Consider the following 114,550-nt stretch of genomic DNA (forward strand, 5'->3'; position numbering starts at 1 on the left):
CCGCGGCCCGCGGCCGCGGCGGCCCGGCGGGGGACCGGCTCCTCCGGGCACGGGAGTCGGCGGGCGCGGGACAGGCCGCCTTCCTCGACCACGTCGCGTCGGTCGAGGGCTTCGCTGCGCTCACCGTCGGCGACCACACCACCGCGATCGAGGTGTTGACGAGACCCGGCGAGGCCGACGCCGCGGCAACGGGCGACCTCGCCGAGGCCTACATCCGCTCCGGGGCGCCCGCAGCGGCCGCCGAACCACTCCGCACCCTCGACCGCATGGCGTCCACGACGAGCCGGAACCATCCGGCGTGGGCCGCGGCCCGTTGCCGGATCCTGCTCGCCGGCGATGTGGACGAGGTGGCCGCGCAGCGGTCCCGGTGGGACCGGCGGCTGTCCGGTCTCCCGTTCGAACGTGCCCGTGTCCTGCTCTGCGCGGCGGAGACGTTGCGACGGCTGCGCCGGCCGGCGGCAGCACGGCCGCTGCTGCGGGAGGCGGTCGCCGTGTTCGAGGCACTGGGCGCGACGCCGTGGGCCGACCGGGCGCGCGGCGAGCTCGCCGCGAGCGGTGACCGCCGACCCGCGCCCGGCGGGCGGTCCGCACTCGGGCTCCTGACCCCCCAGGAGGAGCAGGTCGCCCGGTCGGTGGCCGCCGGGCTCACGAACCCGGAGGTCGCGGCGGCGCTGTTCCTCTCCCGCAAGACGGTGGAGGCCCACCTGACCCGGGTCTACCGCAAGCTCGGGGTGCGCTCGCGGGTGGCGCTCAGCAGGCAGATGCGGTCCGGGGAGGGGTAACCCGGCGGCACCGACCGCGGTCATCCCCCACTGGTGGCCCACCGGGGCGATGATCGGTGCCTACTCGCTCGTCACGCTCGTGTCCGCATCTCTCTCCCCGGAGACTCGCGGCCGCGACCTGGTCCGGCTGGAGGACGCGGTATGAGGTCGGTCGTGGTGCACGGTCCAGGTGACCTGCGGATCGACGAGGTCCCCGACCCGGTGCCGGGCGACGGCGAGGTGCTGATCGCCATGGAGTGGGGCGGGATCTGCGGATCCGACCTCTCGTACTGGCGGCACGGAGCGACGGGCACCGCCGTGCTGACCCATCCCCTGGTGCTGGGGCACGAGGTCGCCGGGCACATCGCCGGGCTCGGCCCGGGCGTCACCGGGCTCCCGGTCGGCCTGCCGGTCACGGTTCACCCGGCACGGCTGGTCGGCGACCCGGCGTTACCGGCACGCATCACCGGACGCACCAACCTGCATCCTCGGGTGCGCTACCTCGGGTCGGCGGCGTTCGACCCGCACACCGACGGCGGCTTCAGCGAGCTCACGGTCGTGGCGGCCGGGCAGGTCCGGGTGCTGCCGGACGGCGTGAGCACGCAGCGGGGGGCGCTGGCCGAGCCGCTCGCGGTCGCGCTGCACGCGGTGAGCCGTGCTGGTGACGTGCGCGGCCGCGAGATCCTGGTCAACGGGGCCGGCTCGATCGGTTCCCTGGTCGTGGCGGCCGCGAAGTACCGGGGCGCGGCGACGGTGATCGCCGCGGACATCGCCGACTCCTCGCTCGCCGTCGCCCGGGCCATGGGCGCCGACGACGTTCGCAACGTCGCGTTCGGTGACCCGCTGCCCGAGGACGTCGAGGTGGTGGTCGAGGCCTCGGGCGCCCCGGCGGCGCTCGGTCCCGTGCTCCGGGCGACTGCACGCGGCGGCACGCTCGTGCAGGTCGGCAACCTGCCCGGGACGCCCACCCCGGCCGCCCTCGGTGACCTCGTGACCCGGGAGATCGCCTGGCTCGGGTCCTACCGGTTCGTCGAGGAGATCAGCGACGCCCTCGCGGCGCTGCGCGACGGTCTCGACGTCACCCCGATCATCACGCACACGTTCGACCTCGACCAGGCGGGCGAGGCGATGGCCGTGGCCGCCGATCCCGCCGGGGGGAGCAGCAAGGTGATGCTCCGGCTCGGGTGAGGCCGGCCGCTCAGCGCAGGCGCACCACGGCCGACGCGACCGCTCCGAGGGTGTAGGCGATCGCGAGGTAGGTGATCAGCGGGAACTGCCGGTAGCGCGACCGGACCGACAGGAGGAACGCGAGGGCGACCACGCATTGCACGACGCTGTAGACCAGGCCCACCACGACCCGGTCGAACCCCGCGTAGGCCACGACCGTCACGGCGTACACGACCGCGTTGATCAGCAGCACGACGAACGCGCCCCCGACGACCGGGCTGTGCGGGTTGCGGCGCTCCAGGACCAACAGGGCGACGTTCATCAGGAGTCCGCCGACGAAGAACAGGATGTTCCCCGTGTAGAAGTCGTTGACGAACAGCCCCCCGCACAGGTTCCCCGTGACCGTGGCGGTGTCGCAGTACGTGTTGAAGGTGAACGAGGCGAGTTCGTGTACGCCGTTTCCGGTGGAGTAGTAGTACACCCCGACGACGAAAACGAGGAACACCGCTGCGCCGCCCCGGGCCGAGAGCGCGGAGAAGTTCCCGGAGACCTCCCGGAACAGCAGTGCGGGAATGACGACCGTCACGAGGATGATGGCCACCATCTGCACCAGTTCGTGCAGGCGTAGGAAGTCCGAGGGTGGCAGCAGGATCCGCGTCGTGAACGAGAAGCGCTCGACCGACACCAGCACGACGGACAGCGACGTCGCGGTGAAAAGCCAGTTGATCCGGTTCATGATCCGTACGGTTCCGTCCGGCACGGCGCGACGCTACTGGATCACGTGACAGCCGCGACGTCGAATGTCTGTTCTGCCGATATCGAGATCGATCACCCATGTACGGAAATGCGGTCACTGCGCGGCCGGAGGCCCCGTGAGGCGGTGGATCCGGATCTGCGGGAGCCGGGTCGGCGTGGTCTCGACCGAGCGCCACGTCGCCCGCGCGGCATCGAGGAACTCATCGGACAGCGGGCGTTGCGGATCGGCGATCCACGCAGCGCCGTCGTCGTCGACCAGCCGGGGGAGCAGGTCGAGCAGCTGGTCGACGTTCCGCTGCCCGTACAGCACGTCGGACGCCAGCACGAGCCGCCACGGTGCACGGGCGATCAGCGCAGCGGGCTCGCTCCACGAACACACGGCGGTCTCGACGACGACCTCGTTGCTCTCGGCGTTCACGGCGGCGAACGCGATCGCGTCGGCCGAGCGGTCTGTGGCCAGCACGCGTCCGCCGGCGAGTGCTGCCGCGATGGCCGGCAGGCCCAGCCCGCACCCGAGCTCCAGCACCGCGGCGTCGTGCCAGTCCTGCGCGGACACGGCCTGGGCGAGCTCGACGGCGCTCGGCCAGAGCTCCGCCCAGTACGGCGGGTACGCCTCGTCGGTCGCGGCGTCCTCCTCGTAGAGCAGCGCCGCCGCGTCACGGGGGTGCACGAACCCGATGCGCCCGCGGTGCAGGGTGATCGACCCGGCCACGAGGTCCAGGCGCGGGTCGGCACCGGTTCGGTCCGCCGGCTGCCGGGCCATCCGCGCCGGCGACGGCGAGTGGTCCGTCATCCCCGTCATTGTGCCTGGTGACGGGGACCGTGACGCCGATGCGGGAGAGGTTTCAGGAGCGCAGATCGGTGGCCGGTTCGGCCGCGGTCGTCATGTCGACGGCGAGTGCCTCCAACGGGCGTTGGACCGTTTCGACGTCGGTACTTCCGCGTGCATTCCGGGGCGACAGGTCGACCGGCCGCAGCGCGCTGGCGATGATGGCGCGGTGGGCGCCTCCCGTTCTCCCGACGATCGGGCATTGCTGATATCGGTGTGGACGTCGGCGGTGTTCGCCGTGGTCGCGCTGGCGTGGGGGCTGGCGGCCGGCTCCCAGCTGATCGTGTTCGACGGGTTGTACTCGTTCGCCAGCGTCGGGTTGTCGCTGATCGCCGTACTGGCGTTGCGGACGGCCCGCAAGGGCCCTGACGAGCGGTATCCCTGGGGTCGCGAGGCGTGGGAACCGTTGACGGTCGTCGTCAAGGCGGCTGCGCTCGCCGGGTTGAGCGTCTACGCGCTGGTCGGCGCCATCGGGGAGATCCTCGCCGGGGGCCGGGACGTCTCCGTCGGATGGGCGCTGGGGTACGGGATCGTCGCGACTCTCGCGGGCGGTGCCGTGTCGGTGGTGCTGCGCAGGCGGAGCCGGGCAGGCGGATCGGACCTCGTGCGCGCGGAAGCCGTCGAGTGGCTGGGGGACACGCTGCTCAGCCTGGCCGTGCTCGCCGGCTTCGCGGTCGCGGCGGTGCTGGTCGGCACTGGTCGCGCCGACCTGGCCCGCTATGTCGACCCCGTGATGGTCGCGCTGGTCTCGGCGGCCTTCCTCCCTGTGCCGGCGAAGCTCGTGGTCGGCGCGTTCCGCGAACTGCTGGCGATGGCGCCACCGCCACACCTGCAGGCGCGGATCCGGGCGGTCGTGCGTGACGTCGAGCGCAGCTACGGATTCACGGAGTCGTTCGTCCGGGCGTCGAAGGTCGGCGGCCGGTTGGACGTGGAGGTCGAGTTCGTGGTCGGTGACGACTCGACCGCGCAGACGGTGCACCAGTTCGACGCCGTGCGCGCCGACCTCGAGGAGCGGTTCGGGGAGCTCGGGCGGCTGATCTCCATGTCGGTCGGGTTCACCGCCGACCGGAGATGGGCGATGTAGGCGACACCCCGGCCACCCCGTGGACCGGCGCTTCCGTTCCCCGCATCTCTGAGGTTAGGCTGCACTAAGTTACCCAGCGCGGACAACGGGGGTGGAATGGCCGGCCAGCAGCGCGATGCCGTGGAGATGGTGGTCGTCGATGTGCGGCGCACGTCGTCGAGCCTGGCCAGGGTGGTGTTCGGCGGACCGGGCCTCGCGGACTTCGCGGTGTCGGACGTGCCGGACGAGGCGTGCCTCCTGCACCTGCCCTTGGCCGACGGCGGGATCGACGAACACGGCCGGTGGTACACGATCCGCGCCTTCGACCCGGCGGCCGGGCGGCTGTCCTTCGACATCGTCACGCACGAGGGCGGGGTGGGGGCCGGCTGGGCCCGCCGCGCACAGGTCGGCGACCGCGTGCGCATCTCCGTGCGCAACAGCTGGTTCCGCCGCCCCGCGGACGCCACCTGGCAGGTACTGCTCGGTGACGTGGCGGCACTCCCGGCGATCGCCCGCATCGCCGAGACGGCCCCGCCCGGCATGCACACGGTCGCGGCGATCGAGATCTCCGATCTCGGCGACGAGATCCCGCTGCCCTGCACGATGACGTCCTGGGTGCACAACACCGACCTCGGCGCGGGCAGCATGCTCGAGGAGATGGTGCGGGGGATCGGGCTGCCCGACGGCCCCGGCTACATCTACGTGGCAGGGGAGTCGGCGGCCACCAGAGCGGTGCGGAAGTACCTGCGGCATGAGCGCGGGATGCCGGCGGGCAGCTACGGCGTGATCGGCTACTGGCGCCGCGACGCCGAGAAGTGGATGAAGATCTACGAGCAGGCGGAGCCGGAGTTCGAACGCATCTGGCAGCAGGCCGAGGCCGCGGGCGGTGACGAGGAGGACGTCCTCGACATCTACGAGGCCAAGCTCGAGGACGCCGGGCTGCTCTGATCGTGAGTGGCACGGCCCGTCGCCGGCGCTCGGGAGCATGCGGCAGGAGCACGAGGCCTCGTGCTCCTGCCGCACCACGACGGCGTGCGCGATGGCTCAACCGTCGAGCAGGGTGCGCACCCGTGCAGCGAACGCAGCCCGCGCCCCTCGCGGGGTGAGCTGCTGTTCGGTACCGGCGTAGGACAGCACGAACGGGCCGATCTGCTGGACGACGTCGCCGAGGCCGGTCGCGAAGCTGACCGCGGCGTCCTCGTCGGGCCACTGATAGACCGACACCGCGTCGGTCGTGATCAGCTGCTCGCAACCGGTCGGTTCACACGTGCCGGTGTTGTCGCGCTGGTTGCCGACCGGGAACAACGGGCCCAGCGCGTCGACGACGTTCTGCGCGGTCGGCCCGCTCGAGCCACAGCCGGCGAGGAGCGCGGCCAGCGTGGCAACGACCAGGGTGATACGTCCGATCTGCGTCACGCTTGATCATCTACGTGTGCTCTCCGGTTGTTACCGTCCGTGCGTACCCGATCCGCGGGCGGTTCGCTCAGACGGCCTCGACCGCGGCGGTCGCCACCTCGTGGTCCTGCTGGGGGGAACCGCCTCCGGCCCCGACGGCGCCGATCACCACACCCGCACTGTCGGTCACCGGAACGGCGCCGCCGACGAACGCGAGCGGCAGCACCGCGGAGGTCTGGATGGTGTAGAGCGGAGCGCCCGGCTGCACGGCGCCGGCGAGGTCGGCGGTCGGGGCGCCGAAGTACACCGCGGTGCGCGCCTTCGCGACCGACGTGTCGACCGAGGCCAGCGCGGCGCCGTCCATCCGGGTCACGTGCACCACGTTCCCGCCGCCGTCCACGACCGTGATCGTGTAGGGGACGCCGATCGCCTCGGCCTTCTCCAGAGCGGCGAGCGTGAGCTGGTGCGCGGTCTCCAACGGCAGGGTCACCGGAGAGATCTGGGACATGGTTCTGGTCATTCGAGGTTCTCCTTGTTATTGATCCGGTGGATCGATCGGTTCATGGGCGAGACCCGGTTGAGGGTGAGACTCGGGTTCAGGACGAGACGTCGACGAGCACCTTGCCGACCCAGTGGTGCTCGACCGCCTCGTGTGCCTCGCGGGTGCGTTCGAGCGGGAAGCGCGCGAGCGGCAGGCCGTGCTGCTCGCCGACGTCGAACGCGCGGGCAGCGACGGCGGCGCTGACGGCGGCGACGGCATCGTCCTTCTGCTGCACCGACGTCGTGTAGGTCAGGATGAACTGGAACTGCACGTTCTTGACCATGCTGGGGAACCACGGGATCGGGATCGTCGGTTCCCGGCCCGCGGTGTACAGGGCGATGGTCCCGCCCGGCGCGACCATCTCCACGTCGAGATCGAGGTTCTCCGTCGGCGCCACCTCGACGATGACGTCCAGGCCGTCCTTGGTCATCCGGCGCACCGCCGCGCCCACGTCATCGCTCGCGCGGATCACGTGGTCCGCCCCTGCCGCCGAGGCCAGGGCCGCCTTGGCGTCGCTGGTGACCGTCGTGAGCACCCGGGCGCCGGCCCATGTGGCCAGCTGGACGGCTGCGTTGCCCACGGCGCCCGCCCCACCCACGACGAACACCACCTTGCCCTTCAGGGCGCCGGGCTCCAGCCGGGCGGGCCCCTCCGCGGCGGAGGTCAGGGCCCGGTGCGCGGTCAGGGCCGGAATTCCCAGCGCGGCGCCGACGTCGAACGACACCCCGTCCGGGAGCGGCACGACGTGGCGGCGGGGCAGGACGACGTACTCCTGGGCGGTTCCGTCGGAACGCAACCAGGCCGCGTCCCACATCCAGACCCGGTCACCGACCGCCAGGCCGGGGACACCCGGGCCGACGGCGTCGACGATGCCGGCCCCGTCCTGGTTGGGCACGTGCGGGCCGAGGGTGCCGTCGGTGGTGCCCCTGCCGGAGCGGGCGCCGACGTCGGTGGGGTTGACTCCGGACACGACCACCCGCACGCGGACCTCTCCCGGTCCCACGACCGGGATCGGGCGCTCCACCAGGTGGAGCACGCTGGCCGGGCCGGGGTCGGTGAACATCACAGCTCGCACTGGAGTGTCTCCTCGACGGGGTTGACGACGTGGTGCTCCTCCGAGTCTCGGTGCGGCAGGGCACCCGGCCATCCGTCGTTCGACTGGTCACGTGAGGACCGGTCCGGGGTGCGCCGACTACGGTCGTCACCAGGGCTTACGGGAGAAGCAGCAGAGCCGGAGGGAGAAGACATGGCGGAGTCGGCGGAGCTGGGAGAGCTGGTGCGCGGGTTCCGGCACACCGCCGGCCTCACGCTCGAGGATCTCGCGGAACGGTCCGGCGTGAGCGTGCGAACGGTCAGCGACCTGGAGCGGGGGCGCAGCCGCAACCCGCACGCCCGCACGGTGACGGCCATCGCCGGCGCGCTCCGTCTGTCCGAGGACGCCCGCGGCCTCCTGCTCGCCGCGGCGCGGACCGGCCGGCCTCGGCCCGCGCCTGCGCCGTTCTGCGAGCTTCCCCCCGACATCCCCGACTTCACGGGACGCTCCGCCGAGCTCGCCGCCGTCATCGCGGCGCTCGCCGACGGCGGCGGCCGCCCCGCTCCCCTCGTCATCTGCGGGGCCGGTGGCCTGGGGAAGACCGCACTGGCGGTCCACAGCGCACACAACACGTGCGACCGCTTCCCGGACGGGCGCCTGTTCGCCGACCTGCGGGGGAACGACAGCGAACCGCTGGACCCGTATGTCGTGCAGTTCCGCCTGCTGCGGGCGCTCGGCGTGGACGCCGACGAGATCCACACCCATCGCACGGACCGGGGCGAGCTGCTGCGCCGCATTCTCGCCGACCGGAAGGCGCTGCTGCTGCTCGACAACGCGGCGGACGAGGCACAGGTCCGGGGCCTGCTGCCGGGCCCGGGAGGCAGCGCGGCGCTCATCACCAGCCGGCGGGCGCTCACCGGGCTCGACCACGTCCGCCGGGTGACCCTCGGTCCGCTCAGCGACGCGGAGGCCGATGACATGCTGCGGGCCGTCATCGACTCCGATGCCGGCATCGACCGCTCGCCCGCACTGATCCGATCGGTCACCCAGCTGTGCGGCAACTACCCCCTCGCGCTGCGGATCACGGGCAACCGGCTGCTCAGCAGGCCGGGCTGGACTCTCGCCACCCTGGTCGACCGGCTGACCGACCAGGAGAGCCGCCTCGACCGGCTGTCCGCGGGGGACCTGCAGATCCGGGCCGCCTTCTCGGTGTCCTACGGGCAGCTCGACCCGACCACCCGGCTCGTGTTCCGGCGGCTGGCGCTGGTGCCGGGCCCCGACACCGGAGCCGCACTGGCCTCGGTCCTCACCGGGTTGCCGGCGCCCGAGGTCGACCAGCGCCTCGACGATCTCATCGAGCTCGGTCTGCTCGTCTCGGCGGCGGACCAGCGCGCCGGGTTCCACGACCTCATCCGCCTGTTCGCGCGTGAGCAGCTGGTGGCCGACGACGGCGCCGAGGCCGTCGAGCAGGCCCGGCAGCGGCTCGTCTCCTGGCTCCTCGCCACGGCACGCGGGGCGGCCGGCCGCTTCCGACCGGGCGCGCAGCCCGGCGACGTGCTGCCGGAGCCGCGGATGGAGTTCCCCGACCAGGCGGGCGCCCAGCGATGGCTGGAGGTCGAGAGCGAGAACTGGCTCGGTGCGCTGCGGCTGGCCGCGGCAGCAGGCGACGACTCCGCGGTCGTGAGCACCGCCGAGGCCCTCCACGACTTCTCCGGCAGATGGCTGGGCTGGCGGCACTGGCCCGAGGTGTTCGCCCTGTCCGTGGCGGCCGCGCACCGGCTCGGTGACCGGCACCGCGCGGAGACCCACAGCCGGTACCTCGCCCGGGCGGAGGCCGCCGGACCGGGCGACCGGACCTGAGACCGTCAGTCATCCGACGGGTGGCCGGGAGCGCGTCGCGCGCCACAGTGGGGGCGTGTCCACACCAGTCGTCGAGATCGCGAAGGCGTTCACCCCGCTCGGTCATTCCGACCAGGGGGGCCGCCCGGACGCGATGCAGATGCAGTACCGCAACGGCTACGTCTACGTCGGTCACCTGTTCTCCTCGGGGTTCTCGGTCATCGACGCCCGCGACCCGCGGGACATGACCACCGTCGGCTTCCACCCGGCGCCCCCCGACACCTGGAACATCCACCTGCAGGCGGCCGACGACCTGTTGCTCGTCATCCACGCCAAGGACCTGTGGAAGGAGTTCTCGGCGGAGCAGAGCTACTACCAGGGTTCGGTCGGGACCCGGCTGGCGGGAACGCGGCGGACCTGGTCGGCAGGCGTGGCGATCTTCGACATCTCGAAGCCCGCCGAGCCCCGGCAGATCTCCTTCCTCGAGGTGGACGGGGTGGGGGTGCACCGGCTCTGGTACACCGGGGGTCGCTGGGCCTACGCGTCGGTGCTCGCCGACGGCTTCACCGACTACGTCTTCCGGGTCATCGACCTGCAGGACCCCACGAAGCCCCGATGGGCGGGCGAATGGTGGCTGCCCGGCATGAACACCGCTCGCGGCGAGCACCCGGACTGGGACACCGACCGGTGGCGGTACGCCCTGCACCACGCGATCGTCGACGGCGACACGGCGTACGCGTCCTGGCGCGACGGCGGCCTGACCCTGCTGGACATCCGCGACCGCGAGGCGCCCGAGCTGATCGTGCATCGCAACTGGTCACCTCCGTTCGGCGGCGGCACGCACACCGCGGTGCCGCTCCCGGCGCGCGACCTGCTGCTGGTCGCCGACGAGGCCACCGCCGACAACCTCCAGGACGGCCTCAAACACGTCTGGGTGTTCACCATCGCCGAGCCGGCCAACCCGGTGTCCATCGCGACGCTGCCGACTCCGACCGACCAGGCCTACCCGGTCAAGGGTGGCCACTTCGGGCCGCACAACCTGCACGAGAACCGGCCGGACAGCTTCGTGTCCGACACCCTGATCTTCGCCACCTACCAGAACGCCGGTGTCCGGGCCTTCGACATCACCGACCCGTACCAGCCGAAGCCGGCGGGCGCGCTCGTCCCGGGGCCGCCGTCGAGGCTCATGGACCCCCGCCCCGGACGTCCGCGCGTGATCCAGACCGCCGACGTCCACGTCCGGCCCGACGGTGTGGTGTTCTGCACCGACTACAACGCCGGGCTGCTCAGCGCCCAGTACGACGGCTGACCGGCCGGGCCGCTCCCGCCGGGCCCGTCAGGTCGAGGGCAGGTCCGGCGGAAGGATCATCCGCCGGAGCTGGTGGCGCTGGTTGATGCCGAGCCGGAGATAGACGTTGTGCAGGTGCGTGCTGACGGTGCGCGGCGAGAGCTGCAGCCGGTCGGCCACCTCCCGGTTGCGCAGGCCCTGGGCGGCGAGCAGCGCGATCTGGTGTTGCTGCGCCGAGAGGACGGCACCCCGCGTGAGCTTCCCGGTGTCGTCCGGGTCGCCGCCACTGGCCCTGAGCTCGACGCGCGCCGACTGCGCGAACGGTTCCGCGCCGAGCCCGGTGAACGCGGCGAGCGCCTCGGACAGCTGCGATCGCGCGTCGCCCGGTCGGCGTTGCCTGCGCAGCCATGTCCCGTAGTGCAGCCGGGCGAGCGCGAGCAGCACGGGCCACCGTCCGGCGCGGGGATCGGAGACCGCGAACCGGAACCGTCGTTCGGTCTCGGCGTCGTCGATCAGGAGCGCATAGGCGTGGCTCAGCGTCAGCTGCGTCCGGATTCCCGGCCGGGGCCCGCAGGACCGTCGCACCGAGTCGACGGTGGGCAACACGTCGGCGGCGGTGTCCGCACGGTGGGCCGCGATGGCGAGAACGAGCGCGTCCGTGCTGTCGTGCGGCATCGGCCAGGAGCGTGCGTCCGTGGCGATCATGGCGAGGAAGTTGCGGGATGCGGTGTCGAAGTCGCCTGCGACGAGCGCCGAGTACCCGAGCGCGCGCAGCAGCCAGGAGTGGGCACTGCGGTTGCTGTCCAGGTCGAGGTCCGGCCAGGCCTGCTCGACCAGCGCCCGTGCGGTGCCTGCGTCGCCCCGGAGGGCGACGAGGATGGCGCGTAGCGCCGCGAGGTGTACGCGCAGCACCGGGAGGTCCTGTGCAGCGGCGACCTCGTCGGCGGAGTCGAGGGTGTGCTCGGCGGCATGCCAGCGTCCGGTGCTGAGCAGGCCGCGGATCATTGGCGGCCATGCCTCGGGAAAGACCGAGGTCCGGTTCCCGGTCCGGGGCCGGTCGAGGACCTCGGACCGCAGCGTGGCCGCGAGCTCGCTGTCGTCGAGCGCTTCGGCGATCGTGGCCATCGCCAGCGTGTCGACCACCGGTGTCCGCCCGACCTGCTCCCGACGGCCGGGAAGCAGGCTTCGGTGGTCGGGTGCGGACCGTGGGTCGACGCTCACGGCCATCCACGCCTGCTGGAGAGCCGGGTCCGCCTCGTCCAGGTAGGGCGTCGAGCTGGGGAGGACCGGTCGGTCGGCCGCCGCGGCCAGGAGAGCTGCCGCCGCGTCCCGATGGGGGCCCAGCCCGGAGTGGGCGGCCACCACGGCCGCGCAGACCGCCAGGCCCAGCGCGGTGACCCGGTCGACGGACGGGTGGGTGCGGGCGGTGTGGACGAGGAGGTCCATGGCCTCGCACTGGTGTCCCGCGCGGGACAGCGCCGTGGCGGTGGCGCTCGCGGCACTGCAGCGCAGGTCGGGCCGCTCGGTGAGCCGGTCGACGTGGGCACAGAGCGCGCGGGTCCAGGCGGAGTCGCCCGCCGCCGCCGCTGCGAGGGTGGCGAGCACGTAGCGCCGGGCCGCGTGCTCGGAGTCGCCGGACAGTTCGGCAGCCCGTTGCGCGGCGACCGCCGCCTGCGTCATGCGGCACTCGGTGCGGGCCTTGCGGCTCTCCGACTCGAGGAGGGCGGCGGTGGCTGCGTCCTCGCCGAGCGGCAGCATCGCCAGGTGCATGGCGCGTTCGAACGAGGGCTGCCCGATCGCCACCGCGAAGTCGTGGTGCAGCCGCCTGCGGACCACCGCGGGGGCGCCGTGGTAGACCGCGACCGCGACCAGTGGGTCCGGGAACACCACGTCGTCGCCGACGAGCTCGACGAGGCCGGCGGCCACGGCGGGCTCCCACACCTCGGCGGGAACGGACCTCCGGCCGGCCGCGTCCAGCACCGTGGCGAGCGGTTCCTGCCCGGCCCGTCCCGCCGCGTACAGGAGCGCCCGCCGGGTCGGTGCGGGAAGCGCGTCGAGCTGCCGTGCGTACCTGGTCCGGATCCGCATCGTGTCGGGCACGTCCTCGCTGCCGAACGCGTGACTGAGCTCGACGAGCGCGCGAGGGTTGCCCCGGGCCCGCCGCAACACCTCGTAGGCGGCGATCCCGGTGAGCGGGCCGGGCTGCCGGCGCAGGAGCTGCGCCGCCGTGGGCATGTCCAGCGGCAGCAGCCGGTGGTGCTGCAGGCCCTGCCACTCCAGGTGCCGGGCCGCCGCAGGGCGGGCGGCCATCAGGAACACGACCGGCTGCGCCGGGAGCGTCTCGACCAGTCGCCGCAGGCCGTCGGTGGACGTGGGGCCGATGCGGTCCACGTCGTCGACCACGGCCAGCACCGGTTGCCTCCTCGCCGCCCGGCTCAGCCATTCCGCCGCGCCTGCCGCCGGTGCCTCGTCGACCCCGTCCGGGGCCGGGCCGGGTGCGTCCGTCCGCTGCCGGTGGGTCGGGCACGGCGCCGCGGGCACGATGAGGTAGCCCGCCGATCGTGCGCGGTCCACGACGGCCTGCAGGAGCGTCGACTTGCCCGTCCCCGGGTCGCCGACGACCAGCGCGGCGGCTCCGGTCGTCCGGGTGGGGGTGATCAGGTCGAGCACCGGCTCCCCACCCGGCGGGAGGGTGCCGGCGCGTACGGTGTGGTCCCTGTGCGCTGATGCGGTCATGTCACTCCGAGATGACGTCCGGGAGCTGGCGGCGGCTCACGACGCCGAGCTTGGGGTAGATCTGGTACAGGTGCGATCCGACCGTGCGGGGTGAGAGCACCAGCCGGTCCGCGATCGCGCGGTTGCTCAGGCCCTGAGCGGCCAGCTTCGCGATGAACTGCTGCTGGGGCGTCAGCAGCGCGAACCCCTCGACCGTGCCGCGCAGCGAGACCCCGGTTGCGCGGAGCAGCTCGCAGGCGATGCCCGCGTCGTGGGTGGCGCCGATGCGGGCGAACGTGTCGTGGGCCGCGCGCAGCAGTGGGCGGGCGTCGACGAACCGGCGGCGCGCGCGCAGCCAGTCGGCGTAGTCGACCATGGCCACCGCCTGGTCGTGGGGCCGTTCGCCGCCGGTGTGCCCGGTGGCGGCCGCGTGCAGCGCCGACTCGACCGCGTGCTCGTCATCGACTGCGAGCAGCGCGGCGGCCCGGTCGATGAGCACTGCCCGGTGAGCGGAGGGTGTGCTCCCCGCGCTGCGCCGGACGCGGTGGAGAACCCGCAGCGCCGGCCCGTGCCGGTTCGCCTTCGCCGCCGACCGGGCGAGCTCGGCGACCGCCCGGTAGGACCATGCGAAGTGCTCGGGTTCCCCGTCGGGCCCGAACATCGCCAGGTAGTGGCGGCAGGCGAGCGCGTGGTCCCCGGCAGCGGCGTGGACGCGCCCCGCCGCGCGATGGACGAGGCAGCGCACCATCGGGTTGTCGTCCTCGGCCCGGTTCGACCAGGGGTCGAGGGTGGCCAGAGCCTGCTGGGCCGCGGCGACGTCACCGCGCAGGACCTGCAGGGCGATCCCCTGGGCGGCGACGGCCCGGCCCAGCACGGGCAGCCCCCCGGCGGCCGCGACGTCCGTCGCCTCGGCATGCACCGCCGCCGCTTCCCGCCACAGCCCGCAGTCGGCCAGCGCGTCCAGCAGCATCACGAAGGCGAACGGGTGGGCGCCCACGGCGTTGTCCTCACGGAGGAGCTGAACGGCGCGGCGCAGGTATCCGCTCGCGACGGTGGGGCCGTCCGCCATCCAGGAGGCGGTCCCGACCGACAGCAGCCGGATCAGCTCGGCGCGCCCGCTCTGCGGTTCGTGGAGGCCGGGGTCGGCGTCCTGCGTGCGCTGCCATCCGCCCGGGTCACCGATCGACCGGACCGAAGCGGCCACCGCTGCGTCGGCCGGCCCGGGGCACAGCTCGTCGCCCAGCGCCGTGCGGACCGGCAGGCTCTCCGCGCGCTCGACGATTCCCGCCAACGCCGCCCGCATCGCCGCGTCCCCGGTGACCAGGGCGGCCGTCCCGGCCGCCGAGGCCAGTGCCATGGCCACGCCGCGGTCCTGCAGTCCGCTGTCGAGCAGCCGGCCGATCGGGAGAGCGGAGGCGGACGCGGGCTCGTGCAGCGGAAGGTGCTGGCCGGCGGCCGCCGTGGCGACACCGAGCAGGGCCGGGTCGCCGGTCAGGTCCCTGACCCGCTCCCACAGCTGCCGGCACCAGGCGTGGTGACCTCCCCGGGCGGCCAGGAGAGCCGCGCGGGCACAGCGCCGGGCCGACCGGCCGGCGTCGGAGGTGCAGTCGGCTGCCCGTTCCAGCGCCCCGGCGGCCTCGACGTGCCGGCCCTGCCTGCACGCGACGGCGGCCGCGGTCTCGAGGAGGAGCGCGACGTCCTCGCCCGGCTCCTCGGCGGCGTTGGCCAGGTGCCAGGCGCGCCGCCCCGCGTCGTGCGACGGGAAGGCGGCCAGCGCCCGGTGCGCCTGGCGCCGGTCGTGCTCGGAGGCATCGGAGTAGCAGGCCAGGCGAACGGTGGGATCCCGAAAGCAGATCCGGTGGCCCACGATGGTGATCAGGGCGGCGTCCTCGGCCGGTCCGCAGTCGGCCAGGTCGGCCCCGGCGGCGGACAGTACGGCCTGCAGGTCCCCGCGGTCCTCGGCCGCCGCGGCGACGAGCAGCACCCGGCGGGTCTTGGTGGGCAGTTCCTCGATCCGCGCGGTGTGAGCGCGGCGAATCCGGGCCGGGACGGGCAGCCCGAATCCCTGCCGCGGACGGTGGTCGCCGCCCGCCGCGCTGTGCGCGAGCTCGATGACGGCCCGCGGGTTGCCGCCGGCGTGGCGGAGGATCTCGCCCCGGATCCAGCCCCGCGGTGGGGACGGCTGACGAGCGAGCAGGACCGTCGCTTCGGTGACCGACAACGGGCCGACGTGATGGACGGGCAGGTCCGTGTCGAGCTGCTCGGGAGGCAGGAGGCCGCGCGCTGCGAACAACAGCAGGATGTGCTCGCTGGTCAGCCGGTGGCTGAGGAAGGCCAGCAGGTCGAGCGAGCCCTGGCCTGCGGACTGCACGTCGTCGATGACGAGGGCGAGAGGTCTGTCCCGCGCCGCCTCCCGGACCAGCGACGACACCGCACCGTGCAGCGTCCCGGGATCGCGCACGGCGGCGTCGTCCGTACCGGAGACCAGCCCGTGCAGGGGAGTCCGCAGGGAGTCCGGCAGCCGGTCGGCGACCGACATCAGGGGCGTGACGAGCCGCCGCAGCAGCGCGCAGCCCGGCAGGCTGGTGCCCGATCCGGCGAGGACGCGGAAACCCTGCTGCCGTGCGTCGTCGACGGCGGTCGCCAGGAGGCTCGACCTGCCGATGCCCGTCTCGCCGAGGACCAGCAGCCGAGCCGGCCCGGTCCTCGCCTCCTGAACGGCCCGCGCGAGACGGCTGCGTTCGGCGGTCCGGCCGATGAGATCCGGTTCCCGGCGCAGCGGTGCCACGGTCTGCACGCGACCTCCGTCATTGCTGAGCATCGTCCTCCGATCGCTCATTCCCCGGTCTCCGAGGAAACCCAGCAGCCCCGGCGCTCGCCATGCGGAATACAGGCAGGACTGCGATCGGAGTCATTTGACTGATGGGCCGAACCCGACCAGTGCCTCATAACAACCAGGAAGGACGCCGCAGCCGGCCATGGGGGAGAACGCCGCGTCGTCCGACTCCCGCTCGGCTGCCGGTCGGCCAGTCGTTCTGTCGATGGCGGCCCGCGGTTCCCCGGGCACCCTCGCGGGGAGGTCGACACGACGGAAGGGCTGCGATGACGGGGAAGGCTGCGATGACGCTCATGAAGGCGATCCGGCTGTACGAGTTCGGTGGGCCGGACGCACTGCGCTACGAGGACCTTCCTGTTCCCGAGCCGGCCCCGGGCGAGGTGCTGGTCCGCGTGCACGGCACCAGCGTCAATCCCGTCGACGGCAAGACCCGGGAGGGGGTGAGCCGGCTGCGGGAGCTCCCGCTCACCCTCGGCTGGGACGTCGCGGGGGTCGTGGCGGGGCTGGGCGCCGGAGTCGACCGGTTCTCGGTGGGTGACGAGGTGCTGGGCCTGCCCCGGTTCCCCCGCGCGGCGGGGGCGTACGCGGAGTACGTCACCGCGCCGGCGCAGGAACTCGTGCGCAAACCCCCGGAGATCGACATGGTCCATGCCGGTTGCCTGCCGCTGTCCGGCCTCACGGCATGGCAGGCACTGGTGACCACCGGGTCCGTCGGTGCAGGCCGGCGGGTTCTGATCCACGCCGCAGCCGGGGGCGTCGGGCACCTGGCCGTGCAGATCGCCAAGGCGCGCGGCGCGTACGTCCTCGGGACCGCAGCCGCCGACAGCCACGAGGCACTGACGGGACTGGGCGCCGACGAACTGATCGACTACCGCACGACGCGTTTCGAGGATGCGGCAGGCGAGGTCGACGTCGTGCTCGACCTGATCGGTGGGGAGAACTCCGTCCGGTCACTGTCGATCCTGCGCGCCGGTGGTGTCCTGGTGTCGGTTCCCGCCGGCACCACCCGGGACCTGAGCGCGGCGGCGGCCGATCGCGGCGCCCGCTGGACGGATTTCCTGGTCCACCCCGACGCGGCCGGGCTCGACGGTCTGGCGGGGCTGGTCCGCTCGGGAGAGCTGCGTGTGGTGGTGTGTGACCGGTTCGCGCTCGCCGACACGGCGGAGGCGCATCGTGCCTCCGAGCGCCCGCACGCCCTCGGAAAGATCGCGATCACCCCCTGACCCATTTCGCGCATTGTCGTGAGTCGTTCATGAGCTCGGGAGCTGCGCAGAACCGGCGGGGTTCGACGTGAACAGTCATTCGACCGATGGCCCGTCCCCCGGTCGTGAGGAGAGTGGACGCCGTCCTACCGGAAAACCAAGGGAGGCTCGCGCATGGAAACGGTCGCCGACCACATCATCGATTCGCTCAAGGCCAGCGGTGTCCATCGCGTCTACGGACTGCCGGGCGATTCACTGAACGGATTCACGGATGCGCTGCGACGCGACGGGACGCTGGACTGGGTACATGTGCGGCACGAGGAGTCGGCTGCCCTCGGTGCGGCTGCGGAGGCCGGGCTGACCGGCGAGCTGGCCGTGTGCGTGGGCAGCTGCGGACCGGGCAACCTGCACCTGATCAACGGACTGTTCGACGCCTACAAGAGCCGGGTGCCGGTGCTGGCGCTCGCCGCGCACATCCCCGGGGACGAGATCGGGTCCGAGTACTTCCAGGAGACGCACCCCCAGAAGCTGTTCACCGAGTGCAGCGTCTACACCGAGCTGGTGAGCACGCCGGAGGCGGCGCCGCGCATCCTCGAGATGGCGATGCGAGCGGCGGTCGAGAACAACGGCGTGTCCGTGGTCGTCGTGCCGGGGGAGGTGCTTCTCGGCAAGGTCGACAGCCACGTCCGGCCGACGGCCGTGCGCGCGACGCGCTCGATCGTCCGGCCGGACGACAGCTCGCTGCAGCAGGCGGTGGCCTTGCTGAACTCGGCCCGGCGCGTCACCATCCTGGGCGGTGCGGGCGCGGCAGGCGCCCACGACCAGCTGCTCGCGCTCGCCGAGGCGCTGAAGGCGCCGATCGTGCACGCCCTGCGCGGCAAGGACGCCATCGAGTACGACAACCCGTACGACGTCGGGCTGACGGGCCTGCTCGGGTTCGCGTCCGGGTACAAGGCGATCGACGAGGCCGACACGCTCCTGATGCTGGGCACGGACTTCCCGTACCGGCAGTTCTACCCGAGCGACGCGACGGTGATCCAGGTGGACATCCGCGGCAGTCACATCGGCAGGCGCACCCACGTCGACCTCGGTCTCGTCGGCACCGTGAAGGACACCATCGAGGCGCTGCTGCCCCTCGTCGAGACGAAGACCGAGCGCCATCACCTCGACCGGGCCCGCGCGCACTACGAGAAGACGCGCAAGTCGCTCGACTCGCTCGCGGTGAACGACCACGAGCGCACCCCCATCCATCCGCAGTTCGTCGCGAGCAGGGTGAACGAGCTCGCCGCCACCGACGCGGTGTTCACCACGGACGTCGGCTCGCCGGTGGTGTGGGCGGCCCGGTACCTGCACATGAACGGTCAGCGGCGGCTGCTCGGCTCGTTCAACCACGGGTCGATGGGCGTGGCGCTGCCGCACGCGCTGGGTGCACAGGCGGCCTACCCCGGCCGTCAGGTGGTCGCGCTGGCAGGCGACGGCGGCCTCACGATGATGCTCGGTGAGCTCTTCGCGGCCGTCCAGAACCGCCTGCCGGTGAAGATCGTCGTGTTCAACAACTCGTCGCTCAACTTCGTCGAACTCGAGATGAAGGCGGCCGGCTTCGTCAACTACGGGACCGACCTGGAGAACCCGCGGCTGGCCGACGTCGCGTCGGCGGCCGGGGTGTTCGGGCAGCGGGTCGAGCGCCCGGGTGATCTCGACGGTGCCCTCAAGGCGGCTTTCGCCCACGACGGCCCGGCCCTCGTGGAGGTCTTCACCGCACGCCAGGAACTGTCCGTTCCGCCCGCGATCACGGTGGAACAGGCGAAGGGTTTCACCCTCTATGCGATCCGGACGATCCTGTCCGGGCGCGGTGAGGAACTGCTCGATCTCGTCACGACCAACGTCGCCCGGCGAATCCTCCAATAGGACGCCCGAGTACCACGCAATTCCGATCATAGGAGAGCCATGTCCTCCGAAGCTTCTTCTCCCGAATCCGCCGCCACTCCGTTGGGTAGCTGGGTGGCCCCCTACTACGACGTGGTCGCCGAGATCGACGACCTGATGCCCACCGGGGTCACCGTCACCGACGACGGCCGCGTCTTCGTGTCCTTTCCGCGGTGGGGCGACGACGTGCCCTACACCGTCGCCGAGATCGTGGACGGGAAAGCTGTGGCTTATCCCGACCCCGCGATCAACGAATGGAGCGAGAAGAGGAACGCGGACCAGTTGGTATCGGTGCAGAGTGTGATCACCGACCCGGTCGGTCACGTGTGGCTGCTCGACACGGGCAGCCTCTCGTTCGCGCCGTGGCTGGAGAACGGCCCGAAACTCGTCGAGGTCGACCCTGCGACCGACGAGGTCGTCCGCATCGTCCGGCTCGACCCGGCCGCGGTCACGGCCACCACGTACCTCAACGACGTCCGGTTCGACTTCTCCCGCGGCACCGGCGGGTACGCCTATCTCACCGACTCCCAGCCCGAGGGCGCGCTGATCGTGGTCGACCTGGGTTCGGGGGAGAGCTGGGCACGGCTGCGTGGCCACGCCACCACGGTGGCGTCGACGGGGTTCCGCGCGGTCGTGCAGGGTGTCGTCCGGGAGAACTACCAGGTGGGTGCCGACGGCATCGCGATCAGCGCGGACGGCAGCCTCCTCTACTACTGCCCGCTGTCGAGCCGGCGCCTCTACAGCGTGGAGACCAGCGCCCTGCTCGACCGCTCGCTGGACGACGACCAGGTGGCCGCCACCATCGTCGACCTCGGCGACAAGGGCGCATCCGACGGCCTGGAGTCCGACACCGCCGGCGCGGTCTACTCGACGGCCTACGAGCACAGCGCGGTACTCAAGCGGGACGCCGACGGCACGTGGTCGACGGTCCTGCACGGCCCGGCGTTGCTGTGGCCGGACACCCTCGCGCTCGCCGCTGACGGCTATCTGTACGTCAGCGTGAACCAGCTCCCGCGGACCCCGCTGTTCAACGACGGGGTCGAGACGCGGGTCCCGCCCTACCAGATCATCCGAGTGCACGTCGGTGCCAGCCCGATCCGGCTGACCGGCGCTGCCTGAGAGGAACTCCCAGTGTCAGAAACCCCCAGCTCCGAGAGCACGCCACCCACCTTGAGTGCGGTACGTGCCCGCCCGGTGATCGTTCCGCTTCGCCGGCCGGTCATCGCCGACATCGGCCGCTTCGACCGCTGGCCGATGGTCCTGGTCGACGTGGAGACCAGCGACGGTGTCGTCGGCAGCGGCTACATCGCCCCCTACCGGGCGGCCGCGATGCCGGCGATCGTCGCGGAGATCAACGACCTCGGCGAGGTGTGGCACGGAAAGCCGATCGCGCCGGTGGACGCCTTCACCCAGTTCGGCAAGTCACTGAACGTGGTCGGCATCGCCGGCATCTCGCTGATCGCCCGCGCCGCCGTGGACATGGCGATGTGGGACGCGCTCGCGAAGACGGCAGGCCTGCCGCTCGTCCAGCTGCTCGGCGGCACGGTGGGGCCGGTACGCGCCTACAACAGCAACGGGCTGTGGCGCCATGAGATCAGCACCCTCGCGAAAGAGGCGGCCGAGCTCCGCGACGAGGGCGGATTCACGGCGATGAAGCTGCGCCTGGGCCACCCCCGGCTGCAGGACGACCTCGACGCGATCACGGCCGTGCGCGAGGGCGTCGGACCCGACGTCGACGTGATGGTGGACTTCAACCAGGCCCTGGGCTACGGCGACGCGGTCCGGCGGTGCCACGACCTCGACGACCAGGGGCTGTACTGGCTGGAGGAGCCGATCCGCTACGACAACGTCGAGGGGTACGGGAAGCTCGAGCAGCGGGTACGCACCCCGGTGCAGCTGGGGGAGAACTACTACGGGCCGCGGGACCTGTTCAACTCCATCCGGGCCGGGACCGTCCCCTACGCCATGGCCGACCTGATGCGCATCGGCGGCGTCACCGGCTGGCTGCAGACGGCCGGACTGGCCGCCGCAGCGGGAACGCAGCTGTCGAGTCACCTCTACCCCGAGATCGCGTCACACCTGCTCCGGGTGAGCCCCACCGCACACTGGCTGGAGTGGGTCGACTGGGCGAATCCGGTGCTGGCCGAGCCGACGGTGCCGGTGGACGGGCACATCACCGCGTCCACCCGCCCCGGCACCGGGGTGGCCTGGGACGAGGCCGCGGTGAACAAGTACCTGGTGTCGACCTGATCCGGCGGTATCTCACAGGGGAGCTCCGGGGATGCTCTCCTCTGGAAGAGTCCGCTGCCATGATCCACGTGAGGGTAGCCCGCGTTCGCCCCGACAAGCTGGACGTGCTCAAGGCCTGGTTCGCCGAGGCCGAGCAGCGGGCCGACGAGGTCCGCGCCACCTTCGAACAGGAGGGCGTCACGCACGAACAGGCGAAGCTGATCACGACCGCGGACGGTCCGCTGCTCGTCTACGCGGTGGAGTGTGCCGACTACGAGGCGGCCGGGGAGGTGTTCCGGAACTCCACGCTGCCGATCGACGCCGAGCACAAGCGCGTCATGGCCGAGGTGCTCGACGGCCACGTGGACACGCCGGTGCTCCTCGACATCCACATCTGACGCCGCCTGCGCCGCGAGATCCGGCTGTCCGCCCTTCGCGGGGCCGACGGCCGGATCTCATGGCGATCAGGTCACGACAAGCCCTTGAGCGCCTCGGCGATCGAGTCGGCGATCGGGGTGGTCGGACGGCCGATGAGCCGGGCGAGGTCGCCCGGCGTGGCAGCGAGCAGGCCACGTCCGATCGCGCCTTCCATTCCCACGAGAATGGAGGCCACCGGCTCGGGCAGCCCCGCGCCGGTCAGCATCGCCAGGCGGGCCTCCCAGGAGACGTCGTCGTAGGTGATGGTGCGACCGGTCTGCCGGGACACCTCCGCCGCGAACTCCGCGAACGACCATGCCGTGTCACCGCTGAGCTCGTAGGCCCGGCCGAGGTGACCCTCGCCGGTCAGGACGGCGGCCGCCGCGGCCGCGAGGTCGGGGCGGGACGCCGAGGCGAGACGTCCCGTGCCTGCGTGGACCGCAACGGCGCCGTGCTCCAGCACGGCGCCGAGGTTCTCGGTGAACACCTCCGAGTACAGGCTGTTGCGCAGGAACGTGTAGGGCAGTCCGGAGTCGAGAATCAGCTGCTCGGTGGCCTTGTGCTCGTCCGCGAGCGCGAAGTCGGCGGCCGGGCCGCCCAGCACTCCGGTGTAGGCGAGCTGGGCCACGCCTGCCGCCTCGGCCGCGTCGATGACGGCAGCGTGCTGCGGCACCCGCCTGCCCACCTCGTAGGCGGAGATCAGCAGCAGCCGGTCTCCTGCACGGAACGCGCTCGCCAGGGTCTCCGGGCGGTCGTAGTCGGCCGTGCGCACCTCGACGCCGCGCGCGGCCAGGCCGGCGGCCTTGCCCTCGTTGCGCACGACGGCGGCGATGTCGCCGGGAGGGACGTCGGCCGCCAGCAGGGACTCGACCACCAGGCGACCGAGATGTCCGGTTGCTCCGGTGACGACGATGCTCATGATTTCTCCGGGTCCGTGAGTAGAAGATCGAACTCACCGACGGTATGGCCGGTACCGGATCCGGAGCCAGTACCCACTTTGACGTAAGGTACTGACGTGAGCGTAAGTGCGCGGGCGGTCACATCTGTCACTGACAATCAGGTCTGTCCCGAGCGACTGGTCGTCGAGCACATCACGAGCCGCTGGGGGATGCTCGTGCTCACCGCGTTGCTCGACCGTTCGTATCGTTTCAGCGAACTGCGGAGAGAAATCGGCGGCGTCAGCGAGAAGATGCTCGCCCAGACGCTGCAGACGCTGGAACGCGACGGTTTCGTCCATCGCCACGCCAGGCCCGTGATCCCGCCGCACGTCGACTACACCGTCACCGATACGGGCCGGGAAGCCGGGGAACGGATGCGCGCCATGATCCAGTGGGTGGAAGGCCGGATGAGCACCGTCGTCGACGCCCGTGCGGCGTACGACCGGGTGCGGGCGGAGCGCGATGCCGCCACCGAGGCTCCCCCGGTGGCCCGAACCCGCTAGTCGCTCCGCGCGGACGAGCGGACCGGGCCTCCTTCAGGCCGGAAGGCGGAATCGCCTGCCCGAGGAGGCATGTGCGGTCCGGCGCCCGATGGACGAACACGATCGCCGTCGCGGGTCATGCCGGGGGGATTCGGGCCGCGATCTGTTCCCGGGCGTGCGGACACTCGTCGAAGCTCAGGGGGCAGTCCAGCGCGTGCTCGATGAGGTCCTTCGCCGCCTGCGCCCGGTCGATGCGACGTTCGAGCACCGCAATGTGATGGCGGAGCAGGTCAGGATGATCCAGGGGGCTGTCGGTGGACAGCAGCTCGCGCAGCGCCCGCAGGCCGAATCCGGCGTCCTTGCCCATCAGGATCAGGGCCACCCGAGCGAGATCCGCCTGACCGAAACACCGCTGCCCGCCTGCCCGCCTGCCGGGCGCGAGCAGTCCCACGCTCTCCCAGTGGCGCAGGACGTGGGTGGGAAGTCCGAACCGGCCGGCCAGCTCGCCGATGCTCAGCTCCGCATCCGCGTCACTTGACTTCATGTGCACATTAACCGGCACGGTCGCCGGCATGAGCAACAACCACGTCAGCAACCCCGGCGGGCCGCCGGTGGCCACCGATCTCGCCGTGACACGGGTGGCCAACGCCTGCGTCCTGCTGGAGCTGAACGGTCACACGATCCTCACCGACCCGTGGTTCACCGAGCGGTGGTACCTGCGCCGCGGTGAGCCGCTCGGCCTGCGGGTCATCGACCTTCAGGCGTTGACGGCGATCGTCGCGACCAACTTCGCGGTCAACCACTGGGACCTGCGCGCGTTGCGGGACTACCGCCACAAGGCCACCACGCCGGTCTACGTGAGCGCCGCCCGGATGGCCCGTCAGGCGCGCGCACTGGGCTTCCGGACGGTCGAGCACCTGGGTTGGGGCGAGACGCGGGATCTCGCCCCGGCGCTCTCGATCGAGGCGGTGCCGGCGGGGCGGACCCTCGCGTGGCGCAACAACGCCTACGTCCTCACCAGCGGGCGGACGCGGGTCCTCTTCGGCGGGGAGATCCAGGACGTCGCGCTGTTGGAGCGCTACCGGGCACACGGGTCGCCGGTGGCCGTAGCGCTGTTGCCCGTCAACGGGCTGCGTCCGGTTCTCGGCCGGCCGCTCGTGATGGGGCCGCGAGAGGCCGTGGCGGGGGCGAGGGCCGTGGGAGCGCGTGTCCTCGTCCCGGTCCACGACGCCCACGGCGCCGACCCGCTCTCCCTGGTGTTCCGCCGCCACGGATCGGGGGAGGACGCCAGAGCTCTGGCTGCCACGGACCGGACCGGGCTCGAGGTCGTCTGCCTGGTCCCGGGGGAGCGGTGGGAGTACTCGACGGCGGGTGCCGGATGAGAGTGGGCGCACACGACGGCGCCCCCGACCCGTGGAGCTCGGCTCCGCAGGTCAGGGGCGCTCCGCCGCGCTCAGGGAAGCGGCCTCCCGGTCACCGGGCGGCCGAGCCCGCCCTACGCTTGGTCCAGATGTCGTAGGCGACGGCGGCGAGCAGCACGAGACCCTTCACGAGCATGACGCGCTCGCTCGGGGCGCCGATGAGCGACATGCCGTTGTTGATCACGGCCATGATCAGTCCGCCCGTGATCGCCCCGACCACCTTGCCCACACCGCCCTGCACCGCCGCGCCGCCGATGAACGCCGCGGCGATCGCGTCGAGCTCGAAGTTGGTGCCTGCGGTCGGCCCCGCCTGGTTGAGGCGTCCGGCGAAGATGACGCCGGCCAGCGCCGCCAGCACGCCCATGTTGACGAAGATCCAGAAGGTGACCGACTTGACCTTCACCCCGGACAGCGTGGCCGCCGAGAGGTTGCCCCCGACCGCGTAGATGTGCCTGCCGAAGACGGACCGGGTGGTCAGCAGCGTGTACCCGAGCACGAGCACCGCGAGCAGCACCAGCACCCACGGCAGGTTCTTGAACCGGGCCAGCTGCACCACGACCGCGAGCACGACGACCGCCGCCAGCGCGATCTTGAGGACGAAGATCGGCAACGGGTCGACGACCTGGCCGTAGCCGAGCCTGCCCACGCGCTGGCGCCACTGGGTGACGGCGATGCCGGCCACCACCCCGAGCCCCACCAACAGGCTCAGCAGGTCGGCGCCGCCGAGCGGGCCCAGCCCGATGTTGCCCAGGTAGCCCTCGGTGAAGCCGTTGGACAGCGTGCGGATCGGGTCCGGGAACGGGCCGATGCCCTGGTTGCCCAGCACCGTGAGGGTGAGGGCACGGAACAGCAGCATGCCCGCCAGGGTGACGATGAAGGCCGGGATGCCGAAGTAGGCGATCCAGAACCCCTGCCAGGCCCCGATGACCGCGCCCGCGATGAGCGTGACGAGCACCGCCAGCGGCCACGGGACGTTCAGGTTGACCATCAGCACCGCGGAGATCGCCCCGGTGACCGCCACGACCGATCCCGCGGAGAGATCGATGTGCCCGGCGATGATGATCAGGATCATGCCGATCGCCAGAACCAGGATGTAGGAGTTCTGGACGATGATGTTGGAGATGTTCTGCGGCTGCAGCAGCGCGCCGTCGGTGAGCACCGAGAACAGCACGATGATCAGCACGAAGGCGACGTAGATGCCGCTCTGCCGGGGGTTGATCGAGAACCGGCGCAGCGCGGGCGACCGGGGCGGGAGCTGGGGCGGGGGAGTCCCGCCCTCCGCGGTGGCCCCGACGTCTGCGGAGGTGGTGGTGGACATGGGGTCGCCTACTCCTGTTCCGTGGTCATGTAGTGCATGAGCCGCTCCTGGGTGGCCTCCTCGCGGCTCACCTCACCGGTGATCCGGCCGCTCGACAGCGCGTAGATGCGGTCGCAGAGGCCCAGCAGCTCCGGCAGCTCCGACGAGATGACCAGCACGGCCTTTCCCTCGGCGGCGAGCGCGTTGATGATCGTGTAGATCTCGTACTTCGCGCCGACGTCGATGCCGCGGGTCGGCTCGTCGAGAATGAGCACGTCCGGGTCGGAGAAGATCCACTTCGCCAGCACGACCTTCTGCTGGTTCCCGCCGCTGAGCTTGCCCGTCACGCTGAGGACGGTCGGCGCCTTGATGTTCAGGCTGCGCCGGTACCCCTCGGCGACCTTGTACTCCTCGTTGTCGTCCACCCAGCCGCGGCGGGCGAGCTTGCCCAGCCGGGCCGCGGAGACGTTGCGCTTGATGTCCTCGATGAGGTTGAGGCCGTAGCGCTTGCGGTCCTCCGTGACGTAGGCGATCCGGTGACGGATCGCGTCCTGCACGGAACGCACCTGGATCTCCCGGCCGTCCTTGACCAGCCGCCCGGAGATGTTGGTGCCGTAGGACCGGCCGAACACGCTCATCGCCAGCTCGGTGCGCCCCGCGCCCATCAGGCCGGCCAACCCGACGATCTCGCCGCGGCGCAGGGTCAGGTTGGCGCCCGAGACCACGGCCCGGTCGGGCTGGGTGGGGCTGTGCACCGTCCAGTCCTCGATCCGCAGCACCTCCTCGCCCACGTGCGGCTCGTGGGGCGGGAAGCGGTTCTCGAGGTCGCGGCCCACCATCAGCGAGATGATCCGGTCCTCGGTCACCTCGTCGGTGCGCATGTTCAGCGTCTCGATCGACCGGCCGTCACGGATGATCGTGATCGAGTCGGCGATGGCCGCGATCTCGTTGAGCTTGTGAGAGATGATCACCGACGTGATGCCCTCCTCCCGCAGCCCGCGGAGCAGGTCGAGGAGGTGCGCGGAGTCGTCGTCGTTGAGCGCCGCGGTCGGCTCGTCGAGGATGAGCAGCCGCACCTCCTTCGACAGCGCCTTCGCGATCTCCACCAGCTGCTGCTTGCCGACCCCCAGGTCGAGCACCTGCGTCACGGGGTTCTCCGCGAGCCCGACCCGGGCCAGGAGAGCCGCCGCCGCGTGGTTGGTGCGGTTCCAGTCGATCAGGCCGCGGGTCGCCTGCTCGTTGCCGAGGAAGACGTTCTCGGCGATGGAGAGCTGGGGGCACAGCGCCAGCTCCTGATGGATGATCACGATCCCGCGCTGCTCGCTGTCGCGGATGCTCGAGAAGGTGCAGAGCTCGCCGTCGAAGTGGATCTCGCCCTCGTAGGAGCCGTGCGGGTACACCCCGGACAGCACCTTCATGAGCGTCGACTTCCCGGCGCCGTTCTCACCGCAGATGGCGTGGATCTCCCCGCGGCGGACCGACAGGTTGACGTCCTCCAGCGCTTTCACGCCGGGGAACGTCTTGGTGATGCCCCGCATCCGCAGGATCTCGTCGGCGGTCATCACTACCTCAGCTGGTCGGCGGTGTAGTAGCCGGAGTCGACCAGCACCTTCTGGTAGTTGTTCTTGTCGACGACCACCGGCTGCAGCAGGAACGAGGGCACGACCTTGTTGCCGTTGTCGTAGTCGGTGGTGTTGTTCACCTCGGGCTTGGCGCCCTTCAGCACGGCGTCGGCCATCTTGACGGTGACGTCGGCGAGCTGGCGGGTGTCCTTGTAGACGGTGGAGTACTGCTCACCGGCGATGATCGACTTCACCGAGGCGACCTCGGCGTCCTGGCCCGTCACGATGGGGTAGGGCTGACCCGCGGTGCCGTAGCCGTTGCTCTTCAGCGCCGACAGGATTCCGATCGACAGGCCGTCGTAGGGGGAGAGCACGCCCTGGACCTTGGCACCGCTGTAGGTGGAGGTGAGCAGGTCCTCCATGCGCCGCTGAGCCGTGGCCGGGTCCCACCGCAGGATCGCCACGGTGGTGAAGTCGGTCTGCCCGCTCTTCACGACCAGGGTGCCCTTGTCGATGTAGGGCTTGAGCACCGACATCGCACCGTTGAAGAAGAAGGTGGCGTTGTTGTCGTCGGGCGAGCCGGCGAACAGCTCGATGTTGAACGGGCCGGTGGCCGTGCCGTCCGTGCCGTCGGCGTTCTTGAGCCCCAGGCCGGTGAGCAGCGAGTTCGCCTGGTCCACGCCCACGGTGAAGTTGTCGAAGGTGGCGTAGTAGTCGACGTTCGGGCTGTTGCGGATCAGGCGGTCGTAGGAGATCACCGGGATCTTGTTGTCGGCGGCCTCCTGCAGCTGCGTGGTGAGCGCCGTGCCGTCGATCGAGGCGACCACCAGCAGCTTCGCACCCTTGCTGATCTGGTTCTCGATCTGGTTGACCTGCGTCGGGATGTCGTTCTCCGCGTACTGCAGGTCGACCGAGTACCCGAGCTTCTCCAGCGCGCTCTTGATGTTGTCGCCGTCGTGGATCCAGCGCTCGGACGACTTCGTCGGCATGGTGACGCCGACCAGGCTCCCGGCGGCCGGGGTCGCCGCACCGGCGTTCTGGTCGACGGTCTTCTCACTCGAACCACAGGCCGCGAGTGCCGTGGCGAGCACGATGCTCCCGGCCACTGCGGCCAGCCGTGCCAGCTTCATCTTCTCTCCAGTGAATAGATGGGTCCGTGAGCCGGCATCGCGTACACGTCGAGGAACCCTGAGGTCAGGGCGTGCAGTCGGTGCCGGTACCGATCACGCGGGGGGATGTCCGCCGGGCACCCGGCGCCGCAGGAAGCGGACAGCCGTGCTCGGCGGGGCGGGACTTCGCTGGTCGTCGGCGCGCGGCCGATCACACCACGGGCGTGCCGGGTGACGACGCAGCGGGTGACGACGCAGCCGGACGTCGTCCCTGCGGCGGCGCGGCCACCCGTGTGCGGTCCGGACAGCCACCCGAGGTCCACGCTCACGGTGGCCGTGAGGTGCTGGGTGAATCGATGCCATGGGACACCTTCGTCCGGGAGCAGGCGGAGCCGTGAAGACCCGCGGCGGCGAATGTTAGCGCTCACATCTTGGCGGGGGCAAGCGCTGCGCCGCAGCGGGCCGGCCCGGTCGAGCCGGGCCGCCCGACCCGCGGGCGCCGTGGCCGTCCGAGTGTCCACACGGGCCTGGCGCTCACCAGGCGCGTCGTGCCCCGGCGGCGGTTCCGGACCCGGGCCGGTCGCCTTGCGCGAGCCGGTGGGCGCCCCATAGCGTTGGCCCGTGGCGCAGACGGATCGCGGTATCGGCGACGAGCTCGCCGAGCGGCTGTGGCTGGATCTGGGCTACGCCGCCAGCGCCGCCTGTCGGGCCTGAGGAACGCCGCCGCACCCTCCGCGCCGCCCGACAAGGACATATTCGTGCAGACCACCGCCACGCGAGTGGCCGCTGTTCCCGTGACGCTCCGAGGCGTCGACCGGGTGTTCGGCACCGGCGACGGCGCTCATGTCGTCCTGCGCGGGATCGACCTCGACGTCGCGGCGGGCGAGGTGGTGGCGTTGCTCGGGGCGTCGGGCTGCGGGAAGTCCACCTTGCTCCGCCTCGTCGCGGGCCTCGACCGGCCCACCGGCGGCGAGGTGGCGATCGACGGTGCCCGGGTCGACGGGATCGAGCCGAGGGCCGCGGTCGTGTTCCAGGAACCGCGCCTGCTGCCCTGGCGCACCCTGGCCGAGAACGTCGCCTTCGGCCTGCCGGACGGCGCACCGCGGAGCACGCGGCGCTCCGCGGTGGCGCACGCGCTCGACACCGTGGGGCTCGCGCCGTTCGCGGCCTACCGCCCGCGTGCCGTCTCCGGCGGCATGGCCCAGCGCACCGCACTCGCGCGGGCGCTGGTGCGACGACCCGGTGTGCTCCTGCTGGACGAGCCGTTCGCGGCGCTCGACGCGCTCACCCGCCTGCGCATGCAGGATCTCGTCGACGACCTGCAGCGTTCCTCCGGGGCCACCGTCCTGCTGGTCACCCACGACGTCGACGAGGCACTCCAGCTGGCCGACCGCGTCGTCGTGCTCGCCCCCCGCGCGGACCGTGGCGCCGGGTCCGGGATCGCGCACGTGCTCGACGTGCCCGGCGCGCGTCCGCGGGACCGCGCCGACCCCGTGCTCGCCGCGCTGCGTGTCGAGCTGCTCGACCGCCTCGGCGTGCCCCGCCACCGCCCCGCCTGACCCACCTCGTTCCAGGAGACCGTGATGCCCCCTGCCCTGTCCGCCGTCGCCCGGATCGGTGTGCTCGCCGCCCTCGTGGGTGTGCTCGCCGGCTGCGTCTCGGGCGAGAACGCCGACGGCTCCGTCGGTGCGCCCGCGGCCTCGGGCGTCCAGGTGCGCCTGGACTACGCCTACTACAACCCCGAGAGCCTGGTGATCAAGGAACAGGGCTGGCTCGAGCAGGAGCTCGGCCCCGGCTCCGTCCAGTGGGTCCTGTCGCAGGGCAGCAACAAGGCCAACGAGAACCTGCGGGCCGACGCGATCGACATCGGCTCCACCGCCGGCACCCCGGCGCTGCTGGCCAGGGCGAACGGTTCCCCGATCCGCGCGATCGACGTCTTCAGCCGTCCCGAGTGGTCGGCGATCGTCGTCGCGAAGGACTCGCCGATCAGCGACCCCGCGCAGCTGCGCGGGCAGAAGATCGCGGCCACCCAGGGCACCGACCCGTACTTCTTCCTGCTGCAGACCCTGTCGGCCGCCGGCCTCTCCGCGTCCGACGTCGAGATCGTCAACCTCCAGCACTCCGACGGGAAGATCGCGCTCGAACGCGGGGACGTCGCAGCATGGGCCGGGCTGGACCCGTTCATGGCCCAGACCGAGCTGGAGGCGGGTTCGCGCCTGATCTACCGCAACCTCGACTTCAACTCCTACGGCCTGCTCAACGCCAACGAGGAGTTCCTCGAGCAGAAGCCGCAGGTCGCCCAGACCGTCGTCACGGCGTACGAGCGGGCCCGCGCCTGGATCACCGAGAACCCCGACGCCGCCGTCCAGACCCTGGCGGCCGCTGCGAGCATCAAGCCCGAGATCGCGCGCCAGCAGCTGCTGACGCGCACGGATCTGGGCATCGACCCGGTGCCCGGCGAGCCGCAGCGCGCGGTCCTGTCGCGGCTGGTGCCGTTGCTCGTGTCCGACGGGCTGGTGCGCTCGGAGCCGGAGGCCACCACCGCGCTCGCCACCCTGTTCGAGCCCCGCTTCGCCGAGCAGGCCAAGGGCACCACGTCCGCCGGCCGAGCGGCCGGGTCGTGACGGTCACCGATCCCGACACCGAGGCCCGGGCGGACCCGGCCTCGCCCGCCCGGCGCCCCGGCCCGCGGCGGCTCGGCGGCGTCCGGCGGCTCGGCGGTGCGGTGCTGCTCGGACTGCTCGTCCCGGTGCTCTTCGTGCTGGGGTGGCAGCTGCTGGCGACGTCGGGGGAGTTCTCGCCGTCCCAGCTGCCCACCCCGGGAGCGGTGCTGGCCGCGCTGGTGGAGCTGGTGACGCGCGGCGAGCTCTGGCAGCACATCGGCATCAGCACCCAGCGGGTGCTCCTCGGCTTCGCCGCGGGTGCCGGCTCCGGTCTCGTGCTCGGCGGTGTGATCGGGCTGTCGCGTCCGGCGCGGGCGCTGCTGGCACCGTCGATCCAGGCGTTGCGGGCGGTGCCGTCGCTGGCCTGGGTGCCGCTGTTGCTGCTCTGGCTCGGTATCGGCGAGACCCCGAAGATCACGCTGGTCGCGATCGGGGCGTTCTTCCCCGTCTACACCACCGTGTCGGCCGCGCTCGCCCATGTCGACCGCCACCTCGTCGAGGTCGGCCGGGCCTACGGCCGCACGGGCGTGCGGCTGTTCGTCCAGGTCCAGTTGCCGGCGATCGCCCCTGCTGCATTGTCGGGACTGCGCCTCGGTCTGGCCCAGGGATGGCTGTTCCTGGTGGCCGCCGAACTCATCGCCTCGTCGATCGGACTCGGGTTCCTCCTGATCGACAGCCAGAACACCGGACGCACGGACATTCTGCTTCTCGCGATCGTGCTGCTCGCGGTACTGGGGAAGATCACCGACGGCATCCTCGGCCTCGCCGAGCGCCGGCTGCTGCGCAGATGGAACTGACACTCCAGAACGCATTACCGGGTGGGTGACACGCCGCACGTGGCCGAGAAATCTGTGGTTCCTTCCGCGGAGATCGCCCCCTGTCAACAGGACGAATCGTTCTCGGCGGCCGGCCATCCGGAAGTTCCCGTGTCTCTCTCGGCGGGCCAACTTGACGTTCACGGTGTTTTTTGGAGAGTATCGGCCGGCCCGCCGAGAACTCATCGAATGGAAGTGCACTGTGGCCCAGCAAGTTCAAACCCGGCTCGTCGACGACCTGGACGGTTCGGAAGCCGACGAGACGGTGACGTTTGCTCTCGCCGGACGCCAGTACGAGATCGACCTGTCGGGCGAGAACGCCGCGCGACTCCGGGACTCCCTGGCTTCTTTCGTCGCCGCGGCCCGTCGGGGCGGTAGCGGTCGCCAGTCCTCGGCCACCGCCCGTTCCGCACGTCCGGCCGCCAGCGACCGGGAGCACACCGCAGCGGTGCGGGAGTGGGCCCGGCAGAACGGGCACGAGATCTCCGACCGCGGACGCATCCCCCACTCCGTTCTCGAGGCCTACGCGCAGCGCGGTTCGGCCTCCTAGTCCCGGGGGAACGAGGTCGTCCGGCCCGCTTGCGGGAAAGGAACCTCGTTTCCACGACACTGGCAAAAGCGCGGACCGGGCCTGACGAGAATCGGCGCATCCGGGGATGGGCTCTTCCCTCCGGGGAAGGGCCCATCCTGGTCCCGGGGTGTTCTCAGATGCCCAGCGCAGTCAGGTCCGCCACCAGTTGGCTGATCGTGGGGAGCCCGAGGAGCCGCCGCCGGAAGGCCCGCGCGGCAAACCGGTACGAGGGATCGTCGAGTACCTCCCGGCACGCCGCGGCAATCGTCGTCGTGCCCGCCTCGTGGGCGTCCACGGTCACTCCCAGACCCAGTTCGGTCAGTCGCTGCGCGTTGGCGGGTTGCTCGGCGTAGAGCGGCAGGGCGACCATCGGCACCCCGGCGGTGAGTGCCTCCCGGACGCCGCCGAAACCTGCGTGGGTCACGAACAGGTCGCAGGCCTGCAGCAGCAAGGGCTGTTGCACGAACGACGCGAGGTGCACGTTGGCCGGGCGCGGTCCGGCCCAGGTGCTCACGTCGCTGCCGCGGCCCAGGGCCACCACGGCCGTGCAGGGCAGTGAGCCGAGAGCCTCCACGATGCGCCGCAGCGGCGACGTGTCGGAGGTGAGCATGTGCCCGCTGACGGAACCCAGCGTGGCCACCACGAACGGCCCGCCCGCCGGCAACTGCGCAATCGCCGGATCGAGCGGGTCGGATGCCTCGTCGGGCCCCCGGTAGTACCGGTGCGCCGCGCTCTGCGTATCGGCCGGGTGCCACAGATCGGGCATCCAACTGATCCAGGGGTGGCGAGTCAGGGTCGAGGTGTCGTTCACCGGTGGCAGGCCGATGGCGACCCGCGACTCGTTCAACCACGGGAGCATGCCGGGGTCCCGGGTCACCTGCAGTGGCGCCGCATCGAGCGTGACACAGGGCACGCCGAGACTTTCGGCCGTCAGGTACCCGCCGAACTCCGTGGATTCGCGCACCACGATGTCGGGCCGGAAATCGGATGACAGGGCCAGCATGTCCGTCGCGGCGCGCTCCGCGGCGAGACCGGCGAAGATCCGGCCGACCACGGCGCCACGTCCCAGTTCCTCCAGTTCCGGCAGCGGCTTTCCGTCCGGGTGGAACCCGAGGCTGCGCGCGTAATCCGGGTCGTCGGCCAACTGCGTCGGCGCGAGCATCCCAGGCATGGACCGGTGCGGTACCCCGAACCGGTCGAGGTCGTCGGCAAGCGAGTCGCCGGTGGCCACCATGACCTGGTGGCCGGCCGCCTGAAGTGACCGCGCCAGCGGCACCACCATCGGCACCAGATGTGAGTAGACCGGAACGCTGGTCAGCAGAAAGCGCATCAAACCGCCCGAACGATTCCCGGGGTGCCGAAGCGTGCGGGAGATCGGCGGATCGTCAACCGCTCAGGAAATGTCTCGGTCACCCGGCCATCATCGGGGACACGAGCCGGTCGGGCAGAGCCGGGTCGTTCCCGCACTGCACAACGGAGCAGCAACGAATACGCGAGAGCGCCGCGATCGCCTCAGGAGTGGGAGTGACGACTCCGGTACCGGCGGTCAGGGCAGCATCCAGCCCAGCACCGGGGTGGCCTGCAGCGCGATGAGGACGGCGAGCACGAGCAACATCCCCAGGCTCCAGCCGATCACCTTGCGCAGGAGCACGCCCTCCTGGCCCTCGAGCTTCACCGCGACGGCGGCGATCGTGAGGTTCTGCGGGGAGAGCATCTTGCCGAGCACACCGCCCGAGGAGTTGGCCGCCGCGAGCAGCTCGGGAGGCAGTCCGGTGCTGCGCGCCGCGGTGACCTGCAAGGCCCCGAACAATGCGTTCGACGACGTGTCCGAACCCGTGACGGCCACGCCGAGCCAACCGAGCACGGGGGAGAAGAAGGCGAGCGCACCGCCGGCGGAGGCGATGATGAGAGCGATCGCCGTGGTCTGCGCCGACGCGTTCATGACGTACGCCAGCGCGAGCACCGAGGCAACCGTGAGGATCGCCCAGCGGAGATCGACGATCGTGCGCACCCACGTGCTGGCGGCGCGCTTCGCCCCCACACCGAGCAGCGGCGCCACGATCAACCCGGCGACGACCATCAGCGTGCCCGCCGTGGAGAACCAGGTCAGGGAGTACTGCGTGGTGCTGGACATCAGGGGCTTGCCGTTGGTCCCGATGATGTCGAGGAACGGCCAGTTGAACGCGAGCTTGAGGGAGTCGAGCACCGGCTTGAGGCCGGGCAGCTGGTCCAGCGCGAACACGATCACGATGATCACGTACGGCGCGTAGGCCTTGCGGACGTCAGCGGGCGAGTCCGGCGTCGCCACCGTGCCGGGGCCACCGGAGGCCGCCAGCGCGGGCTCCCGCGCTGCCCAGACCGCGTCGGGCCGGGCGCGCGCGAGCAGGATCACCGCGACCGCGGCGAGCAGCGACGCGAGGATGTCGGTGAGCGGCACCGACACGTAGTTCGACACGGCGAACTGGGTGATCGCGAAGACCACCCCGCACCCGATGGCCGGCACCCACGCCTCGCGCAGACCCCGCCTGCCGTCGACGAGGAACACGAGCACGAGCGGGACGAACACCGCGAGCACCGGGGTCTGCCTGCCGATCGTGGACGCCACCTGGGTCAGCGGCAGGCCGGCGACGCCGGCCAGGGTGATGACCGGGACGCCCATGGCCCCGAACGCCACCGGCGCCGTGTTGGCCACGAGAGCGACCACGGCGGCCTTCATCGGCCGGAACCCCAGCGCCACCAGCATCACCGAGGTGATCGCGACGGGGGCGCCGAACCCGGCCAGCGCCTCCAGCAGGGCGCCGAAGCAGAACGCCACCAGGATCGCCTGGGTGCGCTGGTCGGTCGACAGCGCGCCGAAGCTGCGGCGCAGGATGTCGAAATGGCCGGTGGCCACGGTCATGTTGAACACCCACAGCGCGCTCACGACGATCCACATGATCGGCAGGAGCCCGTAGAAGGCCCCGTGCGCCGCCACGGAGAGCGCCATTCCGGTGGGCATCCCGAACCCGAGTATCGCGACGAGCAACGCCGCCGCGAGACCGGCGAGAGCGGCCCACTGGGCCCGGACCCGCAACACTCCGAGGAGCACGAGTACGACCGCGAGCGGGACCACGGAGGCCAGCGCGGACAGGCCGAGGGAATGGCCGACGGCTTCGGGATTCTGACGATAGGCGGCGAGGGCGAAGGTCACCGGACGGGACGGTTCCAACGGCACCGGCAATGCTGACGCGGACCACATGATCGCGAATTTTGCCATCGCCGCACCCGGTATCGGAGTAGGCCGTTCGAGCAGCCGCACCCGATTGTCGGGCAGTGCGTCCGGAATGTCCGGGAGGCCGCGATCGCGCATAGTTCGACCGATGGGGCCCGACTCGATACCCATGCCTGCCGAATCGGACGATTACCGGTCGCACCGCACCCGAGGTGAACGGTGCCGGATCATGGTTTCTCCGCCAATGCGGCGTGGTGCACATCACTACAGATGTCGGTCGGCCGCGCGGGTGTCCGTTCCGTTTGCGGAGCTCGTCCGGTGCGGGGCAGCCCGTCGCCCTGACGATTGACAGGCGTGATCGCCCGTCGCAGTCTGTGATCCACCTGACACAGGGGGCGCGATGGGCGAGTTCGGGTACGCGGCGCAGTTCCCGCGGGTGCTACGCCGGTTCGCCCTCTTCGCGATCGCGTTCTCGATCGTCTCCATCACCACGGGGATCTTCGTCAACTACGCCTACGGGCTCACCCAGCTCGGCCCGGCGGCGATCTGGCTCTGGCCGGTCGCCGCGGCCGGGCAGTTCCTCGTGGTGCTCGTCCTCGCCGAGCTGGCGGGGTATTTCCCGCTCGCCGGCGCCAACTACCAGTGGACGGCCCGGCTGGTCGGATCCCGCTTCGGCTACGTGGTGGGGTCCCTCGGCGTGCTCTACGGCGCCGTCGGCCTGCCCGGGATCGCACTGATCGGGCTCGCGCCGCTGACGGCCACCGTCCTCGGGCTCGACGCGGGGAACGTCCGGCTGCTGCTGTTCATCGCGGTGCTGGCGCTCGTGGTCGCCTACCTCGTCAACATCGTGCGGGTGCAGCTGGCCGCGCGGGTCAACAACGTCGCGGTGTTCGCCGAGATCATCGGCACCGTCGTGCTCAGCGTCGTGGTGTTCCTGGCGTGGGTGCGGGGCGGGGCGGACGTCCCCGGCGGCGGCCACGGGTTCGGCTTCCTGTTCACCACCGCCACCGACGCGCCGCTGGCCGACGCCCTCGTCGGCGGTGCACTGATCGGGATCTTCACCCTTGTCGGCTTCGAGGCGGCGGCCGACATGGCCGAGGAGGCCGTCGACGCCCGGCGCGCGGTGCCCCGGGCGATGATCCTGTCCGTCGTGGTCTCCGGCGTGCTGGGGATGTTCGCGCTGGTCGGGTTCACCCTCGCCATCCCCGACCTGGCCGCGGTCCAGGCGTCGCCGGTGCCGCTGGCCGCGATCGCGCAGTACTGGCTCGGCCCGGTGCTCACGAAGGTCTTCCTCGCGATCGTCGTGTTCTCGATGTTCGCCCTGATCGTGGTGGCGGCCGCGTCGAACTCCCGGCTGATCTTCGCGATGGCGCGCGACGCGATGCTGCCGTTCTCCACCGCGCTGGCGCGGGTGCACCCCCGTACCGGCACGCCCGTCACCGCGCTGGTCGTGTCGCTGGTGGTCTGCCTGGTGCTGCTCGCCTACGGGACGGCCGACGGCAACGCCTTCGCGGTGCTGGTGGGGGCGACGGCGCTCGTGCCCTACCTCGTCTACCTGCTCACCATCGGCGGGTACCTCGCGCGGCGGCGGTCCCTGGTCGACGCGGGGGAGGGCGGCTTCCGGCTCGGGGCCGCCGCCCTGCCCGTGGCGGGGCTCGCCGTGCTGTGGCTCGTCGCGGTGGTGGCGGCGCTGACGCTGCCCGAGGCGTTCCGCTCCGCCGACTACGTCGTGGTCGCTGCGCTGGCGCTGGCCGGGCTCTGGTACGTCGCCGTGCTCCGGCGCCGGCTCCGGGACGGCACCGCCGGGCTGGGATCCACCCGGACCGACCCCGTGGAGATTCGATGACCTGGCGGAACTGGGCGGGCAACCAGCGCACGGACCCGAGGCGCACCGTCGTCGCGCGGGACGCGGGCGACGTCGTCGAGGCGGTGAAGGGTGCCGAACGCGACGGGCTGCGGGTCAAGGCGCTCGGCTCGGGGCACTCGTTCACCGCCATCGCCGTGCCCGAGGACATCGCGTTGCGGCCGCCCGCCGACCCGGGCCTGCTGCTCACCGACAGCACGACGGGGCTGGTCACGGCCCCCGCCGGGTTGCCGCTGCACCGGCTCAACGCGCTGCTGTGGGAGCGTGGGCTCGCCCTGCCCAACCTCGGTGACATCGAGGCCCAGACGGTGGCGGGCGCGATCTCCACCGGTACCCACGGCACCGGTGCCACCCACCGCGGGCTCGCCGCCCAGGTGCGGGCGCTGGAGATCGTGCTGGCCGACGGGTCGCTGATCACCTGCTCGGCCACCGAGCACCCCGAGGTCTTCGCCGCCGCACGGATCGGGCTCGGTGCGCTGGGAGTGCTCACCCATGTGACGCTGCAGGCCGTCCCGGCGTTCCGGCTGCACGCGGTCGAGACCGCGATGCCGCTTCCCGACGTGCTCTCCGGCCTCGACGAGCTGGTCGCCGCCCACGAGCACTTCGAGTTCTACTGGTTCCCGCACACCGACATCGCCGCCACCAAGAGCAACAACCGCACCGAGGCGACGGGCCCGACCCGCGGCCGCGTCGCCGAGTGGGTGGGCGACGACCTGCTCGGCAACGGCGCCTTCGGCCTCGCCTGCCGGCTCGGCGCGGCGGCGCCCCGGCTCGTGCCGCCGATCAACCGGCGGATGGCCGCGCAGATGGCCGCCGCCGAGTACGTCGACCGGTCCTACCGGGTGTTCACCAGCCCGCGGCGGGTGCGGTTCCTGGAGATGGAGTACGGCGTCGCGCGGGAGGCGATCCACGAGGCGCTCGCCGGGCTGCGCGCCGCCGCCGCGCGCCACGCCCGCGCGGTGACGTTCCCGGTGGAGGTGCGCTTCGCCGCCGCCGACGACATCCCGCTCTCGACCGCCGCCGGCCGGGACAGCGCCTACATCGCCGTGCACGTGTACCGCGGGCAACCGCACGAGGCGTACTTCGGGGCCGTCGAGACGGTCCTGGCCGGGCTGGGCGGCCGGCCGCACTGGGGCAAGCTGCACACGCAGACGGCGGCGACGCTGCGCGAGCGCTACCCGGCGTTCGACGGCTTCGTGGCGGTGCGCGACCGGCTCGACCCGCAGGGCAGGTTCACCAACGCCTACCTCGACCGCGTGCTCGGGGCACCGGGCCGCTCCGCGCGCTGACCTCCCCGCCGCGCCGACATACCAGAGCAGGCGCCCCGCGTCGCCGGCGGGAAAGCTTCGTCACACCGTGCAACGGACGCCCCGGCGGTGCCGATCAACCGGTGGCGTCCACACCAGCACGTGGACCGATGACGTGGAGGCGATGGTGCGACCCCTGGTTGCGACGCGGTTGCTGCAGAACCCGCTGGGCATGCCGGCGGAACCCGGGACCAGGGGCGACATGGTCCGGGTCAGCGACGGGCGGGCCTCGGTCTACCTGCTTCCGCACGAGTACGACGCCGCCGACGAGCGGAAGCTGCGCTGGCTGCTGGCGAAGGCGTCGGTCCCGGTGTCCTGACGGGGATCAGTGCCGTTCGCTCGCCTCGTAGACCCGGGCGGGCGGGCCGACGATGAGCGGGTCGGGTGTGCCGATGACGTCCGCGTCCTTCGTCGGGTAGTCCAGAGTGGACAGCACCCAGCTGAGCGCGGCGATCCGGCCCCGCTTCTTGTCGTTGCTCTTCACGACGGTCCACGGGGCGGTCGGGCTGTCGGTCCGGGCGAACATCTGTTCCTTCGCCCGGGTGTAGTCGTCCCAGCGTCCCAGCGCGGCCAGGTCCACCGGGCTGAGCTTCCACTGCCGCAGCGGGTCGATGACCCGGACGGTGAACCGGGTGCGCTGTTCGGCCCGCGACACCGAGAACCACAGCTTCACCAGGTGGATGCCGCTGTCGACCAGCGCCGACTCGAGCCCGGGGGCCTGCGCCATGAACTCCTGGTACTCGTGGTCGGTGCAGAAGCCCATCACGGGCTCGACCACGGCCCGGTTGTACCAGGACCGGTCGAACAGGATGATCTCCCCGGCCGCGGGGAGCTGGCTGAAGTAGCGCTGGAAGTACCACTGGGTCTGCTCGCGTGACGTCGGTTTCTCCAGCGCGACGACCCGGGCGCCGCGTGGGTTGAGATGCTCCATGAAGCGCTTGATCGTGCCGCCCTTGCCCGCGGCGTCGCGGCCCTCGAACAGCACGACGACCCGTTGCCCGGTGTCCTTGACCCACGACTGCATCTTCAGCAGCTCGATCTGCAGAGCCCGCTTGCGGGTCTCGTACTCGTCGCGGCTCATCCGCTCGTCGTAGGGGTAGTCCTGCTGCCAGGTGGAGATCTCGTGCCCGTCCGGGCCCAGCAGGAGCGTCTCGTCGTCGTCGAGCTCCTGAACCGTCATCCCGTCGAGGCCGTCGAGGAGGTCCGCGGATGCCAACGCCTCACGCAGTTCCCGGCGGGTGCGCTCCGAATGGCCTACGCCGCGTGGAGTTCGCCGGAACGAGCTCACGACCTGGTCGACAGAAGTCATCTCGATACCCGTCTCTGCATGCATTCACCCGGTGACGCTCACCGGCCCGTCTCGCGTTCAGAGCCATTCGTACCCGTGCCGGTGCCCGGCCGGGGCCACGGGGCCGGGTCGGCGGCGAATGTTCAGATTCCGGATTCGGGTCCTTGGTCCGTGCGGGAGGAGCCCGATGCCTCCAGATGACCCGGGCGCGCCGTGCCTAGCGTCGACGCCAGGAGGAGAGACCATGCGGATTCACGAGATCATGTCCAGTCCTGCGGTCACCGTCACGCCGTAGCTGCCGGTGAAGGACGCCGCTGCCGTGCTCGACACCCACGGGTTCACGTGTCTTCCCGTCGTCACGGGGGACGGCCGGTTGGTCGGCGTGGTCGGGGAGAAGGAGCTCGTGGCCGACCGCTTCCCGCCGGACCCGCGCCTCCCCCTCGCCGAGCGCGTGGCCCGGAGTCCCGGCAGGCTCGTGGCGGACGTGATGGACCGGGACGTGCTCCTCGCCCATCCACAGGAGAGCGTGGCGGACCTGCTGACCGTGATGCGCTCAGCGGAGACCAGGTCGCTCCCCGTGGTGGAGGACGACGAGGTGGTCGGGATGGTGACCTATCGGGACCTCGTGCATGCCCTCGCCCGTGACGACGCTCTGGTCGAGGCCGATGTCCGGCGCCGGCTCAACCTGTACGGAGGGGTCGGACGATGGATGGTGAGCGTGCGGGACGGCGAGGTGACCCTCGGCGACGACCGCGACGACCCCGTCGAGCGGACCACCGCCGTCCGGCTGGCCGAAGCGGTCATCGGGGTCACGGGATGCCGGGTGGTCGAGGCGAGCTCATCGGCGACGTGGCACGGCTGACCGAGCCGGTCGGCAGATCCGGCTGGCGAGAGGAGACTCGAGCTCGTCAGGGCGTCCGCCGGGTCGTGCGGGGACGCCGGCAGGATCGAGGAGGAGACGCATGAGCACACGGACCGGTTCGGAGCGCGGCGCCGTGGTCGTCGGGGTCGACGGGTCGCCGTCGTCGGTGCAGGCGTTGCGGTGGGCTCTCGGGCAGGCCCGGCTCACGGGCGCGGTCGTGCGTGCCGTCACCACCTGGGACTTCCCGGCCTCGTACGGGTGGGCCGTGTCCGTCGACGACGTCGACTGGGAGGGCACCGCGCGGACGGTGCTGGAACGCGCGGTCAAGGAGGCGGTCGGGGCCGACACGACCGTCCCGGTCGAGCAGGTCGTGGTGCGCGGACACCCGGCGCAGGTGCTGGTGGAGGTGGCGGCCGGAGCCGACCTGCTCGTGGTCGGGAGCAGGGGGCACGGCGGGTTCGCCGGCCTGCTGCTCGGCTCGGTCAGCCAGCACGTCGTGGCACACGCCTCGGGCCCCGTCGTCGTCGTGCACGACGCGCCGGAGCCGACCGCCGGCTGACCGCACCGTCGCAGGTCTGTTCTGCTCCTCGCAGACGACGGCGGCCCCGCGAGCGTGTTCGAGAGGGACCTGAGGCCCCCGCACTAAGGTCGCCGGACATGTACTCGACGCAGGTCTCCCGCCACGTGAGGGCGCCTCGCTCCGAGGTCTATCGGGCGCTCCTGGACGCGGACGCGATCGCGAGGTGGCGCGTCCCGACCGGGATGAGTAGCCAGGTCCACGACTTCGACGCCCGCGAAGGCGGCTCGTTCCGCGTGTCACTCACTCACCTGCTGCGCCACGGGCGCGTTGACCTCCCGACACCTCCGGTGTGCGGCGCAGTCAGCCGGGGGAGACCACGATGCGCCACGGAGGGTCGGGCAGGCTGATGATGCGGACCTCGCCCGCGTCGTCGTCAGCATCCGCGTCGAGGATCATGAGCGAGCCGGCGAGCGACCGTGCCGAGGTGGAGAGCACCACGCGGTCCTCGGGGTTGACCACGACCACGTCGACGGCCAGGTCGCCCAGCTCCCGGAGCACGAGCGTCTCGAACCGCGCCACCGGGACGTCCGCGCCCGCCACGCCGAGGAACTCGCCGTCGGCGACGACCGGGACGGTGAGGGTCAGCAGGTACCGGTGCGTGCCGTGCACGTCGACGTAGGGACCGACGACGTGCCGGCGGCCCGTGCGACGCGGGACGACGAACCACTCGGCGGCGGCGTAGTCGTAGAAGCCGACGCTGTGCGGGTTGAGGTCGACCTCCAGCCGCACCGGGTGGTGCCGGTCCGGTTCGGACTGCCACCACTCCAGGTGCAGCGGCCGGTCGGCGAGCAGCCCCGGCGCGGTGATCACGCCCATGCCCACCGCGACCTCGCGTTCCCCCGTGAGCAGGTCCAGCAGCCGCCCGCGCATCGCCGTGATGTCCCGGTCGCACATCGGTTCGCCGCGCTCGCGCGCGGCCCGGTGGGCCGCCAGCAGGGTGTCGCGTACGGCCGTGACCGAGTGGAAGACCTGCTCGACGACGCCTTCGATCACCGTCGCCGCCTGCTCGGCGGCCCGCCCGTCGACAGGACCGTCGACAGGACCGTCGACGGGGCCGTCCACCGGCCTCGTCGCGTCCGGACGCCGGGTGCTCACGAGCCGGCCCCCGCCGCGGCGTGCGGCAGCACCGCAGTGTCGGCGCCGGGGCGCTGCTGTCCCCGGCGGGTCAGGTCGAGATGCACGTCGATCAGCCGCGCGGTGACCTCCCCGATGTGCGTCTCGGTGAGCTGCCGCGCGAGCGCGCCGTCCCGGCTCTCGATCGCGTCGACGACCTGCCGGTGGCTCGCGATCGTCGCGGCCAGTTCGGCGGCCGTGCGCGGGGTGCCCCACAGCAGCTGGCCCAGCTCGGCCTGCAGCTCGATCTCCTGCAGCGTGAGCCGGACGGACTGGGCGGCGGCGGCCACGTCGATGTAGTAGCGGCTCTCGATCCGGCGCTGCCGGGTGCCCTCGTCCACGGCCGCCAGCCGGTCGAGGATCTCGCGCAGCCGGGCGATCTCACTCGCGGTGGCCCGGTCGGCGGCGAGCCGTGCCGCGGTACCGCCGACCGCCGCGCGGATGTCGCCGAGCTCCCGCAGCTCGGTGCTGCCGATCTCCCGGAGCCGGCCGAGCGACAGTTCGGTGAGGGCGTCCTCCGAGGCGCGCACGAAGCTGCCCCCGCCCCGGCCGCGGCGTGTGTCGACGAGGCCGCGCGCCCGCAGATCCGCGAGCGCGTCACGCAGCGTCACCGTGGAGACGTTCAGCAGCGCGGCCAGGTGGGATTCGGACGGCAGCTGCTCGCCGTCGACGATGATGCCGAGCGCGATCGCGCTCCCGAGCCGCCGCGCCACCGCCTCGCTGCGGCCGGATCCGTCGTCGAGCGGCGCGAAGACCGCCCGCCGCGCATCACCGGACAGCAGCCGCATCAGCGCACCTCCCGGACCTTTCCCCGCGCTCCACCGAGTCTGGCATGCCCGCGCCGGGCAGCAGGGGGCCCGCCGCCCCTTGACCTTAGAAATGTGATCTCATAGGTTTCGCCATCGCAGTGTCCTACCTCACATCGTGGAGACCTCGTGACTCGTGCCGATCCCGATGCCGGCTCCGGCGGCGACGCGCTCACCCGCCCGTTCACCCCCGGGATGGCGTCCAACGACCCGGGCCTCGCCGAGCTCACCGAGACGGTCGCCGGGCGGGTCGACATCGAGATCGTGGACCGGGAGACGCGCGAGTTCGTCGAGGAGTGGCGCAACGCCTCGTACAACTGCTACTCGTCGGGGCACAAGTTCTGCCGCGAGGTCTGCCCGGTGATGCAGGTGACCCGCAACGAGTCCTGGACGCCCACCGCCTTCCACGCGAACGTCGTCGCGATGGAGCGCGGTGAGCTCGACGTGGCCGACATCGCCGCGGACTACGTCAACTGCACCCAGTGCGGGGCGTGCGAGCTGCGCTGCCCCAACACGCTGTTCACCGGCGACTTCTACCGGTTCCGCACGCGCACCGTGGACGTCGTCAAGGCGGTGCGCGCGCTGGCGGTGGACAAGGGGGTCCACCAGCCGCAGTGGCAGAGCTGGAACGCGCGGACCGACGAGAGAACCCACGAGCCCGTGCTCGGGGAGGTCGCGGTCAGCCAGGACACCGTCCGCGACTGGGCCGAGGGCCTCGACATCCCGGTCGGCGGCGAGACCGTGCTGTTCGTCGACTGCGAGGCCGCGTTCTACCGCACGTCGGTACCCCGGGCGGTCGCGCAGATCCTGCAACGGGCCGGGTTCGAGTTCGGCCTGATGGGCGAGCAGTGGTGCTGCGGCGGCCCGGCCGCGGAGATGGGCTACGTCGAGCAGGCGCAGCGGTTCGCCCGGCACAACCTCGACAACTGGCGCTCCACCGGCACTCGGCGGGTGCTCGTGCTCGACCCGCACGACTACATCTCGTTCACCGAGGACTACCCGAAGTACTTCGGCGACGAGTTCGACATCGAGATCGTGCTGGTGGTGGAACTGCTCGCCGATCTGCTGCGCGACGGGCGGATCACGCCGTCGGTCCCGGTGGAACGCACGGTCACCTACCACGATCCGTGCCGGCTCAACAAGAGGAAGGGGATCTGGGAGGAGCCGCGCGAGATCCTGCGCGCGATCCCGGGGCTCTCCTTCACCGACGTCGATCGCGTGACCCAATGGTCGTACTGCTCCGGCGGGGGTGGGGGCCTGCCGGTGGAGAAGCCCGACCTGACGGCCGCGATCAGCGCACGGCGTGTCGACGCCGCGGCAATGCTCGGCGTCGACACGCTGGTGAGCGCCTGTCCCTGGTCGGAGCGCCCGCTCTCGGCTGCGGGGGACGCCCGCGACATCGACGTCGTGGACATCCACGAGCTGCTCGCCGAGTCGCTCGGCATCACCGTCGGCGGCAGCCGCGGCGAGGTCGGCGACCGGCGCTCGGCCGGCGGGTGCGGCGGCGGGAGCTGCGGTGGCGGCGGGGGGTGCGGATCGTGACCATCACCCCGGAGCGCCTGTCCACCGAACAGGTCGACCGTGTCGTCGAGCGGCTGCGCACCGTGCTGCGCGACGAGCAGATCCTCACGTCCAAGACCGACCGCTACAACCGCGCCCGCGTGCCGGCTCCCTTCCCCGTGCACCGGTGGGCGGAGCGGGTGCCCGACCTGGCCGTCCTGCCGACGTCCACCGACGAGGTGGCGGCGGTCGTCCGGATCGCCAACGAGCTCAGGGTCCCGATCGTGCCGCGCGACGGCGGCACCGGCCTGACCGACGGGGCCGTCCCGCTGCGCGGCGGCATCGTCGTCGACGTCAAGCGGATGAACGAGATCCACGAGCTGGACCTGGAGAACCGCACGGTCACCGTCGGCACGGGCATCAACATGCTCAAGCTCAACGAGCAGCTGGCCCGCCACGGCCTCATCTACCCCGACGACCCGGCGTCGTACCCCTGCTCGCTGGTCGGCGGCCGGATCGGCACGTCGGGCTGGTCGCTCATCGGCGCCCGCTACGGGCACACCCGCGACCTCGTGCTCTCCTTCGACCACGTCCTGCCCATCGGGGAGGTCATCCACGTCGGCGACGGCATCGGCGGCAAGATCTCCAAGTCCTCCAGCGGCTACCAGCTCAAGCACCTGTTCATGGGGCATCAGGGCACGCTGGGCATCGCCACGAAGGCCACCCTCAAGCTCTACCCGAAGCCCGAGGCGGAGCTCTCGCCGTTCTGGGCGTTCGACAACTACGACGACGCCTACCGGTGCGTGGGAGCGCTGGCCAGGGCGGGGGTCGCCACGTTCGCCGGCGCGGTCCTCTTCGACGAGTGGAAGGTCGCCTACCTGCGCCGCGACGACGAGGCGTACATCCCGCAGCCCGCCGACGTCCGGGCGCTGGTGTGCGCGGTGATGTACGGCTACGAGGACGAGGTGCGGCCCGCGGGACGGCGGCTCTTCCGGATCGCGAAGGAGCACGGGGCGCGCTACCTCGGCGACGAGATCTCCGAGGGGGACTGGGCCGCGCGCCACGACCGGTACGCCACCCCGCTGCACGGGCGGACCAAGGCCGGCCAGGTGGTGCCGATGAGCTGGCACTGCGAGGACGCCGCCGTCAGCTACACGCGGGTGCCCGCCGTCACGAAGGCCTGGCACGAGATCGTGGCCGGCCTCCGGCGCAGGACCGACGTCTTCGACGACTGGGGGATGTTCGCCTACACCTCGGCCGACACGGGGGTGGACTACCTGACGGAGATCGACATCGGGATCTGGGAGCAGCAGCTCGGTGACGAGGCGTGGGAGCTGTGGGTGCAGGCGAAGCGGGACATCGCCGCGGCCGCGCTGCGCCACGGTGGGTCGATCAGCGCCTGCCACGGCTCGTGCCGGGAGGGGGAGGTCGACCTGGTGCCGCAGGAGCTGGGCCGCGGCTTCGAGGTGATGCTCGACGTCAAGCGCACCCTCGACCCCAACAACATCATGAACCCGGGCAAGTACCTGCTGGACCTCGCGTACGAGCCCGGTGCCGCCGCTGCGCTCGTCGCACTGAGAGGAGGGTCAGGATGAATCGGACGAACGGTTACCGCTACGGTGAGCAACACACCCCACCCGCCCCGCAACGAGTGAGTGATGTCGCGCTTACCACTTTCGAGCACGTGTACGAGGTCGACCCTCGGCTCATGGAGCGGTGGGTGCTGCAGCAGACGTTCCCCAACTGGGACTCGCTGCGGATCATGAACGCCCGCCACGACCACCTCGACTGGATGCACCGACACTTCGCAGAGAAGGTCCTCACCGGATCGGAACTTCTCGCCGAGGTCGACGCCGCCGACAGCTCCCCTGATTCCTGACCAACCCCACCAGGAGTTCATCGTGAAGTTCAGCTACGTGATGTTGCCCGACTATCCCCTCACCGAGTCGCTGGCATCGATCCAGCTGGCCGACGAGCTCGGCTTCCACGCCGTCTACGCCGCGGACGAGACGTGGCACAAGGACCTGTGGCTGCTGTTCGCCGCGGCCGCCGACAAGACCACGAACATCCGCATGGGCCCGAGCGTCTCGGCCGTCGTGCTGCGTGAGCCCACCCTCATCGCGCAGGCCGCCGCCACCCTCGACGAGCTCACCGGTGGTCGCGCGGAGGTCGTGCTGTCCTCGGGCAACTTCGGTCTGCTCGCCCAGTACGGCATGGACTGGACCACCCAGAAGCCGCTGTCGCGGGTGAAGGAGGGCGTGCACGTCATCCGCACGCTGCTGGACGACGGCGCGATCACCTTCGACGGTGAGTTCTTCACCTACAAGGGCCTGTTCAGCTTCGCCCGCCCGGTCCAGGACCACCTGCCGGTCAAGATGGGCGCGATGCGCGGCCCGAAGTCGTTCCAGGTCGCTGCCGAGTTCTCCGACGGCTGCCACCACGCCCTGAGCTACACCAAGGGTGCGTACGACTACATGTACGAGAACATGAAGATCGGTGCCGACCGCGCGGGCAAGAACGTCGACGACCTCGACATCGGCGCCTGGGTCGTGTTCTCCACCGGCGAGGACTCGGCAGTCGCCAAGGACGCCGCCCGGTCCATGGTCGGCCTGTACGCCTCGGCCATGCCGAACGAGCAGCTCGAGCGCAACGGAGTGTCCCCCGAGTCGATGAAGCCGATCATCGACGCGCTGGGCGCGGGTGACCTCGCCGGGTCGATCGACGCCACCACCCCGGAGATCGGCGAGACCCTCTCGATCGCCGGCACGCCCGAGGAGTGCGTGGCGAAGCTCAAGGAGATCGAGGCCGCCGGCGTCAACCACATGATCCTCGCGATCACCGACGCCACCCTGGTCAAGACCTTCATGGGCCGCGACATCGAGGGTGTCGCCGACGTGGACACCCAGCTGCGGCTGATCCACGACCGGATCATGCCCGAGTTCTCCTGACCCACGGCTCGATGGGCGGCATCCCTTCCCGGGATGCCGCCCATCGGCGTCTCCCGGCTACACACCGACGGTCATCTCGTCGCGGCGAGATCGACGGGGGAGTGGTGGGGGAGCGGCCACGCTGACGTCGATGTCGAGGCCCCCGAGTCCGCGGCGAGCTGGTCACATTCCGTTCGAGCGACGTGCGCAGCGGGAAGCGGACAGCACGTGAAGACCTGCGCGCACGATCCCCGGGCACATCGCGGCGGCCTCCGGTGCTGAGCATCGCGCTGGCCGTCCTCGCGGCGGTCGGCAACGCCGTCGCGTCCGTGCTGCAACGCCGGGCCGGCGCCGATCAGCCGGAGGAGCAGGGCGGTCCGATCACCCTGCTCTGGCGGCTCGCCCACCGCCCCGACTGGCTCGGTGGCATCGCCGCCCTCATCGCCGGGTTCCTGTGTCAGGCCGCGGCGCTCGCGACCGGGCCCATCGCGCTGGTCCAACCGATCCTGGTGCTGGAGCTGGCGTTCACCCTGGTCCTGGCCCAGGTGGTATTCCGATCGTCGCTCCACCTCCGGGAGTGGGGGGCGATCGCCGGGATGTCCGCCGGGCTCGCCGCCCTCCTCTACGCACTCCAGCCCAGCGGCGGCGACCCGGCACACGCCTCCGCCATCGCGTGGATCCTGGGAGTCGCGGTCGCGCTCGCGCTGAGCGTCGTGTTCGCCGTCGCCGGATACCGGTCCGCCCACAGCCGCCGTGCGGCGTTCCTCGGGCTCGCCACGGGCGTCGGGTTCGGGCTCACCGCCGTGCTGCTCGCCGGGATCAGCGCGATCTACGCCCTGTCCGGCGCCGGAGGTGTGCTCGCCGCGCCTCAGACCTACCTGTTGGTCGTGCTCGGCCCCGTCTTCTTCTTCCTGCTGCAGAAGAGCCTGCAGGCGGGCAGCCTCGTCGCTGCGCAGCCGGCGTTGACCCTGTCCAACCCGGTGATCGCCATCGTGTTCGGGATCGTCGTGTTCCGGGAGCAGGTCCACACCGGCGGTTGGGTCGCCCTGTCCGTCGTCGGGGCCGCCGCCATCGCCGCCTGCACCGTGGCGCTGACCCGCTCTCCGCTTCTGCAGGACGGTGAGAGCTCCGGGTCCGACGTCGCCGCGGGCGACGCCTCCCGGTGTTCCCCGTGATCCGGAGGCGGACTGTGCGCGGGGGCGCGGAGCCGGTACGGCAGAATGCCGGGCAGGGACGACGTCGAGAGCGCGCCTGCACAGTCGGATCACGGCCGGTGTCGGTTGTTGTGCCGCTCCCCACGGAGTTCCGGAACGGTGATCACCGCAGGTTCTGTGTTGTTCTGCCCATGGCTGCAGTCATTCGTGGTGCGGACACCGGAACCTGTCGAGGCGGTTGCTCGTTGTTTCGTCGCGGGGTGGGGCAGCGTTCGCGCATACCCTTCGTCCGGATTTGCGTGACCAACTTCATTCAGTGCACGGCCGGTCCGCGCGAGCGAATCCGGCTTCGGGACCGGTGTGTTTTTCCGCGGCCCGCCCGACCGGAGGGTGACGCGCCGGTCCCGCGGATCATGGACGTCACCTCAGCATCCTCCCTCCGCCACCGTGATCGGCCGGTGGGAGGTCGTCGAGTTCGCATGCCCGGCGGGTCGTGTGCACCACCTGTAGCTATGCCAACTTGACGTTGTCGTTGTTTTCTGGAGAGTATCGGCGCGTCTGGACAGAACTCACCGAACGGAAGTGACTGTGGCGCAGCACGTTGAAACCCGGCTCGTCGACGACCTGGATGGATCGGAAGCCGAGGAGACGGTGACATTCTCTCTCGCCGGGCGCCAGTACGAGATCGACCTGTCGGGCAAGAACGCGGCCCGGCTGCGGGAGTCGCTGGCGTCCTTCGTCGCCGCAGCCCGGCGTAGTGGCAGCCGTCCGCCCTCGGCCCCCGTCCGCTCCGCGCGCCCCGTTGCGAACGATCGTGAGCACACCGCCGCCGTTCGAGAGTGGGCTCGGGAGAACGGCCACCAGGTCTCCGACCGTGGACGCATCCCGAACTCCGTGCTCGAGGCCTACGAGCGCCGGGACTCGGCGCCTGCCGCCCCGGTCGAGGCGCAAGCGCCTGCCGCCCCGGTCGAGGAGGCGCCGGCCAAGCGGCGGAAGGCGGCGCCGCCGGTGGCCAACCCGTTCGCGCTCAACTAGCGCGGCGGTGGTCGAGGGCCGGGTTCTGCCAGGCCCTCGACCGGAGACGCCGTGCCGCAGATCAGACCGGTTCGGCGAGGTCGTCGACGATCCGGTCGATCTCGGAGCGTGCGTAGGCGGCGAGGCGGCGCTGGTCGGCCTCGGCGTCGGGATCGGCTTCCTCGAGGTCCCCGATCACCACGATGTTCTCGTCGTTGAGGGTGGTCGCCGGAGCGGTGTAGTTGAAGCTGCCGATGATGACGAGCCGGTCGTCGATCACCATGAGTTTGTGGTGGACCTTGCGGACCCCGTTGCCACGGATGTTGTGGAACAACTCGACTCCGGCGGCTTCCAGCGCGGCGGTGGCGGCCCACTTCTGGGCGCCCTGGCCGCGGTCGAGCACTCCGCGGAAGCGCCGGGTGGGGCCGACCAGGCGGACCATCGTGTCATCGATGCCGCTGGACCGGGCGAAGGTGAACATGGCGAACTCGACGCTGTGTTCCGCCTTCAGCATCTGCTTCATGATCTCCATCTCGGGCCCGTGCCGCGGCGCGAACAACGGCTTGATGCGGACGCTGCCGATCCGCATCTCCCGGGGCCGCGGCTCGTGGCGCTCGTGGAGGTCACCGAAGGTGCCCGAGCGCAGGCGCTCGAACTCGGCGAGGTACTGGTCGGTGATCTTCTTCCCGTGCAGGACGACGACGTGGTTGAGGTTGTTCCCCGCCTGCCCGCTGCCGGGACCGTTGGTGCCCGTGTCGGTGCGGGTGAAGTTCGTCGATCCGGTCAGGACGGCCGCCGTGGGGGTGCCCGGATCCCGGACCACGAACTTCTGGTGGAAGATCTCCGGGTTCAGGTCGGTGATCACGTCGATTCCGGCGCGCAGCAGCGCGGCGTAGATCGTGCGGTTCGCTTCGTTGTCACCTGCGCCCGTCCAGGGATCGGCAAGCGGTTTCTCCTCGGTGAGGTAGCTCGATTCGAGGATCACCTGCACACGGATCCTTGTCCCGCGGGCGGTCGCCGGGGTTCTGGGCCGTGCGGCCGCCGCGAGGAGGGCCTCGGCGATCGGGCGCGAGTCCAGTTCCTGCACGGCGACCAGCAACCGCTGCTGCGCACCGTCGATGAACGCGCGGATCACCGCGTCCAGGTCGTCGGGGGCGCCGAGTACCGATGGGCCCATGTGCAGCTCGACGCCCCGTAGCGAGATTCCCACCGTGTCGTCCCCCCCGGGCTGCGGAATCAGCGGGCCCAGTATGGGTGCGACGACTATCGGTAGATACCGCTGAACGAATTCCCCACAAATGATCATCCGCACCGGCTGTGCATTTCCTGCGCTACGTCACGGCCTGCGCGACGCGGCGCTGCCCGATGATCCGGCCCCCCGAACGGCGCCACAGCACGACGCCCACGGTCGTCGCGGCCAGCGCCGGGACGACCCCGCAGAACGCCATGCCGACGCGTGGCCCGAACTCCGTGGTGACCCAGCCGACCACCGGAGCGCCCAACGGTGTTCCCCCCATGAACACGAGCATGTAGAGGCCCATCACGCGGCCACGCACCGCCGGATCCACCCAGGACTGCACCGACGAGTTGGCCATCGCCTGGAAGGCGACGTTGACCAGGCCCATCGCGACGAGTGCCCCGAGGAACATCACGAGGCCGGGGGCCAGCGCGGCGCCGACCTGAGCGAGGCCGAACGCCACTGCCGCCACGACCAGCGTGCGTAGCCGGGTGCTGGTCCGGCCGCCCGCGAACAGCGCGCCCGAGACCGACCCGACGGCGAGCATGACGTTGAACAGACCGTACAGATCGGCGCCCCCGTGGAACGTCGAGTCGGCCATCCCGGTGAGGACCACGGGGAAGTTCAGCCCGAAGGTGCCGATCACCCCGACGAGGAAGATCGTCCAGCCGACGTGCGGCCGTCCGCGCACGTACCGCAGGGCCGAGCGGAGCTGGCCCTTGGCGCGCTGCACGGCGGGAGCGGGCACGAGCTCGGCCGAGCGGATCAGCATCAGCCCGATCAGCGGGGCGAGGTAGGAGGCGGCGTTGGCGGCGAACGCCCACCCCGTGCCGACCGTGCCGATCAGCACCCCCGCGATGGCGGGGCCGAGCAGCCGGGTGGTCTGGAAGACGGCCGCGTTGAGCGCGATCGCGTTGCGCACGTACCGCGTCGGCACGAGCTCGTTGACGAACACCTGCCGGGTCGGGTTGTCGACGACGATCACCAGGCCCTGGACCAGCGCGAACGCGTACACGTACTCGACGCGGGCGTGGCCGGTGAGCGTGAGGACGGCGAGTGCCGCGCTGAGTGCCCCGTTCAGCGACTGGGTGACCATGAGGATCGCCCGCTTCGGGTAGCGGTCGGCGATCATCCCGCCGTGGATCCCGAGCAGGAGCATCGGCAGGAACTGCAGTGCCATCGTGATGCCGACGGCCGCGGAGCTGCCCGTCAGCTCGAGGACGAGCCAGTCGAGCGCGATGCTCTGCATCCACGTGCCCGTGCTCGCCACTCCCTGGGCGGCGAGGTAGATCCGGAAGTTGTGCACCCCGAGGGCGGCGAAGGTGCCCCCGCGGCGCGTCGTAGCGGTTTCACTTGCAGCTATGTCGGCCGTAGCCGTTGTCACAGAAAGCCCTTCGTAGCGGCGAGAAGATCTCTACCCCACTCTGCAAGCCGGACGAGATATTCTGAACACCGATCAACCGACTAACTGCTATTGCGGAGGGCTATGACCGTCACCTACGACCCGGTTCAGCTCCAGACCTTCCTCGCCGTCGCCCAGACCCGCAGCTTCACCCAGGCCGCGGCCCGCCTCGGCATCCGCCAGCCCACGGTCAGCCAGCACATCCGCAAGCTCGAGGAGGCCACCGGCCGCGTCCTCGTGCACCGCGACACCCACACCGTCACGATCACCCCGGACGGCGAGGCCATGATCGGCTTCGCCCGGTCGATCCTCGCCGCGCACGAGCAGGCCGCAGGCTACTTCAGCGGCGAGCGCCCCCACGGCCGCCTGCGCATCGGCATGTCCGACGACCTCGCGCTCACCCGGCTGCCGCAGATCCTGCGCGACTTCCGCCGCGACCACCCGCTCGTCGACCTCGACCTCACCGTCGACCAGAGCGGCACCCTGCACCGCCGGCTCGAGAACGACCGGCTCGACCTGTTCGTGGGCAAGCGCCCGCGCGGTGAGCACCGCGGCCAGCTCGTGAAGCGCGACCGGATGGTGTGGGTGGGCAACCAGTCCACGCGGCTGGACTTCGGCAGGCCGCTCCCGCTCGCGGTCTACCCGACACCCAGCCTCAGCCGCACGGCGATGCAGAACGCGCTGGAACGCACCAACACCGCCTACCGCAGCGCGTGCATCTGCCGCGGTGTCAACGGGCTCATCGCCGCCGTGGCGGCGGGCATCGGCATCTCCGCGCTGGCGAGCAGCCTCGTCCCGGTGCAGCTCACCCCGCTGGGGCCCCAGCACCGGCTGCCCGAGCTGGGCTACATCGACCTCGTGCTGCTCACCAACCCCCGCACCGAGCAGCGCCCGGCCACGAAGGCGCTCGCCGCGGCCGTGCTCGCGAGCGGGCCCACCAGCCTGGCCACGGCCTGAGGTCAGGCGCGGTCCGCCGTCCCGATGGCCGACAGCGGGGCAGCGGCGCCCGCGGGGGCGCCCAGCAGGACGCGCAGGACGTCAGGGAGCTGGGCGGGATCCGGGCCGCGCCACGCGACGACGTGGTCGGGTCGGAGCAGCAGGGCGCAGCCCGTCGGGAGGAACCCGGCCTCGACCCGGTGCACGGGCAGCGGCACCGGCGAGTCCGCGGTGCAGCGCTCCCACGGCGCCGGGTCGCCACCGACGACGAGGGCCCACCCGGGGCCGGCGAGGTCGAGCGTCGAGCGGGTGCGGGTGGCGTCGAGCCACCGGTGCGGCATCCGGGTGCCGACGCGCCCCGCGGGCTCGAACACGTGGACGGGCTCGATCTCGCCGCCCTGGTCCGGTCCTCCGACGAGCGCTCCCGACGGGTACTGGAAACCACCGGCGGCCAGCACGTACGGGTGCGCGAGAGCCTCGTCGGGCACGGTCGAGCGCAGGTCCGTCGAGCGTCGGCTCGACTGGTCGGCCGCGAACCACCCGGCGGGGCGCCGCTCGGCGTCGTAGCTGTCGAGGAGTGCGGGTGCCGCGGTGCCCGCGAGGACCGCCGCGATCTTCCACCCCAGGTTGTGCACGTCGGCGATGCCGGTGTTGGCCCCGCTCGCCGCGAACGGGGGCATGACGTGCGCGGCGTCCCCCGCCAGGTGCACGGGGCCCGCGGAGTAGCGGTCGGCGACGAGCATCTCGGGCTGCCAGGCCAGCACGCTGAGCACGTCGAGATCGGGGGCGGCCACCCCGAGCGCGGTGCGCAGCAGCGCGGGCCAGTCCCTGTCGGTCTCACCGCCCGCCGCCATGAACACCCACCGCGCGCGTCCGTCCACGGACGCGAGGGCGCCGGGGGCGTCGGGATGCTCGATCTGGCAGAGGTTGAACTCCCGGCCTCGCACGACATCGGCGAGATCGGCACGGAAGTAGACGTTCACGCCCGGGGCGCCGATCGCACCGCGGCCCGAGCGGCCGATGCCGAGCGCGGTGCGCACGGGGCTTCGCGCGCCGTCGGCCGCGACGAGGAGCGGGACCCGCAGCCGTTCGTGCCGGTCGCTCGCCAGGTCGTGGAGCTCGGCCACCACGCCGTCCGCACCGGAGGTGAACCCGGTCATGGCCGTGCGGAACCGGACGTCGGCGCCCGCGTCGAGCGCCGCGCGGCGGAGTACGGGTTCGAGAACGTCCTGGGCCACGAGGCACGGCAGCTCGGGGCTCGGTTCGACGTCTTCCCCGGCGGGCCCCGAGGGCTGCCACAGCGGCAGCTGCTCGGCCTCGGCGAGCGTCCGACCGGCGGCCATGTGGTAGTGCCCGGCGAGGTCACGAGCGGCGTCGTGCACCAGGTCGGCGGCCCCGAGCTCGCGGAAGACCTCCATCGTCCTGGTGTGGAACCGGCGCGCCTTCGGCTGCGGCGACGTGGTGGCGTGCCTCTCGACGAGCGTGACGTCGACGCCGTGGTGGCGCAGGACGAGTGCAGCGGTCAGCCCGACCAGCCCGCCGCCGACGACGAGCACTCCGGCACGGTCGCGTGTACGTAGTACATTCACGGTGTACTTGGTACACGACGGCTATGCTCCTGGCAATGTCCTCGTCGACCGACCCACAGCCGGTGCCGGGCGGGCTGGTCTGGTTCGACGAGCCCCCACCTCCGCGCGCCACCGAGCAGCTCAGTCGCGAGAAGGTCGTGGCGGCGGCGATGGCGGTGGCGGACGCCGACGTGCGCGGTGAGGTCACCATGCGGGCGATCGCGGCCCGTCTCGGCGTGCGCAGCCCGATGGCCCTCTACCGCTACGTCGGCAGCAAGGACGGACTCGTCGACCTGATGGTCGACGAGGTGTACGGCGAGATCCGCGTCCCGGCGTCCGGTGACTGGCGGGAGTGCCTGCGTGGGCTGGGCCTCTCGGCCTGGGAAGCCGTGCAGCGGCACCTGTGGTTCGCCCGGCTCGCGTTCAGCCGCCCGCCGCTGGGACCGCACGCGCTCGCCACGTACGACGCGGCGCTCGCCGGGCTCGCCGGGCTCCACCAGGGGCCGACCGTCCGCATGGGGTTCATCGACACCGTGCTCGGCCACGCACTGGGGTCCGGGCTGGCCATGCTCGAGGAGCGCGCCATGCGCGAGCGCGTCGGCCTGCTCACCGAGGAGCAGCTCGCGGCCGCCGCCCGCCCCTACCTCGAGCGGATCACGGCGGAGGGCCGCTACCCGCACTTCATCGAGTGGGCCAACGATCCCCGGCGCTTCGACCCCCCGCCGCACTCGTTCGAGCAGGTACTGGAATGGCTGCTCGACGGCCTGGCCCGGCGCGTGGCCGACCGCACCTGAGCGCGGACCGCACCTACCGGCTGTCGCGGGTCCTGGCCGCCGAGGAGCTCGCCGAACCGGCAGAGCGACCGGAACTGGTGGATCTGGACCGGGCCTGGCAGGAGCGCAGCACGCGGTTCCGGACCGGCGGCGACCAGGTCACCGTGCTGCTGCGGGTGAACGCGGCACGGCGGGAGGAACTGCTGCGCACCGCGCTGGCCGTCCACGCCGAGGAACCCGACGGGGACGGCCGGCTGCGGCTGGAGGTGACCTTCAGCGATCCGCGACACGCCGAATGGGCGCTGTGGCAGCTCGCCACGAGCGCGGAGGCCCTGGCCCCGCAGTGGTTGCGCACCGCACTGCGCAACCGCGCCGCCGCGATCGCCACCTGCTACGGATCGCCACCCTGAGAAAGGACCTGGCCATGGGACGGCCGGGGGCGTTGCCGGTCGGCCGGAGCGGGATGATCGGCTGTGCACCGCAGGCCGGCACCCGACCCCGGAGGAGACGCACGGATGAGCGGCAGGACGTTCGCCGACGGGTGCGGCAACCCGGTTCTGGCCGAGGGGCTGCACGGCTGGGGCAGCCTGGACGGCGCGGTGCTCGCGCGGACCGCGATCGGTGACCACGCGGCCGCTCGGCACGCCGCGCAGTCGGTCGCCGTCGCGCCCGTGACCGGCTGGTACCTGCCGGAGCTGGCGGTGCGCGCGGGGGAGCGGTGGACCGTCGGCATCGACGTCCGGGTGGACGCCGGCGGCGCGGCCCGGGTGGAGATGGACTGGTACGACGCCTCCGGGGAGTTCCTCTCCTCCACGTCCGGGGGAGAGATGCTCCTCGGCGCGGGTGCGGTGTGGACGCACGTCTCCGCCGTGTTCACCGCGCCGGCCGGGGCGGTGAACAGCCACCCGCTGCTCCGGATGCGCTCCGCCGCCGGTGGGGCGCACTGGTGGGCGACCGCCGCCACGTACCGGCCGGTCGCGCCGGCCGTACCGGCGGGCGGCGACGACGGTGTCCAGGCGGCGGTCGTGCACGGCTGGGGTCCCGTCGTCGACGGTGACGAGTTCGACTACACCGGCGCTCCCCGGGCGGATCGCTGGTCGACCTACGACGGCCCGGGGCACGCGGGCAACGGCCGCCGGACCCCCTCCGCGTTCTCCGTGGCGGGTGGTGTCCTGACCAACCACGGCGCCGCCGACGGCAGCACCGGTGGCATGGCGTTCCGACCCGGGCGGGGCAGCCGCCACTACCGCATGGAGGCCAGGATGCGCCTCTACAGCGTGGGTTCGGCGGCGGGCCACCAGTACCACCCCGTGCTCCTGTGCTGGCCCGACAGCGAGCAGTGGCCCCAGGGGGGAGAGGACGACTGGGCCGAGACCGACATCGGCTCCGGGCGGATGGAGGCGTTCATCCACTGGCCAGGCGACGATGGCAGCGCCCAGTCGTGCGCCGCGGAGCAGGTCGACATCACCAGGTGGCACAACTACGCCGTCGAGCGGGCCGCGGGCCACGTGGCGGGGTTCATCGACGGCGTCGAATGGTTCCGCTTCACCGACCGGCGGGTGCTCCGCATCCCGGGACCGATGCACCCCGTCGTCCAGCTGGACTGTTTCCACCGTCGCGCCGTGATGCAGCCCGCGAACCAGGACCTCCGGTGGTTCCGGATCTACGCGCCACCGCGCTGAGCGGCCGGCCGGACCATCGGAACGGGCGGGCTGAACCGGCCCGGCGATGTCGAGCTCGATCTCGGTCGGCACGTCGGCCCTCGCTGAACCCTGCGGCCCGACGAAGCGGGATGTGTCAGTCGGGCAGCAGCACCGCACGGAGTGCGCGGCGAGGAGTCTCCGCCAGGTCGAGGGCGCCGGTAACGGGCCAGCCGATGCGGATGACGAGCTGCGGCTGCTCCGGGATGCCGAGGATGTCGGTCTGCACCCGGCGCCTGCTGGTGTCGATCTCGAGCGCCTGGCTCAGCGGAGTGGTGGCCAGCCCCTTCCGGGTGGCCGCGAGCAGCACGGCGCTGGTGGCCTCACCGGCGCGTAGCCGGTCGAGGACGTCGTCGCCTGCGGTGGCCAGCACCAGGAGCTGCGCGGCGTCGTCCGGCGGGCGTCCCGGCCCGAGGGCCGGCTGGGCGAGCGTGGCCTGCCCGAAGCGGCGCAACCCCGTTGCCTTCACGAGGCCCAGCGGCGGTGCCGCGACGTTGTCCGCGGGGACCCCGTCGTGGGCGCCGGGAAGACGATGGGTCCACAGCCGCAGCTCGGCGGCGTAGCCCGGTTCCCGGCACTGCTGCTGGGCCGCGTCGGTCAGCACCGCGACGAGGCGCTCGCGGACGTGCGGGTCGGTCACCGGCACCAGTACCGCCCCGGCGCCCCGCGCGTGCTCCTGCAACGACTCGATGTGCTTGCGCGCCACCTCACGGTGGCTCATCCGCCGCCGCTCGGTGCGCCGCGCGGCGATCGCGGGGAAGAGCGAGGCGGCGGCCACGTCGGGCGTCCCCGTGCCGGGAGCACCCACCGTCACCGTGGCGAGATGGGTGCAGTCCTCCGGGTCGGGGAGTCTCCGGACGTCGGTGGCGAGGCCACGGGCCGCGAGTGCCACCTTCAGGTGGTGCAGGGCGGCGCCACAGCTCAGGACGAGGTCGCGCCGGTCGGGATCGGTCACGTCCAGGTGGCGGTCCTCGTCGGCGTACAGCTCGACGGCGCCGGGACGGATCCGCCACCTCCACGGCTGGGTGTTGTGGACCGAGGGCGCGCGCAGGGCGTCCGTGACCGCCCCGGACAGATCGGCGTGGCTGGTCATCGCGGTCCTCCTGCAGCTCGGGCGTCCGGAGTCGAGCCTGCGCCTCCGCGCCCGCTCCGACGAGGGCCACACGGCTACCCGGGAACGGGACGTTCGACCTGATACGTACTTCGCAGACGCCACGAGCAGCAAGACGGGACTTTCGCCCCTGCCCGGCGCGGGTCGGGCCAGCAAGTCTCATCTGGCCGGACGGAGGGAGGTATCCGCTGCCGACGACCGATGGGACGGGGGTTCACGGTCGGCACGGCGCGAGCTTCTGTGCGGAGAGCGGGCAACCGTAACGGACGGGTACCCGCGCCCGCGCTCCTCCGGTACGGCCCGGGGGTCGTCGTCCATGCTGGGGAGCGATGGATGGCGGCCCCCGGGCCACTACGGCTCGGGGCCGAGCGTCAGTACCACTGCGCGAAGTCGGCCTTGCGGATCATGCAGTGCACGCCCTTCGTCGCGTCCACCACCTGGCTGACCTCGAAGTCACCGGCTGCGGACAGGTACGCCATCGCGGTGGACCGGTCGAACCCGAAGCGCTCGACCAGGAACGTGATCGCGTGGCGTACGCACTTCTTCATCGCCTCGCCCAGGTCCTCGTCCATGCCGGTGGGGATCCAGTACCCCGGGGACTCCAGCAGCGGGTTGCGCAACGTGCCCGTCGCTGCGCTCGCCTCCGCCCCGGTGAGCACCGTGAGCCGGAGGGTGGCGCGCAGCGACGCCTCCAGCGCGGTCAGCGCGACCTCGCCGTTGCCCTGCGCGTAGTGCGGGTCGCCCGTGAAGAAGAGGGCACCGGGCACCGTGACCGGCAGGTAGAGGGAGCTCCCGACCTGGGCCCACTTCACGTCGATGTTGCCGCCGAAGTCACCGGGCGCCACCGAGTGCACCGGTTCGCTCGTGGCCGGGGCCACCCCCATCAGGCCGAGGAAGGGGTCGAGCGGGAACCGGGCCTGCCGGCCGTCGGTGGCGGCCATCGAGCTGACCATCCGCCCACCGGACAGGCCGACGCGGCAGAATTTGAAGACGCTCTGCGTGCCCTCGGGCAGCTCGCCCGGCAGCGCGCCATAGCCGTGCCGGCTGCTCACGAAGCCGTAGGGCGTTCGGGGGGTCAGCTCCAGGACGTCGATCCTCAGTACGTCGCCCGGCTCGGCCCCGGCGACCTCGATCGGCCCGGTCACCACGTGCGGGCCGTCGTCCGGTCCGTTGCGGATGGCGCTGCCGGCGATCGCCTTCGCGTCGTGCAGCACCTCACCGGGCGCGACTCCGTGATGCCCCAGGAAGTCGACCGGGTCTCGACCCTGGTCGGGCATGATGCCCTCGTGGCTGAGGGTGTCGATCGTGACGGTGTCGCCGGAGCCGATCGTCAGGCAGGGAGCGGACTTCTCGTTCGGCAGCCAGCCCCAGCTCACCGTCTCCGGAGTCGAGGTGAGCAGGTGCCTGCCGGGGATGGTGCCCTCGCCCGGTTGCAGCAAGGTCGGGTTCATGCGGGGTCTCCTGTGTCTACTGCTGCGTCGTCTTCCGCCGGGTCGTCCACCGTCGGGTCATCGGTGGCGTGGGGCAGGCCGACGATCAGGTCGATCTCCACCTGGGCTCCCACGGCGAGGCCGGTGGTGCCGACGCAGGTACGGCTGGGCAGTGCAGCGGTGAACCAGGTGCGGTACACCGCGTTGAACGCCTCGAACTCGGTGAAGTCGGTGAGATAGACGCGCACCATGAGCGCGTCGTCGAGGTCCACCCCGAACGGGGCGAGACAGGCGAGCAGGTTGAGCCGGACCTGCTCGGCCTGCTCGACGAGACCGCCGGCCACGAGCTCGCCGGTGGCGGGGTCGGTGGGCATCTGCCCGGTGACGAAGAGCAGCGACCCCCACTGGGTCACGTGCGAGAACGGAGCGACTGCGGGGGGAACGCCCTGCTCGGGGGTGAAGCTGAAGGACCGGCGCCGTTGACTCATGGCTATACCTCCACCGTGTGTACCGCCCGGAGGAACCGGACGGCCGTCGGATGCTGCGGGTTGTCCAACACCTGCTGGGGCGACCCCTGCTCGAGCACCCGGCCCTCGGCCATGAAGACCACCCGGTCGGCGACCTCCCGCGCGAAGCCCAGCTGGTGGGTGGCGATCAGCATCGTGAGGCCCTCGTCCAGAGCCAGCGAGCGGACCACCTCCAACACCTCCTGCACCAGCTCCGGGTCGAGCGCCGAGGTCGGCTCGTCGAGCAGCAGCACCTGCGGCCGACCGGCGAGCGCCCTGGCGATGCCGACGCGCTGCTGCTGGCCGCCCGACAGTTGGCGGGGCAACGCGTGCGCCCTGGCGCTCAGCCCGACCCGGCCCAGCAGGCGGTCGGCCTCGGCGAGCGCCTCGTCCTTCGGGACGCGGTGCACCCAGCGCAGCGGCACCGCGACGTTCTCCCGCGCGGTGAGGTGCCCGAACAGGTTGAAGTGCTGGAACACCATGCCGACGCCCGCCTGGACCCGCTGCCGGGCGACCTCCCGCTCCGGCAGCGCCGTGCCGCCGTCGCGGTATCCCACCTCGATGCCGTCGAACGAGATCGTGCCCGCGTCCAGGGTCTCCAGGTGGTTGATCAGCCGCAGCAGCGTGCTCTTGCCCGATCCGCTGGGGCCGAGCAGCGCGACCACCTCGCCCTTGCGGATCTCCATGTCGATGCCGCGCAGCACCTCGTGCTCGGCGAACGCCTTGTGGACGCCGGTGATGGTCAGCGCGACCCGGGCCCGGCGCACGGCCTCGGCCCGGGACACCGCGCTCGCGACCTGTGCGCCGTTCACCCTCGCGGCGGTCACCGGCTCGGCCGCCGGAGCCGTGCCCTCGACGGGGGCCGTGCTCGCCTCCGGCGGGCGGCCCCGGCCGCGTTTCCCGACGCGGCTGAGGTCGAAGGTCCGCTCGATGGCGAGCTGCAGGCCGGTGATCGCACCCGTGAGCACCAGGTACATCACCCCGGACGCGAAGAAGATGCTGAAGTAGTCGAACGTCGCCGACGCCAGCTGGTTGCTGCGCAGGGTCAGCTCCGGGACGGCGATGATCGACGCGAGCGCGGAGTTCTTCATGGTGGAGACGGCCTCGCTGCCGATCGCGGGGATGGCCGCCCGTGCGGCCTGCGGGCCCACGATGCGACGCAGCACGGTGCCGGGCCGCAGCCCGACCGCCCGGGCCGCGTCGGTCTGTCCCTTGTCCACCCCGAGCACCGCGGAGCGGAAGATCTCGGCGAAGAAGGTGGCCTCGTTGGCGGCCAGCGCGACCCCGGCGGCCATGATCGGGCTCAGCACGATCCCGGCGTGCGGGAGCGCGGTGAACACGAACACGAGCTGGAGCACCAGCGGAGTACCCCGGAAGATCACGCTGTAGGTGCGCGCGACCCCGGAGACCACGCGGTTCCGGCTCAGCGCCATACCCGCGAGCAGCAGGCCGAGTGCGAACCCGCCGAAGAAGCCCAGAGCCGTCGCCTGGAGGGTGATCAGGATCCCGTCCAGCAGGTAGGGCATGGACAGGTAGTGCAGGAAACTGCCCATCAGCTCGCTGTGACGAGCGACGGCGCCTGGATCGCGGACTGGTCCAACTGCCACTTCTGGGCCAGCTGGGTCTGCAGGCCGCTCGTCTGGATCTGGGTGAGCGCCGCGGTGAAGGCCTTGCGGATCGGGAGCTGGCCCTTGGGCACGCCGATGCCGATCGAGTACGGCAGATGCAGGGTGGTGGCATTGGCCAGCTTGCCGGACTGGTCCTTGACGAACCGGTTCACCGTGTTGACGTCGTTGATGTAGGCGTCGGCCCGGCCGGACAGGATCGCCTGCACGCAGTCGGCGTTGTTGTCGAACAGGGCGGTCTGGGCGGGCGGCTTGCCTTCGGACGCGCATTTCGTGTTCTGCGCGTCCACCAGCGGCACCTCGACGAATCCCTTGTTCAGGGCGGTGGTGGTGCCGCAGAGCGAGTCGTCGATGCCGGTGATCTTCTTCGGGTTGCCCGCAGCGACCAGCACGCCGTCGAAGACCTTCGAGTAGGTGATGAAGTCGGCCGACGCGGCCCGCTCCTTGGTCGCGTAGATGTCGGAGATGATGAAGTTGGCCTGTCCGCTCTGCAGGGTCGGCAGCAGCGCGTCGAACGCGACCGGCAGGTATTTGACCGTGAAGCCGAGGCACTCACCGATGGCCTCGCTGAGGTCGACGTCGAAGCCCTCGTACTTGGTCGGGTCCGACACCGAGATCGACTCGTACCCGGGCGTGTGCGGGTTGATCGCGTTGGTCAGCGTCTTCCCGGCCAGGTCCGGGTTCTGCGAGCGCAGCTGCGTGCAGGCCGGCGACGACACCAGCGCCGGATAGGCCGGGGCGCTGCTGGTCGAGGAGGCGGGCGAGCTGCCACCGCAAGCGGATGCCAGCAGGGTGATGGCACCGGCCGCGGCGAGTAGCGCGGCGGGCCGGAGGAGCCGGTTCAGCATGGTGGAGGGTTCCTTCGAGGGCGCCGTTGGATCAATAGTCCGTTGGTCGGACCAGCGCACTGTAGGTCGGTGCCGAGGCGCAAATCGGGCACCTCAGGGGATCTGACCTCTTGTTAACCGCTCAGAAACGCGGCGGCCAGTGCCTGAAACTTTGGTCGGACAAAAGAACCGCTAACGGCGCACGGCGGGCTCTATGCTCAGACGGTGCAGCCCGCCTCGGTGCCCCCCATGCCCCAACGAGCCCGCAGTGTGAGCGTCCAGCTCGCGGCGCACTTCGAGCGGTTGATCGCCACCGGTGTGCTGCGGCCGGGTGAGCGGCTGCCCCCGGAGCGGGAGCTGGCCGCGAGCCTGTCGGTGTCGCGCGGCTCGCTGCGGGAGGCGATGCACGAGCTCGAGGCCAAGAACCTGGTGGAGCGCCGCTCGGGGCGGGGCACGATCGTCGCCGAGCAGACGGAGTCGGTCAGCCAGCTCTACTCCGAGCTCGACGGCGACACGGACGCCTCGCTCGACGACGCCACGGAGCTTCGGCTGATCGTCGAGCCCAAGATCGCCTCGGCGGCGGCGCTGCGGTCGGCCCCGTCCAACCTCGTACAGCTGGAGGACGTGCTCACGCGCTCCGCCCTGCGGCTCGACGCGGAGACCTCCCTGCAGCTGGACGTGGAGTTCCACCTGCTGCTGGCGCACGCGGCGCAGAACCCCCTGCTCGTCGCGCTGTGCACGATGACCAGCCGGTGGACCGAGACGGTGCGCCGGCGCTCGCACGCCACCCCGGAGGGGCGGCTGCGCTCGCTGGAGGGGCATCAGGCGATCTACCAGGCGGTACTCGCCCGCGACCCGGACGCCGCGGCGGCGGCGATGAACGACCACCTCAGCGTGGTCCGCGACGTGATCGCCGGGCGCACCAGCTAGCGCCCGGCTCCGAGCACATCTGGAACGGTGCACACCCCGCGGCCACGGTGCACACGTCAGGACGTGGGCACGGTGGCCGGCAGGTGTGCGCGGTCAGGACTCCGATCCGGAAAACGGCCGCATCGGGCGGTGCAATGTGACATAGTACTCGTCGTGGCTGGTGGGGGACCCGTCGACGTGCTCGTCATCGGGGCGGGCATGGTCGGCGCCGCGTGCGCGTACTCCTGTGCCGCGGCCGGCCTGCGGGTCACGGTGCTGGAACGCGGGGCCGTGGCGAGCGGAACCACGAGCGCAGGCGAGGGCAACATCCTGGTCTCGGACAAGGAGCCGGGCGCCGAGCTGGAGCTCGCGCTCCTGTCGGTGCGGCTGTGGGCCGGGCTGGCGGAGCGGCTCGGGGCGCAGCGGCTCGAGTTCGAGGCCAAGGGCGGCGTCGTGGTGGCCCGGACCGTCGAGGCCGCCGAGGGGCTGGCGGCCCTCGCGGCCGCGCAACGTGACCGCGGCGTCGAGGTGGTCGACGTGACCGCCGCCGAGCTCGCCGAGCTCGAACCGCACCTCACGCGCGAGGTGCGGTCCGGGGCGTACTACCGGCAGGACATGCAGGTACAGCCCGTGCTCGCCGCCGCCGAGCTGCTGCGCCGGTCGCGGCTGCTGGGGGCGACGGTGCACACCGGCTGCGAGGTGCTCGGGCTGCGCCGGGGCCGGGACGGCGCAGTGGTCGGCGCCACCACCACCGCGGGCGGGTTCTCCGCCCGGTTCACCGTCAACGCGGCGGGCACCTGGGGCGGCGACGTCGCGGCGATGGCCGGGGTGCACGTGCCGGTGCTGCCGCGCAAGGGGTTCATCCTCGTCACCGAGCCGCTGCCCCGGGTGGTGCGGCACAAGGTCTACTCGGCCGACTACGTGGCCAACGTGGCGAGCGGGGACGCCGGCCTCGAGACGTCCGTCGTCGTCGAGGGCACCCGGGCGGGCACGGTGCTGATCGGGGCGAGCCGGGAGCGGGTGGGCTTCGACCGTCAGGTGTCCCTCCCCGTGCTGCGCAGGCTCGCCGCGCAGGCGATCGACCTCTTCCCGTTCCTCGCCGACGTGACCCTGCTCCGCAGCTACCTCGGGTTCCGCCCGTACTGCCCCGACCACCTGCCGGTGATCGGTGCGGACCCGCGGGCCCCCGGCCTGGTGCACGCCTGCGGCCACGAGGGCGCCGGCATCGGGCTGGCCGCGGCCACCGGGCACCTGATCGCGCAGACCCTCACCGGTGCGGTGCCCGACCTCGACCTCACCCCGTTCCGGCCCGACCGCTTCGCCGAGGACGCCGCATGAGCGCCGGGTACCGGTTCGCGTTCGACGGCGACGAGATCGACGCCGAGCCGGGACAGAGCATCGCCGCCGCGCTGATCGCGGCCGGGCACCGGTCGTGGCGCAGCACCCGGGGCCGCGGCGAGCCGCGGGGAGCGTTCTGCGGGATCGGCGTCTGCTTCGACTGCCTGGTGACGGTGAACGGGCGGCCCAACCAGCGGGCGTGTGTCGTCGAGGTGGGTCCCGGCGACCGCGTCGAGCGCCAGGAGGGGACCGGCCGTGGCCACCTCGACCACTGACGCCTACGACGTGGCCGTGCTCGGCGCGGGCCCGGCCGGCCTCGCCGCGGCGGCCGCCGCCCGGCGGTCCGGGAGCCGGGTGGTGCTCGTCGACGCCGGGAGCCGGGTGGGCGGGCAGTACTGGCGCCACCGCCGCGGCGACGGCGGCGCCGGGCACCACCAGTGGGCGACGCTGCGGCGGCTGCGGGCCGTGGCGGAGGGCCCGGACCTGCTGAGCGGGCACTCCGTCTGGCACGCCGAACGTACCGGGGCCGGGTTCACGCTGCACACCACCACCTGGGCAGACGGCCGCGAGGTTGCGCGCGAGGTCTCCTGCCGGCGCCTGGTCGTCGCGACCGGTGCCTACGACCGTCAGCTCCCGTTCCCCGGCTGGACCACGCCGGGCGTCTACACGGCGGGCGGAGCGCAGACGCTGCTCAAGGGCCACGGGGTCCTGGTGGGCACGCGGGTCGTGGTGGGCGGCACCGGGCCGTTCCTGCTGCCGGTGGCGTCGGGGCTCGCCGCGCGCGGCGCGGAGATCGTCGGGGTGTTCGAGGCCGGACGCCGCACCGGCCTCGCCCGCCGTCCCCTCGCGGTGCTGGGCAGCCTCGGCAAGCTCGGGGAGGGGGCGGGGTACGCGCGCACCCTGCTGCGCCACCGCGTGCCCTACCACGCCCGCACCGCCGTGATCGCCGCGCACGGGGACGACGCCGTGCGCGCGGTGACCGTCGCCCGGCTCGATGCGGGATGGAACGTCGTGCCGGGCACCGAGCGGGTGCTGGACTGCGACGCGGTGGCGGTCGGCTACGGGTTCACCCCGCAGCTGGAGATCCCGCTGCAGCTGGGCTGCGCGACCCGGCTGGACGCGGACGGGAGCCTGGTGGGAGTGGTCGACGAGCGGCAGTGCTCGTCCGTGCCAGGTGTCCACCTCGCCGGAGAGGTCTGCGGGGTGGGTGGGGCGGCGCTGTCGCTCGTGGAGGGCGAGCTGGCCGGGCTGTCCGCGGCGGGTGTGCGGCCCGGGCGCCGGCTGCACCGCAGGCGGGCCCGGCTGCGTGCCTTCGCCGCCGCGCTGCAGCAGGCCTACCCCGTGGGGGCGGGCTGGACCGGCTGGGTGGGGCCCGAGACCCAGGTCTGCCGGTGCGAGGAGGTCACGGCCGGCGAGGTCCGGGCGGCCGTCACCGATCTGGGCGCCACCGACCCGCGCGCCGTCAAGCTGCTGGCCCGCCCCGGGATGGGGTTGTGCCAGGGCCGCGTGTGCGGGTACGCCACGGCCGGTCTGGTGGCGGGGGCGTGCGGCCGGGCGGTCACCGAGCAGGACCTCCTCGGCCTGGCCACCCGTCCCATCGCGCAACCGGTGACGCTGGGCAGTGTCGCCGGGGGCCCTGTCAGTCCGGTCAGTCCGGTCAGTCCTGTCAGCCCCGTCAGTTCGGTCAGCACTGTCAGCCCCGACGATCCTCCGGAGGACCGATGACCACGCCCACCCGACCCTGGCACGGCGTACTGGTGGCCACCGCACTTCCGCTGCGGCCTGCCGGGTCCGGCGCCCTGGACCCCGACTTCGACGGGTTCGCCGAGCACGTCGCGTGGCTGGCGGCGCAGGGCTGCCACGGCGTCACGCCCAACGGCTCGCTGGGGGAGTACCAGACCCTCACCGCCGACGAGCGCGCGCGCGTGGTGACCACCGCGGTCGCGGCGGCGCCCGCGGGCTTCACCGTGATGCCGGGCGTGGCGGCCTACGGGTCGATGGAGGCCCGGGGCTGGGCGGAGCAGGCCGCCGAGGCGGGCTGCGCGGCCGTGATGCTGCTGCCACCCAACGCCTACCGCGGCGATGAGCGGGCGGTCGTCGAGCACTACCGCGAGGTCGCGCGGGCCGGCCTGCCGATCGTCGCCTACAACAACCCCATCGACACCAAGATCGACCTCGTGCCGGAGCTGCTCGCGCAGCTGTACCAGGAGGGGCTGATCGTCGGGGTGAAGGAGTTCTCCGGCGACGTGCGCCGCAGCTTCCGGATCGCGGAGCTCGCCCCCGGGCTCGACGTGCTGTGCGGCGCCGACGACGTGGCGCTGGAGCTCGCCATCGCCGGCTCGCCGGGCTGGGTCGCCGGCTACCCCAACGCGCTGCCGCGCTCCACGGTGCGGTTCTGGGAGGCGGCCGTGGCGAAGGACCTCGACGTGGCGCTGCCGCTCTACCGGTCGCTGCACCCGCTGCTGCGGTGGGACTCCCGCACGGAGTTCGTGCAGGCGATCAAGCTGAGCATGGACGTGGTGGGCCGCTACGGCGGCCCGTGCCGTCCGCCGCGGGTGCCGCTCACCGCGGAGCAGGAGCAGACCGTGCGTCACGCCACCGAGAAGGTCGTCGCGGAAGGGCTCTCCTGACGATGCGGGCCAACCGGGTGTTCCACGCCGTGGACTCCCACACCGAGGGCATGCCGACGCGGGTGGTCACCGGAGGCATGGGGGTGGTGCCCGGCGCCACGATGTCCGCCCGCCGCCAGTACTTCGTGGAGCACCTCGACCACGTGCGCAGGCTGCTGATGAACGAGCCGCGCGGGCACTCGGCGATGAGCGGGGCGATCCTGCAGCCACCCACCCGTCCCGACGCCGACTGGGGGGTGCTGTTCATCGAGGTGTCGGGCTGCCTGCCGATGTGCGGGCACGGCACCATCGGGGTGGCCACGGTGCTGGTGGAGACGGGCATGGTCGAGGTCAGCGAGCCCCTCACCACGATCCGGCTCGACACCCCCGCCGGGCTCGTCGTCGCCGACGTCGAGGTCCGGGACGGCGTGGCGCGGTCCGTCACGATACGGAACGTTGCGTCCTTCGTGGTCGGACTGGACCGGACCGTCGAGGTGCAGGGGTTCGGCACCGTCGCCTACGACCTGGCCTTCGGCGGCAACTTCTACGCGATCCTGGGCCTCGACCAGCTCGGCATCCCGTTCGATCGCGCGGAGAAGCAGCGGATGCTCGATTTCGGGCTCGCCGTGATGGACGCCGTCAACGCCGGGGACCGCCCGGTCCACCCGGAGAACCCCGAGGTCGCGGGCTGCCACCACGTCTATCTCGCGGCGCCGGGGTCGACCGCGCGGCACTCGCGGCACGCGATGGCCATCCACCCGGGCTGGTTCGACCGCTCGCCGTGCGGCACCGGCACCAGCGCGCGGATGGCGCAGCTGCACGCCCGTGGCGAGCTGCCCCTGCACACCGACTTCCGCAACGAGTCGTTCATCGGCACCGAGTTCGTCGGCCGCCTCGTCGAGGAGACCGCCGTGGGGGCGCTGCCCGCCGTGGTGCCGACGATCACCGGCCGGGCCTGGCTCACCGGCACCGCGCAGTACCTCCTGGACCCCGACGACCCCTTCCCCGAGGGCTTCCAGCTGTGAGTGGGCCCGTCGTGCTCGACGCGGCGGCGGTGCAGCGCGCGCTCCCGATGCCGGCCGCGATCGCGGCGGTGCGGGAGGCGTTGCTCGCCGGGCTCGACCCGGACCACGACCCCCCGCGCGGCGTGGTGCCGGTCGAGCACGGCCAGCTGCTGCTCATGCCCGCCCAGTGGGGCGGGTTCGCCGGCGTCAAGGTCGCCACCGTGGCCCCGGCCAACCCGGCCCGGGGCCTGCGCCGCATCCAGGGCGCCTACCTGCTCCTGGACGCGCAGACGCTCACCCCGCTGGCGTTCCTGGACGGGGCGGCGCTCACCACGATCCGCACCGCGGCGGTGTCGGCGGTGGCCGTCGACCTGCTCGCCGGGACCGGCGCCCGCCGGCTGGTGGTGTTCGGCTCCGGGCCGCAGGCGCGCGGCCACCTCGCGGCGCTGCGGGCGATCCGGCCGGTCCGGGAGGTTGCCGTCGTGGGGCGGCACCGGGGGAGGACGCACGCGTTCGCCGCGGAGGCCGGCGCGGCGGGGCTCGACGCCCGGGTCGGCGACCCCGGGGACGTGGCGGGCGCCGACCTGGTGGTCTGCGCCACCACTGCGCGCAGCCCCCTGTTCGACGGCACCCTGCTCGGGCCGGACACCACCGTGGTGGCGGTGGGGTCGCACGAGCCGGAGGCGGCGGAGGTCGACGCCGCCACCGTCTGCGGCTCGACGGTGGTGGTGGAGGCGAGATCGGCGGCGCTGCGCGAGGCGGGCGACGTGCTGGGCCCGGCACGGGCGGGCCTGCTCGACCCGGACTCGCTGGTGGAACTGGCCGGTCTCGTCCGCGGCGCGCCGGTCCCGCCCGGACGTCCGCGGCTGTTCAAGAGCGTCGGGATGGCGTGGGAGGATCTGGTGCTCGCGGCCGCCACCTACCAGGCCGCCGGCGCCGGCCGAGGGGGGCGATCATGACCGTGGACGACCGGCCGGGTCCTGTCCTGTCCCCGCTGCGGGCGCGCCGCAACCTGCGCGAGGAGATCACCCAGACGCTGCGCGCCGCCGTGATCTCCGGCGAGCTGCGCCCCGGCGTCGTCCACTCCGCACCGCACCTGGCCGCGCAGTTCGGGGTCTCGGCCACCCCGGTGCGCGAGGCGATGCTCGACCTGGCCAAGGAAGGCCTCATCGACGTGGTGCGGAACAAGGGGTTCCGCGTCACCGAGCCGTCGCAGAAGGACCTCGACGACCTCAGCGAGCTCCGGGCGCTCATCGAGGTACCGACGGTGCGCCGGATCGCCGAGGCGGGGGCCGCTCCCGCCGTCCTCGAGGAGCTGCGGCCGCTCGCCGTGGAGATCGAGGACGCCGCCGCGCGCCACGACCTGATCGCCCACGTCGCCGCCGACATGGAGTTCCACCTCCGGCTGCTCGCGCTCGCGGGCAACGCGCACCTGGTCGAGCACGTGCGCTCGCTGCGCGCGCAGTCGCGGATCTACGGGCTGCGCAGCCTGGCCGAGCGGGGCGAGCTGGTGCCGTCCGCACACGAGCACGCCGAGCTGCTCGACCTCGTGCTCGCGGGCGACGCCGAGGGCACCGAGCGCCTCATGCGCCGCCACATCGGGCACGTCCGCGGGATCTGGGCCGAGTAGGCGCGGGGCCGTTCACCGGTCGGGGCGCAGCTCGTGCAGGATCTCCTCGGCGCGCGCGGTGGCGGCGGCGGGGTCGACGTCCGGTGAGCCGACCTGCGGGTCCCAGTTCAGGTCGTAGAACACCTCGGTGACGCCCTGCTCGCCGAGCCAGGCGGTGTCCTCGCGGATCTTGTCGTACGAGCCGGACAGCCGCTGGTCGGGCTCGCCACCGGCGCGGACGACGCCGCGGACCACGATCCGGACCGCGTCCGGGTCCTTGCCGGCCTTCTCGGCCGCCTCGCGGACCGTCGCGATCTGCCCGCTGATCTTCGTCAGGTCGGTGGCGCTGCGGCTCATCCAGCCGTCGGCCAGGCGCCCGGCCCGCCGCAGCGCGGCCTCCGCCGCGCCACCCAGCAGCAGCGCCGGACCGACCGGCTTGGGCGCCATCCGGCTCGGCACCACGGTGTAGAACTCGCCGTCGAACTCGCTGACCTCGTCGCGGAACAGCGTGTGCAGCGCCTGCAGGTACTCCTCGGCACGCGCGCCGCGCCGCTCCAGGGTGACCCCGCTCGCCACGAACTCCTCGCGCTGCCATCCGGTGCCGAGCCCGAGGTCGAGCCGGCCACCGGACAGCAGGTCGAGCGTCGAGGCCTGCTTCGCGAGGTAGGCCGGGCTGACGAACGGCAGGTTCAGCACCGCGACGCCCAGCCGGATCCGTGTCGTCCGCGCGGCCACGTAGGACAGCGCCACCAGCGGGTCGAGCACGCTGCGGTAGACCACGTCGAGGGCCTCCGGGTCGGCGGGGGTGAGCAGCCGCTGGAACGTCCACAGCGAGCCGTAGCCCAGCTCCTCGGCCCGCTCCGCGAAGCGCGCGAGGTTCTCCGGGCCTGCCCAGGCCCCCGACACCGGTGCACCGAAACCGATCCTCATGCGCCCATCGTCGCGGGCGTTGCGGCGGCTGCGCACAGCGGGCGACACACGACACAGTTCGAGCAGGCACCCCCGGGTCCCGCGCCTGTCGATCTCCCGAGCCGCCGCCGTAGCATCCCGTCGCATGCCACAGGACGACGCCGGCCGGCTTCCCGAGCAGCCCGTTCCGGGTCGCACGACCGGGCCGCCCGCGCTCGTCCCGTCGCTCTCGATCGTCAACTGCCAGGTGTTCGACGGGGTGTCCGGCGAGCTCACCGACGGGCCGGTCCACGTGGTCGACGGGCGGATCACCGAGGTCGGGCCGGGCGCGACCGCCTCGGCGGACCTGGTGATCGACGCGCGCGGCGGCACGGTGCTGCCCGGCCTGATCGACGCGCACTTCCACGCCTACGGGATCGGTCTGGACCTGCTCGGCATCGAGTCCCGCTCGCTGAGCTACGTGGCGCTCGCGGGCGCCCGGCGCCTGGCGGGCGCCCTCACCCGCGGCTTCACCACGGTCCGCGACGTGGCGGGCGGCGACCCGGGGCTCGCGGCGGCGATCGAGCAGGGGCTCATCCCGGCACCGCGCTACCTCTACACCGGCCCGGCGCTCAGCCAGACCGGCGGGCACGGCGACCCCCGGGGCGCCGACAGCGACCTGTGCGGCTGCCACACGCACATGAACGAGGTGGTCGACGGCGTCGACGCGCTGCGGCAGGCGGTGCGCGACCGGTTCCGTCGCGGGGCCCACGCGATCAAGATCATGACGTCCGGCGGTGTCGTCTCCCTCACCGATCCGATCCGGATCCCCCAGTACTCGCCCGACGAGGTCAGGGCCGTCACCGAGGAGGCCGCGCGGCGGGGCAGCTACGTCGCGGCGCACGCGTACTCGCCGGAGGCCATCCGGCACGCGGTGGAGAACGGCGTGCGCTCCGTCGAGCACGGCAACCTGCTCGACGCCGCCACCGCGGCCCTGATGGCGGAGCACGGGGCGTTCCTGGTGCCCACGCTCATCACCTACGACGCGATGGAGCGGCGGGGGGCGGAGGTGGGGCTGGCTCCGGTGGGGCAGGCGAAGAACCGGGAGGTCCTCGCCGCAGGCCGGGCCGCCCTCGAGCTGGCCCGTGCCGCGGGCGTGCGCATCGGGTTCGGCACGGACCTGATGGGCGTGCTGGAGGACGAGCAGCTCGGCGGGCTCCGCGTGCAGGTGGAGGTGGAGGGCGTGCTGCGCACGCTGCAGGCCGCGACGTCGGTGAACGCGGAGCTGCTCGGGCGCCCCGACCTCGGGCGCGTCCGGGCCGGAGCCGTCGCCGACCTGCTGGTGGTCGACGGCGACCCGTTCGCCGACCCCGCGTTGCTGTGGGCGGGATCGGAGCGGCGGACCGTGATCCAGGCCGGCGTGCCGGTGGGTCGGTAGCGGCTCAGGGCCGCAGGATCAGCCGGATCAGGTCGTCCTTTTCGACCGGACGCCGCAAATCGGCGTGATCGGCTCGGGGGCGTAATCGGCGCAATTCGGCGACCACCATGAGCGCCGGGCATTCTCCGGGTGACTCTGCGACAATCCGGAGGATGGGAATCGAGGGGCGAACGTCGTTGCCGGGGCTGATCGACCAGATCATGCTGGTGGTTCTGACCCTCGTCGTGGTGGCTGCCTGTAGCGCCCCTGCCTCCGGAACAGGGAATTTCGGGGCTCCGGTGTCGGACTATGTCGACATATCGCAGGTTCCCGTCACACCGCCGCCGGCCCCGGCCCAGCCGGACGCATCGACCGGCACCTGGCGTATCGACTGCGGACGCGACCAGCAGGGCATCCACAACTCGGACAATCTGGTCGGCGATCCCGGTGACCCCGGCGGGGCCCACCATTTCCACGACTACGTGGGCAACGTCTCCGTCAGTGCCCGATCCACGAACCAGAGCCTCGCCGCGGCCGCCACGACCTGCCCCGACGGCGACAGGTCCGCGTACTACTGGCCCGTGCTGCGCGTGCCGGGTCCGGGCGGTCCCCCCGGCCTCGACGACGCCGCCGACCACAACGTGGGGCAGATCCTCGTGCCGAGCTCCGTGCTGCTCGAGTACCGCGGCAGCCCCGTCAGCTCGGTCGTGCCGATGCCCGAGTTCCTGCGCGCCACCACGGGAAACGCGCACGGCTTCACGGCCGGCGGGGTGAACACCGACCACGTGCAGTGGTCCTGCTCGGGGGCCAGGGACCGCGTCGCGCGGCAGTACCCGCGGTGCGGGCCCGGCCAGCAGGTGGTCCGGATCTTCGACATGCCGAGCTGCTGGAACGGCAGGAGCACCGACAGTGCGGACCACCGCATGCATCTGGTGTTCCCGGACTCCACGGGCGCCTGTCCGAACGACACCTTCCCGGTGCCCCAGCTGCACATGGAGATCTCCTACTCGGTCCCGCCGGGCGCGGACTACGCGATCGACAGTTTTCCCGAGGAGCAGCACAGCCCGATCAGCGACCACGGTGACTACATCGAGGTCATGCCGGACTCGCTGATGGCCCAGGTGGTTTCCTGTATCAACTCGGGACGACGCTGCGGGTCATGACGCGGACACGTACCGTATACCGGCCGTTCGGAAACGGCATTTGGTCGGCTTGTCCCGTTCGGCTGGGAATGCACTGATACCGAGTGGGACGTCGCTCTCACCGCTGAGTCGGTTGAACCTTCCCGGGGCCGGAGCCGTTTTCCAGTCGATGCGCTCCCACACCCCCGGCCATGCAGATTCCGTGAAGCGTCATGAAATGATGTCGCCGTCCACAGTGCTGCTGCTGCCTACCGAAGGCAGTGCAGTTCGTGAGCGGTCGCATTTCGGACGCCGGGCTCGGGGGGGTGGCCAGGCAGGGCGGTGTCCGGCGGCAGCCGCGCAGGGGTCGATACGTCGCCCGTGTCATCACCAAGCGGGTCCCCGGCCGGACCGGGGGCCGAGGCGACGACGGGTGGGGGTCCGTCCTCGTCTGCGATGGATGTCCGCGGTGGGGGTGAGCCGGGCTGCCGGCGCCGTGGACCGTTCAGGCACGACTCGAGGGGTCCGTTCTGCGGGGGAAGGTGGTGGGGGGATGGCGGGGCAGAAAGCTCGTGACCGCCGGAACATGGCGGACGAGGCGCTCGTCCGCTCGTTGTTCAACGAGCACGGCAAGGCGATGCTGGGGTACGCCACGAGGTTGACGGGTGATCGTGCCGCGGCCGAGGACGTCGTGCAGGAGGCGATGCTGCGGGCGTGGCGCAGCCCGGACAGCCTGATCAACAGCAGGGGTTCGGTGCGCGGGTGGCTGCTCACCGTGATCCGCAACATCATCATCGACCGGGCTCGGGCCCGGAACGCCCGGCCCACGGAGGTGGCCGAGACGCAGAACACGGTGCCGGTCGAGCGCGACCACGCCGACCGGGTGGTCGACAGCATCGTCGTGCTCGACGCGCTGGAGCACCTCTCGACCGAGCACCGTGATGTGCTCGTGCAGATGTACCTGCACGGACGCACGGTCGGCGAGACCGCCGAGGTGCTCGGTATCCCGAGTGGCACGGTGAAGTCGCGCTCCTACTACGCCCTGCGAGCACTGCGTGACCACTTCCCGAAGCGCCCGGTAGGCGTGGAAGGAGCTGCGTGATGAGGCTGTCGGACGACCATGTCGACATCGACGGCTACATCGTCGGCGGCCTGGATCCCGACACGGCCCGGGCGGTCGAACTCCACCTCGCCGGATGCGCCGACTGCCGGGACGAGGTGCACTCCCTGCGCGAGGTCCAGGAGCTGCTCGCCTCGGTCCCCGTGGAGGCGTTCCTGGAGGGCCCGCCGGACGACGCGGACCTCCTGTTGCAGCGCACCCTGCGCCAGATGCGCACCGACGTGTCGGGCACGACCGGCCGCCGCACGCGCTGGGCGGCCGCGGCAGGGGTGGTCGCGGCGGCCGCCGCGCTCTGCGTCGGCGTGCTCGTCGGCCGGACCATGGCGGACGTTCCGCAGGTGCTCGCGGACGGTCCCACACCGACCTCCGCGTCTCCCCAGGTGCCGGGCACCCGGTTCGCGAGTGCGCAGGACCCCACCACCGGCGCGCGGCTGACCGTGCGCATGGTGCCGGCCGCCGGGTGGGTCCGGGTCAACGCGGCGGTGACGGGGATCCCCGCCGGCCAGGCGTGCCAGCTGATCGTGGTGGGCCGCGACGGTCAGCGTCAGACGGCCGGGAGCTGGCTCGTCTCGTCGTCGACGGCGGCCCAGGGGGTCACCCTCGACGGCACGGTGCTGCTCGACCCCGCTGCGGTCACCCAGGTTCTCGTGCAGAACACCAGTGGGCACCGGTTCGTCACAGCGAACGTCTGACACCGGCCGCGCAGGGCGGGCTCGCCGTCGCGAGCGCACCGCCGACGCCGGTCGTCCGTGACGCGCTTCTCCACCCGCTCAGGCCGCCGGCCGCGGGAACGGCCGAAACCGGCCCGTCACGCAGGCTGTATTCGCCGGCCCGGGTGCCTCTCCGCTCTGTACCCGTGCGCCGAGTACAACGGCAGCTCGGCGCATAGGCGCTCCGATGAGTTTCTCCGAATGGGTAACGCCCGGGATGGGTGCAGCGAAGCGGCTGCGTGTGCGACCGTCGTCGTCTGCACTCGCAGCGCTCGAGTTCCCGAGGAGCCGTATGACCCCGCGCGTGGAACGTCGACGGGACAGGCGCGTCCGACGACCGGTCGGGAGACCCGGCCGGCCATCGATGAAAGAACGTGAAGCCGAGCTCGCGGAAATAACCCGCCGGCTCCGATCCACGATTGACACGGGGTCGGGCTGCGTCATCTCCGTGACGGGTTACCGCGGCGCCGGGAGAACCAGGCTGCTGAATGCGGCGGGCGAAATCGCGCGCGCCGAAGGATTCGAGGTCCTGGACGTCGAGGCGGACGAACTGCTGGACAGCGCGCCACTGGCCGTGGTGTCGGTCCCTCTGCACATCCCGGAGCCGAGGGTCGGAGCCGCGGTATCCGATGCTTCCGAGCTGCCCGACGACATCGGTACGGCGCCGCGGACGGGCCCCGTTCTCGTTGCGCTCGACGATCTGCATCTGGCGCACCAGGACGCGCTCGCGAATTTGCGTGGAGTGGTGCGGCGGCTCGCCGTGCAGCCGGTCGTGTGGCTGCTGTCCTCGCCGACCGGCGACGGGTCGCACCACCTCGAGCAGCTCCTGCGGTCGGTCCGGGGCCGGGTCGCGATCTGTGAGATGCCGCTGCGCCCGCTGTCCGACGGTGCCGTCCGGGAACTCGCCGCCGAGATGCTCGGTGGGGAGCCGAGCGGCGCCGTCGAGGAGCTGATCAGGTCGGCGGACGGCAACCCGAAGTTCGTCGTGTCGATCGTCGAGGGGCTCCTCGACGACGTCCCCGCGCCGGACGCCGCACCGACCGACGTGGTCCCCGCGCATTTCCGCACCCTGGTGACCCGCCGGATCCAGGAGATGTCGCCCGCTGCGCACGGGGTGCTGGAGGTGGCTGCGGTGCTCGGCTCGTCGGTCGTTCCCGACGATCTGGCCCGGATGCTCGGCGTGACCATCGGCTCGCTGACCCCGATCCTCAAGGAGGCGCTGGCCGCGAGGATCCTGGTCGCCGAGTCGGATCAGATGTTCTTCCGCCACCGGGCGATCCGGCAGGCCCTGGTCGACGGGCTGCCGGTGCCCATCCGCGCCGCGGTCCACCGGCAGGCGGCCGAGATGTTCCTGGCCCAGCGGGGCCGGCTCGTGGAGGGGGCACTGCACCTCGTGCGGGGGGCCCGGGACGTCGACGACGTCACGGTGGAGATCCTCCGCCGAGCCACGGAGGCGGCCCGGGACACCCAGCCGGACATGGGCGCCGAGCTGATCCGGCACGGGCTGGAACTGGTCCCGCGCACCCACGACAAGTTCGGTTCGCTGGTCGCGCTCGCGATCGACGTATGGGGCCGGGTGGGCCCACTGTCGCGGGTCGTCGAGCTCGGCGCGGACCCGTCGCTCCGGTCGCTCGGACCGGCGCAGGCCGCCGAGACGCGCAGCCGGCTGGCGATCGCCCACCTGATGCAGGGCGACGCGGCCGCGGCCCTGGCGGCGGCCGAGCAGGTGCTCGCCGACGGGCGGAGCCCCGCCGCGGTGCGCGGCGAGGCGGCGGTCACCCGGCTGTGGGCACTGCTGAGCCAGGACGGCGACCTGGCCCGCGCGTCGGCCGACGAGCTGGACGAGCTGGACGGGCCGGCCGCGACCGACCGTGGACCTCGGCTCGGCGTGCTCGCCGCACTCGCCTGGCGGGCAGGCGACGCGGCGGAGGCGCTGCGGCTGAGCCGGGAGGCGACGCAGCAGGCCGTGGCGAACCCGATGACGGCGCACGGTTGCCACCCCCCGGCGCTGATCCTGACGTCCCTGGGGCGGTTCGACGAGGCGGAGGAGTGGCTCGTCAGGCCGGCGGACGAGCCCGCTGTGCTGGGGGGAAGCGTGCGCCGCGTCGCGCGGGGCCACCTGCTCTTCGCCAGGGGGCGGCTCGGTGCCGCGGAGGCCGAGCTGAGCGCCGCACTCGCCTTCGCCGCGCGTGCCGGGGTCGGCATGGGCACCTCGGTCGCCTGGACGGTGCTGGCGATGGGTGCCGTCATGCGCGGCGACCCCGGGGGAGCGGCCCGGAGCGTCCGGGGCCTGCTGGCCGCACTGCCCGTGGACGGCGGGTACGCCCGCCCGCAGCTCGGGGAGCTGATCCGGGCGCGGGTCGCGGAGGCGGAGGACGACCGGCGCACGGTGATGGAGATGCTCGACCGCATCGCGGCGGGCGCGGACGCCCTGCCCGGCCTGCTGCTCCAGCACCCCTCACACGCGGCGTGGCTGGTGCGTGCTTCGCTCGCCTGCGGTCGCGGGTCGCTCGCCGAGCGGGTCGTCGCCGTCGCCGCCGACCTCGCGGCCCACGCCCCGGACGTCGACACGCTGGCCGGCTCGGCCGCCCACGCCCGAGGACTGCTGCTGCGCAGGCCGGACGCCCTCGGGCTCGCCGTCGAGCGGCACGTCGACCCGTGGTGCCGCGCGTCCGCGGCGGAGGACCTGGCAGGTGCGCTCCCGGCCGGCGACCAGCAGCGTGTCGTGGAGGTGCTCTCCACCGCGCTCGGTCTCTACGGGGACGTCGGTGCCGAACGGGACGCCGCCCGGATCCGGAAGAAGCTGCGCGGGCTGGGCATCCGGCGCCGGCACTGGAAGTACGCCAGCCGGCCGACCAGCGGGTGGGAGAGCCTCACCGACAAGGAGCGCCAGGTGGCCGACCTGGCGCTGCAGGGCCTCACGAACCAGCAGATCGCCGGGCGGTTGTTCCTCTCTCCGCACACGGTGGCGTTCCACCTGCGGCAGGTGTTCCGCAAGCTCGAGGTGCACTCCCGGCTGGAGCTGGTCCACCACGCGGCGGGTCACTGACCGGGCCCCGGCCGCCGGCGGTCAGCCGATGCGCCCGGCGCGGGCAGCGGCGGGCAGGCGGACGTGGCGCACGACCTCGCGTGCCGACTCGACGGCACCCTCGATCCACGCCGGGTACGAGGAGCAGTGCTCGCCTGCGAAGAGGAGCCGCCCCTCCGGCCGGGCGGCCAGCAGACGCTCGTCCTCGCAGGTCCCGGGATCCTTTCCCCAGCGGGCGGCCGCGGCACCGTGACTCCACCGATCCTGGCCCCAGGACCGGGTGACGACCTCGCGCACCATCCCGGGCCGGGACAGCTGCGGGTGGATCGCGCTGAGCTCGTCGAGCACGACGGAGGTGCGCGTCGCGGGATCCATGTCGTCGAGGACCTGCGCGTCGGCGCCGATGCTGTAGCTCGCCAGCAGCGCGGCGCCGTGCACCGGGTCGTGTTCCACCGGCGGGTAGTAGGTCTGGCGCACCACGCCGCCGGTGAACGAGGCGCCGCCCATGATCCCGTCGCGCTGCCAGAAGGGCTCCCGGCACAGCAGCGCGATCTTGGTTCCCGGCCAGTAGGCCATGTCGTGGATCAGCTCGAGCTTGTCCGGGTGCAGACCGCGCAGCGCGATGTGCCGAAGCACGGAGAACGGAACCGTGCAGACGACGGCGTCGCACTCCATGACCGTGACCTCGGCGCCGTTCCGGACGATCAGCCGGACCCCCCGGGCGTGCACGTCGATGCCCACCACCTCGTGCCCGACGAGGATGTCCCCGCGGAGACCGGCCGCGAGCCGGTGGGCGATCTGGTCCATCCCGCCGGTGAGCCGGGACAGGGGCAGGCTCGTCTCGGCGGCCATGTCCGCGAAGAAGGACAGGAGCCGGCCACCGTGCTGCATCGCCGCGCGGGAGTGGTCGGTGAAGAACGTGTTGAGATCGACCCCGCCGCTCCACCGGGTGCCGAGATAGGGGCGGACGTCGATCCCGTCGACGAAGGTGAGCAGCTCCCTGAGCACGTCGTCGGACATCGCATGGGCGAAGTCGGCGGGCGCGGTGGCGGTGGCGCTCGCCGCGAGCCAGGCGGCGAACCGGACGGTGTCCTCCCGGTGGTCCGCCGCCGGCAGGCGGGACCGGAGCTGTTGCACCAGTACGGGCGGCGCGTCCCGCACCTGGACGTGACCGACCTCGGTGTGGACGAAGGTCCGGTCGTCGGAGAACAGCGTCAGGAACGGACGGAGCCGGCTGCCGAGCCCGAGTTCCCGGATGAGCGCCATGGTGCGTTCGTGGGCGCCGGGGATCCGCATGGCGCCCAGCTCCACCAGCGGACCGGGCTGCACACTCCCGAAACGGTGTGTGCGGATACGGCCGCCGACCGCCCGGCGGCTCTCGAGGACCGTGACGTCGTGCCCCCGGCGCTCGAGCTCGCGGGAGGCGACCAGGCCTGCGGCACCGGCGCCGATCACCACGATCCGGGTGGCCTGCACGGGCTCCGCATCGAGCGGAACGGCTACGGGTCGATCCTCGGCGCATGACATTTCCGCGGGCGTACTCATGGGAATTGCGCTCCCTCGTGGCGAGCCCATCGAGCGGGGGTGGGCGCCATTCCTCAGCGTGCTCGTCACGCGGTTCGCCGCACATCCCCGGACGATGGCCGCGGTGGACGGTTCCGAGCCCGATTTCTGCTGGCGGCCCATCGGGGTCGCGGGTCCAACCCACACGACCGGATGGACTCTCCGGGTGAGCGGTGTGGCGTTATCCGGGGGGCAGTCTGTTCATGCGGAGTGCGCTGCGGGTCTCGTACCGGGTGCGCCGTCCTCCATTCGCCGGGCGCGGGCTACGTGGATATACCGGGACGGAAACGATTTCGCCGGTAGGGGTCTGCCTGCCCGTCCGATGCCCTCAGCACCGTCCGGTCGTGCGGGGTGAGCGGCCGATTCCGCGCCCGTGCCGGCGCAGGCCCCGTCAACGGCGGCCCTCGATAGGGGATGTGTCGCCTCATCCGCCTCGTGATAATCGAATCGGCGGAAGTGGGGGAGCTACCTGGTGAGTGTCTTCGACGTGCCGCGCCTGCATTTCCGGGGGACGGCCACCACCCAGCTCCCGACCGGACCGCGCAGTGGCCTGGTGGATCTGGCGACGAACACGGCGTTGCTGCCCGACGGGCGGCCCGCGCCCGGTGATCTTCCGCCGGAGAGATATCACGGCCTGCTCGGTGCGGCGAAGGGCGACACCTTCGGCGGCAACGGCCATTTCGCGGTGGCTGCCACGCTGGTGGCGGCGGAACCTACCGCCGGTGAGATCGACACGCATGATCCGGTCGTCGGCAGCACTGTCGATCTCTGGGGCCACTACAACGAGTATCTGGCGACCACGGTCAACAGGGCGCGGATATTCGACGTCGACCCCTCCTCGAACTGGACCACCGCGCTGGCCGTCGGCCAGTTCGGTTTCGGCCGCCGGGGACGCTCGCACGACGTGGGCTACCTGCTGCTCGGCGACGTGCAGGGGATGCACCCGGCGCGCTGGCACGACTCGGCCGGTGGGCCGCCCGGTGGCTGGACCAGCACGTTCCAGTTCGTGGTCAGCGACCACGGGGGCCTCACGTGGTTCCCCGACCCGACGGCCTCCCCGGTCACCGCGCGGCTGCGCGAGACGGTCGGGACCCCCGGGTGCTCGGGCCTGGTCGTGCAGTTCGTGCTGGGCGGGCCGCCCGTGCAGGGCGTGCCGGGCGGGCCGAGCCGCCGGCCGGTGTGGGGGACGATCGCGCCGTGGCGTCCGGCGGAGCTGCGGACCTACCCGGCCGGGCGGCTGCTCGTGCCCGAGCGGGGTGCGCGCTGGCCGAGCCCGGTCGGCGTCGAGGTGGCGGCCGGGCACGTGACCGTCAACCTGGTCGGTTCGCCGTCGGCGTGGCCCGGGCTGCGCGCGCGCAGGCTCGAGGTGCGGACGGGGGAGACCGACCGGCTGGTGGCCGTGCTGGACGGGATCGACGCGGACCTGACCTCCGGGGTGGTGACGGTGCCGGCCCGCGCCGGATCGGAGGTGGCCGGCGGCGAGGCGCTGCTCGTCGTCGAGCGGCCCCCCGACGGGACCGCCGCCCCGACCGTGCTGCTGCGTGAACGGGAGACCGTCCTCCAGACCGACGACGCCGTCCTGATCGTGGACCATCCCCGGGGTCCGGCGGACGACGAGCAGGACGTCGAGGTGGCGTTCCGGGCGTTCCACCGGGGCCGTCCCGCCGCCGTCGACCCGGTGCACGTGACGCAGTACGTCAACCCGCGGGCGATCCCCCGTGACCCGGTGGCGAGCCGGCCGCACGCGCGGAGCGGGGACGTGCGGACGGCGCGGCTGCGCGGCGGGCGGTCGGGGGACGCCGGCGAGTGGGGCGACTCCTGCACCACGCACACCGACGGCGAGGGGCGCGGCTGGTTCGGGCTGCGCGGGGCGCGGGCCGGCTGCGCGCGGGTGCTGCTCTCCGCCGAGCCGCACGACCGGCCCTGCGGCCCCGGCGAGCCGGGTTCCGCCGTCACCGGCTACGACAACGACGACCGCCTCGGCTTCTGGTCCGGCGCGGGATGGTTGTCGCTGCGCGTCCTGCCCGACGACTGGCACCTCGCCGACATCCCGGAGGAGCAGGTCACCTTCGAGCTGCTCTACCGCGAGATCTTCGCCTACTACGAGTTCCTCTACTCGTTCATGAAGGACGAGGTCTTCAGCCTCGCCGAGCGGATCAAGGTGGAGAACTACGCCCAGCTGATCTGGCAGATGAGCGATCCGCGGAACCTGACGAAGACCTACTACATGCCGCCGACACGGGACCTGTCCGCGCCCAAGGCGGAGCTGCTGCGGAAGTTCCTGATCGCGCGCCGCTCCTCGACCGTGGTGCCGGAGATCGGGCAGGCCCCGGTGGAGGTCCACCGGCGGATCTCCGGCCGCGGCGAGCTCGTGGCCGCGCTGCGCCAGGCGGTGGCGGTCGAGCTGGCCGTGATGCTGCAGTACCTCTACGCGGCGTACTCGGTGCCGACGTACGCGGCGGCCGAGGCCTTCGTCCACCGCGGTCTGTGGACCCCCGAGCAGCTGCGGGTCGCCCTGGGTGACGGCGGAGAGACCCTCGACGGCGGCGTCCGGGGAAAGCTGGTGGAGATCGCGCGCGAGGAGATGATCCATTTCCTCCTCGTCAACAACATCCTCATGGCTCTCGGTGAGCCCTTCTGCGTCCCCGCGCTGGACTTCGGCGCGCTCGGCACCGACCTGCCGGTGCCCCTGGACCTGTGCCTCGAAGGGCTCGACATCGCCACCGTGGCGCGGTTCATCGCGATCGAGCAGCCCGCGATGGGCACGCCGGAGGTACGGCGACCCGACCTGCCCACCACCACCGGCGCGGCGGGTGCGGGCCGGTACGAGACGTTGAGCGAGATGTACGCGCGGATCCGTCATGGGCTGCAGGACGTCCCGGATCTCTTCCTGGTGGCGCCCGGCCGGGGAGGCGGCGAGCACCATCTGTTCCTCCGCCGCTCGATCAACGCCCGGCACCCGGACTACCAGCTCGAGGTCGACGACCTGGCCAGTGCGCTCTTCGCCATCGACGTCGTCACCGAGCAGGGCGAGGGCGGGATGCTCGGGGCCGGGGACAGCGGGGAGGACTCGCACTTCGCGTCGTTCCTGCGGATGTCGGAGCTGCTGGTCGAGGTGCGCAACAAGGCGGAGTCCGGTGCCGGCCGGCCGTGGAGCCCGGCCTTCCCGGTGGTGCGCAACCCGACGCTGCGGGCCGACCGCCCGGCACGGACGCTGGTGACCGATCCGACGGCCCGCCACGCGATGCGGATCTTCAACGAGGCCTACTCCGTGATGCTCCAGCTCATCGTGCAGCACTTCGCGGAGTCACCCGACGGCCGCCTCCGGCGCTCGGTCCTGATGAACTCGGCGATCGAGGTCATGAACGGCCTGATGCGGCCGGTGTCCGAGCTGCTCGTGACACTCCCGTCGGGCGTGCGCGGCCGGACCGCCGGGCCGTCCTTCGAGCTCGACGCCGAACCGGGCCCGGTCCCGCGGCCGGATGTGGCCCGCCGGGCACTGGCCCGGCGGTTCAAGCAGCTGGCGCGGGAGTGCGCGGCCTGCCCGGTGATGCCGCAGCGCGTCGCCGACTCGGCCACCTCGCTGGCACGGCTGTTCCGTGACCTGGACGGGAGCACCACGAACCATGGTTGCTGATCAGCAGACCGACGTCGTCGTCGTGGGGGGCGGCCCGGTGGGTCTGGCGATGGGCCTGGAGCTGCGGGCGCGCGGGGTCGACTTCGTCCTGGCCGAGAAGGGTGATCTCGCGGTGCCGCACCCGCGGGTCGGTTCCGTCGGGCCGCGCTCGATGGAGCTGTTCCGGCGGTGGGGGGTGGCCGACCGGGTCCGGGGCGCGGGCTGGCCCGCCGACCATTCCCTGGACAGCGTCTGGGTCACGCGGGTCGGCGGGCACGAGCTGTACCGGCTGGACCGCGCGACGATGGCCACCCGCCACCCCTTCGCGCACACCCCCGAGCCGGACGCCATCTGCCCACAGCACTGGCTGACGCCGGTGCTGGCCGACGAGCTCGGCGTGGCACCGGACGGCCCGATCAGGACGCGGTGCGCCGTGGCCGGTGTCGTCGAGAGCCCCGACGGGGTCACGGTCACCGTGGTCGACCGGGACACCGGGCGCCAGGGCACGATCGCGGCCCGGTTCCTCGTCGCGTGCGACGGCACGTCGTCGCCGATCCGGAAGGACTGCGGGATCCCGGCGCCCACCCGGTACCGCACCCAGGTCTTCCGCAACATCCTGTTCCGCGCCCCCCGGCTGCGCGAGCAGCTGGGATCGCGCCACGCGCTCTTCTACTACCTGATGCTCTCCTCGTCGCTGCGGTTCCCGCTGCGCGCCCTCGACGGGACGTCGCTGTACCGCCTGACGGTCGGGATCGGGGGGAGCCCGGAGGCCGAGGGGCCGCCACGAGCGCTGGTGAGCCGGGCGCTGGCGGTCGACACCCCGTTCGAGGTGCTGTCCGACGACCGGTGGCACCTCGTGCAGCGGGTCGCCGACGAGTTCCGCAGCGGCCGGGTCTTCCTGGTCGGGGACGCCGCGCACACGCTGTCCCCGTCCGGCGGTTTCGGCATGAACACCGGCATCTGCGGTGCTGCCGACCTGGGCTGGAAGCTGGCCGCCGAGCTCTCGGGCTGGGCGGGCCCCGGGCTGCTCGACACCTACCGCACCGAGCGGCGCCCGGTGGCCGTGGCGGGGCTGGAGGAGGCCAACCGCAACCTGCAGCGCACGATGAAGCGCGAGGTCCCTCCCGAGATCCACCTCTCTACGGCGGTCGGCGAGCGGGCACGGGCGGCGATGGCCGAGCGACTCGAGCGCAGCGGGGTCGGCCGGGAGTTCGACGCGCCGATGATCCACCTGGGCTTCCGCTACAGCTCGCCGATCATCGTCCCGGACGAGGGGGAGGACGAGGACCACGTGGTGGAGCGGCCCAACAGCCTGCCCGGGTCGCGGGCCCCGCACGCCTGGCTCGCCCCCGGGGTCTCCACCCTCGACCTGTTCGGCGACGGGTTCCGGCTGCTGTGTTTCGCCGCGTCCGACCGGCGGGTGGCCTTCGAGCGGGCGTTCGCCCGGCGCGGTGTGCCGCTGGCCGCCACGGACTGCACCCTGCCCGAGGTGGCGGCGCTGTACGAGCGGGCCTTCGTCCTCGTCCGGCCGGACGGGCACGTCGCATGGCGCGCCGATGAGCTGCCGTCGGACGCGACGGGCCTCGCCGACCGGGTGCGCGGGGCCGGCCGCCTGTGCGGTGCGGCATGAGCGGGGTGGGCCGCGCCCTGCCCGCGTTCACGTTGCGGGGGTGGAGCCGCGGCGACATCGCCGACCCGTACCCGGTCTACCGGCGCTTCCGCGAGGTGGCGCCCGTGCAGCGGGCCGACCCCGACGGCGGTGGCCCCGCCACCTACTACGTCTTCAGCCACCCGGGCGTGGCCACCGTGCTCACCAGCAGGCACTGCGGGCGCAGCCCGCTGCCCTCGGGGCCGGGCACCGCGGCCGACGGGCTCGTCCCCGGCCGGTTCGCGACGCTGCGCGATCTGGTGGACAACTGGCTGGTGTTCCTGGACCCCCCGCGGCACACCCGCGTGCGGTCCCTGCTGGCCACGGAGTTCTCGCCGGCCGTCGCGGCCGGCCTGCGCCCGCGCATCGAGATGATCGCCGGTGACCTGATCGCGCAGCTGCGGCGCAGGAGCGTGGTGGACGTCGTCGCCGAGTTCGCCGCGCCGCTCCCGATCCTCGTCATCTCGGAGCTGCTCGGGGTGGCGGCGGAGCGCCGGGAGTGGCTGCGCGCCGCGTCGACCGCGCTGCAGGAGGCCAGCAGCTCCCGGGCCGCCGCCCGGGATGACGCACACGACGTCGCGGACGCGGCGGCCCGGCGGCTGTCGGAGTTCTTCGCCGAACAGCTCGACGCCCGTCGCCGGGAGCCGGGGCCGGACCTCATCTCGTTGCTGGCGCTCGCGCAGGCGCGCGATGCGGCGCAGAGGAACAGAGCGCAGGGGGAGACGGCGCTGAGCGACACGGAGATCATCGCCACCTGCGTCCACCTGCTGACCGCCGGTCACGAGACGACGACGAACCTCCTCGCCAAGTCCGTGCTCGCCCTCCTGGCGAACCCGGATGCCCTCGACGAGCTGCGGTCGGACCCCACGCTGCTGCCGGGCGCCGTCGACGAGCTCGTGCGGTACGACTCCCCGGTGCAGGCGGTGAGCCGCTGGGTCCACCGGGACCTGCAGGTGGACCGGCACCGCGTGCCCGCGGGGAGCAAGGTCGTCGCGCTGCTCGGGTCCGCGAACCGCGACCCGGCCCGCTGGAGCGACCCCGACCGCCTCGACCTCCACCGGCCACCCGGGCCACACGTGGGGTTCGGGATGGGCATCCACTACTGCCTCGGGGCGAGCCTCGCGCGGGCCGAGGCGGAGATCGGGCTCAGGTCGCTGCTGGACCTCCTGCCGGACGTCACCGCGACGCCCGGCCCCGTCGACTACGCCGACGACATGATCTTCCACGGCCCGAGCCGGCTCACCGTGGCGCTGTCCGCGTGAGCGCCTCCCGGTTCAGCCACGGGGCGGACCAGGGGGCCGCCCCGTGGCGTCCGGGCCGGGCAGGTTGCGCCGGCGCACCGCCACCTGCGCGGCACCCAGCACGACCCGCACGACCAGCCCGACGGCGAGCAGGCCCGTCACCATCTGCAGCATCGTGACGACGCGGGCGAGCTCGGTGAGGGGCACGATGTCGCCGAACCCCACGGTCGCGAAGACGGTGACCGTGAAGTAGAGCGCGTCGGTCCGGCTCAGCGCCTCGTTGAAGCTGTCGGGCTGGTTGGCGTCGATCACGACGTAGATCGCGGCGAACACCAGCAGGAGGATCGGCAGCCCCGTCGCCACGGCCTCGACCGCGCGCACCCGCGGGATGTCGGAACGGAGGATGGCCTGCACCTGCCGCGCCGTCAGCACGGCGAGGAGCACCAGCACGGCCAGGAACCTGAGCCAGGTGCCGAGGTCGAGCGTCAGCCTCAGCGGGGCGAGGTAGTACAGGACGACCAGCACCGTCGTCGTCAGGACCGACCGGAGCACGCTCACCACGACGGCGCGCCGGTACGGGTGCCGACGCTCGCCGCGCCTGTTCGTCACGGCCCGCTCCGGGCTCAGTCCGTGGACGATGCCGCGGGTTCGGCCAGGGCGGAGGAGTCCCGCTCGGGTGCCGCTGACCGGCCGCCGGGCGCGGGGCGGCCCAGGTGTTCCTCGACCCGTTCGAGCATCAGGGCCAGCACGATGATCACCGGCGGCAGGAGTGCCGTGAGGAGGAGGTGGACGACCATCACGCCTCCTCCTCGACGGTCGGACCGCGCGCGGGGGAGAGCCCGGCACGGACGGGTGGGTCGCGCCGCATCAGACGTCGACGGCCTCGCGAGGGGAGGTGCACAGCGCCCAGATCACGAAGACGTCGAGGGCGATGATCAGCAAGGACCAGACGGGGTAGTACGGGATGAACATGAAGTTCACCAGCATGCTCACGACGGCGAGCGCGACACCGACGACCCGCCCCCAGGTCTGGCCGGCGAGCACCGCGGCACCCGCTACCGCGACGAGGATGCCGACGATGAGGTGGATCCAGCCCCACGTCGTGACGTCGAAGGAGTAGACGTAGTTGAGGCCGACGACGTAGACCTCGTTCCGGAACAGGGCCACCAGCCCGGCCAGGGCCTGGAACACCCCGGCGACGATCATGATGGTGCCGGCGAAGACGACGAGCCCGGTCCTCCAGGCCGCACGGGTGTCGTGGTGCTCGTGGGTGTCGGCATACCCGGTCGTGCCGCCGGGTGTGGCCTGAGGCGATGTGGACATCGAGATTCCTCCTCCGCGTGCTTGTCGGGAAATCGTTGCTCGCATCGGCGCATCCCCCCTCATCCGTGCAGGGTGAGCCGTACCGGCTCCACGGGGCCCCGGCACGGGAGCGGCGCAGGCATCACCCCGCCCGGGTGACCGCCCGCCGCGGGTGACGCCGTGGGCGGTTCCCCGTTACTAGCCTCGCCCCGATGACGGACACGGCCCGCAGTCACGGTGTGGCTGCGAGCGAGGGGCCCGGCACCCGCCCCGCCCTGCCCCGCGGCCTGGTCGTCCTGCTCGGGCTGGCCGCGGCCGTGGTCACGGCGGCGGGTGTGCGGGCGATGGCGTGGCTGGTGGGCCCGGTGTTCCTGGCCCTCGTTCTCGTGATCGCGGTGGCGCCGGTGCGCGACCGGCTGACCCGCCGCGGGCTCCCGGGCTGGCTGAGCACGCTGGTGCTCGTCCTGGCGGTCTACGCGGTGCTGCTGGTCATGTCCGGGGTGGTCGTCGTGTCGGTCGCCCGGCTCGCCACCGTGGTGCCGCAGTACGCGGACCAGGCACAGCGTCGCGTCACCACGGCGACGGACACCCTGCAGCAGTTCGGCGTCGGCCCGGCGCAGCTGCGCGCCGCCGAGGACTCGCTGGACTGGGGGAACGTGGCCGCGCTGCTGGGCTCCGTTCTGGAGGGGGCCGCCGGACTGGCCGCCAACCTCGTCTTCCTGCTGGCGCTCGTGCTGTTCCTCACGGTGGACGCGAGCGGGATCGGGGCCAGGCTCGCCGCGATCGGACGCGACCGCCCGCAGATCGTCACCGCGCTCCACGGCTTCGCCGCGAACACCCGCACGTACCTCGTGGTCACCACCGTGTTCGGGCTCGTCGTCGCGGTCCTGGACTCGGTCGCGCTCCTCCTGCTGGGCGTCCGCTGGCGATCACCTGGGGCGTGCTGGCGTTCATCACCAACTTCATCCCCAACATCGGGTTCGTGCTGGGGCTGGTCCCGCCCGCCGTCCTGGGGCTGCTCCAGGGCGGGTGGGGGACGGCGGTCGCGGTGATCGTCGTCTACTGCGTCCTCAACTTCGTGATCCAGTCGCTGATCCAGCCGCGGTTCATCGGCAACTCCGTCGGGTTGTCGGTCACGGTCTCCTTCGTCTCGCTGGTGTTCTGGGCCTGGCTCATCGGGCCCCTCGGCGCGGTGCTGGCGATCCCGCTGACGCTGCTGGCGAAGGCGCTGCTGGTCGATGTGGATCCCCGGGCCGGATGGGCGGACGCGCTGCTGCGCGACCATCCGGAACGGCTCACGCCGGACGACGACGGACGGCGGGCGGGCGGACCGGCACGTCCGGCGGACGGGGCCGGCGCGGGGAGCGGGACGGCGGCGGGCGCCACCCCGACGTGAGCCCTGCCGGCTCATTCCTCGTCCGGGCGGTGTTCCTCCGCCGACCCCGGGGTCAGGCGCTCCAGGGAGACCACGTGCAGCCCGAGCGCCTGGATCAGCGCGAGCACGGAGTGCATCTGGGCGTCGTCGACCGTGGCGGTGAGCACGGTCTGCGCCGGCACCTCCACCACGTCCATCCCGGCGAACGCGTCCCTGGCCCGCTCCGACAGCCGCCCCGCCAGGCGGAACTCGTAGCGTCGTCCGGGCACAGCAGACCTCCCTCCGCCCGGATCCGTGGGGGAACCCGAGCCCCCGTCCACGGTCATACGGTCCGCGGCGCGCGTCCTCGCCCGGTCCAGGTGATTGCTGTTTCGATCAGGGCCGATCAGGTCAGCAGCCCACGCTCGTGGGCCTGCCGCACCGCCTCCCGGCGGGTGGAGACGGAGAGCTTGGCGTAGATCGAGCGGATGTGGCTCTTGACGGTGTTCACCGACACGGTGAGCTCCGCGGCGATCTCACCCGCGCTGAGCAGCGAGGGCAGCAGCGCCAGCACCACGAGCTCGCGCTCGCTGAGCACCGCGGCCGGCTCGGCGCGGACGGCGCCCCGAGCCGCGGCGAGCCGGGTCTCGAACGTCGTGGCCGGGCCCGGCCGGGCCCGGTCGGCGAGCAGCCGCCGCGTCCGTTCACCGGCGAAGGCGAACGGACGGACGACCCCGATCGACTCGCCCACCGCGAGGGCCGTGCCGAGTGCCGCCCGCCCCTGGGCGCCGTCGTCGCTCTCGAGCGCCGCCTCGGCCTCGACGAGGTGGGCCTCGATCAGGGTGTCCGGGAGCAGGACGGGCACTGCGGCGGCACGGATCGGGGCGACGGCGGCGCGGGCGGCCTCGTGCCGTCCGGCGAGCGCCTCCGTCCACGCCTGCAGCAGCAGCACCTCGCCCACGTGGCCGACGTGCCCCGCGAGCCACCCCGTGACCTCGGCGGCGACGGCGGTGTTGCCCTGCAGCAGCGCCGCGCGATGTTCGAGCACGCCCAGCGCGGCGCGCAGCGCGGGTGGGGCCGGCCCGTCGCCGAGCTCCCGTCGGGCCGCCTGGAGCTCGGTGGCGCCCCGGCTGCGCTCGCCCTCGTCGGCGAGCGCCGCGCCGTGCACGGCATGCAGCGCGCAGGCGGTCTCCGGCGGGATCGTGTCCGGCGCCGTGAGGGCGGACTCGGACCGGGTCCGCGACCCGCTCGGGTCGCCGTCGAGCAGGTCGGCGTACGCGAGCACCGCCTCGGCGCCGGCCGACCAGCGCGAGGGGTGCAGGCCGTGGCGCAGCGCCGCCGCGACCGCCACCTCGGCTGCCGCGACCATCCCGCGGTGGTCACGCCGCGCTGCTGCCACGGCCGCCCGGAGGGTGCCGCTCTGCACCTCGAGACGACCGAGGTCGTGCGCCGTCGCCAGTGCCGCGCACCGGTCCAGCGCCGCCAGCGCGACGTCGAGGTCCCCGTGGCCGTCGGGCGAGAGCTCGGCCGCCGCGCGGGAGACGTGCAGCAGCGCCTCCAGCTCGGGCGCGACGGCGTCGATCCCCGGCGCGGGCGCCGTGGCGTCGATCGGGAGCCCGAGGCTCCTGGCCAGCAGCTCGGCGCTGCTGCGCAGGGCCTCGAGCTCCGGGCCGGGTGTGGACGGCCAGGTGTGGCGGGCGTGCTGCAGTTCCGCCGCGGCCGCCGGCAGTGCGCGCTCCTCGAGGTGGACGATCGCGGAGACGACGGCGAGCCACGGATCGGCGCTGCGGGCGGCGGTGCCGACGGCGGCCACGGTGCGCCGGAGCGCGCCGAGCTCGCCACTGACCAGCAACGGCACCGCCGAGCGGTGCAGGAGCTGCGTCAGCACCCGGGCGTCGCCCGCCTGTTCGGCATGGCGCAGCGCGTGCAGGTGCTCGGCCCGCTCGGCCCACCAGCACGCCGCCACCGTCTGCAGATGCCGGTGCAGCGCAGGCCGGTGCCGGTGCAGGTTCGCGCGCAGGTAGGACCGGAGCAGGGTGTGGACGCGGTGTTCCCCCGGGCCCGCGCGCTCCACGAGTGCGGTCTCGTGTCCCATCTCGTCGAGCACGTGCCCGGCGTCCGGCCGCCCCGAGAGCTCGACGGCCAGTGCGGTGGGCAGCACCGAGCAGACGCTGACGGCACGCAGGAAGTCATGGGCGTCGTCGGCGAGCCCGGAGAGGATCTCGCCGGTGAGGTACTCGGCGATGGAGCGCTCGTCGCCGGAGAACTCCACGAGGAACGCCTCGGGGTCGTCGCTGCGCCGCAGCGCCAGCGCCGCGAGCCGCAGCCCGGCCACCCAGCCCTCGGTCCGGGTGTGCAGCAGCGCGACCTGCTCGGTGGACAGGTCGAGGCCCGCCTTGCTCAGCAGCGTCACGGTGTCGTCCATGCCGAACCGGAGCCGGTCGGCGCGGGTCTCGTGCAGGCGCCCCTCCAGCCGCAGCCGGGGCAGTGCGATCGGCGGGTCCACCCGGCTCGACAGCACCAGGCGCAGCCCGGCGGGGCGGCGCGCGGCGAGCCGGGCGAGGTCACGCAGCGGACGGCGCGCGGTGAGCTCCTGCAGGTCGTCGAGGACCAGGTGGACCGGCGGATCGAGGACGTCGAGTGCCTCGCCCAACCGGTCCACGACGTCACCGGTCCCGCCGGTGGCCTCGGTGGCATGGCGCAGTGGACTGTCCGGACCCACCCCGGGCAGCGCGGTGAGCGCCGCGAGCACGGCCGACCAGAGGCGCCGTGGGTCGTCGTCGTCGGCATCGACCGACACCCAGGCGGTACGGGGCCCCGCCCGGTGGCGCACCCAGTCGGCGAGCAGGAGCGTCTTGCCGTACCCGGCGGGCGCGCTCACGACGACCAGCTGCGCGGCACGGGCCTCGTCGAGCCGGTCGAGCAGCCCGGGGCGGGGCACGAACTCGGGCGGCAGCTCGGGCACCGCCGTCTTCCGGCCGGGGACCCGCAGCGCGCCGGCCGGGCCGGCCCGGGGCGCCGGGAGCTCGGCCGTGGGGACTTCGGACACGGGCACCATCCGTGGCTCCGGGCGCGCGATCATGTCAGCAGACCCTGCTCGTGGGCGGTGAGCACGGCGGTGCGGCGGCTGCTGACCCCGAGCTTGCCGTAGATCGCGCGCACGTGGCTCTTGATGGTGTTGAGCGAGACGTTCAGGTCGTCGGCGATCTCGTCGAGGTTGTGCAGGGACGGCAACCGGGCCAGCACCTCGCGCTCCCGCGCGCTCAGCTCCACCACCGGGTGCGGTGCGGTCGGGCGGCCGGCGGCGAGCGCGCGCACCGCGAAGTCGTCGCGGTCCTCCATCCCGCCGAGCTGGTCGACCAGCACCGCGCGGACGCCGCAGCCCGCGAGGGCGAAGGGGCGCAGCGCGTCGAGCGGCTCGGCCAGCGCCAGCGCCCTCTGCACCGCGTGCCGGACGGCGGCCCGGTCGTCGTCGGCGAGCGCCGCCCGTGCCGCCAGCAACCACGCCTCGACGACCGTGTGCGGCAGCACCGGCTGCAGCCCGCCCTCCAGCAGTGGCTCGACCGCGGCCCGCGCCGCGCGGTACCGCCCCGGCCCCGAGGAGGCGTCCGCCCAGGCCCGCATGACCGCCAGCTCGCCGTCCGCCGTGCCCCGCGCCGCCAGCCAGGCCGCGGTCGTGACCGCGGCCGTGGGGTGGCCCAGTGCGAGTGCCGCGTGGTGCTCGAGCAGCGCCGCGGCCGCGGCGAGTGGGACCGGGACGTCGGTGTCGCCCAGCTCGGCACGGGCGTGCTGCAGCTCCATCAACCCGGCGGTGCGGTCGCCCGTGTCGACGAGCCCCCCGCCGTGCGCGCTGTGCAGCGCGAACCGGATTGCCGGGTCGATGCCGTCCGGTGCCGCGCACAGGCCCTCCGCGGCGGCCTGGAGCGCGATCGTGGGGCGGCCCCGCAGCAGAGCGGCGTGCGCGCGGACCGCCTGCGCCGCTGCCGTCCACGACGGGGGCGTCCCGTCCCGTCGCGCCGCGTCGACCGCGTGCTCCTCCGCGGCGCGCAGGTCGCCCATGGCCCACGCCGCGCCTCCGAGCAGCGTCCGGCAGAGCACCTCCAGGTGCCGTAGCTGCCGGTCGGCGGCGAGCTCCAGCGCGGCTTCGAGCTCCCGCCGTCCCGCCGCGGTCGCGCCGGTGGCGAGGTGCGCGACCCCGCGGCCGGTGTGCGCCCACGCGGCCGTCGCCGGATCATCCGGCACCGGTTCCTCCCCGGTGGGCGCGCTGCCGATCCCGGCGAGCCGCTCCGCCGCGGTGAACAGGACGGCCGAGTCGGCGACCGGCGGGTCGGCAGCGTGGTACGACGCTGCGGGCGGGCAGCGGCGCAGCTGCGCGCGGGCGGCCGCGCGGTCACCGCGATCGAGGTGCAGCAGCGCCCGAACCAGCCCGAACCACGGGTCGGACCCCGGATCCGCCGGATCGCTCACCGCGTCGAGCGCGAGGTTCAGGGCCGCATCCTCCCCGCGCGCGGCCAGGTCGGCAGCACTGCTGTGCAGCAGCCGGGTGACGCGGGCGGGCTCGCCGGCGGCCACAGCGTGTCGGAGCGCTTCCAGCGGCCGGTTCCGGTCGGCCCACCAGTCGGCGGCCCGGCCGTGCAGGCGGGCGGCGCGGCCCGGGCCGTGCCGGTCCAGATCGGCGACCAGGTAGGAGCGCAGCAGGTCCTGCGTCCGGTACTCCGCACGACCCGGTCCGGTGGTGACGACGAGTCCGGTGTGATGTTCGAGGTGGTCGAGGACGTCCGGGGCGTCCTCCCGCCCGGACAGCTCGACGGCCAGCGCCGCGGGGAGCACGTCCGAGATGCTCGTCTGCCGCAGGAGCTCGCGCTCGTCCGCGCACATCTGCGACAGCACCTCGCCGACCAGGTAGTCGGCCACGGGCTGCTCGTCGCCGGAGAACGCGGAGAGGAACACGTCGGGCTCGGGGTGGCGCCGCAGCGGGAGCGCGGCGAGCCGGAGGCCGGCCGCCCAGCCGCCGGTGCGCGCGTGCAGCACCGCGACCTGCGATGCGCGCAGCCGCAGCCCGCACCGCGCGAGCAGGACCACCGACTCGTCGAGCGAGAACCGCAGCTGCTCGGTGCGGAGCTCACACAGCCGCTCCTCCAGCCGCAGCCGGGCCACCGGCAGGCCAGGGTCGGACCGGCAGGCGAGCACGAGACGCAGCCCGCTCGCCGTGGCGGCGCGTACCAGCATCTGCATGCCGTGCAGGACGTCGTGGTCACGCAGGTGGTGGGCGCCGTCGAGGACGAGCTGGAGCCGCACGGGCAGGGCGTCGAGGCCGTCGAGGAGGTCGTCGAGGAAGTCGAGCAGGACGGTGGTGCGGGACACGGTGAGCCGGCGCAACCGGCTCGACAGGGGCACCCCCGGGCAGGCCTCCAGAGCGGCGAGCACCCCGTTCCACAGGCGGTGCGGGTCGTCGTCCTCCTCGTCGAGCGTGAGCCACGCGGTCGGCACCTCGCAGCGGTGGACCCAGTCCGTGAGCAGGAGTGTCTTGCCGAAGCCCGGTGGTGCACACACGAGCGTCACCGGCCGGTCCAGGCCGCGGTCGAGGATCTCGTAGACCGCGTGGCGTGCCACGAACTCCGGCGGAAGCTGCGTGAGCGCGGTCTTCGACCGCGGCACGTGGACCATCTCACCCCCCTCCCGCCCAATGATCAGGGACGGCGCACGAAACCGAGGAGGTGGCGCGCCGCCGCGCGGCGGCACATTTCCCCGGCTGGCGCGCCGGGGACCGGGACGCGATTGGTGGCGGTCACTCTATGAGTGCCGACTTCGGTCGTCCACCCCCTGCCGAACGCCCGCGAAATGCGGATGGCCCAGATTTCCTGGAACGGAGGAAACCGTGTGGCCGTGGGAGTAGCGAATTACGGAAGCACACCGCCTACTGCCGGTACCGGCGTGCCGCCGATGGAGTGAGGCCATTACGCAGATCGGACCGAAAACGGCGTTCCGGCGAACCGGGAACCACCGAGCCCGGCGCGGTGAAGATCGGCAGAAAGACACCCGTCGGGTCGGTTCGACGCCCCTGATCGGGCCGGTGGTGACGCCGGAGGAACCGGAGGACCGGGAGTCACCCGCGCCGGGTGGTGCTCCGGATTCCCCCGGGAACGACACTGCGGAATCGACCGGATCGACATCAGGGATCACCACCGCCCGGTCGAGCCCGTGTCGCGGAGGGAGCAGACGTGCCGGACGTCGAGCGCACGAGGGGCGGCACCCCGACCCGTCGATCCCGCACCGCAAGCACCGGCTGAGCCCGGGTGCCCGCGCGATGCCGACGGTCTACGAGTTCCGGGTGGACGGCGCGCTCCCGGACGCGGCCAGGGACGCCTTCTGCGACATGCGGATCGAGGAGCTCCCCGCGCAAACGGTCATCTCCGGCCCGGTGATCGACGAGTCCCACCTGCACGGCGTCGTGGCACAGCTGCGGGCACTGGGGCTCACCGTCGTCTCCGCGCGTCCGGTGCCGTCCGCGGGCCGCCCCTGACCGGTCGGCTCACCCGCCGCGGACGATGCCGCGGCGGCGGGAGGTCGAAGAGGGTGGGTGCCCGAGCAGCGGCCCGACGAGGAGAGGCGCGACGATGACGACGAACGCGCCGGCCGCCGGTACTCGGGCCTACCTGCGACTCGTCCTGTTCGGAGCGGTCATCGGCGCGCCGGCTGCGCTGCTCGCGGCGTCGTTCCTGGCGCTGGTCACCACCGTCCAGCGCTGGTTGTGGCACGGCGTCCCCGCCGCGCTCGGACAGTCGACGCCGCCGTGGTACCTCGTGCTGGGCCTGCCGCTGGTGGGCGCCGCGATCGTGGCCGCGGGCCGGAAGCTGCTGCCCGGCGACGGTGGCCACAAGCCGCTCGCGGGGATGAGCACGGCGTCCCTGCCACTCCGCGAGATCCCCGGCGTCGCGGTCGCCGCCTTCGGCACCCTCGTCTTCGGTGCCGTGCTCGGCCCGGAGGCGCCGCTGATCGCCCTGGGCTGCGCCGTCGGCGCGGTGGTGGCCAGGCTCGGCCGCCTGGACGCCAAACAGGCAGGGCTGCTCACCACCGCGGGCGCGTTCTCGGCCGTCTCGGCGCTCTTCGGGGGCCCGCTCGTCGCGAGCTTCCTCCTCGTCGAGGGTGGTGTCGGGATGGGTGCGGCGCTCATCCCGGCCCTGCTGCCCGGGCTGGTCGCGGCCGCGGTCGGCTACCTCGTCTTCGTCGGCCTGGGGGACTGGGGTGGTCTGGGGACCACGGCGCTGACCGTGCCCGACCTGCCCCCGTACCCGGAGACGACGGTGCTGGATCTCGCCGTCGCCGTGGCCGTCGGTGTGGTGGTCGCCGTCGTGATCGGGGCGGCACGGCGCCTGGCGACGGCGGTGGAGGTGCAGTCGCGGGGCCGGATCGCGGTCCCCCTGTTCGCGGGTGCCCTGTGCGTGGGTGCGCTCGCGCTGGCGGTGCGAGCGCTCGGCGGGGACTCGCAGGACCTGCTGTTCTCGGGGCAGTCCGCGCTGCCCAACCTGGACGCCCAGACCTCCGTGTGGACTCTGGTGGTCCTCCTGGTGGCCAAGGCGCTCGCCTACGCCGTCTGCCTGGGCTGCGGCTTCCGCGGCGGCCCCATCTTCCCGTCGATCTTCCTCGGCATCGGCGTGGCCATGGTCCCCGCGATCCTGCTCGGCCAGTCGCCCACGATCGCGGTGGCGGTCGGCGCGGCCGCCGGGATGGTGGCCACGACGCGGCTGCTGTTCGCCCCGGTCCTGTTCGCCACCATCCTCGTCGGCACCGGCTCCCACGACGCCGTACCGGGAGCGGTGCTGGCCGCCGCCGCGGCTTGGCTCACGCTGAACGCCATGGGCGGCAGCCCGACCCCGAACACCACCCCGGCCCCTGCCCCGAGCCCGGACTCCGCCCCGAAGCGGGAGCAGCACTGAAGGCCCCACGCCCGCCCCTCGTCATTTGGGAGCCGTACCGCTGTGGGGAGGTGCCTCGCAACAGCAGTACGGCTCCCAGATGCCGGCGGTCAGGGTGTCGGGGTGGGAGGTGACGGGTGGGGCGGGCGGGTCGTGGGGGTCGGGCGTGTCGGCGCAGACGCGGTCGGGCCGGGGGTTGCCGTGTTCGGTGGTGGGGTGGGGCGCGGGGTTGCCGTGCTCGGGGGTGGGGTCGGGCGGGGGGTTGAGGTGCTCGCCGGTGGGGTCGGGCGGGGAGTTGCGGTGCTCGTCGGCGGGGCCGGGCGCGAGGTGGTCGGGCGCGGGACCGTCGGGCGCGGTGGCAGCGGGCGGGGCGGGTTCCAGTTCCAGTGCGGCGGGGCCGGCCGGCTGGTCGGGGCCGTCCGCGGCGGGCGCGGCGGCGGTGCAGCGTCCGCCGTCGGCTCGGCGGTGCTCGCCGGTGGCCGCGGCGACCCGAGACCGGACCGCACCGGGCCCGGGACCGGGCCGGGTGCCGCGGCGCGTGGCCGGGGCGGGGCGGCCGGTGGGGTGGTGACGGCGGCTTCGGGAGGGGCGGGTGCCGGTGCCACGGCGGAGGCAGGGCGGTCCCGTTCCCGTGTCCGGTCGGACGGGGCAGACGCCGCAGCCGGCGATTCGGTCCGGGCCGGGCCGGTGGGCTCTGCCGCCGTGGATCCCGCGGCCGCCGTCGGTGTCGCGGGCGCTGCGGCCCACGGTGGGGTGGCGGGAGCGCGCGGCGGAGGCGGCGGGCCGGCGGCGAGGAAGGCCGCGGGGGTACCGGTGAGTGTCCAGGCCGCCACGAGCGCCCCGATCCCGACAGCGGCCGTCACCGACGCGGCGGCGATCCTGGTGCGGGTGCCCAGCGAGGAGCCGGGCCGGCGCAGCAGCATCCCGACCGACACGGCGGCCCAGCCGAAGATCGCGAGCGTGGCGATGACCACCGCCCAGCGCTGCGACACGCGGATACGCCTCCTCTACGCCACCGCACCGTCCGATCATCAGGAGGCGCTCCCCGCACATCCTGCACCGCGCCCGGCGCCGCCCCGTGAGGTGGTGCGGGCGCTCGGGCGGGGGGCTCAGTCGACGACGAGGCGCAGCAGGAGCCTGCGCAGCACCTCGCGTTCGGAGTCGTCGAGAGCGACGAGGAGGGTCTCGTCGAGCCTGCGGGCAGCCGGCTCGGCCTCGGCCAGGCGCCTGCGCCCGGCATCGGTCGTCACGACGAGCCGGGTGCGCCGGTCCCCGACGCTCGCCTCCCGGCGCACGAGGCCCTCGCGCTCGAGGTCGTCGACGATCGCCACGATGCCGCTCGGGTCGATCCCGAGCATAATGCTGAGCTCCCGTTGGGTCCGGCCGACGGACACGGCGGCGAGGACGAGTACCGAGTAGTGGCGGCTGCGGAGCCCGTGGGGCTGCAGCTCGCGGTTCAGGTGCCGCACCACCTGGCCGCCCGCCCTCGCCAGGAGGTAGCTGATCTGGCTCGGACCCGGGAAGCCGGCTGCCTCTGGTGGCGACGGATCGGTCTTCGGCGGTGGCGTGCTGATGAGTCCTCCCCGGGCCTACGTGATCGGGGGCAACAGGGTACTACCGCTCATCCCTTGATTTTCGCAACCATTGTAGTTAACAAGGATAGGTGCGGCGAGCTCGCACAGCCGGGGCGTCCGGCGGGGGACCTGGGGGGTCCCGCCGGGCGTGCTCGCGAGGCCCGACCACAGATGTCGCCGCGAGATCCGGGAGTTCGCCCTTTACGCGACCGAAACACGGCCGAAACGCGGATCTCGCAATGATCGAGTCCGGCGCCGCGTGGTCGCGCGACGGACGCCGGTCGGGGCCCGTTACGGCGTCCGGTGGACGCCGGGATCACACCGCTTCACCCTGGCGGATCCCCGCTCCGCCGCGGCATTCTCAGAGGCGATCATGACGGAACCAGGCAGGTTGGTCCCGATGTCCGGTCCCGGGCGCAGCGCGCAGCGCTGGCCGCGCGAATCGGTTTCGCCGTGGGCGAGCGATGAACTCGGCGCGTTCTGTCGGTCCTACCTCGTAGATTGGAACCAGATGATCCGGGCAGATCGCCCGGATCATGCGCCGTCCCGCTCCTCAGAAGGAATACCGTGACCAACCCCTCAGACCTGCTCGACTCCACGGCGCCGCCGCCCGACGTGCCGGGGAAGCTGTCCTCGCGCGATCGCACGGTGATCGGCGTTCTGCTCGTCTCGACGTTCGTCGTGATCCTCAACGAGACGATCATGAGCGTCGCCCTGCCGGTCCTCCTCACCGATCTTCAGGTGGAGGCCAGCGTGGGCCAGTGGCTCACCGCAGGGTTCCTCCTCACGATGTCCGTGGTCATTCCGGTCACCGGTTTCCTCATCCGCCGGGTGCCCACTCGACTGCTCTACGGGATCGCGATGTCCCTGTTCAGCGCGGGCACGCTCATCGCCGCGCTGGCGCCGGGCTTCGCGGTCCTGCTCGTCGGACGCGTGGTCCAGGCCGGTGGCACCGCGATCATGCTCCCCCTGCTGATGACCACGGTGATGACGCTCGTGCCCCCCGCCCGCAGGGGTGCGCTGATGGGCAACATCTCGATCGTCATCTCGGTCGCGCCCGCGGTCGGCCCCACCGTTTCCGGGCTCGTGCTCAGCGTCCTCGGCTGGCGTTTCATGTTCTGGCTCGTGCTCCCGATCGCGCTCGTCGCGCTGGTGCTGGGACTGCGCCGGATGGTCGACATCGGCGAGCCGAGCCACACCCCGATCGACGTGCCCTCGATCGTGCTCTCGGCTCTGGGCTTCGGCGGTCTGGTCTACGGGCTGAGCACGATCGGTGAGTCGGCAGGAGGCACGTCGGAGGTCTTCGTCTGGATCTCGTTCGCCATCGGCATCGCCGGGCTGGCGGCCTTCGTCGCCCGCCAGATCGTGCTCCAGCGCACCGACCGCGCGCTGCTCGACCTGCGCACGTTTCGGTCGCGCACGTTCACCATCGCCACCGTGATGATGATGCTGATGATGGCCACGCTGCTCGGCGCCATCATCCTGCTGCCCATCTACCTGCAGAGCGTCCTGATGCTCACGCCGCTGGACACGGGCCTGTTGCTGCTGCCGGGCGGCCTGCTGATGGGCCTGCTCGGGCCGATCGTGGGCAGGCTGTACGACCGCTTCGGCGCCCGGGCGCTCCTCGTCCCCGGCACCGTCGCCACCAGCGCGGCTCTCTGGTCCACCACCATGTTCGGCGTCAGCACCCCGGTGGCGCTGGTGCTGGGCTTCCACCTGCTGCTCAGCATCGGGCTGGCCTTCGCCCTCACCCCGCTGTTCACCGCGGGGCTGGGCGCCGTGGCGCCGCACCTGTACTCCTACGGGAGTGCCATCTTCGGCACCACCCAGCAGCTCGCAGGCGCAGCCGGGGTCGCGCTGCTCGTGAGCGTGCTCAGCGTGCGCGCGGCCGACCTCGCCGGCCAGGGTGCGTCCCTGGTCGAGCAGACCGCGGGAGGCGTGCACACCGCTTTCGTCGTCGCCGCCGTGCTGTCCGTCTTCGCGGTGGCCGGCTCGTTCTTCTTCGGCCGCAAGGCGGTCGAGGGAGCCGGGGCGCCCGTGGTGGCAGCGCACTGACCTCGTGCTCCCCGGGCTGCCGGCGGTCGGCAGCCCGGTGAGCACGTGCGGCTCAACCGCCGTCGGCGCTGAGCCAGATGCCGTTCTTGGTCTGCACGAGGTCGAGGGAACGCGGGTCGACACAGCCCGAGTCGGCCCGGTGGGCGTCCCACAGCTGGGCGGTGTCGAAGACGTGCCCGCATCCCCTGGTGCGCCTGCAGCAGTGTGCCCGCTCCACCCCGACCCAGGACGAGCCACAGCAGGCCATCCGCAGCAGCTCCATGATCGGGGAGGCTACGAGGTGGCACCGGCAACCGGATGATCGGGACGGGGCGTCCCGTCCGGTCTCCGCGTCAGCGGCCGTGCGTGCTCGCGCTGCGGTACCCGGTGTAGGTGTAGGGGTTGTCGAGGATGCTCGTCTCGGGGACGTCGGGGTTCATGCCCTTCTCCCAGGCCTCCTCGCCCAGCGCCGACCGCAGGTGCTCCACGGTGGCCTCCACCTCGCGCTGCACCCCCGCCAGGTCGATCCCGACGAGCCGGTGGTCGCGCTTCACCACGCGCCCGTCCACCAGCACGGTGTGCACGTCGCCCCGCTGGGCCTGGAACGCGACGTGCCCGTAGGGGTTCAGGAGCGGGAAGGACACGGGGGAGTGGTCGTTCTTGAGCAGCACGATGTCGGCCTTCTTGCCGGTCTCGAGGCTGCCGAGGTCGCGGTCGCGGCCCAGTGCGCGGGCACCCCCGCGGGTGGCCCACTCCACCACCTGCTGCGCGCGCAGCGACACGTGCGTGACGGTCTCGCCCTTGGCGTGGGCCTCGAAGTGCTCCCGGGAGCGGTCGGCTCCCAGGGTGGTGCGCATCGCCGAGAACAGGTCGCCGCTCCACCAGACGCTGGTGTCCATCGACAGCGACACCGGGATGTCGTGTGCGCGCAGGGCCCAGGTGGGGGGATAGCCCTGACCGGCGCTCTGCTCGCTCTCCGTGGAGACCGACACGGACCCGCCGGTGGCGGCGATGCGGTGGTAGGAGTCGGCCGAGAGCGTGGCGGCGTGCACGAAGACGCTCGACTCGTCGAGGAAGCCCGCCTCGTGGGCGAGCCGGATCCCGTCGTCGTTGGTGGCGCCCCACACGCCGGCGTGGGTGGTGACGGGGACGCCGAGGTCGCGGGCCGCCTCGTACGCGGCCTTCTCGGGGAACGCCGGGTCGCCGGTGACGTCGAACGCGATCTGGAATCCGAGTAGGTCGTCGGCGGCGTCGATCTGCCGCCGCGCGAAGGCCTGGAAGTCGGCGGACGTGGCCCACTCCCACGGCGCCTGCTGGATGTTGCCGTAGGCGAGGACGAACCGGCCCGGCACCGCCCGGAGGGCGTCCACCGCAGCCTCGGCGTGGCCGGTGGTCTGCAGCCCGTGTGACCAGTCGACGGTGGTGGTGACGCCGGCGTCGATCGCCTCGACCGCGGCGAGCAGGTTGCCCGCGCGGACGTCCTGCGGCCGGAAGTGCTTCCCGGACTCGAGGTAGTACCAGACGAAGTACTGGGTGAGGGTCCAGTCGGCCCCGTAGCCGCGCATCGCGGTCTGCCACATGTGCCGGTGGGTGTCGATCATGCCCGGCATGACGATCCCGCCGCGCGCGTCGATCTCGGTGGTGCCCTCGGGCACGTCCAGGTCGGGCCCGACGGCGGCGATCCGGTCGTCGACGACCAGTACGTCGGCGCCGGGGAGCACCCGGCGCGCGTCGTCGAGGGTGAGCACGAGCCCACCGCGCAGTACCACCGGCCGGCGGGCGCCGGCATCCTGCGGCTCGCTCATGCAGTCACTCCTTCGGACCAGCGGACGAACGTCCGCTTGGCGGCAGATGATATCCAGCCACTCTCGCCCAGGCCGGTCTGGGCTGTCAACGGAGCGCGGATCGCCGAGAGTCGGCCGGGGCGCGCGCCGTTCTGTCCGGAGGCCGGACACCCGTTACGCTGGAGCCTCGTCGCGTCGAGCGGAGGAGCGCACATGCCCCGGTCTGGCACCGGACCCGATTTCATCGAGGCGCTCGCACGGGGTCTGGAGGTGATCGCCGCCTTCCGGCCGGCCCGGCCGGCGATGTCGCTGACGGACGTGGCCACGGCCACCGGCCTCGCCCGTCCCACGGCCCGGCGGATCCTGCTGACGCTGGAGGAGCTGGGCTACGTCCGCGCGGGCGACGGGGGGTTCGCCCTCACCCCGCGCGTGCTGGAGCTGGGCGTCGCCTACGTCCGGTCGACCAGTCTGTGGGACGTCGCGCGTCCGCACATGGAACGGCTGGTGGAGCGCACCAACGAGTCGAGCTCCATCGCGCAGCTGGACGGGTCGGACATCGTCTACGTCGCGCGGGTCGCGGTGCCGAAGATCGTGGGGCTGTCGGTGCAGATCGGCACCCGGTTCCCGGCGCTGGTGACGTCGCTGGGCAAGGTGCTGCTCGCCGCGCTGCCGACCGAGGAGCTGGAGCGCGTGCTCGAGCAGCCCACGCGCTCGGGGCTCACGCCACGGTGGCGGCCCGACCGCGAGCAGCGCGACGCGGAGCTGCGTGAGGTGCGGGCCAGGGGGTGGGCGCTCACCGACGAGCAGCTCGCGCTGGGTATCCGGTCGGTGGCCGCGCCCGTGCGCGACGGGACGGGCGCGGTGGTGGCGAGCATCAACGTCAACACCCACGCGGCCGAGACCCCGGTCGACCACCTGCTCGACGTGCACCTGCCGCTGCTGCTGCAGACCGCCGGGGAGATCAGCGCCGACTTCGCCCGGCTCGACACGGTGCCGCACCTGGTCCGGCCCGCCGCGTCCTGACTCGCGGCGTCCCGGGGCTGCGTCCTGGGTCACCGCCGGGGTGCCGGCCCTTGACTCACCTCGTGCGGCTGCAAGGATCGGGAGCACGACGGACAGATGTCCGCATGACGGACAGGAGGCCGATTCGATGTCAAACGGTGCGCCGCAGGGCGCAGGCGCGGCCGGACCGCTGGCCGGGGTGCTCGTCGCCGACTTCTCGCGGGTGCTCGCCGGCCCGTACGCCACGATGCTGCTGGCCGACATGGGCGCGGAGGTCGTCAAGGTCGAGGGACCGGAGGGCGACGAGACCCGCACATGGACCCCGCCGGTGCGGGAGGGCGTGTCCACCTACTACCTCGGCGTGAACCGCGGGAAGCGGTCGGTGGCGCTCGACCTGCGCGACGAGGGTGACGCCGCACTGGCCCAGGAGCTGGCCCGCCGCGCCGACGTCGTGATCGAGAACTTCAAGCCGGGCGGCCTCGCGAAGTTCGGGCTCGACTTCGCGTCCGTCAGCGCGGCGAACCCCGGGGTCGTCTACGCCTCGATCAGCGGGTTCGGCTCCGGGAAGGGCGCTCACGTCCCCGGTTACGACCTCATGGTGCAGGCCATCTCCGGACTGATGAGCCTCACCGGCGACCCGGACGGTCCGCCGTACCGGGCCGGGATCTCGGTCTTCGACGTGATGGCGGGCAACCACGCGGTGATCGGGATCCTCGCCGCGCTGCGCCACCGCGACGCCACCGGGCAGGGGCAGCACGTGGAGGTCAACCTGCTCTCCTCGGCGCTCACCGGCCTGGTCAACCACAGTTCGGCGTTCGCGGCGGGCGGTGTGGTGCCCTTCCGCATGGGCAACGCCCATCCGAGCGTCTTCCCGTACGAGCCGCTGCCGACCGCCGACGACGACCTCATCGTGGCCGCGCCCAACGACCGGCAGTTCCGCAAGCTGTGCGAGGTGCTCGGGATCCCCGAGGTGCCGGACGACCCGCGGTTCGCCCACAACGCCGACCGCACCGCCAACCGCGAGGAGCTGCGCCCGATCCTGGTCGAGCGGCTCGCGCAGCGCACGGCCACGGAGTGGTTCGACGCGCTGGTGGCGGTCGGGGTGCCCTGCGGGCCGATCCAGACGATCGACGGCGGCTTCGCGATGGCCGAGCGGTTCGGCCTGGATCCGGTGGTGCAGGCCGGGGAGGGCGAGCGCGCGGTGCCCACCACCCGGCACCCGATCCGGTTCTCGGCCACGCCCGCCCGCTACGAGCTGCCGCCCCCCGGTCTGGACGAGCACGGCACGCAGCTGCGCGCGTGGCTCTCGGCCCCGCATTCCGGCCCGGTCCCGACCGACGTTGCACAGGAGGACGCCCGTGGCTGAGCCGCCGAGTTACCCGACGGCGCTGGGCGCGTCGGACCCGACCACGATCAGGCTGCTGGGCACGGACCTCGCCGCCGACGTCATGGGCGAGGTCGGGTTCGGCGAGCTGGCGTTCTGGCTGGCCACGCAGGAGCGCCCGACCCCCGGCCAGGTGCGCGTGTTCGAGGCGGTGCTCGCGGCGCTGGCCGACCACGGCTTCACCCCGACGGCGATCGTCACGCGGCTGACGTACCTGTCGGCTCCCGACTCGATCCAGGGCGCGCTCGCCGCCGGACTGCTCGGTGGCGGGTCGCGGTTCCTCGGGGTCACCGAGGACACCGGCCGGTTCCTGCACGACGTGCTCGCCGGGGAGGAGCAGCTCCCCGCCGTCGACGACGCCGCCGGCTGGGACGCCCTCGCACTGGAGACCGTGCGGGCCCAGCGGGCGGCGAAGCGGTTCGTCCCCGGCCTCGGGCACCACGTGCACAAGGAGGGCGACCCGCGCACGCCGCGGCTGATGCAGATCGCCCGCGAGGAGGGGCAGTTCGGACCGCACCTGGCGCTCTTCGAGGCCATCGGGCGGGTGCATCCCCAGGTGCTCGGCCGGACGCTGCCGCTCAACGGCGCCGGTGTCTGCGGTGCGGCGCTGGCCGATCTCGGGCTGCCGCTGCCGCTGCTGCGCGGGTTCGCGCTGCTCGCGCGCACCGCCGGGTTGATCGGGCAGCTCGCGGAGGAGCTGCGGCACCCGGTGGCCAACGACATCTTCCTGTCGGTGGACCTGAACAACCGTTCCGTCGCCCCCGACCCGTGGACGGACGGGACGCCGTGAGCGGGTCGCGCGCCGCCGTCGTCGAGACGCCCGGCGAACCGCCCCGGGTGGTCGACCGGGACGTCCCCGCGCCCGCTGCCGGCGAGCTGCTGGTGGCCGTGCGGGCGGCCCCGATCACGCCGCTCGACCTGCTCTGCGCGTCGGGCACCTCGTACTTCGGCCGTCCGCAGACCCCGTACGTGCCCGGGGTGCAGGGCGTCGGTGTCGTGGAGCAGGGGAGCGCCACGGTCCCCGCGGGTACGACCGTGTGGTTCGCCACCTCGGCCGGGATGCGCCCCGGCGACGGGAGCATGCGCGCACTCGCCCCCGTCGCCGAGTCCGACGTCGTGGCGCTGCCGGCCGGGGCCGACCCCGGGCTGGTGGCCGGGCTGGGGCTGTCCGCCGTCGCGGCGTGGATGGCGCTGACGTGGCGGGGCCGGCTGGCGGCGGGTGAGCAGGTGCTCGTCCTCGGCGCCGGTGGTGTGGTGGGGCAGGCCGGTGTGCAGCTGGCCCGCGCGGCCGGTGCCCGTCGGGTCGTGGCGGCGGCCCGCTCGGAGCAGGCGCGTGAGCAGGCGCTGGGCCTCGGCGCGGACGCCGTCGTCGCGCTGGCCGCCGACGACACCGTCGAGAGCCTGGCCGAGCGCATGCGCGCGGCCTGCGACGGCCCGCTCGACCTCGTGCTCGACCCGCTGTTCGGCATCCCTGCCGCCGCGGCGCTGCGCACCCTGCGGACCGGGGGCCGGCTGGTCAACCTCGGCAGCTCGGCGAGTGAGACGTCACCCATCGACTCCTCCACATTGCGGAGCAGACTGGTGGACGTGCTCGGCTACACCAACAACGAGCTGACCGCGCAGCAACGGGCCGCCGCGCTCACCCGCGTCGTCACCGAGGCCGTCGAGGGCAGGCTCACCGTGGTGCACGAGCTGGTGCCGCTCGCCGATGCTCCGTCGGCGTGGGCCCGGCAGGCGCAGGGCCGGGCGAGTGGCCGGATCGTCCTGACCCCCTGAGACCGCCGACCCGAGACGGTCGGCACCGAGAACCACTGACACCGAGCCCCGGAGGCCCCGTGACCGCTCTGCCACTGCTCCCGACATCGCTGGTCGGCAGCTACGCCCAGCCGGACTGGCTGATCGACCGGGCCAAGCTCGCCGGCCGGTTCCCGCCGCGGGTACGGGCGAAGGAGCTGTGGCGGGTGGAGCCCGCGCTGCTCGCCCAGGCCCAGGACGACGCCACCGAGCTCGCCATCAGGGCGCAGGAGCGGGCGGGGCTCGACCTGCTGACCGACGGGGAGATCCGCCGGGAGAGCTACTCCAACCACTTCGCCACGGCGCTGGACGGCGTGGACGTCGACAACCCGGGCACGGCGCTGGACCGCAGCGGGCACCCCAACCCCGTGCCGCGGATCACCGGGCCGATCCACCGGCCCCACCCCGTGCAGGTGCGCGACCTGGAGTTCCTCCGGGCCAACACGGACCGGCCGGTGAAGATCACGGTGCCCGGGCCGTTCACGATGAGCCAGCAGGCGCAGAACGACCACTACCCCGACCTGGAGTCGGCCGCGATGGGCTACGCCGCCGCCGTCAACGCGGAGATCAAGGACCTGTTCGCGGCGGGCGCCGACGTCGTGCAGATCGACGAGCCCTACATGCAGGCCCGCCCGGACGCCGCCCGCGCCTACGGCCTCGCCGCGCTGAACGCTGCGCTCGACGGCGTCACCGGCACCACCGCGGTGCACATCTGCTTCGGCTACGCCGCGATCATCCACGAGCGCCCGGAGGGGTACTCGTTCCTGCCCGAGCTGGCCGGTTCCCCGGTGCGGCAGGTCTCGATCGAGACGGCGCAGTCAGGGCTCGACCTCGGCGTGCTGGCCGACCTCGCCGACAAGACCGTCATCCTCGGGGTGATCGACCTGTCGACCCCCGACGTGGAGACCCCGGAGGTCGTGGCCGGCCGCGTCCGCGGGGCGTTCCGCCACCTGCCGCCGGAGCAGCTCGTGATCGCCCCGGACTGCGGGATGAAGTACCTGCCGCGGGACTCCGCCGCAGGCAAGATGCGCGCAATGGCGGGCGCAGCCGCGCTCCTGCGCAGCGAGATCCAGGAGGGACGCTGACATGCAGCTGGTCACCGAGGACAACATCACCGAGCTCGCCGCGACGCGCTGGGGCACCGCGCACGACCCGCGTACGGCCGAGATCATGACCGCACTGGTCCGGCACCTGCACGACTTCGCCCGCGAGGTGCGGCTCACCGAGGCCGAGTGGATGGCCGCGATCCAGTGGCTCACCCGCACCGGGCAGATCAGCGACGAGAAGCGCGAGGAGTTCATCCTCGCCTCCGACGTGCTGGGGCTGTCGATGCTGGTGGTCCAGATGAACCACCACTTCGACGAGGCCGCCACCCCCGCCACCGTGCTGGGCCCGTTCCACATCGAGGGGTCCCCTGAGCTGGAGTACGGCGCCGACATGTCGGAGGGCATCCCGGGCACGCCGTTGTACGTGCACGGCACCGTCCGCGACCTCGACGGCAAGCCGGTGGGCGACGCCGTGCTCGACGTGTGGCAGGCCGACACCGAGGGCGCCTACGAGGCGCAGCTCGAGGTCGACGAGGCGCGGCTGCGGGCGAAGTACACCACGCGTGAGGACGGCTCGTACTGCGTGCGCACCATCGCGCCGCTGGGCTACGCCATCCCCATGGACGGGCCGGTGGGTGACCTGATCTCCCGCACCGACATCAGCCACTTCCGCCCGGCGCACGTCCACTTCCTCATCAACGTCCCCGGCTACGAGCCCCTGATCACGCACCTGTTCCAGGAGGGTGCGCCGTACCTCGACAGCGACGTGGTGTTCGGCACGAAGCAGGAGCTCGTCGTCGCCTTCACGAAGCACGAGCCCGGCCCGACCCCGGACGGCGGAGAGTCCGCGGTTCCGTTCCTGACCGCCGAGTACCAGTTCGTGCTGCAGCCGAGCAGCTGATCCCGGCTCGGCGCTCCCGGGCGCAATCGTCTGCTACACCACTCGTCTTGGTGGCATATCATCTGTTCGTAAGCCAGCTACCTGACGCGGTGACGACACGTCCCGGGAGAGTCGAGGCGACCCCATGGCCGACTATGGCCACGACCTGCTGTTCGGCACGTTCCTGACACCCACCGCCGAGCAGGCCGACCGGGTCGTCGGGCTCGCCCGGCTCACCGAGCAGGCCGGCCTCGACCTGGTGACGGTGCAGGACCATCCGTACCAGGCCAGGTTCCTGGACACATGGACCCTGCTGTCGGTGATCGCCGCGAGCACGACGACGCTGCGCGTGGCGCCGAACGTGGCGAACCTGCCGTTGCGGCCGCCCGCAGTGCTCGCGCGCAGCGTGGCCTCGCTGGATCTCCTCAGCGGGGGCCGCGTCGAGCTCGGGCTCGGCGCAGGCGCATTCCGGGACGCGATCGCCGCGATCGGCGGCGCGCGGCTGACCCCGGGGGAGAGCATCGGGGCCCTCGCGGAGGGCATCGAGATCATCCGGGCGATGTGGTCGGTGGACGGCGGCGCGGTGCGGGTGGACGGGACCCACCACCGGGTGTGGGGCGCTCACCCCGGTCCCGCGCCCGCGCACGACGTGGGCATCTGGCTCGGGGCCTACAAGGAGCGGATGCTCGCACTGACCGGCCGGCTGGCGGACGGCTGGCTGCCGAGCAGCCCCTATCTCGCTCCGGACGCCCTCCCCGCGGCGAACGCGGCGATCGACGAGGCCGCGGTGGCCGCCGGACGCTCGCCGTCCGACGTCCGGCGGCTCTACAACATCGGCGGTGACTTCACCGGCAGCGGCACCGGCTTCCTGCAGGGGCCGGCGCCGGTATGGGCCGAGCAGCTCGCGGAGCTGACCCTGACCCACGGGATGAGCGCCTACATCGTCATGGGCGACGACCCCGAGGTCATCCAGCGGTTCGCCGCCGAGGTGGCCCCCGCCGTGCGGGAGCTCGTCGGCGCCGAGCGCGGGCGCCCGTCGCCGTCCGGGCCCGCCGTCGCCGCGGAACAGTCCGGCGACACCGGAGCGGAACGGCCCCGGACGTCCGTCGTGGCCTCGCCGCGCACCAGGGTGCAGACCTCGGGGCTGGGGGCCGTCCCCACTCCGGACGACGGCACCCGCCGCAGTGACGTCCGGGTCTGGGACGAGTCGGCCCGCCCCACCGGCCCCGCGCCCGATCCGGACCGGACCTACACGGCCCACGAGCAGGCCGCGGGCCGGCACCTGATCGAGGTGCACGACGGTCTGCGCGCCGAGCTGCGGCAGGTGCACGACCTCCTGGACCAGGTGACGGCCGGAACCATGGATCCCGGCACCGCGCGGTCCCACATCAACACCATGACGATGCGCCAGAACAACTGGACCCTCGGCACGTACTGCGAGTCGTACTGCCGGATCGTCACCGTGCACCACACGCTGGAGGACCGGAGCCTGTTCCCGCACCTGCGGCGCGCCGACCGCCGGCTCGAACCGGTGATCGACCGGCTCGCGGAGGAGCACCAGGTCATCCACGGTGTCCTCGAGGGAGTCGACCGCGCACTCGTCTCGTTCGTGAGCGGGCCGGACGGGGTGAAGGAGCTGCGCGCCGCCGTCGACCTGCTGACCGACACCCTGCTGTCGCACCTGTCGTACGAGGAACGGGAGCTGGTGGAGCCCCTCGCGCGGCTGGGCTTCTCCTGACAGGGCGGCAGAGGCAGAATCCGCGGATGCGGATCGTGATCGTCGCGGTGGGGACGTGGGGTGATGTCGCTCCCTACACCGGACTCGGAACGCGGCTGCAGACCGCCGGTCACGAGGTGGCGATCGCCGCGCACGCGCCGTTCGAGGCAATGGTCCGGGAGCGCGGGTTGGGCTTCCGTCCGCTGCCGATGGACGTCCGTGACGAGCTCGGCTCGGCGCAGGGGCAGCAGGTGCTCCGGGCGTCGCCTCTCGCAATGGCCCGTTTCGCGCGGATGTACGCGCGGCACTGGGGGGCGATGGCCGAGGCGACGGAGGCCGCGACGGAGGGCGCGGACTTCCTGATGCTCTCGGCCATGGGCTTCCTCGGGCAGCACGTCGCCGAAGGGAAGGGCATCCCGAGCGCGGGGGTGTACCTGCAACCGCTGGATCCCACCGGCGAGTTCCCACCGTGGACGGTCACCACCCGGTCGCTCGGCCGGTGGGGCAACCGCGCGGCCGCTCGCACGGTGCGCGCCGCGGGCATGCTGCCGTTCCGCGGTGCGGTGAACGACCTGCGGGCCCGTCTCGGCCTTCGTCCGACCACCTCCGGCGCTTTCTTCCGCCGGCTCGACGAGCAGCGCTGGCCGGTGTTCTACGGGATCAGCCCCACCGTGCTCCGGACTCCCGCGGACTGGCCCCCCTATCGCCGCGTCGTCGGCTACTGGTGGCCGCAACGGTCACCGGGCTGGGAACCGGAGCCGCGCCTCGTGGACTTCCTCGCCGCCGGACCGCCGCCGGTGTTCGTCAGCCTCGGCAGCATGGCGCCCCGCGATACCGAACGGCTCGGCCGGCTGGTCCTGACGGCCGCGCGGCGCGCGGGCCTGCGGGTGGTGCTCCAGCAGGGCTGGGGCGGGCTCACCGGAGCGGGTGACGACGTCCTCGTCATCGGCGACACACCCCACGACTGGCTCTTCCCGCAGATGGCCGCCGTCGTCCACCACGGCGGTGCCGGAACCACGGCGGCCGGGCTGCGCGCCGGGGTGCCCGCCGTCCCGACCCCGCTGACGGCGGACCAGCCGTTCTGGGCGCAGCGGCTCGTCCGGCTCGGGGTGAGCCCGGGCGCGCTGCCGTTCCACCGCCTCGAGGCAGGCGCGCTCGCCGACTCCCTGCGCAAGGTCACGACCGAGGAGTCGTTCGCCGGACGGGCCCGTGAGGTGGCCGCGGCGATCGCGACCGAGGACGGAGCCGACAGGGTGCTGGACGTCCTGAGCTCCGTGGCGCGAGGCTAGGGCGGGCCCAGATCGCCGCAGCCCTTCCGCACCCAGTCCACGACCGTCTGGACCGTGTCCTCGTAGGGGAGCGTGGTGGTGTCGAGCAGGTCGACGGGTGGCTCCAGAGTGGGACCGTTGCTGCGCAACCAGTCGTTGAACTCGAGGGTCTCGGCGATGCGCTCCTCGTCCCAGCCGCGCCACGCCGGCCGGTCCCGCAGCCGGGAGCGCAGCACCTCCGGCGCACCCACCAGCGCGAGGTAGTGGATGTCGCCGACGAACACGCGCTCGGGCAGGCGTTCGAGCTGGACGGGGACGACCGTGCCGACCAGCACCACCGGCCGTCCACTCTGGTGGATCATCGCGGCCATCCGCAGCCAGGTGGAGCGGAACGCCCGGAAGTCGTCAGCAGGGTCCTGCAGGCCGCCCGTCCACAGGACGTCCTGCTCGACCACGACGGCCACGTCGCCGAGCGCCGGGGTGAGCAGCCGCGCGATCGTGGACTTCCCCGCTCCGCTGGGACCGGTGAGGGCGAACATCGGCAGCCGCCGGAACGGCTGCCGATGACCGCAGCGGGCGCACACCAGGACCGGCCCGTCGGGCGCGACCACCGGCCGGTCGAACCGGTCGCCGCAGCCGACACAGATCTGCAGGTCCACAGGGACGGGCTCGCCGATCAGTCGAACAGCTCCTCGAGGAAGCCCTTGCGGCGCTTGTGGCCACCCTGGTGACCGCCCTTGTGGCCGCCGTACGGCGGCGGCGAGTCGCGGTAGTGGCCGCCCTGGTGCCGCGGGTCGTACCCGTGGTCGTCATGCCCGCGGCGCCCGTAGGGCGGTGGGGAGTCGGAGAAGCGGCCTGCCGGCGCTCCCGGCGGGCCGTAGTAGCTCTGCTCGGCGTTGGCGATCTGCTCGAGCTCCCCGCGGTCGAGGAAGATCCCCCGACAGCCCTGGCACTGCTCGATGTGCACGCCTCGCCGGTCGACGGTATGCATGACGTTCCGACACTTGGGACAAATCACCCCGCCATCCTACGGGCAAACTGATCTCCGGTCGTCCTCCTCGCACCTCGGCTCCGATGTGCACATCCGGACGGTCCTCGATCAGCAGCAGGGCTCCACAGTGCTCACGGGGTGTCCGGGGGGCACAGTGTGCGGATGACGGTGCCGCTGACGGCCGAGGACCGGGCGATCCTCGCGCTGGAGGGCCCCACCGTAGTGGGCCACACGTGCAAGGTCATCCGGCTCGGGCCGGGAGAGGCCACGGCCGCCGGGCTGCGGGCCGCCGTCGGTCGTCGGCTGGCCGGCGCGCCCCGGCTGACCTGGCGGCTGGGCGGGCCGCCGGACCGGCCGGAGTGGCACGTCGACCCGGCGTTCGACGTCCGGGACCACATCGCGGAAGCCCGTTCGACCGCGGAGCTCGACGACGTCGCGCTGGGCAACGAGGTGGCCCGCCTGTTCGAGCAGCACCTGGACCGGCGCAGGCCGCTGTGGCGGATGGATCTGCTCGGCCCACTGGCCGGGGGCGGCACGGCACTGGTCTGGCGGCTGCACCACGCGCTGGCCGACGGGACCACGGCCATGCGGCTGGCGCGCACCGTCCTGTGGGACAGCCGCGCCGGCGGGCCGCCCGGCGCCCGGCCCGCGCCGCCCGCGGCCCGCACGCAAGCCGCCGACGACGCCCGGCGCCGCCACCACCTGGCGGGCTTCCTCGAACGCGAGTTCCTGCCCAGCACCCGCCGCTCACCGTTCGACCTGCCGATCGGGCCCGACCGCGCCGTCGCGTTCGCGATGACCGCGCTCGGCAGGCTGCGCGCGTCGGCCCGGACACTGGCCGGCGCCACGGTGAACGACGCGGTGCTGGCCGTGATGGCGGGGGCGCTGCGCACCTGGATCGTGCACCGGCACGGTCCCCTCCATCCGGTCCGCGTGCGGGTGCCCGTCAGCCTCCACAACGAGCGCGAGCCGACCGGCAACCGCGACTCCTACTTCTGCGTGAGCCTGCCGCTGGACGAGCCGGATCCGGTCGCCCGGCTCGTCGCGGTCCGCCGCGAGACGGCGTTGCGCAAGTCGCGCCACGACG

General features: G+C 72.6%; 99 protein-coding genes and 4 pseudogenes (2 of these 103 running past the window's edge). 62 read left to right on the top strand and 41 right to left on the bottom strand.

All coding sequences use genetic code 11. The features are described 5' to 3' along the window. On the top strand, positions 1-782 hold the 3' portion of the coding sequence (locus tag ACQPZA_RS15840; RefSeq protein WP_433281800.1) for a LuxR C-terminal-related transcriptional regulator. 685 nt of this gene lie to the left of the window's left edge; 782 of the gene's 1,467 nt are visible here — the last part of the coding sequence; the start codon falls outside the window, past its left edge; the stop codon is at positions 780-782. Between the two features lie 141 nt (positions 783-923). Next, positions 924-1,949 (top strand): L-idonate 5-dehydrogenase, encoded by a 1,026-nt coding sequence (locus ACQPZA_RS15845; protein ID WP_433281803.1) that lies wholly within the window; start codon positions 924-926, stop codon positions 1,947-1,949. 10 nt (positions 1,950-1,959) lie between these two features. Here ACQPZA_RS15845 and ACQPZA_RS15850 read toward each other — a convergent pair whose 3' ends face one another. Together ACQPZA_RS15850 and ACQPZA_RS15855 are read right to left on the bottom strand one after the other, a co-directional pair. Next, the gene (locus ACQPZA_RS15850) at positions 1,960-2,688 is read right to left on the bottom strand and encodes a hypothetical protein (RefSeq protein WP_433281805.1); all 729 of its coding nucleotides are present in this window, start codon (positions 2,686-2,688) and stop codon (positions 1,960-1,962) included. A 90-nt stretch (positions 2,689-2,778) separates the two neighbouring features. Next, complete coding sequence (locus tag ACQPZA_RS15855) at positions 2,779-3,477, bottom strand: class I SAM-dependent methyltransferase (protein ID WP_433281807.1); 699 nt, start codon at positions 3,475-3,477, stop codon at positions 2,779-2,781. A gap of 205 nt (positions 3,478-3,682) precedes the next feature. On the opposite strand from ACQPZA_RS15855, the gene ACQPZA_RS15860 reads away from it, so the two are divergent. After that, entirely contained in the window at positions 3,683-4,597 is a 915-nt protein-coding gene (locus ACQPZA_RS15860) for a cation diffusion facilitator family transporter (RefSeq protein WP_433281809.1), read from the top strand. 96 nt (positions 4,598-4,693) lie between these two features. Continuing rightward, positions 4,694-5,524, top strand: a complete 831-nt coding sequence (locus ACQPZA_RS15865; RefSeq protein ID WP_169397617.1) for a siderophore-interacting protein — start codon at positions 4,694-4,696, stop codon at positions 5,522-5,524. A gap of 96 nt (positions 5,525-5,620) precedes the next feature. Here ACQPZA_RS15865 and ACQPZA_RS15870 read toward each other — a convergent pair whose 3' ends face one another. The 3 genes from ACQPZA_RS15870 to ACQPZA_RS15880 form a co-directional block, all read right to left on the bottom strand. After that, complete coding sequence (locus tag ACQPZA_RS15870) at positions 5,621-5,992, bottom strand: hypothetical protein (RefSeq protein ID WP_169397616.1); 372 nt, start codon at positions 5,990-5,992, stop codon at positions 5,621-5,623. Positions 5,993-6,059: 67 nt separating this feature from the next. Next, on the bottom strand, positions 6,060-6,491 hold the full coding sequence (locus ACQPZA_RS15875; protein ID WP_211174609.1) for a GlcG/HbpS family heme-binding protein: 432 nt from the start codon (positions 6,489-6,491) through the stop codon (positions 6,060-6,062). 76 nt (positions 6,492-6,567) lie between these two features. Continuing rightward, positions 6,568-7,587 (bottom strand): NADPH:quinone reductase, encoded by a 1,020-nt coding sequence (locus tag ACQPZA_RS15880; protein ID WP_433281812.1) that lies wholly within the window; start codon positions 7,585-7,587, stop codon positions 6,568-6,570. 171 nt (positions 7,588-7,758) lie between these two features. On the opposite strand from ACQPZA_RS15880, the gene ACQPZA_RS15885 reads away from it, so the two are divergent. Beyond that, on the top strand, positions 7,759-9,405 hold the full coding sequence (locus tag ACQPZA_RS15885; RefSeq protein WP_433281814.1) for a helix-turn-helix domain-containing protein: 1,647 nt from the start codon (positions 7,759-7,761) through the stop codon (positions 9,403-9,405). Positions 9,406-9,460: 55 nt separating this feature from the next. Next, on the top strand, positions 9,461-10,693 hold the full coding sequence (locus tag ACQPZA_RS15890; protein ID WP_433281817.1) for an LVIVD repeat-containing protein: 1,233 nt from the start codon (positions 9,461-9,463) through the stop codon (positions 10,691-10,693). A 27-nt stretch (positions 10,694-10,720) separates the two neighbouring features. On the opposite strand, the gene ACQPZA_RS15895 is transcribed toward ACQPZA_RS15890, so the two are convergent. Together ACQPZA_RS15895 and ACQPZA_RS15900 are read right to left on the bottom strand one after the other, a co-directional pair. Beyond that, positions 10,721-13,408 (bottom strand): LuxR C-terminal-related transcriptional regulator, encoded by a 2,688-nt coding sequence (locus tag ACQPZA_RS15895; RefSeq protein WP_433281819.1) that lies wholly within the window; start codon positions 13,406-13,408, stop codon positions 10,721-10,723. Position 13,409: 1 nt separating this feature from the next. After that, positions 13,410-16,184, bottom strand: coding sequence for an AAA family ATPase (locus ACQPZA_RS15900; protein ID WP_433281821.1), 2,775 nt, complete (start codon positions 16,182-16,184; stop codon positions 13,410-13,412). Positions 16,185-16,507: 323 nt separating this feature from the next. On the opposite strand from ACQPZA_RS15900, the gene ACQPZA_RS15905 reads away from it, so the two are divergent. The 5 genes from ACQPZA_RS15905 (at position 16,508) to ACQPZA_RS15925 (ending at position 21,978) form a co-directional block, all read left to right on the top strand. Then, positions 16,508-17,446: an NADP-dependent oxidoreductase gene (locus ACQPZA_RS15905; RefSeq protein ID WP_433281823.1), complete on the top strand. Its 939-nt coding sequence runs from the start codon at positions 16,508-16,510 to the stop codon at positions 17,444-17,446. A 153-nt stretch (positions 17,447-17,599) separates the two neighbouring features. Continuing rightward, the gene (poxB, locus tag ACQPZA_RS15910) at positions 17,600-19,333 is read left to right on the top strand and encodes a ubiquinone-dependent pyruvate dehydrogenase (protein ID WP_433281825.1); all 1,734 of its coding nucleotides are present in this window, start codon (positions 17,600-17,602) and stop codon (positions 19,331-19,333) included. Between the two features lie 39 nt (positions 19,334-19,372). Further along, entirely contained in the window at positions 19,373-20,470 is a 1,098-nt protein-coding gene (locus ACQPZA_RS15915) for an L-dopachrome tautomerase-related protein (protein ID WP_433281827.1), read from the top strand. Between the two features lie 75 nt (positions 20,471-20,545). Next, entirely contained in the window at positions 20,546-21,601 is a 1,056-nt protein-coding gene (locus ACQPZA_RS15920) for an enolase C-terminal domain-like protein (RefSeq protein ID WP_433281829.1), read from the top strand. Between the two features lie 68 nt (positions 21,602-21,669). Continuing rightward, the gene (locus tag ACQPZA_RS15925; protein WP_433281831.1) at positions 21,670-21,978 is read left to right on the top strand and encodes a DUF6176 family protein; all 309 of its coding nucleotides are present in this window, start codon (positions 21,670-21,672) and stop codon (positions 21,976-21,978) included. Between the two features lie 71 nt (positions 21,979-22,049). On the opposite strand, the gene ACQPZA_RS15930 is transcribed toward ACQPZA_RS15925, so the two are convergent. Then, the gene (locus tag ACQPZA_RS15930) at positions 22,050-22,916 is read right to left on the bottom strand and encodes an SDR family oxidoreductase (RefSeq protein ID WP_433281833.1); all 867 of its coding nucleotides are present in this window, start codon (positions 22,914-22,916) and stop codon (positions 22,050-22,052) included. 189 nt (positions 22,917-23,105) lie between these two features. On the opposite strand from ACQPZA_RS15930, the gene ACQPZA_RS15935 reads away from it, so the two are divergent. Beyond that, positions 23,106-23,438, top strand: a complete 333-nt coding sequence (locus tag ACQPZA_RS15935; RefSeq protein WP_433281835.1) for a winged helix-turn-helix transcriptional regulator — start codon at positions 23,106-23,108, stop codon at positions 23,436-23,438. A gap of 115 nt (positions 23,439-23,553) precedes the next feature. On the opposite strand, the gene ACQPZA_RS15940 is transcribed toward ACQPZA_RS15935, so the two are convergent. Then, positions 23,554-23,991, bottom strand: a complete 438-nt coding sequence (locus ACQPZA_RS15940; protein WP_433281837.1) for a MerR family transcriptional regulator — start codon at positions 23,989-23,991, stop codon at positions 23,554-23,556. On the opposite strand from ACQPZA_RS15940, the gene ACQPZA_RS15945 reads away from it, so the two are divergent. Then, complete coding sequence (locus ACQPZA_RS15945) at positions 23,990-24,799, top strand: MBL fold metallo-hydrolase (protein ID WP_433281839.1); 810 nt, start codon at positions 23,990-23,992, stop codon at positions 24,797-24,799. The genes ACQPZA_RS15940 and ACQPZA_RS15945 overlap by 2 nt on opposite strands. A gap of 91 nt (positions 24,800-24,890) precedes the next feature. On the opposite strand, the gene mmsB is transcribed toward ACQPZA_RS15945, so the two are convergent. The 3 genes from mmsB to chvE are packed head-to-tail and all read right to left on the bottom strand — an operon-like array spanning position 24,891 to position 28,827. Then, a complete protein-coding gene (gene mmsB / locus ACQPZA_RS15950) occupies positions 24,891-26,156 on the bottom strand; it encodes a multiple monosaccharide ABC transporter permease (protein ID WP_344016675.1) in 1,266 nt (421 codons plus the stop codon). 8 nt (positions 26,157-26,164) lie between these two features. After that, complete coding sequence (gene mmsA, locus ACQPZA_RS15955) at positions 26,165-27,697, bottom strand: multiple monosaccharide ABC transporter ATP-binding protein (protein WP_169396602.1); 1,533 nt, start codon at positions 27,695-27,697, stop codon at positions 26,165-26,167. A 2-nt stretch (positions 27,698-27,699) separates the two neighbouring features. Then, positions 27,700-28,827 (bottom strand): multiple monosaccharide ABC transporter substrate-binding protein, encoded by a 1,128-nt coding sequence (chvE, locus tag ACQPZA_RS15960; RefSeq protein WP_433281842.1) that lies wholly within the window; start codon positions 28,825-28,827, stop codon positions 27,700-27,702. A gap of 737 nt (positions 28,828-29,564) precedes the next feature. Between chvE and ACQPZA_RS15965 the strand changes: the two genes are divergently transcribed. The 4 genes from ACQPZA_RS15965 to ACQPZA_RS15980 all read left to right on the top strand — a co-directional run bounded on the left by ACQPZA_RS15965 (position 29,565) and on the right by ACQPZA_RS15980 (position 32,834). Then, the gene (locus tag ACQPZA_RS15965) at positions 29,565-30,365 is read left to right on the top strand and encodes an ABC transporter ATP-binding protein (RefSeq protein ID WP_433281844.1); all 801 of its coding nucleotides are present in this window, start codon (positions 29,565-29,567) and stop codon (positions 30,363-30,365) included. Between the two features lie 24 nt (positions 30,366-30,389). Further along, positions 30,390-31,430 carry an aliphatic sulfonate ABC transporter substrate-binding protein gene (locus tag ACQPZA_RS15970; RefSeq protein WP_433281846.1) on the top strand — a complete coding sequence of 347 codons (1,041 nt, stop codon included), beginning with the start codon at positions 30,390-30,392 and terminating at the stop codon, positions 31,428-31,430. Then, entirely contained in the window at positions 31,427-32,266 is an 840-nt protein-coding gene (locus ACQPZA_RS15975; RefSeq protein WP_433281848.1) for an ABC transporter permease, read from the top strand. The genes ACQPZA_RS15970 and ACQPZA_RS15975 overlap by 4 nt, the downstream gene beginning before the upstream one ends. A 220-nt stretch (positions 32,267-32,486) precedes the next feature. Next, positions 32,487-32,834: a histone-like nucleoid-structuring protein Lsr2 gene (locus ACQPZA_RS15980; protein ID WP_169396642.1), complete on the top strand. Its 348-nt coding sequence runs from the start codon at positions 32,487-32,489 to the stop codon at positions 32,832-32,834. Positions 32,835-32,988: 154 nt separating this feature from the next. Here ACQPZA_RS15980 and ACQPZA_RS15985 read toward each other — a convergent pair whose 3' ends face one another. Then, complete coding sequence (locus ACQPZA_RS15985; protein ID WP_433281851.1) at positions 32,989-34,086, bottom strand: glycosyltransferase; 1,098 nt, start codon at positions 34,084-34,086, stop codon at positions 32,989-32,991. 315 nt (positions 34,087-34,401) lie between these two features. Continuing rightward, on the bottom strand, positions 34,402-36,045 hold the full coding sequence (locus ACQPZA_RS15990) for an L-lactate permease (protein ID WP_433281853.1): 1,644 nt from the start codon (positions 36,043-36,045) through the stop codon (positions 34,402-34,404). Between the two features lie 421 nt (positions 36,046-36,466). Here ACQPZA_RS15990 and ACQPZA_RS15995 point away from each other — a divergent pair, with 421 nt between their 5' ends. From ACQPZA_RS15995 to ACQPZA_RS16005, 3 genes are all read left to right on the top strand, one after another. Beyond that, the gene (locus ACQPZA_RS15995) at positions 36,467-37,912 is read left to right on the top strand and encodes an APC family permease (RefSeq protein ID WP_433281855.1); all 1,446 of its coding nucleotides are present in this window, start codon (positions 36,467-36,469) and stop codon (positions 37,910-37,912) included. Continuing rightward, the gene (locus ACQPZA_RS16000; protein WP_433281857.1) at positions 37,909-39,219 is read left to right on the top strand and encodes a D-arabinono-1,4-lactone oxidase; all 1,311 of its coding nucleotides are present in this window, start codon (positions 37,909-37,911) and stop codon (positions 39,217-39,219) included. The genes ACQPZA_RS15995 and ACQPZA_RS16000 overlap by 4 nt, the downstream gene beginning before the upstream one ends. A gap of 142 nt (positions 39,220-39,361) precedes the next feature. Continuing rightward, on the top strand, positions 39,362-39,556 hold the full coding sequence (locus ACQPZA_RS16005; protein ID WP_169396610.1) for a hypothetical protein: 195 nt from the start codon (positions 39,362-39,364) through the stop codon (positions 39,554-39,556). 6 nt (positions 39,557-39,562) lie between these two features. Here ACQPZA_RS16005 and ppk2 read toward each other — a convergent pair whose 3' ends face one another. Beyond that, entirely contained in the window at positions 39,563-40,453 is an 891-nt protein-coding gene (ppk2, locus tag ACQPZA_RS16010; RefSeq protein WP_433281859.1) for a polyphosphate kinase 2, read from the bottom strand. A gap of 373 nt (positions 40,454-40,826) precedes the next feature. Between ppk2 and ACQPZA_RS16015 the strand changes: the two genes are divergently transcribed. The 3 genes from ACQPZA_RS16015 (at position 40,827) to ACQPZA_RS16025 (ending at position 42,314) form a co-directional block, all read left to right on the top strand. Then, entirely contained in the window at positions 40,827-41,387 is a 561-nt protein-coding gene (locus ACQPZA_RS16015; protein WP_433281861.1) for a CBS domain-containing protein, read from the top strand. Positions 41,388-41,487: 100 nt separating this feature from the next. Beyond that, complete coding sequence (locus ACQPZA_RS16020) at positions 41,488-41,946, top strand: universal stress protein (protein WP_433281863.1); 459 nt, start codon at positions 41,488-41,490, stop codon at positions 41,944-41,946. 98 nt (positions 41,947-42,044) lie between these two features. Then, on the top strand, positions 42,045-42,314 hold the full coding sequence (locus ACQPZA_RS16025) for an SRPBCC domain-containing protein (RefSeq protein WP_433281865.1): 270 nt from the start codon (positions 42,045-42,047) through the stop codon (positions 42,312-42,314). Here ACQPZA_RS16025 and ACQPZA_RS16030 read toward each other — a convergent pair. Both ACQPZA_RS16030 and ACQPZA_RS16035 read right to left on the bottom strand, forming a co-directional pair. Continuing rightward, entirely contained in the window at positions 42,268-43,062 is a 795-nt protein-coding gene (locus ACQPZA_RS16030) for a PDC sensor domain-containing protein (protein ID WP_433281867.1), read from the bottom strand. The two genes, ACQPZA_RS16025 and ACQPZA_RS16030, sit on opposite strands and share 47 nt — an antisense overlap. Beyond that, the gene (locus tag ACQPZA_RS16035; protein WP_433281869.1) at positions 43,059-43,868 is read right to left on the bottom strand and encodes a FadR/GntR family transcriptional regulator; all 810 of its coding nucleotides are present in this window, start codon (positions 43,866-43,868) and stop codon (positions 43,059-43,061) included. The genes ACQPZA_RS16030 and ACQPZA_RS16035 overlap by 4 nt, the downstream gene beginning before the upstream one ends. A gap of 147 nt (positions 43,869-44,015) precedes the next feature. On the opposite strand from ACQPZA_RS16035, the gene ACQPZA_RS16040 reads away from it, so the two are divergent. The 6 genes and pseudogenes from ACQPZA_RS16040 to ACQPZA_RS16065 all read left to right on the top strand — a co-directional run. After that, positions 44,016-45,428: a (Fe-S)-binding protein gene (locus ACQPZA_RS16040; RefSeq protein WP_433281871.1), complete on the top strand. Its 1,413-nt coding sequence runs from the start codon at positions 44,016-44,018 to the stop codon at positions 45,426-45,428. Beyond that, positions 45,425-46,981 (top strand): FAD-binding oxidoreductase, encoded by a 1,557-nt coding sequence (locus ACQPZA_RS16045; protein WP_433281873.1) that lies wholly within the window; start codon positions 45,425-45,427, stop codon positions 46,979-46,981. Before ACQPZA_RS16040 ends, ACQPZA_RS16045 begins: the two co-directional genes overlap by 4 nt. Next, positions 46,978-47,265, top strand: coding sequence for a hypothetical protein (locus tag ACQPZA_RS16050; RefSeq protein ID WP_169396619.1), 288 nt, complete (start codon positions 46,978-46,980; stop codon positions 47,263-47,265). Before ACQPZA_RS16045 ends, ACQPZA_RS16050 begins: the two co-directional genes overlap by 4 nt. Before the next feature lie 22 nt (positions 47,266-47,287). Beyond that, positions 47,288-48,334 (top strand): LLM class flavin-dependent oxidoreductase, encoded by a 1,047-nt coding sequence (locus ACQPZA_RS16055; protein WP_433281875.1) that lies wholly within the window; start codon positions 47,288-47,290, stop codon positions 48,332-48,334. A gap of 254 nt (positions 48,335-48,588) precedes the next feature. After that, a complete protein-coding gene (locus tag ACQPZA_RS16060; protein WP_433281877.1) occupies positions 48,589-49,488 on the top strand; it encodes a DMT family transporter in 900 nt (299 codons plus the stop codon). 567 nt (positions 49,489-50,055) lie between these two features. Further along, positions 50,056-50,388: pseudogene (locus ACQPZA_RS16065) on the top strand (histone-like nucleoid-structuring protein Lsr2); the annotation flags it as partial. A gap of 175 nt (positions 50,389-50,563) precedes the next feature. On the opposite strand, the gene ACQPZA_RS16070 reads toward ACQPZA_RS16065, so the two are convergent. Both ACQPZA_RS16070 and ACQPZA_RS16075 read right to left on the bottom strand, forming a co-directional pair. Next, positions 50,564-51,691, bottom strand: coding sequence for a phospholipase D-like domain-containing protein (locus tag ACQPZA_RS16070; protein ID WP_433281879.1), 1,128 nt, complete (start codon positions 51,689-51,691; stop codon positions 50,564-50,566). Between the two features lie 121 nt (positions 51,692-51,812). Then, complete coding sequence (locus tag ACQPZA_RS16075) at positions 51,813-53,102, bottom strand: MFS transporter (RefSeq protein WP_433281881.1); 1,290 nt, start codon at positions 53,100-53,102, stop codon at positions 51,813-51,815. A 102-nt stretch (positions 53,103-53,204) separates the two neighbouring features. On the opposite strand from ACQPZA_RS16075, the gene ACQPZA_RS16080 reads away from it, so the two are divergent. Then, positions 53,205-54,077: a LysR family transcriptional regulator gene (locus tag ACQPZA_RS16080; RefSeq protein ID WP_433281883.1), complete on the top strand. Its 873-nt coding sequence runs from the start codon at positions 53,205-53,207 to the stop codon at positions 54,075-54,077. A 2-nt stretch (positions 54,078-54,079) separates the two neighbouring features. On the opposite strand, the gene ACQPZA_RS16085 is transcribed toward ACQPZA_RS16080, so the two are convergent. Further along, positions 54,080-55,612: an FAD-dependent monooxygenase gene (locus tag ACQPZA_RS16085; RefSeq protein ID WP_433281885.1), complete on the bottom strand. Its 1,533-nt coding sequence runs from the start codon at positions 55,610-55,612 to the stop codon at positions 54,080-54,082. Between the two features lie 68 nt (positions 55,613-55,680). Here ACQPZA_RS16085 and ACQPZA_RS16090 point away from each other — a divergent pair, with 68 nt between their 5' ends. The 3 genes and pseudogenes from ACQPZA_RS16090 to ACQPZA_RS16100 all read left to right on the top strand — a co-directional run bounded on the left by ACQPZA_RS16090 (position 55,681) and on the right by ACQPZA_RS16100 (position 58,079). Further along, entirely contained in the window at positions 55,681-56,418 is a 738-nt protein-coding gene (locus ACQPZA_RS16090; RefSeq protein WP_433281887.1) for a TetR/AcrR family transcriptional regulator, read from the top strand. Between the two features lie 2 nt (positions 56,419-56,420). Beyond that, positions 56,421-56,807: pseudogene (locus ACQPZA_RS16095) on the top strand (helix-turn-helix transcriptional regulator); the annotation flags it as partial. Positions 56,808-56,912: 105 nt separating this feature from the next. Then, positions 56,913-58,079 (top strand): glycoside hydrolase family 16 protein, encoded by a 1,167-nt coding sequence (locus tag ACQPZA_RS16100; RefSeq protein ID WP_433281889.1) that lies wholly within the window; start codon positions 56,913-56,915, stop codon positions 58,077-58,079. A gap of 115 nt (positions 58,080-58,194) precedes the next feature. Here the strand turns inward: ACQPZA_RS16100 and ACQPZA_RS16105 are convergent, their stop codons facing one another. The 6 genes and pseudogenes from ACQPZA_RS16105 to ACQPZA_RS16130 all read right to left on the bottom strand — a co-directional run bounded on the left by ACQPZA_RS16105 (position 58,195) and on the right by ACQPZA_RS16130 (position 63,617). Beyond that, the gene (locus ACQPZA_RS16105) at positions 58,195-59,190 is read right to left on the bottom strand and encodes an Acg family FMN-binding oxidoreductase (RefSeq protein WP_433281892.1); all 996 of its coding nucleotides are present in this window, start codon (positions 59,188-59,190) and stop codon (positions 58,195-58,197) included. Positions 59,191-59,579: 389 nt separating this feature from the next. Continuing rightward, positions 59,580-60,659: an acetamidase/formamidase family protein gene (locus ACQPZA_RS16110; RefSeq protein ID WP_433281894.1), complete on the bottom strand. Its 1,080-nt coding sequence runs from the start codon at positions 60,657-60,659 to the stop codon at positions 59,580-59,582. After that, positions 60,656-61,126: a RidA family protein gene (locus ACQPZA_RS16115; RefSeq protein WP_433281896.1), complete on the bottom strand. Its 471-nt coding sequence runs from the start codon at positions 61,124-61,126 to the stop codon at positions 60,656-60,658. Before ACQPZA_RS16115 ends, ACQPZA_RS16110 begins: the two co-directional genes overlap by 4 nt. Before the next feature lie 2 nt (positions 61,127-61,128). Next, a complete protein-coding gene (locus tag ACQPZA_RS16120) occupies positions 61,129-61,911 on the bottom strand; it encodes an amino acid ABC transporter ATP-binding protein (RefSeq protein ID WP_407692211.1) in 783 nt (260 codons plus the stop codon). Positions 61,912-62,079: 168 nt separating this feature from the next. Then, positions 62,080-62,697, bottom strand: a pseudogene (locus ACQPZA_RS16125) (amino acid ABC transporter permease); the annotation flags it as partial. Continuing rightward, positions 62,697-63,617 (bottom strand): ABC transporter substrate-binding protein, encoded by a 921-nt coding sequence (locus ACQPZA_RS16130; protein ID WP_433281898.1) that lies wholly within the window; start codon positions 63,615-63,617, stop codon positions 62,697-62,699. The gene ACQPZA_RS16130 and the pseudogene ACQPZA_RS16125, both read right to left, overlap by 1 nt. Positions 63,618-63,866: 249 nt before the next feature. Between ACQPZA_RS16130 and ACQPZA_RS16135 the strand changes: the two genes are divergently transcribed. The 8 genes from ACQPZA_RS16135 (at position 63,867) to ACQPZA_RS16170 (ending at position 71,086) form a co-directional block, all read left to right on the top strand. Next, a complete protein-coding gene (locus ACQPZA_RS16135) occupies positions 63,867-64,526 on the top strand; it encodes a FadR/GntR family transcriptional regulator (RefSeq protein ID WP_433281900.1) in 660 nt (219 codons plus the stop codon). A 153-nt stretch (positions 64,527-64,679) separates the two neighbouring features. Further along, on the top strand, positions 64,680-65,843 hold the full coding sequence (locus ACQPZA_RS16140; RefSeq protein WP_433281901.1) for an NAD(P)/FAD-dependent oxidoreductase: 1,164 nt from the start codon (positions 64,680-64,682) through the stop codon (positions 65,841-65,843). After that, positions 65,840-66,118 (top strand): (2Fe-2S)-binding protein, encoded by a 279-nt coding sequence (locus ACQPZA_RS16145; protein ID WP_433281903.1) that lies wholly within the window; start codon positions 65,840-65,842, stop codon positions 66,116-66,118. Before ACQPZA_RS16140 ends, ACQPZA_RS16145 begins: the two co-directional genes overlap by 4 nt. Next, positions 66,099-67,568, top strand: a complete 1,470-nt coding sequence (locus tag ACQPZA_RS16150) for an FAD-dependent oxidoreductase (protein ID WP_433281905.1) — start codon at positions 66,099-66,101, stop codon at positions 67,566-67,568. Before ACQPZA_RS16145 ends, ACQPZA_RS16150 begins: the two co-directional genes overlap by 20 nt. Continuing rightward, complete coding sequence (locus ACQPZA_RS16155) at positions 67,565-68,473, top strand: dihydrodipicolinate synthase family protein (protein ID WP_433281907.1); 909 nt, start codon at positions 67,565-67,567, stop codon at positions 68,471-68,473. Before ACQPZA_RS16150 ends, ACQPZA_RS16155 begins: the two co-directional genes overlap by 4 nt. 2 nt (positions 68,474-68,475) lie before the next feature. Next, positions 68,476-69,477: a proline racemase family protein gene (locus ACQPZA_RS16160; protein ID WP_433281909.1), complete on the top strand. Its 1,002-nt coding sequence runs from the start codon at positions 68,476-68,478 to the stop codon at positions 69,475-69,477. Beyond that, positions 69,474-70,415 carry an ornithine cyclodeaminase family protein gene (locus tag ACQPZA_RS16165; RefSeq protein ID WP_433281911.1) on the top strand — a complete coding sequence of 314 codons (942 nt, stop codon included), beginning with the start codon at positions 69,474-69,476 and terminating at the stop codon, positions 70,413-70,415. The genes ACQPZA_RS16160 and ACQPZA_RS16165 overlap by 4 nt, the downstream gene beginning before the upstream one ends. After that, the gene (locus ACQPZA_RS16170; RefSeq protein ID WP_433281913.1) at positions 70,412-71,086 is read left to right on the top strand and encodes a GntR family transcriptional regulator; all 675 of its coding nucleotides are present in this window, start codon (positions 70,412-70,414) and stop codon (positions 71,084-71,086) included. Before ACQPZA_RS16165 ends, ACQPZA_RS16170 begins: the two co-directional genes overlap by 4 nt. 12 nt (positions 71,087-71,098) lie before the next feature. Here ACQPZA_RS16170 and ACQPZA_RS16175 read toward each other — a convergent pair whose 3' ends face one another. After that, positions 71,099-71,995: a TIGR03619 family F420-dependent LLM class oxidoreductase gene (locus ACQPZA_RS16175; RefSeq protein ID WP_169400520.1), complete on the bottom strand. Its 897-nt coding sequence runs from the start codon at positions 71,993-71,995 to the stop codon at positions 71,099-71,101. Between the two features lie 124 nt (positions 71,996-72,119). Here ACQPZA_RS16175 and ACQPZA_RS16180 point away from each other — a divergent pair, with 124 nt between their 5' ends. Then, positions 72,120-73,391 carry an amidohydrolase family protein gene (locus ACQPZA_RS16180; RefSeq protein ID WP_433281915.1) on the top strand — a complete coding sequence of 424 codons (1,272 nt, stop codon included), beginning with the start codon at positions 72,120-72,122 and terminating at the stop codon, positions 73,389-73,391. Positions 73,392-73,395: 4 nt separating this feature from the next. On the opposite strand, the gene ACQPZA_RS16185 is transcribed toward ACQPZA_RS16180, so the two are convergent. Beyond that, positions 73,396-73,593: a hypothetical protein gene (locus ACQPZA_RS16185; RefSeq protein WP_433281917.1), complete on the bottom strand. Its 198-nt coding sequence runs from the start codon at positions 73,591-73,593 to the stop codon at positions 73,396-73,398. Positions 73,594-73,669: 76 nt separating this feature from the next. Between ACQPZA_RS16185 and ACQPZA_RS16190 the strand changes: the two genes are divergently transcribed. The 4 genes from ACQPZA_RS16190 to ACQPZA_RS16205 all read left to right on the top strand — a co-directional run bounded on the left by ACQPZA_RS16190 (position 73,670) and on the right by ACQPZA_RS16205 (position 79,370). Beyond that, positions 73,670-74,533, top strand: a complete 864-nt coding sequence (locus ACQPZA_RS16190; protein WP_312859631.1) for a DUF1996 domain-containing protein — start codon at positions 73,670-73,672, stop codon at positions 74,531-74,533. Positions 74,534-75,044: 511 nt separating this feature from the next. Further along, positions 75,045-75,593, top strand: a complete 549-nt coding sequence (locus tag ACQPZA_RS16195) for a sigma-70 family RNA polymerase sigma factor (RefSeq protein WP_344016652.1) — start codon at positions 75,045-75,047, stop codon at positions 75,591-75,593. Beyond that, the gene (locus tag ACQPZA_RS16200; protein WP_169399085.1) at positions 75,593-76,303 is read left to right on the top strand and encodes an anti-sigma factor; all 711 of its coding nucleotides are present in this window, start codon (positions 75,593-75,595) and stop codon (positions 76,301-76,303) included. Before ACQPZA_RS16195 ends, ACQPZA_RS16200 begins: the two co-directional genes overlap by 1 nt. Positions 76,304-76,769: 466 nt before the next feature. Then, positions 76,770-79,370, top strand: coding sequence for a LuxR C-terminal-related transcriptional regulator (locus tag ACQPZA_RS16205; RefSeq protein ID WP_433281920.1), 2,601 nt, complete (start codon positions 76,770-76,772; stop codon positions 79,368-79,370). 21 nt (positions 79,371-79,391) lie between these two features. Here the strand turns inward: ACQPZA_RS16205 and ACQPZA_RS16210 are convergent, their stop codons facing one another. Further along, positions 79,392-80,825 (bottom strand): flavin monoamine oxidase family protein, encoded by a 1,434-nt coding sequence (locus ACQPZA_RS16210; RefSeq protein ID WP_433281922.1) that lies wholly within the window; start codon positions 80,823-80,825, stop codon positions 79,392-79,394. A gap of 559 nt (positions 80,826-81,384) precedes the next feature. Here ACQPZA_RS16210 and ACQPZA_RS16215 point away from each other — a divergent pair. The 3 genes from ACQPZA_RS16215 to ACQPZA_RS16225 are packed head-to-tail and all read left to right on the top strand — an operon-like array spanning position 81,385 to position 87,438. Continuing rightward, positions 81,385-84,549, top strand: a complete 3,165-nt coding sequence (locus tag ACQPZA_RS16215) for a ferritin-like domain-containing protein (protein WP_433281924.1) — start codon at positions 81,385-81,387, stop codon at positions 84,547-84,549. Then, a complete protein-coding gene (locus tag ACQPZA_RS16220) occupies positions 84,539-86,158 on the top strand; it encodes an FAD-dependent monooxygenase (RefSeq protein ID WP_433281927.1) in 1,620 nt (539 codons plus the stop codon). The genes ACQPZA_RS16215 and ACQPZA_RS16220 overlap by 11 nt, the downstream gene beginning before the upstream one ends. After that, on the top strand, positions 86,155-87,438 hold the full coding sequence (locus ACQPZA_RS16225; protein WP_433281929.1) for a cytochrome P450: 1,284 nt from the start codon (positions 86,155-86,157) through the stop codon (positions 87,436-87,438). The genes ACQPZA_RS16220 and ACQPZA_RS16225 overlap by 4 nt, the downstream gene beginning before the upstream one ends. Before the next feature lie 12 nt (positions 87,439-87,450). Here ACQPZA_RS16225 and ACQPZA_RS16230 read toward each other — a convergent pair whose 3' ends face one another. The 3 genes from ACQPZA_RS16230 to ACQPZA_RS16240 form a co-directional block, all read right to left on the bottom strand. Next, positions 87,451-88,026 carry a potassium channel family protein gene (locus tag ACQPZA_RS16230; protein ID WP_169399079.1) on the bottom strand — a complete coding sequence of 192 codons (576 nt, stop codon included), beginning with the start codon at positions 88,024-88,026 and terminating at the stop codon, positions 87,451-87,453. A 14-nt stretch (positions 88,027-88,040) separates the two neighbouring features. Continuing rightward, positions 88,041-88,214 (bottom strand): hypothetical protein, encoded by a 174-nt coding sequence (locus ACQPZA_RS16235; protein ID WP_433281932.1) that lies wholly within the window; start codon positions 88,212-88,214, stop codon positions 88,041-88,043. Between the two features lie 70 nt (positions 88,215-88,284). Continuing rightward, positions 88,285-88,740 (bottom strand): DUF7144 family membrane protein, encoded by a 456-nt coding sequence (locus tag ACQPZA_RS16240; protein WP_433281934.1) that lies wholly within the window; start codon positions 88,738-88,740, stop codon positions 88,285-88,287. Positions 88,741-89,063: 323 nt separating this feature from the next. On the opposite strand from ACQPZA_RS16240, the pseudogene ACQPZA_RS16245 reads away from it, so the two are divergent. Continuing rightward, positions 89,064-90,115 (top strand): annotated as a pseudogene (locus ACQPZA_RS16245) (AI-2E family transporter). 11 nt (positions 90,116-90,126) lie between these two features. Here ACQPZA_RS16245 and ACQPZA_RS16250 read toward each other — a convergent pair. The 3 genes from ACQPZA_RS16250 to ACQPZA_RS16260 all read right to left on the bottom strand — a co-directional run bounded on the left by ACQPZA_RS16250 (position 90,127) and on the right by ACQPZA_RS16260 (position 95,740). After that, positions 90,127-90,363, bottom strand: a complete 237-nt coding sequence (locus ACQPZA_RS16250; protein ID WP_433281936.1) for a hypothetical protein — start codon at positions 90,361-90,363, stop codon at positions 90,127-90,129. 116 nt (positions 90,364-90,479) lie between these two features. Then, positions 90,480-93,122 (bottom strand): LuxR C-terminal-related transcriptional regulator, encoded by a 2,643-nt coding sequence (locus tag ACQPZA_RS16255; protein WP_433281938.1) that lies wholly within the window; start codon positions 93,120-93,122, stop codon positions 90,480-90,482. Between the two features lie 29 nt (positions 93,123-93,151). Beyond that, the gene (locus ACQPZA_RS16260) at positions 93,152-95,740 is read right to left on the bottom strand and encodes a LuxR C-terminal-related transcriptional regulator (protein WP_433281940.1); all 2,589 of its coding nucleotides are present in this window, start codon (positions 95,738-95,740) and stop codon (positions 93,152-93,154) included. Between the two features lie 640 nt (positions 95,741-96,380). On the opposite strand from ACQPZA_RS16260, the gene ACQPZA_RS16265 reads away from it, so the two are divergent. Further along, positions 96,381-96,596, top strand: coding sequence for a hypothetical protein (locus ACQPZA_RS16265; RefSeq protein ID WP_433281941.1), 216 nt, complete (start codon positions 96,381-96,383; stop codon positions 96,594-96,596). A gap of 94 nt (positions 96,597-96,690) precedes the next feature. Beyond that, positions 96,691-98,010: a chloride channel protein gene (locus ACQPZA_RS16270; protein WP_433281943.1), complete on the top strand. Its 1,320-nt coding sequence runs from the start codon at positions 96,691-96,693 to the stop codon at positions 98,008-98,010. A 21-nt stretch (positions 98,011-98,031) separates the two neighbouring features. Here the strand turns inward: ACQPZA_RS16270 and ACQPZA_RS16275 are convergent, their stop codons facing one another. Continuing rightward, positions 98,032-98,736 carry a hypothetical protein gene (locus ACQPZA_RS16275; RefSeq protein WP_433281945.1) on the bottom strand — a complete coding sequence of 235 codons (705 nt, stop codon included), beginning with the start codon at positions 98,734-98,736 and terminating at the stop codon, positions 98,032-98,034. A 362-nt stretch (positions 98,737-99,098) separates the two neighbouring features. Further along, positions 99,099-99,461, bottom strand: a complete 363-nt coding sequence (locus ACQPZA_RS16280; RefSeq protein WP_433281947.1) for a MarR family winged helix-turn-helix transcriptional regulator — start codon at positions 99,459-99,461, stop codon at positions 99,099-99,101. A gap of 669 nt (positions 99,462-100,130) precedes the next feature. Here ACQPZA_RS16280 and ACQPZA_RS16285 point away from each other — a divergent pair. Beyond that, complete coding sequence (locus ACQPZA_RS16285) at positions 100,131-101,618, top strand: DHA2 family efflux MFS transporter permease subunit (RefSeq protein ID WP_169398673.1); 1,488 nt, start codon at positions 100,131-100,133, stop codon at positions 101,616-101,618. Between the two features lie 52 nt (positions 101,619-101,670). On the opposite strand, the gene ACQPZA_RS16290 is transcribed toward ACQPZA_RS16285, so the two are convergent. After that, positions 101,671-101,880: an FDXHR family putative zinc-binding protein gene (locus ACQPZA_RS16290; RefSeq protein ID WP_169398672.1), complete on the bottom strand. Its 210-nt coding sequence runs from the start codon at positions 101,878-101,880 to the stop codon at positions 101,671-101,673. Between the two features lie 70 nt (positions 101,881-101,950). After that, positions 101,951-103,402 carry an amidohydrolase family protein gene (locus tag ACQPZA_RS16295; RefSeq protein ID WP_433281949.1) on the bottom strand — a complete coding sequence of 484 codons (1,452 nt, stop codon included), beginning with the start codon at positions 103,400-103,402 and terminating at the stop codon, positions 101,951-101,953. A gap of 192 nt (positions 103,403-103,594) precedes the next feature. Between ACQPZA_RS16295 and ACQPZA_RS16300 the strand changes: the two genes are divergently transcribed. The 8 genes from ACQPZA_RS16300 (at position 103,595) to ACQPZA_RS16335 (ending at position 112,493) form a co-directional block, all read left to right on the top strand. Continuing rightward, positions 103,595-104,404 carry an IclR family transcriptional regulator domain-containing protein gene (locus tag ACQPZA_RS16300; RefSeq protein WP_433281951.1) on the top strand — a complete coding sequence of 270 codons (810 nt, stop codon included), beginning with the start codon at positions 103,595-103,597 and terminating at the stop codon, positions 104,402-104,404. A 127-nt stretch (positions 104,405-104,531) separates the two neighbouring features. Next, positions 104,532-105,749 carry a CaiB/BaiF CoA transferase family protein gene (locus tag ACQPZA_RS16305; RefSeq protein ID WP_433281953.1) on the top strand — a complete coding sequence of 406 codons (1,218 nt, stop codon included), beginning with the start codon at positions 104,532-104,534 and terminating at the stop codon, positions 105,747-105,749. Next, on the top strand, positions 105,742-106,557 hold the full coding sequence (locus ACQPZA_RS16310; protein ID WP_433281955.1) for a citryl-CoA lyase: 816 nt from the start codon (positions 105,742-105,744) through the stop codon (positions 106,555-106,557). Before ACQPZA_RS16305 ends, ACQPZA_RS16310 begins: the two co-directional genes overlap by 8 nt. Beyond that, entirely contained in the window at positions 106,554-107,543 is a 990-nt protein-coding gene (locus ACQPZA_RS16315) for a zinc-binding dehydrogenase (protein WP_433281957.1), read from the top strand. Before ACQPZA_RS16310 ends, ACQPZA_RS16315 begins: the two co-directional genes overlap by 4 nt. A gap of 59 nt (positions 107,544-107,602) precedes the next feature. Continuing rightward, positions 107,603-108,646: a uroporphyrinogen decarboxylase family protein gene (locus ACQPZA_RS16320; protein WP_169398667.1), complete on the top strand. Its 1,044-nt coding sequence runs from the start codon at positions 107,603-107,605 to the stop codon at positions 108,644-108,646. 1 nt (position 108,647) lies between these two features. After that, positions 108,648-109,508, top strand: a complete 861-nt coding sequence (locus ACQPZA_RS16325; protein ID WP_169398666.1) for a dioxygenase — start codon at positions 108,648-108,650, stop codon at positions 109,506-109,508. Between the two features lie 124 nt (positions 109,509-109,632). Continuing rightward, positions 109,633-111,225 carry an LLM class flavin-dependent oxidoreductase gene (locus ACQPZA_RS16330; RefSeq protein WP_433281959.1) on the top strand — a complete coding sequence of 531 codons (1,593 nt, stop codon included), beginning with the start codon at positions 109,633-109,635 and terminating at the stop codon, positions 111,223-111,225. 26 nt (positions 111,226-111,251) lie between these two features. Continuing rightward, positions 111,252-112,493 carry a glycosyltransferase gene (locus ACQPZA_RS16335; RefSeq protein WP_433281961.1) on the top strand — a complete coding sequence of 414 codons (1,242 nt, stop codon included), beginning with the start codon at positions 111,252-111,254 and terminating at the stop codon, positions 112,491-112,493. Here the strand turns inward: ACQPZA_RS16335 and ACQPZA_RS16340 are convergent. Next, a complete protein-coding gene (locus tag ACQPZA_RS16340; RefSeq protein WP_433281962.1) occupies positions 112,490-113,131 on the bottom strand; it encodes an AAA family ATPase in 642 nt (213 codons plus the stop codon). The two genes, ACQPZA_RS16335 and ACQPZA_RS16340, sit on opposite strands and share 4 nt — an antisense overlap. A gap of 17 nt (positions 113,132-113,148) precedes the next feature. After that, entirely contained in the window at positions 113,149-113,490 is a 342-nt protein-coding gene (locus tag ACQPZA_RS16345) for a zf-TFIIB domain-containing protein (protein WP_169398663.1), read from the bottom strand. A 135-nt stretch (positions 113,491-113,625) separates the two neighbouring features. On the opposite strand from ACQPZA_RS16345, the gene ACQPZA_RS16350 reads away from it, so the two are divergent. Next, on the top strand, positions 113,626-114,550 hold the 5' portion of the coding sequence (locus ACQPZA_RS16350) for a wax ester/triacylglycerol synthase domain-containing protein (RefSeq protein ID WP_433281964.1). It continues 353 nt past the right edge of the window; only the first 925 of its 1,278 coding nucleotides appear in the window; it begins with the start codon at positions 113,626-113,628; the stop codon falls past the right edge of the window.

Source organism: Pseudonocardia xinjiangensis (assembly GCF_050948425.1).
GTDB lineage: Bacteria > Actinomycetota > Actinomycetes > Mycobacteriales > Pseudonocardiaceae > Pseudonocardia > Pseudonocardia xinjiangensis.

Excerpts from the sequence above, each read along its gene's own strand:
- ACQPZA_RS15845 (WP_433281803.1), top strand. The coding sequence starts at position 924 with ATGAGGTCGGTCGTGGTGCACGGTCCAGGTGACCTGCGGATCGACGAG.
- ACQPZA_RS16220 (WP_433281927.1), top strand. The coding sequence starts at position 84,539 with ATGGTTGCTGATCAGCAGACCGACGTCGTCGTCGTGGGGGGCGGCCCG.
- ACQPZA_RS16270 (WP_433281943.1), top strand. The coding sequence starts at position 96,691 with ATGACGACGAACGCGCCGGCCGCCGGTACTCGGGCCTACCTGCGACTC.
- ACQPZA_RS15855 (WP_433281807.1), bottom strand. The coding sequence starts at position 3,477 with ATGACGGACCACTCGCCGTCGCCGGCGCGGATGGCCCGGCAGCCGGCG.
- ACQPZA_RS16290 (WP_169398672.1), bottom strand. The coding sequence starts at position 101,880 with ATGGAGCTGCTGCGGATGGCCTGCTGTGGCTCGTCCTGGGTCGGGGTG.
- ACQPZA_RS16200 (WP_169399085.1), top strand. The coding sequence starts at position 75,593 with ATGAGGCTGTCGGACGACCATGTCGACATCGACGGCTACATCGTCGGC.
- ACQPZA_RS15930 (WP_433281833.1), bottom strand. The coding sequence starts at position 22,916 with ATGAGCATCGTCGTCACCGGAGCAACCGGACATCTCGGTCGCCTGGTG.
- ACQPZA_RS15865 (WP_169397617.1), top strand. The coding sequence starts at position 4,694 with ATGGCCGGCCAGCAGCGCGATGCCGTGGAGATGGTGGTCGTCGATGTG.
- ACQPZA_RS16155 (WP_433281907.1), top strand. The coding sequence starts at position 67,565 with ATGACCACGCCCACCCGACCCTGGCACGGCGTACTGGTGGCCACCGCA.
- ACQPZA_RS15915 (WP_433281827.1), top strand. The coding sequence starts at position 19,373 with ATGTCCTCCGAAGCTTCTTCTCCCGAATCCGCCGCCACTCCGTTGGGT.
- ACQPZA_RS16325 (WP_169398666.1), top strand. The coding sequence starts at position 108,648 with ATGCAGCTGGTCACCGAGGACAACATCACCGAGCTCGCCGCGACGCGC.
- ACQPZA_RS16115 (WP_433281896.1), bottom strand. The coding sequence starts at position 61,126 with ATGAGTCAACGGCGCCGGTCCTTCAGCTTCACCCCCGAGCAGGGCGTT.
- ACQPZA_RS16235 (WP_433281932.1), bottom strand. The coding sequence starts at position 88,214 with ATGGTCGTCCACCTCCTCCTCACGGCACTCCTGCCGCCGGTGATCATC.
- ACQPZA_RS16195 (WP_344016652.1), top strand. The coding sequence starts at position 75,045 with ATGGCGGGGCAGAAAGCTCGTGACCGCCGGAACATGGCGGACGAGGCG.
- ACQPZA_RS16100 (WP_433281889.1), top strand. The coding sequence starts at position 56,913 with ATGAGCGGCAGGACGTTCGCCGACGGGTGCGGCAACCCGGTTCTGGCC.
- ACQPZA_RS16265 (WP_433281941.1), top strand. The coding sequence starts at position 96,381 with ATGCCGACGGTCTACGAGTTCCGGGTGGACGGCGCGCTCCCGGACGCG.
- ACQPZA_RS15885 (WP_433281814.1), top strand. The coding sequence starts at position 7,759 with ATGGCGGAGTCGGCGGAGCTGGGAGAGCTGGTGCGCGGGTTCCGGCAC.
- ACQPZA_RS16025 (WP_433281865.1), top strand. The coding sequence starts at position 42,045 with ATGTACTCGACGCAGGTCTCCCGCCACGTGAGGGCGCCTCGCTCCGAG.
- ACQPZA_RS16110 (WP_433281894.1), bottom strand. The coding sequence starts at position 60,659 with ATGAACCCGACCTTGCTGCAACCGGGCGAGGGCACCATCCCCGGCAGG.
- ACQPZA_RS16020 (WP_433281863.1), top strand. The coding sequence starts at position 41,488 with ATGAGCACACGGACCGGTTCGGAGCGCGGCGCCGTGGTCGTCGGGGTC.
- ACQPZA_RS15905 (WP_433281823.1), top strand. The coding sequence starts at position 16,508 with ATGACGCTCATGAAGGCGATCCGGCTGTACGAGTTCGGTGGGCCGGAC.
- ACQPZA_RS16305 (WP_433281953.1), top strand. The coding sequence starts at position 104,532 with ATGTCAAACGGTGCGCCGCAGGGCGCAGGCGCGGCCGGACCGCTGGCC.
- ACQPZA_RS15940 (WP_433281837.1), bottom strand. The coding sequence starts at position 23,991 with ATGCCGGCGACCGTGCCGGTTAATGTGCACATGAAGTCAAGTGACGCG.
- poxB (WP_433281825.1), top strand. The coding sequence starts at position 17,600 with ATGGAAACGGTCGCCGACCACATCATCGATTCGCTCAAGGCCAGCGGT.
- mmsA (WP_169396602.1), bottom strand. The coding sequence starts at position 27,697 with ATGACCGCCGACGAGATCCTGCGGATGCGGGGCATCACCAAGACGTTC.
- ACQPZA_RS16335 (WP_433281961.1), top strand. The coding sequence starts at position 111,252 with ATGCGGATCGTGATCGTCGCGGTGGGGACGTGGGGTGATGTCGCTCCC.
- ACQPZA_RS16170 (WP_433281913.1), top strand. The coding sequence starts at position 70,412 with ATGACCGTGGACGACCGGCCGGGTCCTGTCCTGTCCCCGCTGCGGGCG.
- ACQPZA_RS16185 (WP_433281917.1), bottom strand. The coding sequence starts at position 73,593 with ATGATCTGGTCGATCAGCCCCGGCAACGACGTTCGCCCCTCGATTCCC.
- ACQPZA_RS15895 (WP_433281819.1), bottom strand. The coding sequence starts at position 13,408 with ATGACCGCATCAGCGCACAGGGACCACACCGTACGCGCCGGCACCCTC.
- ACQPZA_RS16295 (WP_433281949.1), bottom strand. The coding sequence starts at position 103,402 with ATGAGCGAGCCGCAGGATGCCGGCGCCCGCCGGCCGGTGGTACTGCGC.
- ACQPZA_RS16035 (WP_433281869.1), bottom strand. The coding sequence starts at position 43,868 with ATGCGGCTGCTGTCCGGTGATGCGCGGCGGGCGGTCTTCGCGCCGCTC.
- ACQPZA_RS16260 (WP_433281940.1), bottom strand. The coding sequence starts at position 95,740 with ATGGTCCACGTGCCGCGGTCGAAGACCGCGCTCACGCAGCTTCCGCCG.
- ACQPZA_RS16000 (WP_433281857.1), top strand. The coding sequence starts at position 37,909 with ATGACCTGGCGGAACTGGGCGGGCAACCAGCGCACGGACCCGAGGCGC.
- ACQPZA_RS16130 (WP_433281898.1), bottom strand. The coding sequence starts at position 63,617 with ATGCTGAACCGGCTCCTCCGGCCCGCCGCGCTACTCGCCGCGGCCGGT.
- ACQPZA_RS15970 (WP_433281846.1), top strand. The coding sequence starts at position 30,390 with ATGCCCCCTGCCCTGTCCGCCGTCGCCCGGATCGGTGTGCTCGCCGCC.
- chvE (WP_433281842.1), bottom strand. The coding sequence starts at position 28,827 with ATGAAGCTGGCACGGCTGGCCGCAGTGGCCGGGAGCATCGTGCTCGCC.
- mmsB (WP_344016675.1), bottom strand. The coding sequence starts at position 26,156 with ATGTCCACCACCACCTCCGCAGACGTCGGGGCCACCGCGGAGGGCGGG.
- ACQPZA_RS16105 (WP_433281892.1), bottom strand. The coding sequence starts at position 59,190 with ATGACCAGCCACGCCGATCTGTCCGGGGCGGTCACGGACGCCCTGCGC.
- ACQPZA_RS16300 (WP_433281951.1), top strand. The coding sequence starts at position 103,595 with ATGCCCCGGTCTGGCACCGGACCCGATTTCATCGAGGCGCTCGCACGG.
- ACQPZA_RS16145 (WP_433281903.1), top strand. The coding sequence starts at position 65,840 with ATGAGCGCCGGGTACCGGTTCGCGTTCGACGGCGACGAGATCGACGCC.
- ACQPZA_RS16180 (WP_433281915.1), top strand. The coding sequence starts at position 72,120 with ATGCCACAGGACGACGCCGGCCGGCTTCCCGAGCAGCCCGTTCCGGGT.
- ACQPZA_RS15945 (WP_433281839.1), top strand. The coding sequence starts at position 23,990 with ATGAGCAACAACCACGTCAGCAACCCCGGCGGGCCGCCGGTGGCCACC.
- ACQPZA_RS16175 (WP_169400520.1), bottom strand. The coding sequence starts at position 71,995 with ATGAGGATCGGTTTCGGTGCACCGGTGTCGGGGGCCTGGGCAGGCCCG.
- ACQPZA_RS16330 (WP_433281959.1), top strand. The coding sequence starts at position 109,633 with ATGGCCGACTATGGCCACGACCTGCTGTTCGGCACGTTCCTGACACCC.
- ACQPZA_RS15935 (WP_433281835.1), top strand. The coding sequence starts at position 23,106 with ATGCTCGTGCTCACCGCGTTGCTCGACCGTTCGTATCGTTTCAGCGAA.
- ACQPZA_RS16240 (WP_433281934.1), bottom strand. The coding sequence starts at position 88,740 with ATGTCCACATCGCCTCAGGCCACACCCGGCGGCACGACCGGGTATGCC.
- ACQPZA_RS16090 (WP_433281887.1), top strand. The coding sequence starts at position 55,681 with ATGTCCTCGTCGACCGACCCACAGCCGGTGCCGGGCGGGCTGGTCTGG.
- ACQPZA_RS16005 (WP_169396610.1), top strand. The coding sequence starts at position 39,362 with ATGGTGCGACCCCTGGTTGCGACGCGGTTGCTGCAGAACCCGCTGGGC.
- ACQPZA_RS16080 (WP_433281883.1), top strand. The coding sequence starts at position 53,205 with ATGACCGTCACCTACGACCCGGTTCAGCTCCAGACCTTCCTCGCCGTC.
- ACQPZA_RS15875 (WP_211174609.1), bottom strand. The coding sequence starts at position 6,491 with ATGACCAGAACCATGTCCCAGATCTCTCCGGTGACCCTGCCGTTGGAG.
- ACQPZA_RS16225 (WP_433281929.1), top strand. The coding sequence starts at position 86,155 with ATGAGCGGGGTGGGCCGCGCCCTGCCCGCGTTCACGTTGCGGGGGTGG.
- ACQPZA_RS16050 (WP_169396619.1), top strand. The coding sequence starts at position 46,978 with ATGAATCGGACGAACGGTTACCGCTACGGTGAGCAACACACCCCACCC.
- ACQPZA_RS16160 (WP_433281909.1), top strand. The coding sequence starts at position 68,476 with ATGCGGGCCAACCGGGTGTTCCACGCCGTGGACTCCCACACCGAGGGC.
- ACQPZA_RS15995 (WP_433281855.1), top strand. The coding sequence starts at position 36,467 with ATGGGCGAGTTCGGGTACGCGGCGCAGTTCCCGCGGGTGCTACGCCGG.